Below are 88,592 nucleotides of genomic sequence, written 5' to 3' on the forward strand. Positions count from 1 at the left end.
GACCAGAATGGGTAACTTATAGTGATGAAGAAATTGAAGAGATGATTTTAAAATTCAACAGAGAAGGTAAAAGCACTTCCGAAATAGGTATCGTATTAAGAGACCAATACGGAATTCCATCCGTTAAAGACGTTACCGGTGAAAGAATTACCGAAATCTTAAGAAGAAACGGTCAGGCTGGAGACTATCCGGAAGACTTAATGAACTTAATCAGAAGAGCAGTAAACATCAGAGATCACTTAGAAGAAAACCCTAAAGACTTACACTCAAAAAGAGGTTTAACCATTATCGAATCAAGAATCAGAAGATTAGCTTCTTACTATGTAAGTGAAGGTAAATTACCAGAAGGTTGGAGATATAATCCAAAAGAAGCAGCACTCCTTGTTAAATAGAGCTGGCGAAGCTTGCAATATGCTTAAGGAGCATATTGAAAATGATGCTGTTATAAGAATTATTTCTCATAACGATGCAGATGGAATTTCTGCGGCAGCTGTTATAGCTAATGCTTTGGCTGAGGAAAAGGCTCAATTCCATACTACAATTATCCCACGTCTGAAAGAGGAGGATGTCAATAGCCTTCGAAGTGAAAAATATGATTTGTTCATTTTCTCAGACATGGGAAGTCCATTCATTAAGGAATTCAACACCTACAAGCATGATGTCATAGTTGCAGACCACCATCAGGTCGCAGATGTGGAAGCGGAAAGCAATGTAGTCCACATCAATCCGCATCTTTTTGATATTGATGGAAGCAAGGATTTGTGCGGAGCGGGTTCAGCTTATCTCACCATCCGTGATTTGGACAAAAAGCACCTGGCCTATTATGCTTTGGTCGGTGCGTTCGGTGATATGCAGGGCCAATCAGGCTTTACCGGTGTCAATAAGTTGATTCTTGATGATGCACTTGAAAGCGGCAAGCTGGAAATTCATGAAGGTTTAAAGATTGTTTCCAAAACTACAGAACCGATTTTTAAATCTCTTGCATATACTTTTTCACCGCCACTTCCTGGAATAAGTGGTGATTTTGATGGAGCCCGTGAATTTCTGGAACGCATGAACCTGTCTTACGGAATAAAGTTCACTGATATGGAAGATGAGGAAAAGGATTTGCTTAAGGAAGCTCTGGCAAACATCAATCCTGAAATATTCGGTGATTGCTACACTGTAGCTAGTGAAGCCCCAATGCTTCGTGACCTTGAGGAGTACTCATACATTCTCGATGCATGCGGCAAGAATAAAAAGCAGGGTTTGGGTTTAAGCATCGCTTTGGGCGAAAAGGACCAGGCATTGGATGCAGCCTTAAAATTGCAACGTCAATATCGTGACCAAATTGTAAGGGGCCTTGAATGGATTAAAAAGGAAGGAGCCGAACAACTCAACTCAATTCAATATCTCTACAGTGAAGATAAGGTGTTGAAATCAGTGATGGGTACCATTGCAAGTATCGGTCTTTCAGTTGAACTTTTGGATGATTCAAAACCAGTTTTAGGTCTTTCAAGACTTCACAATGACATTAAGATATCCGGCAGGACAACTAGGGACATGGTTGCAAAGGGCGTTAATCTCGGTAAGGCATTGCAGGATTCATCAAACAATTTTGGTGGAACCGGCGGAGGACATGACATTGCGGCCGGCGCAATGATTCCATTTGAAAGTAAGGACAATTTCCTTCATATAGTGGATGAAATGGTTGAATATCAATTAAGTAATGATTAATATGTTTTTAACAAAAAAAGAACAGGAAATGTGTGACGGGGAGTACGGAGAAACTATCAGGAAGAGTATGGATATCCTGGTTGCTTTGGGAGATATCTATGGCGCTTCCAAATTGGTTGACATTACTTCCGCTCAGGTATCTGGAGTTTCTTATAAAACCATTGGTGATGCGGGTTTGGAATATCTTGAAGATCTGGCATTGGATGGGTCTGCTAAAGCTACCATCAATGCGTCTTTAAATCCGCCTGGCACTGATTTGGATAATTGGGAGGCATTGGGCTTTCCTCGTGAGTTTGCAATCAAGCAGAATGAAATCGTTGATGCATATGCAAAGCTTGGAATTGCAAAAACCTGTACATGCACTCCTTATCTTGTAGGTAATGTTCCTAGATTCAGGGATCATGTTTCCTGGTCTGAATCATCTGCTGTCTGTTATGTTAACTCTGTTATAGGTGCAAGAACCAATCGTGAAGGCGGTCCGGCAGCTCTTGCAGCAGCTATTGTCGGCAAAACTCCTTTATATGGGTTCCACCTGCAGCAAAACAGAAAGGCAAATCTGGTTGTCAATGTCAGCTGCGAATTAAAAGGGGCTGATTTTGGAGCTTTGGGATACATTATCGGTAAGGTCGTTGGAGGAGGTGTTCCTTATTTCAAACTGCAGAACACTCCAAACAACAATGATTTAAAGACTCTTGGAGCAGCTCTTGCTTCTTCAGGATCCGTTGCACTTTATCATATGGAAAATGTAACTCCCGAATATGATTTGGCCGGTGAAGAGGATGTTGAAGATATAATGTTTATTTCCGAAAAGGAAATTGCTGAAACTCGTCAAAAACTAACCACCTCTGATAGGGAGCCTGACCTGATCTGTTTAGGTTGTCCTCATGCATCACTTGAAGAAATTAAACAGGTAGCCAGTATCGTTCAGGGAAAGACAATTAAAAATAAATTATGGATTTGCACATCTGTTAGTGTTAAAGCGACTGCTGATAGGATGGGCTACACAGAAATCATTGAATCTGCAGGCGGAAATGTCGTATGTGACACCTGTATGGTTGTAGCTCCTATTGAGGAGATGGGCTTTGAAGTAATCGGTGTAAATTCAGCAAAGGCAGCAAATTATGTTCCATCAATGTGTGGACTTGATGTTGTTTATAACGATGTAGAAAATCTTATTCAGTTTGAATAAGGTTTCTATAATATTTTTTTAATTCAAATTCCGCCTTATCTATTTTTAAAAAAGATGATAAACAATCACTATCGTTGAATGTGGTGTTCATATTTTTCTCCTAAAATTCATCTATTATATCTGACCTGAAAACAGATTTCAATAATTCATTTCGTTTGCCAATTGAAAATTTATCATTTTTAAATGCTTTTTCAGTTAATTTAATGTAATTTCCAAGTGAATAATATTTTTTTAAAGATGGTGAGTATAATTGCCCATCATATCCTTGAATTTTAGATTTTTTAACTAAATCATCATGATTAATGGAATCCAGTTTTAAATCACTATTTTTCAATCTATAACTTAATACCTCATGGCTAATTTGAAAATACTGTTCACATGAAATCATATTTTCAATCTTCCATTTTTTGATATTGTTTTTTTCACCATATGCATAAAGTGAAGCTTCAGGAAGCAATAAATGTGAAGCAAATATATTTGCATTTTTTTCACTTTCTGTATTCTCATCATCACTGCATATTATCCATTCATCGGATTTTTCAAATAGCAAATGATATAGTTCATGAGCTAATGTGAAATTCTGATTTCCCAAATCTTGTGTTGAGTTTAATATTATTAAAAAATCAGTTTTGTTTTTTGAACAGCATCCCTTAATTTCTTTTTTAAGGGGCATCCAAAGAATAGTTAAATTTTTAAGATGTTCTAATGATTCATTTAATATGTTGATTGGGCTATAAGGGTCTATTCCCCATTGTTTTCTTAATATTTGCGATAAATCTTTACTGTTCATAAATATCATCTAATTTTCTTAAAAATTCTAAATTTTTCATCACTTCATTCATTTTTGCTATTAATATCAGATCTTTATTTTTCTTATCTCCTCTAAAAGCGATTTTTGAAGGTTCGTAATTTGATGTTTCATCTAAAATGTAGTCTAGGGAACAGTTATATAAATCAGACAATTTTTCAATAATGTCAATTGTGGCTGTGCGTTTTCCATTTTCAATATTTGATAGGTGACCCTGGTCAATTTTTAAATAATCAGCTACTTGTGTTTGGGTATAATTGTTCTCTTTTCTTAATTCTTTTAACTTTTTTGCGATAGATTTCTGAAATTCATCATCCATTTGTTCGACCTGTTAAGTATTCTGACATATTTTTAATATATATTTTTTTGAAATTATATGTCATTTGTAATTTAACTAATTATAAAATTACTTTATTTTTATTATATTTAAATTTTATTAATTAATTAAGTTAAATTTACTTTATAAATAAATAAGATTAGTTTATTTTAAGTTAAAATAATTTTATAGTATTAAATTAATTTTTCAAGTAAAATTATAGTTTATATATCGAAGGAAATATTTACCTTAAATTAAAACTGTTAACCTTTAAATTAAATAAAATCAATAAATTAAACTAATGAAATTGTGAGGAAGACAATTATGAATTATTTAGTTGTTGGTGCCGGAAATGCTAGTAGGCCTGTTGCAAGACTGCTAAATCATTTAGGCCATAGTGTTGTTATAACAGATTTAAAAGACATTTCTGAGTTTAAAATTGAATTTCAAAGAAGTTTAATTGAAATGGAAAAGGAAGGAGTCAAACTGGATTTGGCAAATAAAAATCCTTCTCTTGATGGTTTTGAAGCTGTTTATAAGCCACCTACATTACCTGATTCCGCTCCAATAGCACAATTAATCAATGATTCTGATTTAAAAGTTCTGACCAATGAAGAATTCTCAAAAATGGTCAACAATCTGATTCCGGCAGACATTATCGGAATCACCGGAACCATGGGAAAAACCACCACTACATTCATCACAACCAGTCTGTTCAAACAGGCGGGATATAACGTGTGGTCATGTTCATCTCTTGTAAATAATCTGGTTTCGGAAGCCATTATTGATGGAATCGTTAAGGGTAAGGCAAAAGAATGCGATATAGCTATTTTTGAACTTCCTCATGGTACAATTGGCCTTTTAGATAGGCTTGATATTAAAATAGGTCTTTTAACCAATATTGCAGAAGACCATTTATCCGAATTCGGCGGATCTTTGGAGAAATACCAGCAGCGTAAACTGATTCTGCAGGCAATGAGCGAAACTTTCATTGCAAACAACTCCTGCAGGGACATCATTGAAAAGGTAAGGGATGATGTGATATTTTACGCCTTGGATGAGGATGTTGACTTTAAGGGAACCGCTGGAGACAAGTCACTAACCATAAAATATGGTGAAGATGAATTTACAACACCTTTCAATATGATGAGCTATTTCTTTGAAAACTCCGTTGCGGCTTCGGCTGTAGCATTAACTTATGGTGTCAATAAAGAAGACATTATTGATGCTTTGACAGTTTTTAAAGGCATGCCTGCTCACATGGAGGATGTTGGTGATTATAACGGCAGAAAAGTAATACTTGATTCTGCATTTTTATATGATGGAATGAAAATAACCCTTGATTACTTTAAGGATGAAAGCGTTGTTTTGTTCCTGGATCATTTTGATACATTGTCTGTTAGGGACAAGCCTGAAGTTGGCCGTCTTGTAAGTGAATATGATATTAAGGTTGTTATAGCCAGCGGATTTAATGAAGTTACTCAGGAAGTGGAAATGGAGGCTGCCTGGGAGATTTTGGATGCCATTACAAATCCAAACATAGAAAAGGTAGCCGTTGAGAACATAGAAAAGGCCGCTGAGCTTACATTCAAATATTCCGTGCCGGGAGATATCATTTTACATATGGGACCGCTTATAGCATATGACAGGCTGACAACAGTCGATAAGATTATGAAAGGATTGGAAAAAGGAAGTAAAAAGTATGAATAAAAATAAGACCTTCGGGGTAATCGGTGTTTGCGGAGCTAATGGTAATTTAATCGCAAGAATCCTTAAACAAAGGGGATTTAATGTTATAGGAACTGATCTGGCATTCAAAAAGGATTGCAGATTTGCAAAGGCCCTTGAAGGTTATGACATTGATGTTTATTATGGAAAGACTCCAGAAACATTTTTCAAAAAGGCCGACTATATCATTCCTCCTGCAAGCTTATCCAAAGATTCTGAACTATTGAAAAACTGCGAAAAGCCTATTTTGGAGTTGTGTGATGTTATTGACATGATCAAACCTGAAAAACCGGTATTCGGAATAACCGGAACAAACGGAAAAACCACAACCACCACACTGCTTAAAAAGATTGCTTATGATAATGGAATCAAACCATGTGAACATGATTTGGAGGGAATGCAGGGAAATGCAGAGTTCATTCCAATATTGCAGTCAAGATTAAATGGTGATGTGGGAATCCTGGAAGTTGGAACATTCGGTGTTCCCGGTACTGTCGGACGTATTGTAAAGCACACATCCATGTCAGGCGGTCTGATTACAAATATCACTCCCGACCATTTGAATGACCTTGGAAGCTTTATGGATTATGCCAATGTAAAAGGGGAATTCATAAAAGAGCTGCAAATAGGTCAGCTGATTGTCAACGGCCATGACCCTACAATAATGGGGCTTTTAAGGGAACTTGACTTTAAAGGCGAGATTATAACCTTTGGAGTTGATGAGCTTCCGGATTCAATCGGCATGAAGGAATGTGTCTGCGGACGTGAAATAGCAGTCAAGGAAATCATCTCAGGTTGCGGATATTACTTCTGTCAATGCGGAATTACAACCCCTCAGGTTGACTATATTGCAACAAACGTTGATTTGCCAAACAGAACATTTGATTTGCACACTCCAACAGAAAAACTGACAGTCAAGATGGGTGTTGACGGACTTCACAATGTTTACAACCTAACCGGTGTGATTATTGCAGCTCACCATTTCCTGGATATTCCATATAATAAGATATTGCCTTCAATTGCCAGTTTCACAGGCGTAAGCGGAAGAATGGAAGAAGTGGGAGAGGTAAACGGTAAGGATATTTTTGTTGATTATGCTCACAATCCTGCCGGTGTGGAAACGGTTTTAAAAGAATTTAAAAAATTGTTCGGTGACTTTACAACCGTAATTACCGTTTCATCAGAATCAGGTTATATCGGTGATTTGGATATTTTCAACAGCGTATTGAAATTCTCAAAATTTATCGTGCCTGCATCAGTCGCATCACAAAAGATAGCTGTCGAAAAGCTCAAATCCAATCCGAAATTAAACGACAGAATCTTTTTAAACCATGTCGATGATTTTGAAAAAACAGGCACTCTTGGAGCTTCAAGAGAAGAAGTTAGGGACGGTCTTAAAAAGGCATTAAACTTGGATTGCGAAATGGTTATAGCAATCGGTGAGGCCGCAACCAAGTTTAAGGATCTTGTTTTTGAATTATAATTCAGTAGAGTTACTAAATATCACATGTTTTTGGCGGTTCGCCTGAAAAGTCAGCAATTGTAGCTTTTCCGTTGATTGTAAATACTTCAAATACAGGGTTGTCGCCGGTTTCGTATAATGCTTTTACAAGTTCGTTTGAATCGATTACTTTTTGCTTTAACTCTACGCTGTTTGTAAATTCAACAGCACCGGAAATTCTTAACCATACAAATTCTGGTGTTGCAGTTACGATTTCACAGTTTGGATTAGCGTCCAATTCTTTAAACATAGGTTTGTTGTTTGCGGTACAGAAGTATGGTTTTCCATTCTCTTCAAAATAGAATAGGATTGGTCTTACTTTTGCATTTCCGTCAAGTCCGCTGGTAGCCAGGTATATTAATGGGTTTTCTTTTAAAAAGTTTATTACATCGCTCATTTTTTATATCTCCTAATTGTTTGTTGGTTATAGTTTATTTTAAAGTATATAAAGCTTTTTTGTAACTTTGGAGTTACCTTGTAACTTTTTGGTAACTGCGGTGGTCGTACGGCGGTTTATTTTTGCACTTATTACTCGCCAAATGCTCTCACTAAACCTTTTATAAACATTAAAAATTAATATGTTAATATAAAATGGGTATTGTAAATTAATCGGATAAGGGTTTAATCATGGCTAGTTATATATCTCATCCTTTAATCAAGAAAGATTCAATAGAATCAAGATTATATCAGCAGGTTTTGGCTGGGGATGTATTGAAGAAAGGAAATACGATGGTTGTTGCACCTACTGCACTTGGAAAAACCATTGTTGCAATACTGGTTGCCGCAGACAGGTTGCAGAAGGTTAAAAATTCAAAAATACTTGTTCTTGCTCCGTCCAAACCGTTGGCTATTCAGCATGAGGCCAGCTTTAAGGAGTTTCTGACACTTCCATGTTCTTCAATAACAGGTGCCGTAAAGACAGAGGACAGAGTTACAAGATGGGAAGAGTCCAGAATCATCTGTGCCACTCCCCAAACAGTAGAATCCGATTTGCTAAACGGCCGTTATGATTTAAGCAGCGTGTCCCTGATTGTCTTTGACGAATGCCATCATGGTGTTGGCGCATATTCTTACGTATATCTTGCTTCCCGTTATGTTCAGGAATCCAATTACAATTTGATTTTGGGCCTTACAGCTTCACCGGGTTCCGACAAGGCGAAAATAAAGGAAGTGTGTGAGAATCTTTACATTCAAAATATTGTAGTCAAGACAGAAGATGACCATGATGTGAGACCTTATTTCAATCCTGTTGAAATCGACTGGGTTAGAGTAAAGATGAGCTCAGAGCTTGAAAAAATAAAAAATTACATTGACAAAGCCCTGAAAGTCAGATTGAAGGCTCTAAAAAATATGGGCATTATCAAGACAGTTTCGGTTGGTAAGGTTGATATTCTAAAGGCAAGAGGAAGGGTTCAGGGTGAAATTGCAAGATCAGTTAATCCCGACAAGGATCTGTTTCAGGCAATTTCCATATTGAGTGCGGTTATTAACATTCAGCATTCCCAGGAGCTGATTGAAACTCAGGGTGTTTCAACATTCAACAAATATATTTCAAGGCTTCGCAAGAAAAAGACAAAGGCCTCAAAATCCTTGATGTGGGATGATAACTTTGGTCGTGCGGTAAAGATGGCCCGTGATGCCGAACGTCATGGCTGGGAACATCCTAAATTAAGGGAAGTAACCAAAATCCTTAAAAAGGAATTGGGCACAGGTGACGGTCAAACCAAACTCCAATCCACAAGATTTGCAGAAAATGAGGATGAAAAATCATCTAAAATAATCGTTTTCACCCAATATAGGGATACTCTGGAGATGATTCACCAAAAGCTGGAAAAGGAAGGCATCAAATCAGCCAAATTTTTCGGCCAGGCTTCAAAGGATGGTGAAAAGGGCCTTACTCAAAAGGAACAGAAAGCCATCATCAAAGCATTCAGAATGGGAGAATACGATGTGCTGTTGTCAACCAGTGTTGCGGAGGAAGGTATAGATATTCCCGCTGTTGATTTGGTTGTTTTGTATGAACCGGTTCCTTCTGAAGTTCGTATGATTCAAAGGCGTGGAAGAACAGGCCGTAAAAGGACAGGACGTGTTAAAGTACTGATTACAATGGGCACAAGAGATGAGGGATATTACTGGTCCAGCGTCAATAAGGAAGCTCAGATGAAAAATCAGCTAATCGATCCTGTTGTTTTGGAAGAGCTAAATGCCTCTGCAGTCGAGAGGATGGAAAACGAAAAAAGGGTCAAAGTTATTGAAAGGCCTAAAGAGGAAAAGACAAAACCTGTTGTTTATGCCGACTCAAGAGAGGGGAATTCTAAGGTAATCAGGCATTTGTCCGAAATGGAAATTGATGTTAAGGTTCATTCGATGGCTGTTGGTGATTATCAGGTAAGCGATGAGGTGGTAATTGAGAGAAAAACCGCCAAGGATTTTGTTGATTCCATAATTGATAAGAGACTGTTCAAGCAGGCACGTGAATTGTCCGAGGAATTCAAACGCCCGCTGCTTATTCTTGAAGGGGATGACATCTACAACGGCATGATTCATCCGAATGCGGTCAGGGGAACCATTGCCTCCATTGCAATAGACTTTGGCATAAGCATAATTCCTACAAGAAACTCTGAAGATACTGCCGCAATGATAAAAAGAATAGCTGTTCGTGAACAGACCGGTGAAAAAACTCCGATACAAATCAGGACGGATAAAAAACCGGTAAGCCTATGGGAGCAGCAGTTGTTCATTATAGAGTCCCTGCCTAATATCGGACCGGTCAATGCAAAGAATCTGCTTCAGCACTTCGGAACAGTCGCAAATGTAATCAATGCTTCTGAAAGTGAACTTCAGGAAGTTGATGGTATTGGTGAGAAAACTGCTAAAAATATTAGAAAAGTAGTTGAATCCGAATATTTGTATTTCAAAAAAGAAATTAAAGAAAGAAAACTTCTTTAATTTTAAATCCTAAAATTTTTTTTCATATATTCATAACTTTTTTTGATGGAATCAAAGTCATTTACTTCAATGATATAGATGCCATCATAATTATTTTTCTCTAAATTATTGATGATAGTGTTTAATTCAATTGAGCCTTCACCTAATGTGAGGTGTGCATCATCATCACCAAAATTATCATGGGCATGTATGTGTTTAATCGAATCAAAATACATTGCCTCCGGGCGATATTGGGCATGGTTTGCATGACCGATATCAAGGGTCATTGCCATGTCAAGAGAAACCAGCAAATCGTTTAAATCTTGCAAATTCTGATAAATCATTGCATCGAATGTAGGCATATTTTCAACTGTGGTTAAAACGCCCAAATCGCTGCCGTATTCTCCAATCTCTCTGATTGATTCATTTGCAGTTTCATAAACTTTATCAAGGAAATATTTTTTAGCCAAAAATGAAGCCAGTCCGGGATGGACAACAACCGCTTCACCATCTATTTCATTGGCCAAATCTATTGAATCCTTAATCTGCTGGATTGAGTTCAATCTGCTTTTCTCCTGCAGGGAAGCAATATTGACATCCATAAAAGGAGTATGAATGCTGTATTTAAGGTTGTAGCTTTCAAGAATGTCCGCATCTATATTTTCTGATGGATACTGATGTACCAGTTCGGCATATTCAAGTCCCAAACCTTCAATGAATTCCAATGTCTCTTCCAATGTATATTCTATTCCCGCCAGGGTTGATGCACCAATTTTCATATTATCACTGTTTTCTGACTGCTGTAATTTTCAAGCCCATCTCAATAGCTTCAAGGATAAAATCGGACAGTTCAATGCCGTTTCTTATTTTGATTTCACCCTTCTTGGATGTTGTTGCTGTAAGCAGATATTCTCCTTCAATTAAAATGTCAAAGTTCTGTCTTCCGTTTTCACGTCCCAAATCAAGAATCATCTGTTTTCTTGTATGGATGATGTCAAATTCAAAAGGAGTTTCATCAACAGGTTTGTCACCGATTACCTCCACTCCCAGGCTGATTCCGATTTCACGTTCAATTTCAGCAATCCTTTTGCCGTTTTTGCCGATGATTTTTGGAACGTATTGGTCGGGAATGTAAATGTTGGCCCTCTCAGGGGAGATTACCTCAACTTCAACCTTTGCCTTTTTCGGAAGCATCCTTTTTATTTTACGCAAAATCTCATTTTCCGCAATGATGTCTACGGAAGATTTATTCGGACCGTCTGAATTGGTTCCGTTGACCAAATCCATATCCATGACAATGGTCTGTTCACCATATGTGTAGATTTCATTTTTAAGCTCTCCGGTTTCAAAGTCCCTTACTTCAATCACAGGTCTTGCAAGATCAGCTTCCTTCATTCCGCTTGGAACCTTGACGGTCATTTTTGTCTCATAAACACTTGTGACACGACCGTTTTCAATGTAGATGCTTGTATCCACGATTGAAGGGATTACTCCCAGCTCAACTCTTGAAGCAATTCTTTGGATTGCATCTATAGGGCGGGTTGCATGAACGACTCCAATCATTCCGACACCCGCAAGTCTCATGTCCGCAAAAATGTTAAAATCAGTATTTTTTCTTAATTCATCATAAATTGTATAGTCAGGTCTTACAAGCAACAGCACATCCGCCGTATTTTCCATGCTGCCTTCCAATGGAGCATACTGGGTAATTTCATCACCCAACTGCAAATCTCTCGGAGATTCCATTGTTTTCACAATTTTGTTGAGTTCTTCAGAATAGTATTTTGCGATGGCCTGAACGAATGTTGATTTACCCGCTCCGGGAGATCCGGATATTAAAATACCTTCAGCGCTTGTTTTGATTCTGTTTAGCAACTTGTCTGATAGGTGATATTCATCCAGGTCAATCTTTGCCACAGGACGAACAACAGTAATTTCAAGGCCTTCCGCAAAGGGAGGGTATGCTATAGAAATTCTGTATTCTCTTGACTGAACAACAAAGGATCCTTCCTTGTCGGATTCCAGATAGGTCTTTGAATCGGTATGCGCCTTTTCAAGTATTTCATCCATGATGCTTTTGAGTTCTGAATAGGAATATGGCTTGTCGCTAAGTTTTACGAAGTCAATGTGGCCTGGTGTTCCTTTCTTGGCCATCGGAACTACATTTTCTTTTAAATGAATTGACATTGTATTTTCATCAAAGAACTTTTCAATTGAGAGAGCTTTATGGGTATATTTCTGTTCAAAATAATAGACTGGAATTCCCTGAGCCTTTGCAACTTCCGCCTGCACCTTGTCGTTTGTAAGAAGTGTTCCGAACTCTGACCTTGCAAGGTCTCTTATGATGCTGTCAATTTCTCCGCTTTTGGCATATCTGATGTCATAGTTGGTTGGCCTTTTTCCTTTAAATGTAATGGCCAGCTCACCGTCATCCTGCATTTGCTGCAGCTTTTGAAGTTCAGCTAATCCTTTAGCGCCTTCTGACCTTTTTGCATTTGCCTGATGTTCAAGTTCACAAACTACAGCTTCAGGTACAATGATTTCCGGATAGTCGAAATCCCCATTTTCTATCAATTCGCTTACAGCACCGATAATCACTGCGCTTGTGTCTGGTATAATGCATTTCATTTTAATACACATCTTCAGGGTTTATAAGTCTTTCTAAAATGATTTCCAAATCATCATCCTTTAAATCATCAATGTCTATGTCATTTTCTGTGTTGATTTTTCTAAAAAAGCATGAAAGGTAACCTTCGTGGCAAGCAGCTCCAACCTGTTTGATTTTCAAAACAATTGCATCCATATCACAGTCAACAAGGATTTCCTGAACTTCCTGATAGTGTCCTGATGATTCACCTTTTAACCATAACTGATTCCTTGAAGTACTCCAGTAGTGTGCCTTTCCAGTTTTGATTGTTTTGATAAGGGCTTCCTTGTTCATATTTGCAAGCATCAGCACCTGGTTTGTATCTGCATCCTGTGCAATTGCGGTTATAACTTTCACACCATTGATTTCGTGTCTGAAGTTAATTTCCATATTTATTCCTCTTTTAAATAATCGATAATATTGTCAATGTCAACAAGTTCCTGGTTTCCGCTAACCATATCTTTAATAGTAATTTTACCTTCTTTAAGGTCGTTTTCACCAATTATGGCTATTTTTGAAACTTTAATTTTATCGGCATAATTCATTAGTTTTTTGAATTTTTTACCGTTCAAATCAACATCCGCTTTAATGTCATTCTTTCTGAGAAGCTGTGTGATTTCGTAGGCTTTAGGCCTTACACTTTCTGAAATGGGAGCAACATAAATGTCCAGGTGTGAAGGCAACTCTTCAGTTTCTGTTAGTTCTTCTATTGCATTCATTAGTCGGTCAAAACCAAGTGCAAAACCTGTTGATTCAACTTCCTGGCCTCCGAAGAGTTTTACCAGATTGTATGATCCTCCGCCGCAGATTTGTTTTTGAGCACCAAGTTCAGGAACATAAATCTCAAATACGATTCCTGTGTAGTAATCGAGCCCTCTTGCAACTCCTAAGTTTAATGTGTAATTTGCCACATCAAACGCTTCCAAAAGTTCAATTAATTGTTTAAACTCTTTTAAAGCTTGTTTTGGTTCATCATATGGGGCAAGTAATTCTTCAACATCACTTAAAATAGATTTGTCTCCAACCATATCGATTAGCTTTAATAGAATTTGATTTAATTCGTCATTATCAATAACAGGTTCGTCCCCACTCAATGATTCGATTAATAAATCCTTATCTCCCTTGTCAATAACAACCATTATTTCTCTTTGGGTTTCAGTTGAGATTTCAAAGTGTTTGAAAAGGCCTCTGATGATTCCCAAGTGATTAAGATTAACATCGGCGGTGGTTATGCCCAAAGCATTTATTGCATCTGTACATAGTGCAATGACTTCCGCTTCACCTTGTGGTGAATTAGCTCCAATCAGTTCGCAACCAAATTGCCAGAATTGTCTGAACCTTCCCTTTTGAGGTCTTTCATATCTAAAACAGCTTCCATAGTAGTAAAGTTTAATAGGTTTTGTGGAAGTTTTTTCAAGCTCATTTAAATATAATCTGGCCACCGGAGCTGTAATTTCAGGCCTTAAGGTCAATTCCCTGTCGGACTTGTCCTTGAAGTTATATAATTGATTGACAATTTCTTCTCCGGATTTTGTTGTAAATAATTTTAATTCTTCAAATAATGGGGTTTTTATTTCCTGATAACCGTAATTTTCGAATATGTTTCTTAAGGTACTTTCCACTTTTTTTCTCTGTCTCATTTCATCAAATAAGAAATCTCTAGTACCTCTAGGTCTTGTAAATTCCATTTTTGCTCTCCTATGATTAAATTTATTATAATTAAACTATGTTTTTTGGATGTTATATAATCTTTTGTTCAACATTACTTTTCAAATGCTCTCGGATAATTTGTTAATAATTTGGTATATAATTGTTATATAAGTTTTGGAAGTGTGCTTTTACACATTTGTGTATTTCTGCAGTTAAAATAGTTTTAATTGGTTTCAAGTGCACTATCTAATCAAATACAGAAGGAATGATTATTATGGTGAAATATAAATTAGTGGATACATTGCTATATCAAAGTGAAGAAGGTGCTGTTGAAGGAAAATTCATCATTGGTGATGAGACCCTATGGGCAAGTAGAAAAGTCGTGGCTGAGATTTTTGGAACTGATAAATCTAATATATCAAGACATTTCTCAAATATTGTTCAAGATGGGGAGCTTGACGAAAAAGAAGTGAGTATAAGCTCTAATGAACTATTTAAAGATGATTTAGAGTTTAGTAAGGAATCCGCACAAAACTCTAAAAAGGGAGGTAGGCCTCAAATATGGTATAATCTTGACGCAATCATATCAATTGGTTACAGAATCAATTCAAAAAAAGCAACACACTTTCGTAAATGGTCTAGAGAAATTCTAAAGCAATATATGCGAAAAGGTTTTGTCATCAATAAAGAACTTTTAATGAAAGGTGGAAAATTCACTGATGAATACTTCGAGGAATTGGTCGATGTAATTCGAGAAATCAGATCATCTGAAAGGAAAGTGTATGAAAAAGTGACTGATTTGTTTACAACAGCATATGATTACAACAAAAATGCTCAAATAACAAAAGAATTCTATGCTAAAGTTCAAAACAAACTACATTATGCAGTTGTTGGGCTTACCGCACCTGAAATTATACATGAAAGAGCCGACAGTGAAAAAGAGCATATGGGGTTGACTACTTGGTCAAGAGCACCCAAAGGTAAAGTATTGCTTAGGGATGTTAAAGTGGCTAAAAATTACTTAACTGAAAAAGAGTTAAAAACTCTTAATCGTGTTGTAAGCATGTATTTGGATTATGCTGAAGATAGGGCTGAAAGGCAAATTCCAATGAGCATGAAAGATTGGGCGGAAAGGCTTGATAAATTTTTAGAATTCTATGAATATGCAGTATTAAAAGGAAAAGGGAAGATATCAAGAAAAGAAGTTGATGAATTTGTTGAATTGGAGTATGAAAAATTCAGACCAATACAGGATAAAGTGTTCAAATCAGACTACAATGAATTTGATGAAGAAACTAAAAAGTTTTTAGTATAACTTTTAATCAATTATTATTATATGAATATTAAAGGCAGTACAAATATTGTAGGTTTGATTGGTCATCCGGTGGAACATAGCTTTTCACCGCCAATGCATAATGCCGCATTTAAAAAATTAGGAATGGATTATGCTTATGTTGCTTTTGATGTTGAACCTAAAAATATTTCGCAGGCGATTGAAGGAGCGCAGGCGCTAAATATTAAAGGGTTCAATGTTACCATCCCTCACAAGATTGAAGTGATGCAGTACTTGGATGGTTTGGATGAGGTTGCAGCACTTATAGGTGCCGTAAACACTATTGACTTTAAAGATTTGAAAGGATACAATACTGATGGAATCGGTGCAATAAGGGCTATTGAGGAAGTGACCAAAGTCAAAAATAAAAACGTTATTGTTGCAGGTGCCGGCGGAGCTTCAAGGGCAATATCATTTTACCTTGCAAAGTTCGGTGTCGACTCATTGATTATTCTTAACAGAAATGTCGAAAAGGCGAAGAATTTGGCAGGTGATGTTTCTGCTTCCAATTTGATTGATGACGTTAAAGCAGATTCGATTTCTGAGATAGGTAATTATCTGAAAGATGCCGACATTCTGGTTGATACAACACCTTTGGGAATGCATCCTCACATTGACGATGAGCCGATTGCTAAAGCTGAGGATATGCATGATGATCTGGTAGTATTTGACGCTGTTTACAATCCAAATGAAACAGTATTACTTAAAGAAGCGATTAAGGCTGGAGCAAAGCCGATTTATGGAATTAAGATGCTGCTTTACCAGGGAGCTGAAAGCTTTAGAATCTGGACAGGTCAGGATGCTCCAATAAGTGTGATGGAAAATGCGCTTAATGAATATTTGGGAAGATAATATGGATTTGATTTTTGACATTTCAGGTTTAGCTAATGAAAAAGAGGAATTTACAGACTCCAAAAAAGATGTTTTGAAATTTCTGAAAATTATTGGGGTAGATACCCGCTTTATTTCATATACTCCTGAAAAAATATACATCAACAACTTAAGATTTTCAAAGTTTTCAAGAAAAAGGCAGGAAACATTCAACAGGCAGTATCCGGAAATTGAAGTTGTAAGAAGCAGTCTGTTTCAAAAGATATGCTCAAAATCGTCAAAGCACCTGGCTCTGGAGGCCAAGCCCAACTCAAAAATATTGATGCCCAAGGATAATTTTATAGTTGAACTTCTAATGGAGCCTTATACCCGTAAATATGGTGTCGAACTCGTTTATGAGGGGGAATATGACTTGGTTGTCAATCCCATTGTTTTGGATGATGAGGTAAACAATATCTTCTCGACAATTTTTGCAGGCGAAGGTATAAAATTTAGAGATAAAACCAATGAAATCTATCCTCTTTTAAATGTTTCACTGGATTGGATTAATTCATTTTTACAAATGGATGGTCGGGAGACTTTGGAAAATAAGAATAATAATCCACTAGCAATTTCATTTTCTGAATTTTTAGAGGATGTTGCTCCCCAATATAAGGAAAACGTTTTGAATGCCAGTGAATTCATTGAAGAAAAATTAAAATGTTAAAATTTGCATTTCAACTTCAAAAACTAAATAATGAAACTTGTTTGTCAGTTTTCTTTTTATCTTTTTTTTCATCAGATTTTTCTTCTCTGACAGGTTCTTCTTCAATAATGTCTTTGGAAGGTTTTTCATCAGATTTTTCTTCTCTGACAGGTTCTTCTTCAACGTCTTTGGAAGGTTTTTCATCTTGCGCTTCGATTCCGGGAATTTCAAATGGAAGCTCGTCTTCAACTTTATCAGGGACTTCTTCAACAACGGTATTCATCATCTGATTTTGAAGCTCTTCAAATCTCCTGTCACGTTCCTCAACCCTCATTTGAGCTTTCTGCTTTTCCATTTTGGTAATTACCTTTTTAGGAATCTTTTTGGATCTGAACCTTTTTATTTCAGTATCTTCAAGTTCCAAAAAGTCTGAAATTTCCCAGGCAAGCTCATCGTTTTTAAACATTATTTCAAGATAAGGAAACATTGAAATGGCTATTGCATGTGAAATGTGCATTTTTTCAGACATTTTTTCGGCAATTGCATCTCTTAGGTTTCTTTTGCCTCTGTTACGTCCCATTAATGTAAATATTGTTGGAGTTTGGATTTTTGTGAATTTTTTATAGGTTTCCTTTTTGGAGGAACTTACTCCGATTCCCATAAAGTCACTTGCATATCTCCAGTAACCGTAATTTCTGCTGCTTCGGGCTCTTCCAAAGTATAAGTCAGCTTTTGCAATGTTTTCATATGCCTTTTTGATTTCATTCTTTTTGGTGTATTCCCTTGGAATGTTTTCTGCAATGTATTCCATTACCAGGGTTGGGTCTTCATCGACTCTCAATGCCTCCCTCACATGCTGAGGATTTTTGCTTTTTAAAACACCTGTTATTGCATTGAAAATATCTGAGCGGTCATCTTTTATTCTTAAATCTTCAACGGCTTTTGGTTCCAGCACTTCATCCTTGTCTGCCAATGCCTGCAGGGTATTGATTGCTGAACGCAAGTCTCCATTTGATTTTTTTGCAATTAATTCAAGCGCTTTTGGATTTGCTTTAATTTCTTCCTTTTGAGCTATCTCTTTTAAAGCCTTTCTGATAGTCGGGCTTCTGATTTTAGGCATTTTGATGACAGTACATTTTGGTTTGATTGATTGCAGGCGTTTTGAGTAGAAATCATTTGCCATTAAAATCATTGGGTGTTTGGAGTTTTTTATAATCTCTCCAATTGCTCTAACTCCTCCACGGTCATTGGTTCCATGAATACCGTCAACCTCGTCCATAATGATTAGCTTATAGTCATCACCGAAAAGTGATCTTGAAGCTGAAGACTCTCCGATTGTACTTTTAATAACGTCTTGGGAACGTTTGTCACTTGCATTTAGCTCAATGTGTTCTGAAAATTCCTTTGCAATGACAAGTGCAAGGGTGGTCTTTCCAATCCCCGGAGGTCCAACTAGAAGTAGGGGTTGTTGGGGATTTCCTTTTTTCCAGCTTTCAACCCAGTCCTGGATTATTTTTTTCTCTTTATTGTTACCGACTACTTCATCCAAGGTCTGCGGTCGGTATTTGTCAGTCCATAACATTTCCATACCTTAAATGAATTTGGTTAGTAAAGCTTCAAGTTGTATTCTTGGATTTGCTCCTTCCCTTATTCTAAAATCACATTCTGCGATTGAATTAATCAAATCAATGTAAAAGTCAGGTTCCATTTTGCCGTCAACAACTCTTTTTGAAACCTCCTGATAGATTTGGGTAACCATATCTTCTCCGCTTGTTCCCTGCAAAACCATGGTTTCCCTTAGGATTGTTCTTGCACCTAAAAAGTCACCCATAAGTGCCTTGTTGATCATGTTTCCAATTTCCTGCGGTTTTGCTTTGGATACCACTTCATAAACGGATTCTTCTGTAATGGCTTCTCCTTCGGAAGCGGCAGCCTGAAGTACGTTAACTGCCTTACGCATGTCTCCTTCTGCAAAGTAGACTATTGTTTCAAGGCCTTTGTCGTCTGCTTCAAAGCCTTCACTTTCACATATGAACTGTAATCTTTCCTTTATCTCTTCACCTTTGATTGGAGCGAATCTGAATATTGCGCATCTTGACTGGATAGGGTCGATGATTTTTGAGGAGTAGTTACATGAAAGTATAAATGAGGCGGTTTTTGTATACATTTCCATTTCACGCCTTAAAGCGTGCTGTGCATCCTTGGTCATGTTGTCTACTTCATCCAAAAAGATTATCCTGAACGGAGCGCCAACCGGTTTGAGTCTGCAGAAGTTTTTAATGCGGTCCCTTACTGTATCGATTCCTCTTGCATCGGACGCATTTAACTCCAAAAAGTTTTGTCTCCAGTATTCTCCGAGAATTGATTTTACAAGTGCCAGGGCTGTTGTGGTTTTTCCAACACCTGCCGGGCCGGTAAACATTAAATTGGGCATGCTTTCTTCGCCTACATATTTTTCAAGTCTGGCAATGATTTGTTTTTGTCCTACGATGTCTTCTAATTTTTGTGGTCTATATTTTTCTACCCATGGTCCGCTCATTTAATCACCATTTCGTTACTGTAATTTTGTATGTTTTAGGTTGATAATTAACTTTTGGTTAATGTTTTTATATTGGGTTGGATTATATATAATGTAATTGAAAGAGTATTTGAAGAGTAATATCTTGAGGTGTTAAAATGAAAGGTACATGGAAACTCAGATTAAGAATGATGCTTACCTATATGCTAATGTTTTCCATTGTATATTTCCTTGTCCTGCTTGTAGGCTGGTATTTAGGAATTCAAAGGTGGACGTTGTATGCAGCCGTGAGCATAATAATTGTATTTTTACAGTATTGGTTTGGACCTTCTATAGTAAAACGTTCAATGAATGTAAGGCCATTGTCTGAAGCCGAAGCGCCTCATATTCACAAAATGGTGGCCGAACTTGCTCAGGAAGCAGGTGTTCCAAAACCTGAAATCGGATTGTCAGAAATCAATATCCCGAATGCGTTTGCATATGGAAGGTCATCCAGAAGCGGACACATTGCAATTACCCGTCCGATTTTGGGATTGCTTGACTATGAAGAGTTAAGGGCTGTTTTAGGCCATGAAATGGGTCATATCAAACATAATGACATGGCAGTAACTGCAGCAGTTAGTGTAATTCCAATGATTTGCTATTACATTGCATTGTCATTCATGTTTTCAGGAGACAGCAGGAACGGTAACGCATTCATAATTGGAATTGTGGGTTATTTATTCTATCTTCTTGGACAGGTGTTGGTATTGTTCATTTCAAGAACAAGGGAATACTATGCCGATGAGGCCAGTGTGGAGCTGGGAAATCGTCCGGCAGCACTGGTGTCTGCATTATATAAATTGTCCTATGGGGCAGCAAGATGCAGCAAGGAAACAATCGATGAGGTTAATACCAACAGGGCTTTCTTTGTAAATGACATCAACAATGCAAAACATGACGTAACTGATTTCCAGCAAATAGACTTCGACGGTGATGGAAAAATCTCTGATGAGGAGTTAAGAAGATTAGCCAATTCAGATGTGAAAATTTCCACAAAAAATGGGCTTATGGAATTGCTGTCAACTCACCCGGATTCCTTAAAAAGAGTTAAAAGATTGGCAGAACTTGAAAATTAGGTGTAATTTATGAAAATGATTTTAGATGAACGTGGTAAAAAGTATGTTTTGAAAGCTGGAGAACAATTTGAAAGTGATTTGGGGATTGTTTCATCCCAGGATTTGGATGATGCGCAAGTAGGCGATGAAATTGAAAGCCATCTTGGCCACGCATTTAAAGTCATTAAGCCCAACATCAACGATTTCATAGACGTGATGGAAAGGAGATGTTCAATACTTCTTAAGAAAGATATTGGTTATGTTTTGGCCCATACCGGTCTGGGTGCAGGAGCCCGTGTTGTCGATGCGGGAACCGGTGCAGGAGCAATAGCATTGAACTTTGGAAATGTCGTAGGTCCCGAAGGACATGTCTATACCTATGAAATACGTGAGGATTTTGCACAAATCGCTCAGAAAAACATAGATAACTTTGGAATTGAAAACATCACGGTTAAAAACAAAAACGTCAAGGATGGAATTGATGAAAATGACATTGATTTGGTCTTTTTGGACTTACCGAAGCCGTTTGAAATATTTGAGGATGTTTGGGAGTCACTTAATGTCGGAGGATGGCTTGCGGTATATGCACCTTATATCGACCAGGCAAAACTGTCTTACAGAATCGCTAAAAAGGTAGGATTTTACGATATTGACATAAGTGAAATTCTACAGCGTGGTCTGGAGATTAGAACTCAAGGGGTAAGACCGAAGACCCGTATGGTTGGTCATAGTGGTTATTTGCTGTTTGCAAGAAAATTATAATTTTAAACTTGAAAATCTTTAGAGGTATGAATTTATGCCGATGGCTGTTGTTAAAGGTTCTCTCAAATATTGTCTTGAAAACAAACCGTTCTTTCTTTTTGTATTTATAGTATTTTTTAGTTTGGAATATGTATTGGACATTTTTTTCTATCCTGTTTATGGTGTAGGCATGTGGATATTTTTTATCCTTATTATGGGATATGGTCTGCAGATAATTGAGGATGTAATTAATGGAGGTACCAGACTGCCTAAGATAATGCCTAAAAAGGTAGTGGTCTTGGGATTAAAAGGAGCGGTAATTAATCTCTTTTATATTCTTATTCAGTTTGCGTTGTTGAGTATAGTTGCTGTGAATCTGAATTTTCCGATTTTTGAACTTGAAGAGTTATTTTTGGATTTTGACAATACCTTAACTTTAATGTTTACTCATGATGTGGTTTCATTCACTATTTTTATGGTTTCCGGATTTGTAATATCCTATGTTGCAACATTTTTCATGGAGCTGTCTTTAGCGAGGCTGGCTGATGGGGGACAGCTTAGAAAATCATTCAATTTCCCTAAAATCAAACATGCCATCGACATTATAGGATGGAAAAACTATACAATCGGATATACGAAGATTATTCTGGTAGTCGTTGCTTTTTCTTATATCAATAGGCTATTTGATCCGGTTTTGGGTTTGAATGTTATTGTAGGTGCCATTTCAATATTCGTATCATTCATTGTTGAATATCGGGGTATGGGAATGGTGTATAAAGTGTATACTGACAACAGAAATAAGGCAAATTTGAACTAAACTATTTAATTATACAAAAACAAATATAGTCTTATCAAATTTTGTTTGGAGAAAATTTATGGGTAAGACTAGGATAGAATGGATTGACCTTGTTCGGGCAGTAGCTATTTTGACTGTTTTGTATATTCACGCTACCGATGGAATATACATAATCTCTTCTGATGCAATAACAAATTATACAATCTATTCAAGGATTTTTAATTTCGCATCTCTTTTCATTGGCCGTATAGGGGTTCCGTTCTTTTTAATGATTACTGGTTATCTGTTACTTGATAGGTCTTATGACGACAGCAGAACTCAAAGGTTTTGGGAAAAGAATTGTAAGGGTCTGATTATTGTTACCGTGATTTGGGCAATAATCTATGTTATCAGTTTGCAGTTTGTAACTGTGGGAAGTGGTCAGGTAAACTTTGCAGAAGCCGGAACACTGTTCTTCTCTCACATGTGGTACATGCCGATGATTATTGGAATGTATCTTTCCATGCCATTTGTTGCAAGTGCCCTAAAGCACTTTGAAGTAGATACAGTTTATCAGGCAACCATTGTATTTACACTTTTGGCGTTCCTACTGCCGTTTGTCACACTTGTCTGTGACATGAATGGAATTAGCGGGGTTACCCTACAATACTGTTTGGGCTTTAGTGGCGGAATCTATGGAGTATATATTATTTTAGGATATCTGGTTAAAAAAGGCAAATTTAAGCATATTGACAGCTATAAGTTGTGGATACTTGCCATAATTTCATTTTTAATTTGTGTCGGATTCCAATATTATGCATTTGTTATTAACTACGATTTCTTCCTGTGGTATGAATTCCCATTCATTTTACTTGGGTCATTTGCACTGTTTGAGCTGTGTTCAAGAAAAGGCAGTGTCAGATTCTACAGCGGAGTTAAGGTATTGTCCAAATATTCATTTGCAGTATTTTTAATACATAACCTGTTCAGATTGCCTTTGCTTCCATTTATTGTTGTCCTGCCATTTGCAGAACCGGTCAAAGCTATTATACTTTGGATTTTATTGATAATCTTCAGTTTTACCGCTGCAGCAATTATTTATAGAATTCCAAGGTTTGGAAAATACATTTTATATATGAGATAATTTCCATTATCTCTTTTTTCTTATTTTGGGTATTTTTCAGATGTATTTTAATTAAATCTTAATATATTTCAATTTGTTAAAAATGCAATATTTGCCTCACACTGTAAAAATTATTTATAATGAAATTAAAAATATGATTGACGAAAGAATTATTCGGGTGCAATCATGAATTACAAACAAGTTATAATAATTGTTTTAATAGTTGTCATTATTGCCATTTGGGGAGGTCTTGCCTTTTCACATTTCGGCACTGGTGAAAAAGCTACAGAAATAACCTTTTTAAGCAATAACACTATTAAAAATGGCGATAATGTCGAATTTGAACTTAAAGATGATCAGGGCAATCCCCTTTCCGGCCAACAGGTAACAATTTTATATGGTGACGGAAATAAAACTGAAAATTATTCCATTGTTACGGACGCTAACGGTAAAGGATATCTGACATTGTCCAATGAGGATGCCGGCAATCACACTATAACTGTAAAATATGCTGGTAACGACAAATATAAATCTTCCAGTGCCCGTACAACAATAACAATTGAGGAAGAAGCATCTGAAGACACTGCAACATACCAAAGCAGCTATTCAAGTGACAATACTCAATCTTCATCATCCAGCTCATCATCCAGTGATTCAGTTCACTATGATTCAAATTATAACGTCTACTATAATGATGAAGGAGTTGTTGTAAGCGGATCAAACAAAGGATCTTCAGTTGATTCAGTAAGGCAAAGTGGCAGTGAACATGCAAAGGATTTTGAATAGTTGGAGTTAACTCTCTGACAATTCCTTTTCTATTTGCCTAAATGCTTTTTTTGCCTCAGGAATGGGGAATAGCGGATATATGTGAAACTGCCCTTCTCCTGTAATTAATTTTACATCTACATTACTATTTTTAAGTTTTTCCACATATTTTAAAATATCTTTGTAAAATATCTCGTCGTTTCCGGCAAAAATAAGAGTTTTTGAAAGTCCGGTGCTGTCTCCAAAGGTTGGACTTACCCTATAGTCTTTTGTATCGAGCTTGCCTGCCCATGACTTGCCGATTTGCTTTAAACCTATTTCGCCCAGAATCGGATCGTTTTCACTGTCATAGGGGGTGTTGTCCATGGAAATGTCCACCCATGGTGAAAATACGACAATATGGTCTGGCTGAGATAGGCCGATTGTTTTTAGGTATTGTGCAAATGACAATACGAATCCGCCTCCGGCCGAGTCGCCCATCAATGTGATGTTTTTGTTGGTTTGAAGTATGTAATTATATAATCCTGTGACTGCCTCAAAAGTTTCGTCCCATTTATGCAAAGGAGCGAGTCCGTAAACAGGTGCAAGTACAAATGCATCTAATTTTCGTGATAGCTTCAAGCAATATAAATGATGCTGGTAGTTAATTTCATTTACATATGCTCCACCATGTAGATAGAGTATTATTTTTTTAGATTTTTCTTTATTTCCATATGTGAAAACCTGCATTCCGTTAAAGTCAAAACTTTTGAAAATGCTTTTAGGGGGTTTGGGGTGTTTGTGTGACCTTTCGGATAGGAATTCATCAACAGCCTCTTTCGAATCCATATATTTGGGCTTTGTAAACTTTAAAATTAGCTTGGCAATTTTTGAGATAAGTGATGGGGCCGTCATGATATCAAAAAATTAAAAAAAGAAAAAAAGGAAGTTTATTTATACTCCAGAGTATAATAAACCTGTTCCTCTTGCAATGAAGAAAGTAGCGTAAACTCCTAAAATACCCATTAAGATTCCGCCGATAGTCGGATTCAATTTTGAGATGATTGACACAACTAAACCTAACAGGAATATTATTATAAATGAAAGTATAATGAATAAAACGAGTTTAACTGGTCCTACTTTTGAAATGTCGCCAATTGCTTCACCGATACTTAAAGCATAACCTAAATCTTCGGTTTTAGCTAATCTGCATTGGCCCATCATTGCTGCTAAAGCAAATATGATAACTAATATGGCAGTTATAAGGCCAGATAACCAGTGCTGGAAGAAAATTGCTAAAATTGCACCAATGATAATTGGGATGAGGAAGTAAACGATGTATACAACAAATAATTTAACTCCATTTATAAATTGTCTTATAAAGTCAATTTCAGGACCTCTATCTTCTCTGTTGATTCCATATTTGACAATGTCCAATTCATAACCATAAATCATAAATCCAAGTAAAACTGCGATTATGATTCCGATAATTCCTGATCCTAATGCTGCCAGTACATTGTTTAAAGCAACACTTGCGCTAATAGCACCAACAGTTCCGGCAGTTGCAATTCCTAAAATAATTCCTAAAATTACATATATTATCAATGCTTTAATATTTTGCAGAGGATACATTAAAGCATCACTGAATATTTCACCTAATTCCATTTTGTTCACCTTTTAAATTTGGTTCGTTAAATTAAGATAATATTAGTATGAAAATAATATTATTTAAAATATTGAGTAATCATATTACTAAAAAAATAAAGGTGTAGATGATAGGTCATCTACCTAATTGTTTTTTCGTGTAAATAGAACAACTGCTATAACAATTACAATTAAAACTAAAACAATGATTGGAATACCAGTGTTTCTTAAGTCATTCTTTGTAACGTTTGGTTTTTTATCCTCTTTTTTCGGTTCTTGCTTTACATTTTTTGAAGAATCCTGCTTTTTAGTCACGGTTGTTGTATTTTTGTCCTCTTCTCCTGTAGCTGTGGTATTTTTAGGAGTATCTTCACTAGCATTATTTCCATCATCGGTTCCGCTTGCAGTCTCATTTTCAGCTCCTGTTAGAGTTTCATTTTCAGCTACACCCAATGTTGTGTTTTCACTGGTGTTGTCTTGAGAAGCTCCCAATACATCGGAATTAAAAGTGTTTGTGATTACAAATCCTTCTGAAGCACTTCCCTTTATTGAAACTGAATAGTTGGAAAGTTCACTTTCGTTTACAGAATAGCTTCCTTCATCTTCAACTTCAAAGGTAGCTGACCAGGAGTTGGATGGACTTAATGTTTCTTTATCAACGATTTTACCGTCTTTAATAAGATTCACAGTAATCGAATCAGGTCTTTGGCTTGTTTGGCCATCGTCGTTCCATTTGATTTTGACTGAAATTTTTTGGACAGTACTGTTTTCTTCGCCGGAAGTGTCTTCTGCTGAAGCAAAACCGATATATGCCAGTAAAAAAATCGCAACTAAAAATATTGTAAACAATTTCTTATTCATGATTTCAACACCTGCTTTACGTTGGTTAAATTATAAGCAGGATGATATTTAATTGTTTTTAAAAAAGTGATGTTAAAGTAAAAAAATAGAAAATGAGGAATAAAATTAATTATTCCATAAATATTGCCGGTTTGTAAGGCATTGCGTTTCTTGCCTTGTTTTGTGGATCGTAGGAATCATCGGTATGGATAATGACCTCTTCACCAACTTCCTCGGTAATGTAGTCAATGGCATCGTTTAGAATTGCTTCTTCATTGATTTTACCGATGTATTTGGTTTTAGTCATTTCACGACCAATCTTTTTAGCTACTGCAGCGATTTCCTTTTTATCGTCATAAATGTCGGCTCCAACAGCTCTTCCCATAATCTGGCCAATGTCAGGTTTTCCAACTTCATCAGCTATTTTATATAAATCCCATTTCCAGTCAGGAGCAAGATAAACATGCACTTTGGAGACATCTCCTTTCACCATCTTCTTGATATGGGTAATGTCTTTTATGATGTTTTGCACAAACTCTTCTGACTTTTCGATTTCCACACTTACTGATTCAGGGTCATATTCAGGCCATGAAGCTTCACTTACAAATCCTTCACCGCCATATGCGGTCCATAGCTCTTCGGAGGTATGTGGTGTAAATGGTGCAAGGAGTTTAATCCAGGCTTCAAGGACTGTTGACAGGACATAGATTATTGCAGGGTCTTGTGTGTCAGTCAAATGTTTTACCCTGTAGAGGTAGTGGTCCACGTCTTTTTTAAGCAGGAACAATGATTCCTGCAGCGCTTGTCTTGTTTGGAAAACTTCCAGCGCTTCAGTGGATTTTTTAATGTGCTGGTTGAGCTGGCTGATCATCCATAAATCGATGGTACGGCTCAATTCAACCTTTTCGATATTGCTCAGGTCTAGTTTGGAGCCTTTCATTTCTTCAATTTTAGCTGCAAACTCTCTGAACCATTCAAGTCTTCTTTTGGTTCCGAGAACTTCCTTTTCTCTCCAGTCAAAGTCTTGCCATGGTTCTGCTGACGCCATTAGGAAAAGCCTTACGACATCTGCTGTGTAGTCTCTGATTGCGTCTTTTAATAGAATAACGTTACCTTTTGATGAGGACATTTTGTTTCCTTCCAAAAGACCCATTCCAAACACTACAGTTCCTCTAGGCCATTTTTCTTCAGGATAAATGGCACTGTGGGTAAACATTAAAAAGCTTAAGTGGTTACCGACCAGATCTTTTGCTGACAATCTCCAGTCAAGAGGATACCAGTAGTTGAATTCATTCTGGATTTCTGAAACTTTTTCTGCAGGAACAGTAAGGTCTCCTGAATCTTTGTTGAGTAAAACTTTATCAAAGAATGCAGGGGTCAAATCATCAGGATTCATGTCCCTTAGGTATTTTGCGATTGTATAATAGGACATGTAAATTGTGGAGTCTGTTAACGGTTCGATTAACCATTGGTTGTCCCAAGGAAGTCTGGTTCCAAGTCCAACTTTTCTGGAGCATGCCCAATCATCCAGCCAGTTAATGTAATATTCAAAGTTGCTTTTAAGTTCTTTTGGTATGATTGTTTCGCCTTCAAGGACTTTCAAGGTCTTTTCAGTCCATTCCTCGTTTCCATATTTCATGAACCATTGGTTGTCCATGATTTTAACCACACAGTTGTTTCCACATCTACACACAACAGGCCTTTCGGCAAAGTCGTACATTATTGTTGCCATATTGTCGCTGATGAGTTTTTCTTTCAGTTCTTCACGGGCAAAACGAACTTTCATTCCACCAAAATCAGGAATGGATTCGATTATTTTACCTTTACTGTGCTGCTGTTTGTACAGTTCGTTTGTGGCTTCATGCAGCTTTTCATCGTTTTGGTCTGTAATTCCAAGTCTTTCGATAATGTCTGCTGCAGGGATTTCGCAGTATCCCTTAAGGGTACATACAGGAATCGGAACCACGTTTTCAATAATGCCTTCCAGATTGTATTTGGCTATTAATTCATCATTGTTTTTCAAATCCTGAAGCGCAATGTAGTCTGCAGGTGCATCTGCAGGTTCGGAAAATACCACTCCGCTACCGTATGATGCGCTAACAAAACTTGCAGGGAAAATTGGCAATTCGTCTCCTGTAAATGGATTTGTAGCCATTTTTCCAATAAGGTCATTAGGATCAATTTCAGAAATGATTTTCAAATCCTTTATTTGGTGTTGTAAATTGTAGTGAGCTTCTTTTGTAATGACCCAGTTTTCACCTTCGGCATCAACCAAAACGTATTCTACATCAGGATTTAACCAGATATTTGTTGCACCGACGATTGTTTCAGGCCTTAATGTTGCTGTAACCAATACCATGTCCTCAATCTTGAATTTTAGGAGGGTCAGTTCGTTCACTCCCACTCCTTCACCTTCAAGCAGGTCGTGGTCTCCAACAGGGTTGTCACAGTTTGGACAGTATTTTACAGGGTGTTCGCCTTTGGCAACCAGTCCTTTGTCGTGCAGGGTTGTAATCTGCCATTCTATGAACTTTTTATAGGTAGGGTCGATTGTTCTGAATTCACGTCTCCAGTCAATTGAATAACCCATCTCTTCCATCACTTCATGATATTCGGTTGAAAAGTATTTAACGATAAATTCAGGGTCTTCCAATTTAGGTAAGGTTTCTTTTGGAACTCCGTGAACCCTTTCATATAAATCAAGTGTCCATGGATCTTTCCTTTTAATCCTGTCAGCTATTCCAATGACCGGTGCACCGGTTACGTGCCATGCCATCGGGAACAATACGTTATAGCCTTCCATTCTTTTAAATCTTGCATAAACATCCGGAACGGTATATGTACGTCCGTGACCGATATGCATAGCTCCGCTAGGGTATGGGAAAGCCACTGTAAGGAATAATTTTTCCCTTTCGTCAGGGTTTGATTCAAAAAGTTTTGCATCAGCCCATTTCTTTTGCCATTTTTTCTCTATATTTTCACTCACCAAATCACCATTATAAGATTGTTTTTTGAGGAATTTCAGGAACTTTGCTTTTGTGTTCGCTCCTGACAATTTTATTAATAATCATATCAACGTCATCAACTGAAACGGCTAACTTTTCAGCTATTTCAGTATTTTTCATATCTTTTTCTTTGTAAAGATAAAGAATCTGATCAAGTAATTCATAAGACATTCCGATTTCCGCTTCATCGGTCTGGTCTTCCCATAAACCTGCCCGTGGCGGTTTTTTAAGAATCGCTTTGGAAATGTCCAGATATTCACTCAATTCATAAACTTCAGTTTTGTACAAATCTCCAATCGGTTCCATATCGCACGCACCATCTCCGTGTTTTGTAAAGTAGCCGATTAGGATTTCACTTTTGTTGCCTGTTCCGCTAACCAGGTAATTTTTCTGGTTTGCATAATAATAAATGATTGACATTCTGATTCTGGCCTTAAGATTTCCTATTGCCAGATTGTTTTTCTCAAGTTGTGTAACAGAGAGAAATTCATTTAAAATGCCGTCAATAGCTATTTCCTTATATTCAATGCCTAAGGTCTTTGCTATTTCGATGCCATGAACTGTGTCTTCAGCCGGTGTAGTAGCAGATGGCATTACAATTCCGAATACATTGTCTTTTCCAACAGCTTCGCAAGCCAGATAGGCTGAAAGGGTCGAATCAATTCCTCCGCTCAGGCCAACAACGATTCCATCGGTTTTGGATTCGCTGACTTTAGATTTAATAAATTCAACAATTTCTGATTTTGTCTTTTCCAAGTCAATATCCGGAATTTCACTAATGTTTTCACCAACCTAATCATTCATACAGTAAATAATATGTATTTATTAATTTATATATTATTTCATGTCAAATGTAGAACTTATCTGTGAAAAATCATTTTCCGGTGTTGACAACCAAATCATCGACAGATTTGTCGAGTTCCAGCATGCACTCATTGACAAGGATGAGGATAAACTAAATAAACTCATTTTGGATGATTATGAACTGGTTCACATGTCCGGCAAAACACAATCAAAGGATGAATTCATAGGCGAAGTCATGGATGGAACTCTGAATTATTACAAATCTGAAATTTCAGAGCCCACCATTCTTTGGGACGATGAGGAAAATGCATCCTTAATAGCTGATGTGACATTGACAGCCAAAGTATATGGAATAAATGGAAAATGGACACTGAATACTGTTGCAAGCTTTGTAAAAATAGATGGTGAATGGTATTTCGGAAAATGGGATAACTGAATTTGTTTGAAAACTAGATTAATGACTATTCCCCATATAAGCCTTTTTTGACGTTTTCAATAAACTCTTTTTCATCATCGCTGAGTTCGATATCGGCGAGGTTGTCTTTGTTTTCACGTCTTATTATGATGAAAAATCTCAAAATCAAAATCAGCATAAAAGACAATACGCTCAATAACGGTGAGAAGAATGCCAATATAAGGGATATGCCTGAAATGATGACCGGGGACAGCAATATGTAAAATAATGTCAATATAGTTCCTTTTATGTATAGTTTCAGGTTGTCCAATTCGATTCCATCCTCATAACTGTCATATGTCTTTTTGATTTCTGCTTTGATTTCATTCTTTCTATTGAAATATTCCTTGAAATTGTTTCTCACCAATAATATGAACATTATAAGGTACAACAGACTGATTATCAATATCAGCAATGAAAATAGGATGTTTACTTCGGTATAATAATAAAATTTAAACAGAAAACCGGTTGCAAAAGGTATCAGACATGCGGTTGCTATTGTAAACATGTTCAGAATCAATATTGAATGCTTGATTTTTTTGAAATTGAAAAGGAGGACGTTGGTTTCCCAAAAATTGTATACCAAGTAAAAACTTATGAAGTAAATTAAGATGGAAGGCAACAGATATTCCAAAATATAATCCATTAAAACGGCTCCTGAAGTTATATCGGAAAGTGTTGGCACGGCAATCTCCAAAACAAGAATTGTCATTGCAATTGCAAAAACACCATCAGTAATGGCCATAAATCTTTCTTTAAAATTATTGGAAAATATTTTATTTATTGACATATGTTTATAGGTAACTATTTTATATTATTTATCTTTTCATGTTTTTTCAATAAAAAATCAGAAACACAAAAATCAATTAAATTTTGCGTCAAATCCTCTTTTAAAATTAGTTAATTTTGTTTTTTTCTTAAAAAATAATGAAATAGTGAGAATTTGATCTCACTTTTCCCTGTTCATTGTTTGTTTTAGTTAATTTAACATGAAATATCAAAAAACAGTTATTAACTAGTAAAAAAAAGAAAATGAATATTCAAAATGAATATTCAGTTATTGAAATGCATACGGGTTTATAATCATATAAATTCCAATACCGGCTGTTATAGCAGTGCCTGAAAACAATAACGCAATTCCAAAACATCTGTTATTTTCTTTAGTAGCTTTATTGCTGTTCTTTATTTTCAGGCCATCCTTTGTGATTTTTGGGCCTTTGATATCAAGTTTTGCAGGGGTTTTTGGGCCTTTGATATCAAGCTTAGGGTTTTTTGTTGGTTGTGCATTTGCAGTATTGTCGGCAACTTTTACAGTATTGTCAACAGTTACAGCATTGTCAATCACATGGATGGTATCGTTGTTAACTGCTTGCACGACATCATTGTCAGTTGTGTTTGCAATTTTATTGTTGATATTATTTTCAACTGTCATATTTTTGTCAACAGGTATGTGTTGTTGATCGATTGTTTGTATAGAGTCATGGGTTACTGTGGTGTTGTCGCTTGCGGCTGCGCATGCAACACCTAATGATATTATTAATAGACATAGTAGTGATAAGATAATTCTTTTCATAATTGGCCTCCATAATTTTTTTAGCGAAATCGGATTTTCACTTACCATTAACTCTATTGAAGACCATATATAAATTTTTTCGAATGTAAGTGCTCACTTGCATCTTAAAATAAAAAATAAACATTAAATTGGTATTTTTATCAAATTATAAGAGAAAATATTTGAAAAATATATTTTTGGAAAACATGGGGCATGTTTTTAACACAAAATATTTTATGTGGGGACTATTATTGCTCTGAAAATGTAATATTGTTCTCCGTTTCTAATTTAAATCATGGAAATATTAATAAATCATGAAAAAGTATATAAATATATGGATATTGAATATATTAAGGAAAATTATCGGTTTGAAACACTTACGGATGAACATGATTTGTCTAAATTTAAGTGTGAATCTGACGATTTAAATGATTTTCTTAAAAATGATGCGTTAACTCAACAAAAAAGTAAATTGAACTTAACAAAGCTAGTGATGTGTGATGACATTATAGTAGGTTATGTTTCTCTACTAACCGACACTATACCATTAAAAGATATTCGTGATGAAGACACTAAACAGGATATTAAAGATCAATTGGATATTACTTCCAAAAAGAGAAAATTGCCGGCAATCAAAATTGGAAGATTGGCTGTCGATGAGAAATATGCTCATAAGGGATTAGGTTCTGAGATTTTGATGAGCATCTTATTCAATGTTAAAAATATTGCTGAGAATAATGTTGGATTAAGATTCGTCACTGTAGAAGGTTATGCAAGCGCATATGGATTCTATATTAATCATAACTTCATTAATATGAAGATGATGATAAAATAAAGGAAAAATTAGATATTATAATAGAACGAAATCCGGAGCAAACATTCTATTTATATTTGGATTTAAGAGTTCTAGAATGATACTTTTCTAGCCGCATCATACCTCTTTTTAAATTCTTTATCTTTTTTTGTAAGAGGTTCGACCATTCTATTTAAAAAATCAGATGCTTCTTTACCGTATAATGTAGGAGTATCTCCAATTGGTTTTGCCATGCTTATCACCTCTTAAATTTATACATTTTCTATGTTTCTTATTATTTAAATAATTGTTGTTTCAACGAATTTAACTAATAATTCTATAAAAATATTTAAATTCAATGAATGGAGGTGGAAAAAGTGGAGTTGATTATCTTCCTCATTGGATCATACTCTCTTAATATTATGACGATATTAATTCAAATAAAAGGTAGAAGATAGGGACTCAAATTTTCACCTCATCAATGGCAATTAAATATAAACAAGTCATGAAGTGTTTTGAAAACTAATGTTTTCGTGAGGCATTTTCCCGGAGATAGCCACTATTTAATTGTCTATTTTTTAAAATTAGTTAAGTTTATATATTTTATTTAATGATAGTATTATTCAAGAGATTTACTTTTATGTAAACCTCTATTCAGATGCAAAAAATGTATTATTAATGTCTAATACGGGATATTGTAGAGATTTTCTCTACAATAGGACATTAATTTGAAACTTTTTTTTAAGAACTCCTGCATTTCAACTAAAAACATCACATATTCTTAATGGAAATTCGTTTAATTACTCTTTTTTGGATGATTTCAACAGTGAAAAAATAATCATGAATCAAAATTCAATTTCAGGAATTTAGAAAAACTATTTTATAATTATTCTGATTAATTACATGAATTATCTAAAAAATAGCAGTATTTTGAAATATTTGTGATTATAATATGGTTCTATAAGTATATTTATATACTATGAAAATTAAAATAACATTTAGTAACTAAAAGTAGCCAGTTTGATTTTCATATAATAACCAATTTTCCGCCGGACAATTTGTAAAATAAACTATTTTTTTCATCAATTATAAATCTTTTTCATATACTAACCTAAAAAAACTAAGGCCACTTAAAATCATATAGTAACCTTTTATAACTATGAAAGGTTATCATAGTGCTATTTTTAATTGATTCTAAGTGCAATTTTCATGAAAAGGCCACATTATGTCAATATGAATACTTTTCAAATGGTCTCTCATTTAATTTAAATAGGATTTTCACTAAAAATATCATTGTCAATTAAATTACTCTCGTCTTACTGATTAGTTTTTTCACATAATATTATAAAAAGGGGACAATAGATTAAAGGAGAAAGAAAATGACTGATGAAACAAAGATTAAATTATTTCAAAATCAAAAAGTAAGACTGAAATGGGATGATAAGATAGAAGATTACTATTTTTCAGTAGTGGACGTTGTTGGAATTCTCAGTGAGAGCAAAAATCCAAATAATTATTGGAAAGTATTGAAAAAAAGACTTAAAGATGAAGGTGTTGAGTTGGTTACAATTTGTAACCAACTAAAATTACCATCACATAAAGATGGTAAAATGTATAAAACAGATGTTGCTACAGCAAAACAATTGTTCCGTATCATTCAATCAATACCTTCCCCAAATGCAGAGCCATTTAAACAATGGTTGGCCAAAGTGGGCAGTGAAAGGCTTGATGAGATAGCAGACCCTGAAATGGCTATTGAAAGGGCCGTTGCCACTTACCGTGAAAAAGGATATAGCGAAGAATGGATCACTCAAAGATTAAGGGGTATTGAAATAAGAAAGGATTTGACTTCTGAATGGAATAGGTCAGGTGTTGAAAAAGGAAGGGAATATGCAATACTCACTAATGAGATTAGTCGGGCATCTTTTGGTATAACAACAGGTGAACATAAAAAGATTAAAGGACTGAAAAAGGAGAATCTTCGTGACAATATGACCAATGCGGAATTGGTTATTAACATGTTGGGTGAATTGGCCACTACTGAAATTAGCAAAACTGAAAATCCGCAGGGTTTTGAAGAAAGTAAAATAGTTGCAAGAGACGGTGGAAGCATAGCAGGCAATGCTTTAAGAGAATTGGAATAGCGAACTGGACGAAAAGTGGTGAGCAGTAAAAATTCTAAAAATCCAAGGTTATTGGATGAAAATTTAAAGTAGCGGCAAGTTTGCATTTTCAGGTAAAAATCTTCAGATGCAGTAAATCATGCTAGATGTCTGTGTGTAAAATTAAAAATGTGTTGTTGCTTGAAATAACCATTCGAAAAATCATTTACCTGAAATTGCATATTGGAATTTCATAAGCTTACTCAAAATAAGTGCTTGAAAATTCATAATCCTGTAAAGCGTCAAATTCGAAAATCATATACTAACCACTTTTTTAAAATGAATCTTGGCCCAAAATAAAAATTATCAAAACTCGTTAAAATGCAATTAATAAATATAATTAAATTTCAACACTTTAAAAGTCATAATTAATAAAATCAATGAAGCATTTAATGATTCGTCTTAAATGGGATATTCTTCTCTGAATTTGAAGATTGCAATAATGCTTGAATAAGTAAATTTATATACTATAAGAAATTAAAGTTACAATTAGTAACTAAAAGTTAGTAATTGGAATTTCGATTACTTACCATTTTTCCGTGGACAACTTACAGGATAATATATTTTAATTATCTGTAATAAAGATTATTATATTCTCCATTTCCTAATCCTATTTTAATTTAATTTTATATTTTTATCAATTCTTTTTGCATCGTAAATTTTATATGTGATGTTTTTCTCACTACAATTTTACCAATTGGCTTCAACAAGCCTTAAATAATTTATAACACATATATGTTCTCTTGAAAGGCCTCAAACTATAACACATTTTTGAAAGGAGGTGAATAAACATGAGAATATTTATTATATTCACTGTTTATTTATTAATCAGAGTAGTTTCACCGTATGGCTATTCTGGTGTTCTTTTCATGCGTCTGAATGGAGGTGAAAAAAGTGGGGTTGATTATATTCCTCATTGGATCATATTGGCCGAATATTATGGCACTAATGATTCTGATAAAATATAGGAGATAACGACTCAAATTTTCACCTTCTAAATGGCAATTAAATATAAACAAGTCAATGAGGGGCTTTGAAAACTAATGTTTTCGTGAGGCCTTTTCCTTGAGATAGCCACTATTTAATTGTCTATTTTTTAAAATTAGTTAAGTTTATATATTTTATTTAATAATAGTATTATACAAGAGATTTACTTTTAAGTAAACCTCTATTAAGACGCAAAAAATGTATTATTAATGTCTAATACGGGATATTGTAGAGATTTTTCTCTACAATAGGACATTAATTTGAATTTTTTTTTAAGAACCCGAGTTTTTCAACTAAAAACATCACATACTAAGATAAACTAACTGCATCTGATTATATTGTAATTGTTAGTTAATTTGGTGGATAAAAATATGGACAAAAGTTTAAATGAAATTATGAAGACTAAATGGATGTATTTGAATGAGGATGAACTTAAATTTTATTCATTGGGCATTTTTATAGAATGCATCTGTTTGAGTGTAGTTATTTCAATAATATTAAATTTATTGTTCAAATCTGATTTTATGCTCTGCATGTCAGGGTTTACTATTGTTAGTATCATGTTTACTATTTTAATATATAAACGTGACTTTTTTGATGAAAAATTTGAATTATTTTCTCCTGATAAATTGCAAGGCACTAATCAAGGATTAATCCTATTTTTATTTGTATCATCATTTTTGGTATCTTGGGGCTTTTTTTGTGCGGCTTTAAAATATGGATTATATAATGCAATTGCATTTTCTTTAGCAGTATGTTTTCCGGGAATTTTCCTGCTTTTAAGAAGAAATGTATACTCTAATGAAAACAACAACTCATTTTATGATGGTAATGGTTATCATCCACTTTTTCATTGGGTTTTAGGTATTACTGTAGGTTCTGGGCCTTTGGGTGTCTCTTTAACTAATTTTTTAAAAGACATGTTTGTTAAAGGTTCATTTTTGAATATTGACTTAATTTCGGTTGTATTGGCATTAGTTTTAGAATGCTTTGTTCTTTCCCCAGATGTTGCAAATAAGATTTTACCATTTGAATTAAAAAGAATTGAAGGTATGAAAAAATTTATTTTAATTTCATTATGTTTAATGATGATATTACTACTTTTTAATATGATAATTTAACATTTATCTATGAATTATTCTTAACAAACTTAATTTTCATGGTTTAAGGATTTAAGAAATAGTATTCGTAATTTCAACAATAAATTATGGTAATTATTTAAAATAAAGTGTTAATATTGAAATTGATGATTGCAATAGTGCTAAAATAACTAACTTTATATACTATAAGAAATTAAAATAACATTTAGTAACAAAATGTAAGTTTAATAAAATCTTACTATTCATGATTTCGCTTGGCAAAAATATATGAATGGTAAGTATATGGAATTTAAACCTACACTAAAAGTAAGATTATTATAGGAGGTAATCTCTTGGCATTTAAAGATTATTTTAAATTTAATAAAGATAAGACAACATTTATTTTCGTAGGTGGAAAAGGTGGAGTTGGTAAAACTTCCGTGTCTTCTGCCACTGCTTTGTGGTTGGCTGAACAAGGCAAAAAAACTTTAATTGTATCAACTGACCCCGCACATTCTTTAGCAGATTCCTTGGAAGTTCCAATCGGCAGCTATCCTCGTGAAATCAAAACAAATTTATTTGCAGTTGAAATAGATCCTGATGAAGCGATGGCTCAAAAACAGGCACAATTAGAGGCTCAAAAAGCAGCAAATCCATCTGATGAAGGTGGATTATTGGGTATGGATTTTTTATCCGACCAATTGGACATGGCATCATCTTCCCCTGGAGCTGATGAAGCGGCAGCTTTTGAAATGTTTATGGGCGTTATGAATTCCGATGAATTTGATGTTGTAGTCTTTGATACTGCTCCGACAGGACATACATTAAGATTATTATCTTTCCCTGAAGTTATGGATTCATGGGTTGGTAAAATGATGATGCTTAAGGCAAAATTAGGTACCGCTACCAATGCACTTAAAAAAATCATGCCGTTTATGGATGCGGTAGATGACCCTCAAACTTCTGAAGATTTAAAAAGAACCAAGGAACAGATTGACAAGGCAAAAGAAGTTTTATCAGATCCTGATAGGACAACATTCAAAATGGTTGTAATTCCTGAGGAAATGTCAATTTATGAGTCTGAAAGAGCACTTGAAGCGCTGGGCAAATATGACATTACTGTAGATAGCGTCATAGTAAATCAGGTAATGCCGGATATCTGTGATTGCGATTTCTGCCACTCAAGACACAAACTGCAGCAAAAACGTCTGGCTTTGATTGACCAAAAATTCCCTGAACAGCACATTGCCGAAGTGCCTTTGTTTAAGGACGAAGTCAAAGGTCAGGAAAAGCTGCTGAAATTGGCCCACATCCTATATGATGATGAGGACAATGATGAAGTTGTACAGGAAGCTATTCAGCTTTAAAGTTAAAATATTCAAATTTTAACTTTTTTTTACTTATTTTTTTCAAAAAGCCATCCGAAAAACATTACCAATACAAACAGGAACAATATCACTATTCCGTCTGCTGTTGAACCCTTGTTTGTGAGATCCATATAAACGGAGTTCATGAAATAGATGACAAAAAGAATTATTCCAATCAGATAGAATAGAATTGATAATTTGGAACTTTCAAATCTTTTTTTATAGCCGGAAAAAATAATCATCACCAAAAAGAGTATGGCAAGTGCCAGCAGGAAAAGAAATATAAAGTAATATTGAGGTATTGTTTGCATACATGCAATCAGCACGATAATTGCAATAACAATGAATATCGCTTCAATCTTGTTCATTTTATCACCAATTTAAAAAATTAAATAAGTTAAAATAAATGTTATTTTAACTTAATCGCTTTTTAACATGAAAATACCGTCTACAAATATTATAAACAACATTAAAGTTGTAATGTTTAAGTCAAGCGGAATGCCCATTATCATGAGAATGCATTCATAGACTAGGCAAATTATGAAAATTATATCCAATATCTGTATTATTTTCGGCAGTTTTTTGAATTTTTCAATAATTTTCATTTTATCACACCTTTCCAACTGTCGTCCCAATATTTTGTTGGTATGCTGAAAGGACTCCAATAGTCTTCACTGAAATATTGGTATGTTTCCTCTTTGGTTAATTGTTTGGTATTTCCATTACTAATATATATTGCACTTGTTCTGTCTAATGTCAAATCGCTGTTGATTTTTACTTCAACATAATCATAACCTCCATTTTTGTTTGGAATATTGTATATCTTCTTGTTTTGAAGATAGCCCGGTCGTGTAAATGTGTATGTGTCCATTAGGCCATGCCATTCCTTTTCATTAACAACATTGTTTCTATAGGTTGTTCCTGCACTTTGAATTATTGCCATTGTTGAAAACAATTGCAGACTTGCAAGCGAAGCGCCGCTTAAGGTTTTTCCCAAAAGTTCCTTTCCAATCAGATAGAGGATATAGCTTAAGGGCTGTGCATTGTTCATGATGTAGGAAATTCCTTTTGAAATCAAACCAAACGTGTTTCTGATGCCGGCTATAATGTCTTTAGATATTGTTGGGACACTGCAGCAGTCTTTGGTTGTGGATACTGAAGATCCCTTGTAAATGCTGCCGTCATGGTGCATTATAACATTTGCAAGTCCGCTGCTTGAGTTAAATGCAATTGCCGATTCGCTTTTGTCTTCGCATAATATATAAATCATCTCTCCCAGCTGGGATATGCTGAAACGGTTGTTTGCAATCGATGCAAATACGTTTTCCAGTGAATTGGTGGAGTTGTCTGCATATCTCAATGCAATCTGTGAAAGGGAATATTCCTCCAAATTCGCCAAATTGAGCGAATTTATCAGTCTAAATAGCAAAACATCTTTTGTATTCCCGCTAACGCTCATGCCCATGTCGGTATTTAGGATATTCAAATATGTGTCATCAAGATTTATTCCACCCAAAATCGTTAATGTATGGTCCCGTTTCCAGTTTACACTATACTGTTTTGCATAGTCATTTGCCAGTTCATCTGAAAGCCAGGCTGTTTCAAGGGAGGCCAAATGCATTCCATAAGCATTCATAACGCCGAATCTGTCCAGATATTTGCCGTTGGCATTTACCCAATTTTCCAGAATGCTTTTAGTAATTTTTTCATTAATGATGCTGTATGACTGCAGGACTTCAAATCCCATTGTTCTGCGGTATTTTTCTGAAAGTCCATAACTCACGGTTTCCTCTTTTTTGATTTCTTCTCTGCCGTTGACTGCAAATTTGGTGATTATATCTTCTTTTGATGAATAACCCACAATATTTCTTCCAAAGTATGAAAATGTCACGGGCGTGTTTGTGTTGGTGAATTTTATCGATGCAGTGTTGTGGTTTGTTATCTCATCGTAGCTTTTATAGTTGAAATCATAAATCGTTTTTGAATAGTATTTCGACAGGCTGTATTGCAGTCCCAACTCATCAAAACTTACGGTCTGGAAATTGACTTTTGCTTTTACAATGTCATTCTGCATATATGTTAATGTTTCGCTATTTTGAACTCCCTTATCTGCATAAAATCCGAATAACTCAACATTGTCACCTGTTTTGGATTGATAATCGATTTGGGTATATCCGTTGATTCTTGATATGATGATTCCGCTGTCTTTTAAGTTGTTTTTATTCACGTCACTTTTAATCCCACTTCCATCAAGGGGAATCAAATAGTTTGCATATCCAAGAAGTGTGGAGTTTACGCCGCCAATTCTTGTATTGGAGAATTGATAGCTTTTGTCTTTAATCTGGACGGTAAATATTTCGTTTTTAGGCATTTTTATGATTCCATTATATCCTGTCTTTAGAGAATATGCTGAGTTTTTAAAGACATATGGGATGGTTACATTAACGTAATTGGGAATCAAGGTTGAATGTATAAAATTTGAGGATTTTATGACTTTATTGACGGTTATTTTATTTGTTGATTTCAGTCCGCTGAATTCTGTTGTTATTGTATATTTTCCGGGGGTCAGTTTCACATCCAATGTTGCAATGCCGTTCTTGTTGGTTGTTTTTGAATAGGTCTTACCGTTCAGTTTTATTGTGACTTTTTTATTGGATGAAGCCTTGCCGTTGCTGTTGAGTATTTTAACGTTGAATTTGCCGGTTACACCCTCATTGACGCTTAGATCTTTTGTTTCTATCAGCGATTTTATTGTAACGGTTTTTGTAACTGTTTCAGATGTTTTTGAATTGATATTGGAAATGCTGTATTTTCCGGGCTTCAGGTCAACAGCTAACTTCGCCACTCCTTTTGAATCTGTTTTAATGGAATAAGTCTTGCCGTTCAGTTTCATTTTCACCTGTGTGTTTTTAAGCAGGTTTCCCTTCTGATTATAAAATGTCGCAGAATATGAGGCAGTGTTTTTATAATATTTGGTTAAATCACCGCATTTTATTGTGCTTTTAATTGTAACGGTACTTTTTGCGCTGCTTTTTTCAAATTCGCTATTGCCGTTGCATGTGCTCAGAACCGTATAAGTTCCGCTTTTATAATTGAGATTTATCGATGCCTTCCCGTTTTTATCGGTTGTTTTTGTGAACGTTTCGCCATTGATTTTTATCTGAACTTTGGCATTGCCGATAACCTTTTTTCCATATTTCAGGGTTACCGTAAACTTGCTTCCGTCCTTATAATACATTTTCACATCAGGTGCAGTTAATGTGGTCTTTTTTTTAGTTGTGGTTGAAGACTTGGACTCGGCACTTAGCTTCACGTCATCATTTGCTGCACTCAATATTTCATTGTCATTTTCTACACTTATTTTACACAATTCCTGATTTGAATCAGTCTTTTGGATTGCTTGAACTGTTTCATTTTCTAAATTGGCTGCCGATACGGCTGAAACTAAAAAAACAAATAAGAAAATAAAACATATGGTGTTTATTTTTTTATTCATATTATCTACCTTGATGTTAATTTTTTTCATCAACAATCAAGGTATGATTTCTAAAATATAAATGCTTTAATCTTTAAAATAAATGGTAAATGACTTTTAAAATGAATTTTACGCCTAAATTTTTCTAATATATGACCATAATACACATATAGGTAAATTCACTTTGAGCGATGTCTTTTAAAGTGGCTTCAACAATTTGTTCGTCGGGGTAGCTGAGACGTTCACACACGACAACTTTCCTCTCCGGGTCAACGCCGTTGTCAAGTAGAAACTGGGCCATGTCCTTTACTTTTCTTGAAGGAAGTGCAATGGTTGTCTTTCCATTGTTGATAACCGGCAGGATCTCTTCAATGTTTTCCCTTCCATGGAATGTCATCACATTGGCATTGTCCCACTGGATGTGGCATTTTCCGGCGGCAAGCTGAAGAGAACTGATTCCGGGAATCACTTCAATGTTTTTTTCATCGAAACCCTTTTCTTTTGAAATTCTCAAAACGGTATTCAGGACTCCTGAAAAGCCGGGATCTCCGGTTGACAGTATGGAAACTGTGTGGCCGTCACAGGCCAGCTGGACACCCTCTTCGAGTTTATCCAATAGGTCTTTTACATTAAATGGAATTTTTCCCTTAACGTCTTCAAATAGTTCGATTGCTCTTGTACTTCCAACTGTGTAGTCGCTTGCATTAACAGTATCAATAGCCTTTTTTGTTAAATATTCGCTTGCGCCAGGACCTATTCCAACAATATAAATTTTTCCGCTCATTTTAACCATCGATTCCTAATTTTTCAATAAATGTTTCTTTCAGCATTTCACGGGTTTCATCAGAATAGCTGTTGTCGTTTTCATCATGTAGGGTAAACATGGCAAGTTCAAAGACAATTCTGTTCATTGACCTGCCGTAATCTGTCAGATAATACTCGGTTGTAACTGGTGTGGTGTTCAGCACGACTTTTTCAATTAAACCATTTTCTTCAAGTTCCTTAAGACAGTTTGACAATACCTTATTGCTTAATTTTGGTTTGTCTTCTTTAAACTCTTTGAAATGTTTTTTGCCAAAAAACATGTCTCTTATGATTTGAATGCTCCATTTTTTGTTTATCAGATTTAGAGTCTTATCGACCGGACATACAATTTCACTATTCATAATATTAACTTTGTTAAAATGGTATATATCTTTTGTTAGTTACTTTCAAGTAACCAGGTTGCTTTTTAGTTACAAAAATCATTTAAATATCTAAAAGAATAGTATTATTAACAAAATTTTAGGGGGATGAAGATGAATAGTGATGAACAGCTGGATTTTTTGATAAAGTATTTGATAGATGAAAGAAATGAGATAATTGATGTTCCGGATGATATTCAGGAAAAAAGGAATTTGCTTCGTTCATTGATGAATGTAAGAATGCCCTCTGATGTGTCTGATGAATTTTTAAATGTTCAGGATGATTATTTGACTAATGAAACCTTAAATAAGGATTTGACTTCTCTGGAGGATATCAAAGAAATTAAGGACAATATTGCCCTTTGGCAAGGTGACATTACAACCCTAAAGGTGGATGGTATTGTAAATGCGGCAAATTCAAAATTGCTTGGATGCTTTATACCTATGCACAATTGCATAGATAACGTGATTCACTCAGCGGCCGGTATTCAGTTAAGGGGCGAGTGCAATGACATTATGCAGAATCAGGGATGTGATGAAGCCATAGGCAAGGCAAAAATAACCGGTGCCTACAATTTGCCTTCAAAATATGTAATCCATACTGTCGGACCTGCAATTCCTCAAGGTTTAAAACCTTCTAAAAGTGATTGTGATGCACTGGCAAGCTGTTATAGGTCATGCTTGGAACTTGCTGATTCAAATGGATTGAAATCTATTGCATTCTGTTGCATTTCAACAGGAGTATTTAATTTTCCTCAGGATTTGGCTGCAAAAATTGCAATCAGAACTGTCAGAGAGTACATGGATTTGCATGATAGCGGATTGCATGTAATTTTCAACGTGTTTACGGATGTTGACTATTTGATTTATAAAGATTTGTTGTTTGGTGATATTCATGGATAAGTTCACTTTAAGATTGGATAATGCTATCAAGGCTATTGATGAGGCTGATTTTATTGTCATTGGTGCAGGTGCAGGATTTTCAGCAGCTGCCGGTTTGGAATATTCGGGAAAGCGTTTTGATGATAATTTTCAAGATTTCATTGAAAAATATGGTGTAGAGGACATGTACTCTGCAACATTTTATCCTTACAAAACTCAGGAGGAGAAATGGGCTCATTGGGCTCGTCATGTCTATGTAAACAGATATTCTGTTGGAAAAACCAAATTATATGGACAACTGCTTGAGTTGGTAAAGGATAAAGAGTATTTTGTATTGACAACCAACGTTGAACATCAGTTTTGGATAAATGGCTTTGAAGATGAAAGGATATTTGCCACACAGGGCGATTATGGTCTCATGCAATGTGAAAAGACATGCCATGACAAGTTATATTCCAATGAGGATTTGGTTTTTGAAGCCATTGAAAAAACCGAAGATTGCATGATTCCCTCTGATCTTGTTCCGGTATGTCCCGTTTGCGGCGGGAATATGGAAATCAATGTCAGAAAAGACAATTTCTTTGTGGAAGATGAAAAATGGCATGAAATGAGTAAAAACTATTATGATTTTTTACAGGGTATCGATGAGAGCAAAAATCTTGTATTTTTGGAGTTGGGTGTCGGTTTCAATACTCCGGCAATAATAAGGTATCCCTTTGAACAGATGACCTATAATAACCCAAACACAACATTAATAAGATTGAATAGGGATTATCCGCAGGCAATTCCTGAAAACAGGGATAAAACAATAGGTTTTGATGAGGATATTTCTGAAGTGTTCGATTATTGGCTTTCGAGGATTTAATTATTCTTTAAATTCTCTATTTCTTTTTTTAGGAATCTGTAAACTGATTCCGCTCCGATTAAATCGCCCGGATTTTCCCATTCATATGGGTATGCGATAAATGGTTTTGTCTGATTTCCTCCAAGGCCTCCATGGCTTCCAATCAGCTCTTCAAATGCACAGACTTCGTCAGTTTTTGAATCATAAAAGCTGTTTACTAAAATGTCCGGCATATTGTCAAAGGTATTTTGTCTTTTAAGATGTTTTGAAGCATTTTTGCCAAAGTCCTTAAGGGGATCGTCTCCAACCACTTTTTCATTGTCGATATAGTTTATTCCATTTTCCCCTATTGCCATTGCACCGTTGTCTATGGAATTGACAAGAATAAATCCGATTCCGGAATGTTTTACAAGGCCGGGAATTAAATCGGGGAATAACATCACGATTTCTTCATAGTTTAAACGTTGTTCCCATTGGGTCAGATAGATTAATCCCAGATTTCCGGATCCTAAAACTATTAATTCGGAGTCTTTTGCTTTTTTGGTGCTGTGCTCAACACTTTCATAGCCTCTGATGTAATCCAAACTGTTTGTATACCTTTTTCGTAGGGTTATGTACTGTTCATTTTCAAAAATAATTGCAGGTTTTCTGTTTTCTATTCCATCTCTGATGTTTTGTATGGAGTCATTTTCATCAAATAGGGTATCATGGATATTTCCAACCTTTTCCTTGATGCTTCTAATCTGCTTATTTTCCGGAATGACTGCATCTCTGAAGTGGTCAATATTGTAATCCTTTTTAAACACTTTCAAATCATCCGGAAGCAATTTTCTGACATGCTCTTCCAAGGTGATTCCATATCTTTGCTTGAATGTTGCACCAAAACTCTGTCCGTGGTCGGACAATACCACTATTTTATAGTCTCTGTCACTCATCTCAATTGCGGATGTCAGCCTTTGAAACTGAAGGTCAATCTGTTTTAAAACGCCCCAAACGTCTCCATCTTCCACTCCTGAGTGATGGGCTATTTCATCATAACCCATAAATGTGGCATAGGCCGTATCAATGTTTCCGGTCAGTATTTCTCCGGTCAGTATTTCTGTTGTGGCCTCTCTTAAAACTACATTTGCTCCTGCTCTAACGGCTGCATAAACGATTGTTCTTTTCATTCTGGGTTGGATATTTTTTATATCGTGAATTAACTGTGATTTTAACTCGAGGAGGATATCCCATAAAAACAGAACAAAGATTCTTGGGAAATTATATGTGTCTAAAAATACGGTGTGCAGACTTTTACTGTATATCCTCTTTAGGCCTTCAAGCTTTGATGAAGTTAGTGTGGTGAGTTTGCTGTCTCCGGAAAACATGTTGGCAACGCTTATTCCATCCACCAAAAGACCTTTACCATTACTTATTCTATCTTCAATTTCCGGGGCATCGCTTAATTTTCCGGAAACCACTATTCTGTTGTTGTTTTCTTTTTCAACCCATCTGTATGCTACGATATTCTCATTGTTTCCATGTAGGATTCCAGCTTGGCTTGCTCCGGTTTGTGAAGATAAATCGGTCTCCCATTCCTTAAGTGTATGTGTCTTTTCATCCAGCCATTGCTTTAAATTTGGCATGACGCCTTTATCCAGAGCTTTTTTTAATGTATTGGTTGAAAGGCCATCAATTTCAAGCATTATTAATCCAGGATATCTTTTTTTATATGCTGTTTTTCTTTTTAAAGCAAATTTCAAAATATTTTCCATGTAACTGTCAAAGTAGTTTGTGTTGGTTATGTTTATCACAAATGTTGTAACTATCGCCATTATTATCGGAACCTGCAGTGCTCCGTAAAAACCGACATAAACGTTAGGAATAAAATAGGCGGCAATGTAGAATATTAGTGAGTTGATGAACAGGTTGGCAATGCCTAGCGTAAATATGATGAATTTCATTAGGAATCTTTGAAAAATGGGCCATAGCAGGGAATTTGCAATTGATACTGCAATTACAATAAAAATAGCATTATACCATGGACCAACACTAAAGTCAGCGCTGATGTAGTCCACAGCATATATTGCCATCATATTGACCAATACCAGCAATAGGTATGTTATCATTGATCTTGAATACGAAATAACTTTATTTTTAATCATTCTATCAAAATTTTATGTTTTTTACTGGTTTTTAGGGTGATAACTGTAATTTCAGGTTTGCAGTTAATTCTTATCCTGAATGAATTTGTTCCAAGGCCTTTGCTTGTGTATTGGGTCATGTTTCCCACTTTATAAAGTCCCACAGGATATTTAGTGGAATTAGGTCCTCTAAAGGGAGTGGTTTCAAATTTAGGTATTATGAACTGACCTCCATGTGAATGGCCTGAAATCTGCAAATCAAACCTGTTGGTTTGCGAGGATTGTTTTGCAAAATCAGGTTCGTGGGCAAGCAGTATTGTTGGAATATTAGGGGGCAAATTTGCAATCACCTTATCCAAATCGTCTGCACAAACGGTACATGAATCGACGCCGGCTAAATTTAATGAGTCTTCACCCTTTTTCAATGTAACAACGTCATTGCTTAAATCAAAAATGTCTGAAGCGTTGAATATGTCCCGCACCTTTTGAGACCCCATCCAATGGTCGTGATTGCCTAAAACGCCATATTTTCCATCGGGAGCCTTTAATTTTTTAAATGACTTTTCAAGGGCGTCAAGATATTCATCAATAACATATGAAAAATAGTCTCCGGTTAGAGTTATCAAATCGATATTTAATGTATTGACATAGTCTATAAGTTCATCCAGATACTCTGGATTAATCCATTGGCCAAGATGGATGTCAGTTAGATTTAAAATACGGTAATTGTGGAAATTCCAACCGAGATTGTCCAGTTCAATGTCTATTTCAACCAGATCAATGTTTTTTTCACTGAACTTTTTGTCAGGAAGTGAATATGTCATTGCATCCTGTATTCCTTGGCGGATTTTCATTGCCTGAGGGCGGTCAATTTCTTCATCTGTCATTGAATAATGTTTACTTTCTGAAACTATTTATAATTTTAATAACATACATTATGATGTTATTAGAAATAAAGTGATTATTATGCTTCAAATTGCAGTTTGTGGAAAACCAAATGTTGGAAAATCATCTTTTTTCAATTCAGCAACAGCATCTGCAGTTGAAATGGCAAACTATCCATTTACAACAATAGATGCAAACAAGGCGGTTGCTCATGTAATCAAAGATTGTCCGTGTAAGGAGTTGGGTGTTACATGCAATCCTCACAATTCAATCTGTATTGATGGAAAAAGATTGCTTCCAATTGAATTAATAGATGTTGCGGGATTAGTTCCTGGTGCACATGAAGGGAAAGGATTAGGTAATAAATTTTTAGACGATTTAATGCAGGCTAAAGTTTTCATTAATGTTATTGACGCTTCAGGTTCTACTGATTTGGAAGGAAATCCTGTTGATGCTGGAAGTCACGATCCACTGGAAGATTTAGAGTTTTTGGAAAACGAGATTGTAATGTGGATGTATGGAATATTATCAAAAAATTGGGTAAGGCTTATTAGAAAAGTGGGCGCAGAGCATTTGGACATTTCAAAAGTATTGTTTGATCAGTTATCAGGTACAGGAATAGCTATCGAGGATATCATCGAAGCCAAAAGGACAATTGAACCAGATTACAACAAATGGGAAGAGGAGGATTTGATTGAACTTACAAGGAATATCTTGCATATTGCAAAGCCGATGATGATTATTGCAAATAAGGCGGACCTTCCAACTTCCAAAGCAAACATAGAAAGAATTAAGGAAAAGTATCCGAATGTGATTCCAACTTCTGCCAATTCTGAAATTGCACTTGTTAAGGCTAATGAATCAGGTTTGATAAGCTATGTTTCAGGTGAGGATCATTTTGAAATATTAAAACCTGAAGAGTTGTCAGAACCACAGAAGAAGGCATTGGATTATATTCAAACAAATATTTTGGATGTTTATGGAAGTACCGGTGTTCAGGACGCTTTGAATTATGGTATTTTTGAACTGCTTGACCAGATTGTTGTCTATCCTGTTCAGGATGAAAATAAATACACAGACCAAAAGGGTAATGTGCTTCCTGATGGAATACTGCTTAAAAGAGGATCAAATCCACGTGAATTGGCTTATCTTGTTCACACAGACATTGGTGATAAGTTTATGCATGCCGTTGATGCAAGGTCAAAAATGCGTATAGCCAGTGATTATGAGCTTAAAGACGGCGATATCATCAGTATAATAACAAGAGGATAATTCCTCTTCTTTTTTTTAAAATTATTGATGGAGGATTATCCTCCACCCGGAATGGTATATTTATCGTTTACTCCGTAAAATATTCCATTTCCTTTTCGTTTTTCACTTACATTTAATAATGCATTATTGAATATTATGTTTAATAATTTATATCCGTCCTTGTCAATTAAATCTGTTAATTGAGAATTATTTTCTCTTAAACTCAAAGCATCCTTTTCAATTCCAAAACAGGCTCCATATAATATTTGCATTGAATTTTCCTCAACGGACTGCGGAGGATACTTTTCGCTCAGGTCTTTTGATTTTAAATAATTCTGGAAGCTTTTCCATTCCTTTTTAATCTCCTTTCCCTTGCTTGTCAATTTGGAGTTTTCCAGGATATCTTTATAGTTTTCACCATCGTATCCGTTTTCATTTTTAAGGGCTTTGATGAATTCCTCGAAGTCTTTTTCGAATTTATTGGCAACTGAAGTGTTGTTGGTTTGTTTTGCCATAGCTTTTAAGTTGAATTTTTTATTTTTGTTCATGTTTTTAAGCAGGTTAATGGCTAATGTTTCTGAAGTCTTTAACTCACCTTTGTTTGCTATTCTGAGAGTTATTTTCTTCATTACTTCCATATCTTGTGGGGTTAGCTTTTTGCCCACTTCATATGAGTCATCCAATTCGATATCGCATTTGATTTGGCCTTCATTGATCAAATCAAGTACTGTAAGCGATAATGCATTAACGCCTAACTTATCGTTTTTTGAAAACAGTATGGATGTCATAGGGTATGAATCATCACTAGGAGGATTTTTAATTGTTTCGTTAACTTGATTTTTACTGTTTAAACCTAACATGCTGCTCAACTCCTGATATTTTTATTCTTCGTTTTCTTTTAGATATTCGAGATATGCTTCATGAATTTCCTCGGCCAATTCATCGTTTCCTTCAATGATTGGTCCGGTATATTCGCAGTCCCTGCAAATGCATTGTGACCAGTTTTGAGGGATAATCCAATCAACATTTCTGGATCCGCATCTTGGACAAATTTTATGCATCTTCATTTTTGAGTCTCCTTCAGTTTTAATGTTTTAAGTTTTACACTTACTGATTATTCTATTGGAGTCCATATATAAAGTTTTTCGAGTGCAAGTGCTCACTTGCAGTTTTAAAAACAAAATAAAAGTCAATTAATCAGGTATTATTCTAAAAAGAGAGAATAAAAAGGATTAATAATCCTCTTTAAATTTTTAATTTTTAATTATGATTACTGTACTGTTTAAACCCAATACTCTTGAGTAATCAATCTTATCTGCAATTTTATTCAAAACACTTATGTTGTCGAATTCCAAATTGTCATTTTCAATTACTGGATTGAAGTCAACTCCGGTGTCCTTAATTGAAATCAAAATATTGTCATCATCATTTCTAACGATAATATCGATTGTATCAACGCTTTCGTTAGTGTTAATGATATTCACAAGCATTTCTTCAATGGCCAGTGTGACTAAAGTTGCTGACTTGTTTCCGGACAGATACTCCTGAACTTCACGGGACAGATTAACTGCCTCCTTAATATCGCCGTTAATCGTATGCTCAAAGACATTATCGTCTTTGTGTTTGTTAATGAAAAATCCTGCATATTCTCCGTCTGTTTTCTTGTTGAAGTATCTTGAATAGGCAAAAATAAACAATATTGTAATTGCCTCAGCAATTGCAAATGAAATCCAAATTCCATTTCCACCAATTGCAAATGACAGTACGAATGCCAAACCGATTGGCAATACAAATCCTTCAAGCAGTGAAATAATTGTGGATAACTGATTTTTCTGAATGGCCTGTGCATAGAAAGTATATAAAAATGTAATGGCTGTTCCAACATAACTTACTGCAAATATCCTGATTGCATTCAATACAACAGGGATGTCGGATGGATCTTTAACATTATACAGGAGCAGTAAGGATTGCGGACAAACAATAAATAAAACTGACAAGGCCAAACTTGCAACAACTACGATCTTTAAAGACCGATTAATAATGTAGTTTACGCCTGAAAAATCTTCTTCCTTAAAGTAAACAGATACAATTGGAGACATTGTCTGTGCAGTTCCGATTAAGAATATATACAATATAAATAAACTGTTATAACAAATACCAAAAGCAACAATACCTGATTTTCCAATATACATGCCTAAAAGAATGTTAATAATGAATAATTTTAAAGTCAGGTATAATTGGGTTGATGAGGATGAAAAACCGGATTTCACGATTTTTTTTAGATAATCAAATAATGCATTCAATTTCATTTTTATAAATCTTAATGTACGTTCTGATTTAAAGAAATAGTATGAGATGATTATTGAACCTACAGCATATCCTGTTGAAGTAGCTAGTGCAGCGCCTGAAAGTCCCATGCCAACAAATTTGATGTAAATAATATCGCAGCAGATATTAACAATATTGGCTATCAGTATAGCTCTAAATGGCAATGTTGGAATACCATCTGCTCTTATAAAGTAAGATAAACTCATCATATAACATAAAAAAGGCATTCCAATAATCAATGCAATGAAGTATTGATTGACACTAGAAGTTAAACTGGGTTGTGAGATACACAATAGTTGTGAAATATTATTTGAAAAGAGCAATCCGATAACCGTAATCAATATTCCTATTGATAAAAGAGACGTAATGGCCACCGAAAAGTAACTGTTACTTTTCTCGTCATCGAATTCCGCTTTTGCAACAGAACAGAGTACGCTTCCTCCCAATCCAATCATCCAGTAGATAAGATTAACAAAGGTAATGACTGGAGCCACACTCTGAATAGGAGCCAGATTTCCGGCTCCAATTAGAAAGCTTACAATCAAACCATCTACAAACAGACAGATATTGCCCGCCATTGATGTGAATAAGGTTGGAAGAAAAAATTCCTTAAATTTTCTTCTTAACAAATTATAGTTTCTCTCATACATTCTTTTAACCTCTAAACACTAAAGAAATCTAAATCATCCAGGAATTTAACAAAATTGTAAATGTATTCTTCAGATATGAACGGCCATTTGATACCTAAACGGTACAAAGCCTGGACAGTATAAGTATTGTCAACGGGCATCCAAATCTTTTTAACTTTACCGGAACCGATGGATGTGATTAAACCGGATACACCTTCCTGTTTAGATTTATCTGCAAGTGCATCATCTAATGCATTTTGATAATCGTCTTCCTCACAAGGTTCAATATCTAATCCCAATGGTTTTATAATGTCGATTATGTCTCCAAAGCAAATGCTATGGTGGTCGTAAGGATGGAATACAGTACATTCCTTAGGTGTTTTTGATAGGTTTACAATAGCCTTTGCAGTCATATCAATTGGGGAGAATTCCACATTATTCATTAGCATAGAATAAGGCATTTTTCCAATAGTCACAAATGCCTTTAAACGATTGATGAATCCGTTTGATTCAAAGTTAATTTGGAATTCACTGTCTGAGCTTCTGGCCATCAAGTTTCCAACCCTCATGATTTTCACGTCCAAATCATCGTTCACTGCAGCTTCCAATACAGCACGTTCGGCTAAAAATTTGGAACTGAGATACTGGTTGTCTACAGCCTGACCTATAAACAGATCGTTTTCGGTAAATTTAACATCAACAGGAGGATAATTGTTTATGCTTTCACCGGCAATACTGTATGTTGAAACCTGCACATATTTCGCATTTTTCATCTTTGCAAATTTAAGTCCATTTATCACTCCTCCAAGGTTAATGTCTTCAATATCGGTTCCTGAAGAAAAGTGTTTCACATTAGCTGCACAGTTAACTACTGCATCAATCTTTTCAGAAACAAGTTTTTCAAAGTCTTCGAAGTTTGTAATGTCTCCTTCAATAATATGGAGCCTTTCGCCAAACAGATTTTCATATTCATCGGAGAAGTAATAGAATAACAGAGATTTTAATCTTTCCTCTCCGCTTAAAACTTTATTTGCTCTAATAAAACAGTAAATATCGCCAGTTTCATTTTCCAGCAATTCTCTCAGGACATGTATTCCTAAAAATCCTGTAGCTCCGGTTAGCAGAACATTGCCAAGACTATCTTGTATTTCACCATTTAGGATTGTTTCAAGATTATTCTTCTTAAGCAAGTCATTAATTTGAGAATAATCATATGACAGCTCTGATTTCTTCTCCAATGTTTCATCAGATAAAATAAACTCTGATAATGCTCTTGGAGTTGGATTTGAAAATACATCTCCATAATTCAGGTTATAGTTATGGTTTAAGGCTTCCATTGTAATTTTTGTAACAAGCAGGGATGTTCCGCCTATCTCAAAGAAACTGTCAGTGGCGCTTACTTCATCAAGCCCTAAAATTTCAGCAAATAAGTTTGCAAAGAATGCTTCAACGTCATTTTCAGGAGCAACATATTCAGTAATTAAAACAGGTTCGGGCAAGTTTCTCAAATCGGTTTTGCCGTTAACGGTTTGAGGCATTTCATCAAGTTCCATATAGACTGTTGGAACCATATAATATACCAGTTTTTCAGCAAGTGATGCTTTCAAATCTTCGATATCAATCGAATATCCGTTTTCTTCACGATTTTCATCTTTATAATCATCGTGAACTGTGAAATAAGCACATAAATGGTCGTTGCCTTTAATTTTTTTAACAACCACTGCAACAGATTTGATTCCAGGATATTTTGAAAGACCTACTTCAATTTCACCAATTTCTATTCTCAAACCTCTGAGTTTAATCTGGTTGTCCATTCTTCCGAATACATAATAGTCGCCGTCTTCAGTAACTTTAACAAAGTCTCCAGAACGGTAGAATCTGATTCCATTAATTACTTCATAGGCTTCTGCATTTTTCTCAGGACGGTTTAGATATTCTCTTGAAACACCTTTTCCTGCAATATATAGTTCCCCAATGACATTTGGAGGTAATGGATTTGAATCAAAGTCCATAACCTTTTCATGAACATTGAACAGTTCCTTTCCGATATGGATATCTGAACTTTCAAGCAACTGACCGTTACAATACACTGTAGTTTCGGTTGGACCGTACATGTTGAATAGTTTTCCATTTGAATTTTCACTGAGCAGTTCATATAACCTTTGGGAGAACGGTTCTCCTGCATGGATATATACTTTAAATCCGTACATTGTTTCTTGCATTGCTTCAATTTCCAGATACTGGAGCAGACGTGAAGGGGTTGCAATGTAAACATTGGCTCCGCTTCTGTGAATCAAATCCATCATTTCAATCGGATCTTTGTATTCCATATCATTGGCAAATACCATAGGAACTCCATTCAATAGGGAACCCATCAGTTCTTGCTGGAACACATCAAAAGCGACAGTTGTTGTGGATAAAACCTTATAATCTTCTTTTTCAAGATTGTGTACCAATTCATAGGTACAGACATTTCTTGGGTCAGGATATACAAAGTTTGCAATGTTTCCGTGCTCAAGGATAACTCCTTTAGGAAGTCCTGTTGAACCTGAAGTGTAGATAAGGTAAGCCATGTTGTTGGCATGCACGTCCGGATTAGGATTTGAAGTGTCTTCATGCTTAAGCAGTTCATTGACATCCAATAGGTTTTCAGAATACTCACTTAAATCAATGCATTTTTTCTCAATTACATCATCCACAATAATGAATTTGGATTCACTGTCGGTCAGGACATGTTCAATTCTTTCAGAAGGATATTCTGAGTCAACCGGAATGAATGCGGCGCCGGATTTTAAAATACCGAATATGGATGCAATCACATTACTGTTCCTATTCAATATGAACATTACTCTGTCTTCAGGACCGACACCTTTTTCGATAAGGCTGTGGGCAATTCTATTGGCTTTCTTGTTTAATTCATCATAAGTGAATTCACCGTCAGTGGCATATAGGATAATCCTGTCGGGGTGCAATTCCACCTGATTTTCAAATATCTTATTCAGCCTGTCTTCTGGAATTTCATCATATTCCAAATCATCAACGCCCCAATCATCATTTTCAATGATTGAAATATCCTTCATCAAGGTATTTTCATCGAATGTTTGGAACTTGTTTAAGACAATGCGGATACAATCAAGGAAAGTATCAATTAAAGTATCGGAGTACAATTGATCGTTGTATTCACAGAAAATTCTGTATTGGTTATCTACTTCAACCACATTTAGACTTATTTTAAATTTCAATCCATCATAATCAAGTGATTGTCTTTCAACGTTCATTCCACCGATTTCAATATCTTCAATGATTTTTCCATGATATGCATATAATATCTCAGGTGTGATGTCGAATTCATTTGAAATTTCAGTTAATGGATATGAAGAGTAAGCCAATACATTCAGCCATTCACCGTTAACATATTCGAAGTATTCATTAATAGTCAAATCAGAATTTAACTTTAAAGCTAAAGGTAGGGTTTTAACCATCATGGCAAGTGTTTTTTGTTGGTTTGGATTGAACCGGCCATTTGTAATTGTTGCAATCAATGTATCTCTTTTATAAACAAATTTGTTTAAAACAAAAGAAGTTGCAGCAAGGAATAAATTATTTTGGCTGATGTTTGATTTTAAACAGAATTCGTCAATAGCTTCTTTATCCAAGAAAATATCCTCAACTGCGGCTTTGCCTTGAGATTCATCACCATTGATGTCCTGTGCGATTACTGTTGCATCATCAAATTCTTTGATTTTGTTAGAGAAAAATAACTCGGATTCTTTGTACAGGCTTGATTGTTCTATTTTGATTTCGTTCAATGAATATTCAAATCCATCAAGTTCTTCAAGTTCATAATCCTTGCCATCGTAGATTTTAGCAATTTCATCAAATAATATGTTAAGTGAAGTTCCGTCAACGATAATATGGTGGAAATCAGCCAGAAGCATGGAATCTCCAACTATTTTGAATCTAAAGAGAGGTCCTTCTTCCAGTTTGAATGGCTGTACAAATTCATCCAAATCAACTTCCCCGACCATTTCAATCATGTCATCGACTTTCAAGTTATCCCTTCTCTGCTGGTAAACTTCTCCGTTTTCCATTACAATTCTTGTCTTTAAATAAGGGTGATTATCAATCGCTTTATTTATTGATGACTTTAGCCTTTCAGCATCGATACCTTCATCGAATTCCATTTTCTTTGGAAGGTTGTATGCAGTGTTTTCCGGGTCTTTGATACAGTCAAAGTAAACTCCAAGCTGATTTGAAGTCAATGGATATAATTCTTGGATATCTCCTTTTTCGTCATCGGCAATGTTGATTTCAGAAGCTATCTTCTCAATTGTCTTATAGCTTAGGATTTCTGTAACGTTCATTTGAGCGTTCAGATTGTTGTAAATTGCTGAAGTCAATTTAATTACTGACAGTGAAGTCAATCCTATGCTGAATAAATCAGTATTTACACCAAACTCATCAATACCTAAAATTTCAGAAACCATGTTGAACAGTTCTTTTTCAATATCTGTTCTTGGTTTTATGAATTCATCGACATCAATTTCAGGATCGGGCAAGTTTTTAAAGTCTGTTTTTCCATTTGGTGTTTTTGGGAATTCTTCAAGTTGTGTGAAATATGATGGCACCATATATTCAGGCAATGAATCGGTCAGGTGCTGTTTTAAGTCGTCCATATCAATGGCTGCAGTTGCTGTGAAATAAGCGCATAAATGTTCAATGGAATTGATTTTTTTAACCACGACTTTTGAGAGAGTGACATTTTCATAGTTTGCAAGGGATCCTTCGATTTCTGACAGTTCTATTCTCAAACCTCTGAGTTTGATTTGAGTGTCGTTACGTCCCAATACATATAACTCTCCATCATAGTCTTTTTTACCTAAATCTCCAGTGTTATAGTAGGCAATATTATTTAATTGCATGAATACCTTTTCAGTCTGTTCTGGATTGTTCAAATATCCTCTGGCTATTCCTGCACCACCTACATAGATTTCACCGGATGCATATGGAGGTAACTGATTTCCGTCAATATCCATAACCTTATCCACCACATTCAGCATTTTCCATCCTGCAGTAACTTTAGGAGAATCAATTAGTTTATAATGTGATGCTATTGTTACTTCTGTCGGTCCGTATGAGTTGTAGATATCTGCTGTAGTGTATTTTGACAGTCTGTCAAATAGTACTGGTGGGAATCCTTCACCTCCCACAACAATAACATTGCAGTTGCCGACAACTTCCTGAATCTCTTCTAACTGCAGGTATTCAAGCAGCCTTGTCGGTGTTGAACCGAAACCTTCTGCATCACTTGTTTTGAATAGTTCAACCAATTGCAAAGGATCAATGGCCTGTTCATCATTAGCGAACACTACAGGCAGACCATTCAATATTGTACCAAAGATTTCCCTTAAAAATACAATGAATGAAACAGTGGAAATTGAAATGAACTTATTGCACTTATGATTCAGCTCGTAAATCGGAACATTTTCTTCTACATTGGCAATATAGTTTGAAATTCCCATATGGGTAATCATCACGCCTTTTGGTTTTCCGGTTGAACCTGAAGTGTAAATCAAGAAACATAAATTGTCAGGGGTCAAATCAACATCCGGGTTGGAATCATCATCTTCACTAAGAAGTTCGTCAACATTGATTCTGTTTGAGCCGTCATAATCAATTTCAGATGAGGTGATGACAAATTTGGAATCACTGTCTTCAAGGATTTGGTTGATTCTGTTTTTCGGATAATTAGGGTCGATTGGAATGAATGCCGCTCCAGCTTTGATGATACCAAAAACAGCAGCAATCAAATCGCTGTTTCTTCTCATCATAAACATTACTCTGTCTTCAACATCGACTCCTCTTTTGATTAAAGCGTTAGCAATCTTATTTGCTTTTTTGTTTAGCTCATCATAAGTCAAATCACCGTCTTCTGCATAGAGAATTGTTTTATCCGGATTTTCAATAGCGATGTTTTCAAATATTCTGTTTATAATTCCTTCGTTTGCAAGTTTAATTTCAAAGTCTTCATCCAATTCCAAAGTCTCACAGATGGAAATATCTTTAAGTAATTCGTCCTCTGATGAGAACTTGTCAAATAAAACATCCATTGCCTTAAGGAATTCATCCATCAGTTCTTTTGAATAGAATGATTCATCATAGCTAATGTTAATCTTACCGCTTTCAAAATTGAATACCAGCTTATAGTCTTTGACATCATACTCATCTTCAAAGAATAATATTTCACTTTCAAAGTCTAATTTTTGATTGTTTAAAAGCGGATAATTCTTATATTCTTCAAATGATTGTTTGAAATCATCCAAAAACTCACGAACAGAAAGGTCGGTGTTAAAGTGATATCCTGCCGCAACACGATTGTATGCAATCAGAATGTCTTTTGAAAATGAGAATTTGACTAGATTAAATAAGAATGTTGCAAGCAATAGCTTTTCTTTTGATAAACGGTATTGATTGGCAAGATTTTTTAATTTATCGATGTCTATTGGTTTTGATATAATTTTATAGTTTACTTCATCACCGCTCACGTCAGGTGAAATGGCGGTTGGATTATCAAATGAGTTGATTAGATTATTGTAGTAATTTTCTGCCTTGAAAAACTCAACTACATTAACATCATAATCCCTGCATTTTTTAGATGAATCTTTACTGACTTGTTTTACCAAACTTTTAAGTCCTGAAGCCATTGCATCTATTTCATTTGAGCTGAAACAGGATTTGTCATATTCTATAAATATTGATTGCAATCCTTTTTCATCCGAATAGTTCTTGTTTATTCTGAAGTGAAGTGGGAATTTGATGTCCTTTTGTAGTGTTAGGAATTTTGAATCATAATCTGTGGAATTTGAAACAATTGAAATCATGGAAATGCAATCAGGATCAATTCCGACATTTCTCAAATCTGTTGTGTACTCACTGAACTGCAGTTTTGCATGAGATAAACCCTCTTTTAAAACGGATTTTGAATATTCAAGCAATTCCTCAAATGTTAAATCCTCATCATATTCAAGTCTTAATGGAATTGTGTTTACAAACATTCCAAGTGCATCATCCTGATTAAAGTATCTTCCGTGAACGGAGGTATTCAGTACAATGTCTTTAAACTGTTCATTGTCTTTTTTGGATTTTGAAAGGTATAAAAAATTAAGTGCCAATGCTGTGACAAAAGGGGAATATCCCAAATCTGGGGCATTATCCAAAAGGACTTCAAAGTATCCAAGTTGTGAATCATCAAATGAATACCAATCCTGTGAATAATCCTTTAATGTATCAAGCCAATATTTCTTATCATCACTGGCTTCATTTGATTTCAAATAATCCAATTCAGCATTTACATATGTTTCATATGAATAATCTATTGGGACATATTCGGCATTGTTTTTTTGAGCTTCAATGTATTTTTCAATTTCCCTTGGAACGATTGAATAAAGTGAAGTTCCATCAAGCAGTATATGCTGGACAACACCAATAAGAATGCATGATGAATCATTTTTTAAAATGGCCCATTTGTATAGTGGGCAATCAAAGACATCGTCAAAGGGGTTTTCCAGATAATCTTTGATAAATTCATCAATGTTATCTGAAACATCGAATGTTTCAACATTCACTTCTCCATCAGCATAATATTGTTTAAAGTCCCCTGACTCATCATGTTTAATTTGCAAATTCAAATAATTCCGGCAAATAAATTCAACAGCTATTTTTACATTTTCAAAATCCTCTAAATCATAATCTTTTCTAAATTTCAGATAAAATGAGTCATTGTGAGGATTATTTATTTCAGAAAACAGCAACATTTTCTGAGACGAAGATAAATCAAATAAATTCATTTCAATTCCCCAGTTTTTTAATTTTTTTAAAACTAATTGTATTTATATTAAACAAAATATTTAAAATTAATATAAAACTAAAATAGTATTAGTGATTATCATGAATATTATTAAAAATTATGATGAAAAAGAATTAACATTATCTGTTGAGGGCCGTATTGATACAATTACTTCCCAAGAGTTGGATAATGAAATCAATGAAGAGTTAGGTAATTTTGATTCATTAATAATGGATTTCACTGATTTGGAATACATTTCAAGTGCTGGTCTTAGAGTTTTAATTGCAACCCAAAAGAAATTAAAAGAAGATGATGTTCCATTCGTTATTAAAAATGTTAATGATGCAGTCGGTGAAATATTCAGAATGTCCGGTTTTGACAAAATTCTTAAGATAGAATGAATTCAATAACTTTAAAACCAGAATTGACAGAATTATATGTTTTAAATGAGTTTATTTTAAATGAACTTCCCGAAGAAAATCTTCAAGTCAATTTCATTGTTGAAGAAATATTCGTCAATATAGTCCATTACTCAAATACAGAATTCATTACAGTTAATGTTGAATATGAAAATCCATCATTGATTTTGGAGTTTATTGACAACGGAATAGAATTCAATCCTCTTTTAAAAGAAAATCCAGATCTTCCTGACAGTATTGATGATGCTCAAATTGGAGGTTTGGGCATTTTTTTAACTAAAGAAATAGCTGATGAACTTGATTACCATTATATAAATGGTGAAAATCACTTGAAAATAATTAAAAAAGTGGAATGATGAAATCTAAACTGAAAAAAATAGCAATATCATTTATATTAATGATAATGGTCCATTATGCGCTTTCTCCAGATATATTTTGGAACCTTGGGATACAAAGTCCTCATGTGGGATTATTATTTGTTTTAGGATTGTTATTGGGACCTTATGGCGCTTTAGGTGCAGTATCAGCAAATATTATACTGGATTTATTGGATGGATTTACACTTATTGAAATGCTTCCTTCAGCTATTTTTACTTTTGGAATTTCCTATTTGGCATACAAACTTTGGTATTCCGGCTTTAGAACTGATAAAATTACAAAACCTGCATTAGATAACATGTACCATCTCGGTATGTTTTCATTAATCATGATAATATGCGGACTTATATATTCTGTAGTGCATGGGAATTTAATGGGATTTATTATCGGCTCTGAAATAGACGAATTTATTTCCGTCGTTTATTTTATGAACTTTATTAATATAGGATTTATCTTTGGAATACTATTCATTTGGATTTCCAAAAAAATCGATTTTATAGAAACTCCAAAAACATCCAAAAAGAAAGTTAACAAAAAGTTATATCAAATATTATTTTGTTCATTAATGATTGTAACCATTTTCACAGCAATTTCCTTTGTCATGGATGTAAATGAAAACATTCTGCTTGGGGAACTGATACTGACTGGAATTTTATTATTCGGTTATCTGACAAAACCTTTTACATATGAAATTCAGCCAAATGTTGAAAATACAATAACCGAAAAGATTATAAAAAATTTTCTCCTGATAACATTAGTAATTGCCGTTATGGGACTGGCAATTTCTTTTTTAAGTATTAATTTTATATCTCACATTGATAATGGCAACATCTACTTAATTTTAATGCCCGCACTTATCCTAACTGATACAATCATAATTTTATTCTTTATTCCAGGACTCCTGATTTTAAGATATATTGAAAATAAGGTAATGAAACCGATTTTGGCATTTTCTGAAATCGAAGGATTCATTAATGAAAATGAAAAAATAGAAAGTGAAGGTTTGGTGGAAATTTATTCCAAATATCTCAATGAGCAAAATGAAATCGGAACACTCGCCTTTTCATACACCGAACTGATTAAACACAACAATAATTATATTGAGAATATCCATAAAATTGAAGGTGAAAAGGAGCGTATAAAAGCTGAGCTTGATATTGCAACAAAAATTCAGGCCGCAAACTTGCCAACCGAATCAATCAAAACTGAAGATTTTAAAGTTAATGGTTATTCCCAACCTGCAAGAGAAGTCGGAGGAGACTTCTTTGACTATTACATGATTGATGAGGATAATTTGGCTATTGTGATTGGAGATGCATCAGGTAAAGGAGTTCCAGCAGCAATTATTGCAATGATTACTCAGGTGATAATCAAACAGATATTATATCATTATCAAGATCCGTCAAAAGTTTTACGCCTGCTCAACAATCAGCTGTGTGAAAAAAACTCCGAATCAATGTTTTTAACATTGTGGCTTGGAATCTACAACCGAACAACTAAAAAATTAACATTTTCAAATGCAGGACACAATCCGCCATTAATAAAAGAAAATAGTAAATTTAAATATTTGGATATTGATACTGGAATCGTCTTAGGAATTATGGAAGACTTTGACTATGTATTGGAAGAGATTATTCTGGAAGATGAAATAGTATTATATACTGACGGAATAACTGATGCAAACAATGAAGATGATGAAATGTACGGTGAGGACAGACTTTTAAACTTCTTCAACGAATTTGAAAGTGAAAACGACCCAATCAGACCGTTATTAAAGAACATCCATAATTTTACTCGCGATGCAGAACAGTTTGATGATATGACATTATTGTATTTAAGGATAAAATGATTAGGTTAGCTTATTGCAATGTTGATGATTTGGATTTGAAAAAAGCTTATGGACTGGTTTCTAAAACTCGCCAGGAAAAAATTGATTTTTACAGGTTTGAAAAGGATAAAAAGCTTAGTTGTGGCGTATATCTTCTTTTAAAAAAGCTATTGTCTGAGGAAAACATTACTGATCCTATCTTCAAATTCGAAAAATACGGCAAGGCATACATATCCAATCATGAAAACATTCATTTTAATTTAAGCCATTCCGGTAAAGTGGTTTTGTGCGCAATATCCGATAGGAATGTTGGCGTTGATGTCGAATATATTGACCGTAAAATTGATTTAAACATAGCCAAGCATTACTTCTACAACAGCGAATATAAAACTATCATGAATGCTGAAAACAGGCCGGAGAAATTTTTTGAATACTGGGTTTTAAAGGAAAGCTATATGAAATACACAGGCCTTGGAATGAATTTAAAACTGGACAGTTTTGAAATAATAATTGAAGATAAAATAAGGCTTAAAAACGATGATGAAAATTTAAAGTTTAACTTATTTGACATTGAAAACTATAAAATCGGAATTGCCGGGCATTATGATTCTGTTGATTTAATTGAATATGATGTCGGGCAATTGTATTGAAAAAAATATTGGGATAATAATTAAAGGCTTAAGCTTTAATAATATCCTTTTTTGCCTATTCAAGGGTTAATGCCTTCAAACATTATGTTTATCAGGTCATCTGCATAATAATTTGTTTCAAAGTCAAGGTCTTTATTGTATATTTTCCATAATATGACTGACTGGAACAGCATTCCAAAACACATGATTGCCAATGATTTAGGATTAACTTCTCTAATTATGCCCTTTTCTATTTTTATCTTGAAAAATTCTTCCAATTTATTTAATATCACGTCAGTGATGTCAGATATTAAGTTTTTCTTTTCAGGAATTTCCCTTACCTCTTCCATCGCCACTCTAAGTATGCTAAAGTCTTCGTCTGAAAGATTTAAAATTCCGAAAAAGGAAATTTTGAGATATTCTTCTATTCCTTCATCCTCTTCAAATTCAAAGATTTCCTCTAACTGCCTAATAAATAACTCCAGGTAATAATCTTTTGTAACCTCAACCAAATTGTTTTTGTTTTGAAAATTTCTAAAAATTGTTACTTCATTCACGCCCGCTTCGGCAGCTATCTTTTTTGTGGTTGCTTTGGTGAAACCTTCCCTTTGAAGAATTCCAAATGTGGCATTAATAATCTTTTCATCAGTGCTGTTAAGCTCCTTCATATTTATAATTATATTTTTAAACCTTATATATTCATTCAATATTTTGCCTGTTTTCACTGCTTTTCATACAGTTAACTTATTTTAACATTAATTATATACTATTAATTCAGGTGATGTAATTTGCAAAAAGTCAAAATCACAGTTGCAAGAAAGGTCAGACATGACGATTTAATTGAAAAATATGAAAATCCTCTAGAACATGAATGTGATGTTGATGAGGGGGATGTTTTCATAGCCAATGGTTGGCAAAAGCCGGAAAATTTCTGTGATAGTGCATGGGAGGCTCTTTCACCATTTGTACTTGCATTAGCTAATGGCGCAGAGGATTTCTATGATGGATGGATGAAGAATAAAAAATCAGCCATGATTTCATGTAATGACGGTTTCAGGCCAGTCAGTTTTCTTTTAGAGACTTTAGATGAAAAAGCGGATTAATTTCAACGGATATTATGAATAAATTGATTGATAGAGGTTATGATTTTTTTAAAAAAGAAATAATATTTTCAATATCTTTGATATTGGCTATTATTTCCTGTTTTTTTGTTAAACCCAGTATCAGTTATCTGAATTATATCAATTGGGAAACAATAATATTGCTTTTTGTAATTATGGTTATTGTCGAGATTTTAAAAAACTTGTCTGTTTTTGAGAGGTTGGTTCGCAAATTATTGACTAAAATCAGAAATACTCGGGGACTTGTTTTTATTTTGGTTTTTATCTGTTTTTTAAGTTCCATATTCATTACAAATGATGTTTCATTGATTATTTTTGTACCATTTTCTATATTGGCATTAAAAAAAATTGACAGAACTGATTTGATAATACTGACAGTCTCGCTACAGACCATTGCAGCTAATGTGGGGTGCATGGTTCTTCCTATTGGCGCGCCACATAATATTGTAATGTTTACTGTGTCTGATATTTCATTTCAGGTGTTTTTCTTATTGCTGCTACCTTATATTATTGTGTCTGTGGCGTTTTTGGTGGCGTTAATGCTGTTTGCTCCAAACGATAAGATTGATTTGCCTGCAATGAGCAAAATTGAATTCGACAGTAAAAATTTCCTTAAAAGAGTTTTCCTTGGTGTTGACTATTATCTGCTTTTAACTTTCATAGCTCTTTTTATTCTGATAGGTAATTTGGAAAATATTGCCTTTTTCAAGGCACTGTTTACAAAATTGATTGTTGGAAATGAAGTTCTCTGTGGAGTAATATCCTCTCAAATTATTTCAAATGTGCCGGCCGCCATTCTTTTAAGCGGTTTCAGCACCAATTATGAAGCAATCATTGTCGGTATTAATATTGGTGGTTTTGGAACACTCATTGCATCAATGGCAAATTTAATATCTTATAAGATTCTTGTTCGCGAGTATGGTGAATTTAAAATAAGATATCTGGCCATATTTACATTTTTGAATGTTGTTTTGCTGGTGCTGCTGACTGGCGTTTACATTTTAATTTAATAGGTGTAATTCAAATTACACCTTGAAATTATTATTCATCCCACAAATCGGCAACTTTGTTTGCAATAAACACACAGCAGTCCACGCATGGGGATTTGTCCTCTCCGTGGTTTGTTATTGTGCCGCAGCACACGCTTCCGTATTCTTCTTTAAATGCATTAAATATTTCCTTTGCGTTGGCTTTGATTTTTGAAGGGTCATCAACAACCAGTCCGTTTGCCATCAATGCGCCGGTTACAGCTCCGCAGGTTCCCTCATCGAATGTTCCACCAATTCCTCCTGCAAATCCACATCCTAACTTTACCATTTCTGCTTGACTGATTGGATATTCGGCTGTTTCACAAAGGCCCATCAAAGTTGACTCTGAACAGCTTTTGAATTCTCTATATTCTCTAATTTTTTCCTCTAAAATTTCTTTGTCAAGTTTCATACATCAATCTCCCAATTTTAGTTAAATAATTATTTAAATTAATAATTTAAAATATTTAATTGTTAAAAAATTTGTGAGTTGATAAAAATTATACATCCAAGACCAAGTCCGATTGCGGCTACTCTTTATACTTTAAGGGACATGAACGTTGATGTTATTGTTATGCACGGACCTACCGGCTGCTGCTTTAGAACGGCCAGACTTTTAGAAGGTGATGGGGTACGTGTTGTAACTACGGGAATGTCTGAAAATGATTTTATATTGGGCGCTGGTGAAAAATTAGTCGATACCCTGAGTGAAGCTTATGAAACGTTTGAACCAGAATTGATGGGTATTGCAGGTACCTGTGCCAGTATGATTATTGGTGAGGATTTAAAAGAGGCAATAGCAACTGCAGATTTGCCGTGCACTGTTATTCCCGTTGAATCTCATGGGGGATCAGGTGAGGGAGACAATACCGTTGGAGCCATCATGGTTTTAGATGCTGCAGTTGAATGTGGCGTAATTCCTCGCCAGGAAGCTGACAGGCAGATTGAAATGCTTGAAAAAGCAACTGAAGTTGAAAAGACCCGTGGAATGGCACAGGGAAAATACATCAAACCTAATTTTGGAGATTCCAAGGAAAATGTTGCAAAAACTGTCGTCAACGCCCTGAAAGATAATAAGAAAGTGGCTTTTGTTTTAAACGTTAAAAAGGAAACATCATATTTGTTTGCAGATATAATTAATTTTAACTACAAGGATATTAATCCGGACAACAAGCCTATTTTTGTAGCCAATCTGGATGAAAACATCGGCCTTCCAAGAATCAGGCAGCATGCTGTAAACATTAAAAGCCAGCTGGATATTGAACCTGATTTCATTACAGGTGGTCTTGATGAGTATCCGATTACCGGAGATGTGGCTGCAGAATATCTGAAGGATAAGGATTTGGATTTGATTGTAGTATTCGGTGTTCCTCATGCATTTCCAATCGAGGACTTTGATGTGGAATCTGTTGCAGTTACTGATGGACCTCGTTTGGTGGAGCCTCTTAGAGAATTGGGATACGCTCATGTTGTCGCAGAGCTTGATGCACATTCAAAAACGTTGGGAACTGATGAAATAGTATTTTCAGACTTTGGTGGTATGATTAGATCAGCTATTGGATGGTTAGACGAATGATAACAATTATTGATTATAAAAGTGGAAACCTTAAAAGCATTTCAAATGGATTTAAGAAAATCGGTGCCGAATTTCAGATAACTGATGATAAGGAAATCATTGCAGGCAGTGATTATTTGGTTTTGCCTGGTGTTGGTGCTTTTGGAAGTGCAATGGATAATTTGAAGGCATTTGAAGATGTTATCAATGAACATGTTAATGATGATAAACCGTTTTTGGGAATTTGTCTCGGCCAGCAGGTTCTTATGAGTGAAAGTGAAGAGTCACCTGGCGTTAATGGTCTGGATTTATTTAAAGGCAATGTTGAAAAACTTCCCGAAGGCGTTAAAATACCTCATATGGGTTGGAACAGATTAAGAGTCTTAAATGATTCTCCAATTCTGCAAGGCATTGATGGAGAGTATTTCTATTTTGTCCACTCATATCATGTAGTGCCGGATGATGAGAGCATCGTTGCAGGCGTTTGTGAATATGGGGAGGATATTGTAGCGTCATTAAGCAGAAACAATTTGTTTTCAACACAGTTCCACCCTGAAAAAAGCGGTGTGGCAGGACTTAAGATTTTAAAGAATTTCACTAATTTGGAGATTTGATTATGGATATTGAAGGATTTGTAAGGGCCAGAATTGACGACTATGATTATAATGATCTGGCTGAAATATTGGCGGTTAGAATTAGAGAATACAAAGAGATATCACCTGAAAACTCAGTTGAAATGGCAAAAGCGGTAATTGATGAGGTTTCAACAACTTTAAAATTACAGGAAAGTGATGACGAATTTTTAAAAGAAATAGCTAGTGTCAATAAGGCTGATGTGCTTATGGGTGAGATGGGAGTCGGGTCCCGTGGAGCAGGAGACTTTTTCGTTCACAGAAAAATAGCCGAAATCGTCTCATCAACAAATACTGCATCTTTGGTAAATCCGTCCGAGCAGGATGATGGGGGAGTTGTAAAGGCTCCCGTTAATAATGATGAAGTTTATATTACAACTGCCGTTGACGGTATACACTCACGTTTGAGTGAATATCCATTTTTAGGCGGTTTTCATGTAACTAGGGCAACTTTAAGGGATGTTTGTGTAATGGGAGCGGACCCTGTTGCAATTTTAAGTGACGTTCACCTTGCTGATGATGGGGATGTTGCTAAAATATTTGACTTTACTGCAGGTGTTGCAGCAGTTTCAGAGCTTGTGGATGTTCCGATTGTTGCTGGAAGTACCCTTCGTGTCGGAGGAGATATGGTATTGGGTGACAGGTTCGTGTCAGCTGTTGGAAGTGTGGGTGTGTCAGCTTATCCGCCAACTGCAAGGAAAGGAGCAACCGAAGGGGACGTTATCCTTTTAACTGAAGGCTCAGGTGGCGGAACAATTACAACAACAGCGCTTTACAACGGATTTTTCGATGTTGTATGGGATACAATGAACGTTAATTTTGTTCAGGCATCACATGCATTGTTTGAAGCGGACCTTGTTAAAGACATCCATGCAATGACTGATGTAACAAACGGCGGTCTTAGAGGTGATGCCCATGAAATATCAAACACAACTGGTGTCGGTTTGCAGTTCTACGAAAAGGAAATCAGACAGATGGTTGCACCAAATGTCTTGAACATGCTTGAGACATTAAACATTGATCCTTTAGGCGTATCAACAGATTCGTTAATGTTAATTGCGCCTCCTGAAATCGTTGGAGACATTAAAAAGGCAGTTGCAAAATATGATGTTGCAATTTCTGAAATTGGTGAGGTCAACAACTCCGGGGAACCAATCTTAATCAAAGAGGATTCAACCGAAGAAAAACTGGTTCCATTGTTTAGGGAAGCGGCTTATACCAAAATTAAGAAACTGGTCGGTGAAACCACTCCTGAAGACTTTGAGCAGATGAAAGAAAAAGTTCAAAAGGCTTCAGATGCGGCAATTGCCAAAAAAGAAAAAGTCATTGAACATATTCGTGGAAACTAAATTCAAGAGAAATTATTAGATTTCTCTTTTAAAATTCTTTTTTTCACCAAGTGATGCTCAATAATTGAGCTGAAATAATACTTGGCTCATTTAATCTTTTTTTTGATTAGGATTCAAAGTGCGACTGCATGCAAAAGCACAGTTGTGCACTTCCAAATTTTTTATTAGATTTGCATTCCAATCACTAACCATGTTAGACGATAAGGGAAGTTTTTATTTAATAGAATCAATATTGGCGATAGCTATTCTTTTGATGGCTATTTTTGTAGTAAACACTGTAATTTCAATACCTTCTCCGGAATATTCTTATGACAACTTTGATTCCAAAACGGCCCAGGATACGATGGAAATCCTGTCCGGAAAAGTTAATTTCACTGATGTATCTTTCATCGCAAGCATTTCTGATGTTTTAAAGAGCAATAAAAATTCAAAAAAATCAGTCAGTGAAGTTTCTGAAATTTGTAAAGACAAATTTAAGACATTGGATATCAAAAATTATTGGTTCACGGAAAACAATGTTTTAAAGGGTAAGGTATTGGCGTCCCAGGGTGATTATTCGAAGGCAAGTAAGGTTTCACAGGCTACAAGGACTTATGGGGACTATTCATATACTTTGTTGGTATGGCAATAATTATATACTATAAAAATCATAACATTAATTGTTATCTTATTTTGTTTAGCCCCGATGGTGTAGTTTGGATAACACATGGGACTGCGGATCCCATTCCCCGGGTTCAAATCCCGGTCGGGGCATTAATATTTTCCGTGATTATCATGTTAAATGCTAATACTTATGTTACATCTCAAAAAGGTATTGGTGGAACAATCAGAAACCAATATGAAGATTTTTACGTTGAAGAAATTCCAGAAATAACTCCTGAAGGCGAAGGCCCGAATGTCTATGTCTGGATTGAAAAGCTTGGAAGAACCACCTTGGATGTTGTTCTAGACATTGCCCGTGATTTGCATATTTCAAGAAAAAGAATGGGCTTTGCTGGAATGAAGGATAAAAAGGCAATTACCCGTCAATGGATTTGTATAGCCAACATGGATTCCGAAGAGCAGTTCAGGCAAGTGGAAAACCTTGATATTTACAAGACTGATTTTTTAAAGGTTGTCCGTGGCCGTAAAAAACTCAGAATGGGTCAGCTTAAAGGAAACAAATTCAAAATTCTCATTAGGGATTTGGATGATGTTGAAAAGAGTGCAGAGATTGCAAATGAGGTTTTAGGACAACTTGAAATGACCGGCGTTCCCAATTATTTCGGATGGCAGAGATTTGGAAAGCCAAGAACAATCACCCATTTGGTAGGTGAGGCATTGGTTGAAAATGACCTCAAAAAGGCTGTCGGAAGATATATCGGAAATCCGACAGAAGATGAGGGTGAAGACAATAAAAAGGCAAGGCAGGCTTATGATGACGGTAATCTGGAAGAGTCCCTTAACCTGATGGGCAAGGGTATGCGTTATGAAAAGATGATGATTAAGGAGTTAATCCGGGACTCCAAAAAAGGCGAACTGACAGACCAGTCCTATATGAATGCGCTTCACGCACTTCCAAAACCTCTTCAGAGAATGTTTGTCCATGCTTATCAATCTTACTTGTTCAATGAAGCCGTAAGCAATCGTGTGGCTATGGGCATCGATAAATATATTGAAGGAGATATTATCATTGACCGAGAAGAAAATATTGTTCGTGATAAGACTCCTGAGGAATACGATGAATTGATTAAAGGATTTGAGGCAGATCCCACCTGTCCGTTGTATGGTACAAAGGTGCCGTTTGCCGGTGGAAAGGTTGGGGAGATGGAAGAAAATATTTTAACCAATTATAATCTTACAAAACAGGACTTTGAAGTTCCTAAAATGCCACGTTTGGGAAGTCATGGGCTTAGAAGAGCCATGCGTTTTCAGGTGTGGGATGCAAAGGCGACTCCACAGGATGATGGGGTATTATGTGAATTTTCAATAAATAAAGGCTCTTATGCTACAGCAGTTTTAAGAGAAATCATGAAAAAGGATGTTATTTAAGGTGATTGAATGATTGAATGTAGAAGTATTGCAAAAGGAAAAGGAAAAGGGGAATTGATTGTTTCATCAGAACCTATAAGCTTTTTGGGTGGAGTTAATCCTGAAAACGGACAGGTAATTGATCCAAATCATGAACTTAAAGGAGAAATCATTAAGGATAAAGTTCTCTTCATCCCTGGAGGAAAAGGTTCTACAGTAGGGTCTTATGTTATTTTTCAGATGATGAAAAACAATACTGCTCCAAAAGCTATTATCTGTCTTAATGCAGAACCGATTATAGCTACCGGTGCAATAATGTCCGATATTCCTATGGTCGACTCTCCAAATGAAATTAAGGATTTGACTAATGGAACTCTGGTGGAAGTTGACGGGGACAACGGAACAATAGAAATATTATAGGGATATTATGCAAACTCTAATTGAAAATGTAAATGTTGTAAATCCTTTTGAGGAAATCGAATCCTCTCAGAACGTTTTGATTGAAGATAATTTGATTAAGGAAATTTCATCTTCAAAGATTAAGGTTAAAGATGCTGATGTCATTGACGGTGAGGATAATTATTTGCTTTCTGGCTTTATTGACTGTCATTGCCATATTTTTGCAAAGGGATTTCACAAAGAGGAAAACATGGCAAACCCGTTGGGAATTCATTTTTACAATGCAGTTCCTCACTCCTTGCAAACTTTAAACGCTGGCATTACATCAATTAGGGATTGTGGTTCTGCTGATTTGAGTTTCAAACTTGCTCAAGAGAGAAGATTATTCTCTGCTCCGAAAGTTCATTTGTCAATCACTCCTTTGGTGATGACGGGCGGTCATTTTGATTTGTTGTTGCCTTCCGGATTTGACATGGAGATAATCTATCCGGGTTTTCCAAAAGGCAGGTGTGACGGTGTTGAAGAGGTCATAAAAAAGACACGTGAAGTCAAAAGAGCAGGTGCTGATTTTATAAAGGTCATGTGCAGTGGAGGAGTTTTAACAACAAACACATCACCTGAATTTGCACAATTCAATAAAAAGGAACTTAAAGCCATAGTTAAAGAGGCTGCTGCAAATAACATGGGTGTTTCAGCACATTGTCATAGCTTAAAAGGTATGAATAATTGTATCAATGCAGGTTTTTCATCAATTGAGCATGGAACATTCATTGACAGAAAAACCGCTCAAAAAATGGCTGAAAAAGATGTAAATTTGATTCCAACACTGTTAGTTCATCAGTTTTTATATGAAAACGGTTTTCCTGCATGGGACAGTTATGCAGATGAAAAAACAGAAAAATTAAAGGAGATTGTTAAAGTTCATAAAGAAAACATTGCCGTTGCTTATGAGGAAGGAGTAAACATATTGATGGGAACAGACAGTGGTGTAATTCCTCATGGTCATAATTTGGAGGAGTTAATTCATTTGGTTGATATTGGAATGTCTCCGGATGAAGCTATTGCCAGCGGAACAGTTAAAGCAGCTGAATTTTTAGGTCAGGACAACTTGGGATTGGTTAAGGAAAACTATGTTGCGGATTTGATTTTAGTAAATTCCAATCCTTTGGATGATGTTTCAGTTTTAAGCGATAATGATAATATTTTGAGGGTTTTACAAGATGGTGTTGAAGTTAAGCATCGATGAAGAGTTGTGCACTGCCTGCAAACTTTGCCAGCAGGTCTGTATTCGCGATAATATCATAGTTGAAGATTTTGCAGTCGAAACGGAAAGTAACTGTTTTGAATGCGGACATTGCATGGCGGTGTGTAAAGCAGGTGCAATAACATTGAAATCCTTTGAAGGTCATGAAGACAGGATTTCTGAATATAACTCCCGCGAAATCCCTGTGGATTATGATGATTTGCTACAATTATTAAAGCAAAGAAGATCTGTACGTTGGTTTAAAAACAAAAAGGTTGATAAAGAAACTTTCGATAAATTGTTTGAGGGAGCATATTATTCACCATCAGCACAAAACTCTCAGGATGTTGAATTTGTAGTTTTGGATGAGAAGTTAGATGAATTCATGGAACTTGTCTATGATATCATCAAAGTTCAGGAAGATGAATTTTTCAGAATTAAAGAGTTTGGCGATTATTTAAAGGACCCTTCAACAAAAGAGTTCCATCCTTTGTTATGGGGTGGAAAACAACTTATTTTAACATTTTCAAACGATAAGACAAGTGCGGTTATTGCAAATACTCGCATTGAACTGCTAGCATATTCTTTAGGGTTAGGAGGATTTTATTCACTGTTTATTTTAAAAGCTGATGAAATTGACCATGACAGGTTAATGGAGTTTTTCCCGGAAATTGATTCTTCTAAACACATGTATTCCTCTTTTATAATCGGCTATCCTAAAGTAAGATTTAGAAGGACAATTCCTCACAAAGAAATTAATGTAATATATAAATGACTTTTTAGCAATGCCTAAAATTTATTATACAAATAATACAAAACTATTGTTATAATTTTAATAGGAGGATTGTCATGGCGAAACCAAAACACATGGATGTTCCAATTGAAGGTATGCATTGTGCTTCCTGTGTTTTAAGTGTTAATAAAACATTTGAGAAGGTTGAAGGTGTAGAAGATGTTGATGCGGATTTGGCTTCAAACAAGCTTCACATTACTGTTAACCCTAAAAAAGTTTCATATGATGAAATGGATAAATTAGTTAAAAACTTAGGTTTTGAACTTCATTCAGATGAGATGACTTTAAGAATTCAGGGAATGCATTGTGCTTCATGCACTATGAATGTTGAGAATTTTTTAATTAGGCTGGATGGTATTTTTGATGTTAAAGCGGATCTGACATCCCAATCAGCAAAGATAAAGTATGATTCATCTAAAGTGGATTTGGATGAAATCGAAAAGGTAATCGAATCGTTGGGCTTTGAACTTTTAGGAGTTGAAGGTCAAACAGAAATTGATGAGGAAGCTATTTATCAAAAGGATCTGGCTGAAAAACGTAACAGAATCATTGTAGGTTTAATTTTTTCAGCAATTCTAATGGTATTGATGTTCAGCGGATGGGACCCTTTAATGGGGGTAACTGAATCCATTAATAAGGCAACCGGTTTGAATATATCTTCAATGGGATTGCTGTCTTTACTTGTAAGCATTGCTCCATTTTTATATGTTTCATTGCCTATTTTAAAAGCAGGAGCAAACGGATTAATGCACAAAAACCTGAATATGGACGTGATGTACTCCATGGGTATTATGGTGGCATACGTTTCAAGTATCCTGGGTACTTTCCATATTGTTTTAGACCACTCTTTTATGTTTTACGACTCTGCCGTAATGCTTCCTTCATTTTTAATGATTGGAAGATACCTGGAAGCAAGAGCCAAAAAAAGAACATCAGATTCAATAAGGGAATTGATAGGCCTTCAGCCTACTGTTGCAACAGCCATTGAACTTGATGAAAATGGTGAAATCGTCTCTCAAAAAGAAGTATCTATTGCAGATATTGTAATTGATGATTTATTATTGGTAAAACCTGGTGATAAGATCCCGGTCGACGGAGATGTTGTCGGCGGTGAGTCTTATGTTGATGAATCTATGATTAATGGTGAACCAATACCTAAAGTCAAAAAAGACGGTGAGGAAGTATTTGCAGGAACAATAAATCAGGATGGAGTATTATATATTAAAGCACAAAAAATCGGAAAGGAAACAGTATTATCCAATATTATTCGTTTAGTTGAAAAAGCACAATCCTCAAGACCTCCAGTTCAAAAATTCGCAAATACAATTGTCACTTACTTCATTCCGGTAATTTTAACTATAGCCATTGCGGTATTTTTAATATGGTATCTTGTACTTGGAGCCTCACTGCTGTTCTCATTAACATGTCTGATTTCAATTTTGGTAGTTGCATGTCCATGTGCATTGGGTCTTGCTACTCCAACAGCAGTTACTGTAGGTGTCGGAAGGGCAGCCGAGTTCGGTATTTTGATTAAAAACGGTGATACTTTAGAAAATGCCGGACAAATTGATGTTGCCGCTTTTGATAAAACAGGAACAATAACAGAAGGAAAACCTGAAGTTGATGATATAATAACTTATGGAATATCAGAAAATGAATTAATTCAGCTAGCAGCCAGCATTGAACAAAATTCTAACCATCCTATTGCAAAAGCTATTGTAAATAAGGCAAAAGAAATGAATGTGGAATTTGACTCAACCAGCACTTTTGAAAATGTCACAGGTAAAGGTCTTAAGGCAGAACTGAATGGTAGTGAAGTCTTTGCAGGCAATTTGGCGTTAATGCAGGCAAATGATATTGACATTCCATCCGAAGTGGTGGATAAATATCATGAACTTGAAAGTTTAAGCAAAACAATTATCTTTTTAGCTCAAGATAATTCAATAAAAGGTATTTTAAGTTTATCTGATAAAATCAAGTCAAATTCCAAAAGGACAATCGATGAACTGCATAAGATGGGTGTTGAAACATATATGCTCACAGGAGACAACGAATCCACTGCACTAAATGTTGCCCGTGAAGTCGGAATCGACAATGTGCGTGCTGGAGTGCTACCTGAAAACAAATTAAGCATTGTTAAGGAAACTCAGGCAAACCACACCAAAAAGGTATTGTTTGTGGGAGACGGAATCAATGATGCTCCTGCATTGACTCAGGCAGATATCGGTGTGGCTATGGGTAACGGTACGGATATTGCTATGGAAAGTGGTGATATTGTTGTTATGGAAGGTGATTTGGAAAATGTGGTTGCTGCAGTACAGTTTTCTAAAAAGGTAATGAGAAGAATCAAGGAAAATATATTCTGGGCATTTGCATACAATTCAATTTTAATTCCGGTAGCGGCAGGTGTCTTATATCCGACATTCGGCATCACTTTTGAACCTGCTTTGGCTGGCCTTGCAATGGCAATGAGTTCCGTAACAGTCATTACATTGTCTTTAATGCTTAAAAGATATGTTCCTGAAATAAAAAGAGAAAGTAGGAATTAATTGATTATTGATCAATTAATTCTAATTTTATTTTACCTAATTTTGGTGCAAGGAAATTGTAGAAAATTGCTATTAGGGCACCATTGACGAATGCGCTAACGAATCCTCCAACAACATTTACAAGTGCTGTTGTGATGTTTCCACCACTAATCAATGAGATTATTGCAAGAATCAGGTTTAAAACACCGCCAACTACAGCAAATGCAATGGCTAATTTCAATACATCAACTGAATCAATTGCAGTCATATTGTCTTTTTTGGATAAGTTAAATACAGCACCTCTTCCGGTATCTGCAAAAATATTGTAGATGTAGCTGCCAAGCAATACAAATACGAATGAAATAATGAATGTACCGAAGATTATTATGGCTATTGTTGTAGGTTGGCTTAAAAGCATAATGATTTGATAAAGTCCATAGGCTATTGCTTCTTGGCCTGAAAACATCAGTGTCTGCATTATTGTACTGATTAACAATGGCAGAATCAATACTGACGCTAAATAGATTAATATAACTTGTATTGTCAGTATCATTGCTGTAAACATTGCTGTTTCGGTAGGTGAAATTTGACTTAACTCTTTTTCATCTTTAAATGTTAGTTTAATGTTTTTCAGTTTTTTGGATAATCCATTGAATAAAAATCCCTTACAGAATGCAGTATAGATTGTGTACATGAATGTTCCCACCACTATTGTTGAGATGAGATACAGAGACACTCCGATTGCACTGGGATTTGCAATTCCAATTGCAAGTACTATGACTATTGAAGAGATAATTGAAAACAACACTGCAATTGCTGTTGCAACAATTGTAAATGAAGCTAAATCAACGGATTTTAATTCTTTAACACTAGTCATTGTAGCACCTAGAACCAGTCTTTGGATTTTTCAAGCAATTCGTCTATGATTATTGAAATGGATCCGACATAGGTGTGAGGGTCCATTATCTTTTCAACGTCCTCTTCGGTGAGATATTTTTGAACCTCTTCGTCTTCTAAAATCAGTTCGCCCAACAGTAGTTTTTCCTTATTGGCTTTAATTGCATTTTTTCTTACAATACCGTATGCGGTTTGTTTTCCCATTCCTGCACGTGTAAGTTCAGCCATTAATCTTTCTGCCATAATCAAACCGTTAGTCAGGTTTAGGTTTCTTTCAATGTTTTCATCATAGAATATTAAGTTATTCATTAGTTTAATTGTCAAGTTTAAGATGTAATCGGTTAGGATACAGCTTTCAGGGAACATGATTCTTTCACATGAGGAGTTGGTCAGGTCTCTTTCATGCCAGAGAGGGTTGTTGTCTAATGCTGCATTGACATATGATTTAATGATTCTTGCAACACCACAAATCCTTTCAGCAGTAATTGGATTCATTTTATGTGGCATTGTACTGCTTCCAACCTGTTTTTCAGGATCGAAATATTCTCCAACTTCCATAAGTTCAGTTCTTTGAAGGCTTCTGATTTCCAATCCGATTTTATCAAGAGTACTTGCTATATTTGCGAGCACACAAATAAACTCTACATGGTTGTCTCTTTGAACGACCTGGTTTGTAATTGTGGCGGCAGGAAGACCTAAGATTTCAGCAACGGTTTTATGGATTTCCCAGCCTTGTTCTCCTAAAGCTGCGGTTGTTCCGACAGCTCCGTCCATCATACCAATACAAACATTTCCTTTGGCATGTTCCAGTCTTTCATATTGTCTGTGAAGTTCATCAGCCCAAATACCGAATTTCATTCCGTAGGTTGTTGGAAGTGCATGCTGTCCGTGTGTACGTCCGATGCACACTTTCATCTTATTTTCTTCAGTTAATTTAAGCATTATTTTGGTTAATCTTTCTAGTTTTTCTTTTAAAACTTCGATAGAGTCACGGATAAGCAATGAATTTGAACTGTCTACGATATCATTGGATGTAGCTCCGAAGTGGACATATTCTCCGGCACCATTTTCACATACTTCTGTAATTCCTTTGGAAAGTGCAGCAATGTCGTGATTAGTTTCAGCTTCAATAGCTTTAACTCTTTCTAATTTTACATATTCTGTTGTAGCTTTAGCGGCAATTTCATCAGCAACTTCTTGAGGAATTATTCCTAGTTTTCCTTCAGCCTGAGCCAATGCGGATTCCACATCTAACATTCTTTGCAGTTTATTTTCTTCTTCCCATATTCTTTTCATTTCTGGGGTACCGTACCTAAATTCAATAGGATGTATAGCCATTTTTTATCATCTCATTTTAACATTTTTGTGCAAGAATTCTCCAACTTCTAAGCTGGAGAGGTTCAATTCATTAAACTATATTATATATTTCAACATTCTGTCTATTATATTTTATATAATTCAAAACATTTATATTACTTTATCTAAAAACATTAATACAACCTGTATAATCTGAAGATTATATGATAGGTGAGAATATGGAAACAAAAATACGGCAGTTTCGCCAGGAAAAAGGCATGACTCAACAGGAGTTGGCCGAAGCGGTAGGTGTAACTCGTCAAACAATAAATGCTTTAGAAAACGCTCGCTATAACCCTTCCTTATTATTAGCCTATAAAATTACTAATATTTTGGGTCAAAATGCTATAGAAGATGTTTTCGTGTTAAATGAAAACGAATAATTGAACTAAAATTTTGTTAGTGATTTGTTTCAATCTATATGCCATTGTGCCATGTAATTTATCTTTTACATTTAGTTCTTATTTTGATAATATGTCTTCCTTTAACGATGCTTTGAAAAATATTAAAATCAAAAATCTTGCGATTATAATAATAGTTGCTTATCTGGGCATATTTCTGTTGTCTCAGTTTAGCGGCCCAATTAGTTTTTCATGGGTTTATGTTATAGTGATATTTTATTTCATTTTCATGCTTAAGGATTATTTCAATGGCTTTAAGCAGGATGTGAGAGATGCATTTTCCAAAAGTCAATTGCGCTATGTTCTTCTGATTGTATTTTTAAATATTTTCTTTTCCTATGGGATGCTGTATTTGGCAAACGGAATCATTATCCAGTTTCCCTTTTTGGATTTTTTAGTAAATTTTTCTATACCTTCAATGTCATTGGTCGGCTATTTCCCGATTGCCGGAAGCTTTATTTCAACAGTTGTCATTTCTCCTATTTCTGAGGAATTTATTTTTAGAGGAGTATTTTTAAATAGGCTCAAGCTTTTTGTCCCAACAGTTTTTGCAATAGTGATTACTTCACTTCTCTTCGGATCGCTTCATAATTTTGGAAGCCTTATTTCTGCATTTGTCTTTGCGGTTTGCATGGCAATACTGTACCTTAAAACGGATAATATATGTGTTCCCATCCTGGCACATTTTTTAAACAATCTGTTTGCGGAAATAATCAGGTCTGCTGATGTCAATGAACTTCTGTTCACTAACGGTTGGGTAATAGGAATTGTAAGCATTTTGGCGATTGTTTCTGCAATTCTTCTGTTTACTTCAATCTTAAATGAATTGAATAAAATTAAATAATAATAAGATAAAGATATTCTTAAAAGGAGTTTGAATATGGATTTAAAAAAAATTGGTATAGCTCTCATTTTCATAGGGATTGTTGTTACAATTGTATATCTTGGCAATGAAAAGGTTTTCGTTCCTGCATTGACAGTAACTGTTTTGGGATTCTTTGTAACAGTTGTCGGTTATGTTAGTGATATCCGCAAAAGAAAAATCATCAACGACCAGCTCGACAAGGATATTGGCTCTATCCTTCAGCCTTTAATTACCAAATATTCCAATTTAAATAAACAGTATAGAAGTCAGTTTGAGGGTGAAGAGTATACCAAAAAAAGACTGGAGTTAAATAAGAATTTGGAAAAGGAAATTTCTGAAAAACTTCCTTATCTGGAAAGCCGTGAAGTTAAAAAGATTGTTATTCAGTTTAGTCAGGAACAGGACAAAATGTAACAATATATTTTTTTGAAAAATTTTACAATGTACAAAAAGTTACAACAAGGTTTTAAATAGTACATTATTCTAATAATTAAATTAAGTGATTATATGTTTTCCCCAAGTTTAGAAGAAGTAAAAAACATTTCAAAAAATAAGGAGTATAAACGAATACCGGTATCTTATGAATTATTTTCAGATATCGCTACTCCTGTAGAGGTTTTAAGAGTTTTAAAAGGAATCAGTAACCATTGTTATATGCTGGAAAGTATTGAAGATGCTGAAAAATGGGGAAGATACAGCTTTTTGGGTTTCAATCCGCTATTGGAATTTACCTGTCAAAACGGTGTTGTCCGCATTAGGGGTGATGAAAACTTTGAAAAATTAAACGATAATGAAGTGGTTATCGAAACAGACAATCCCAGTGAAATCATCAAAGATTTGGTTAAAAAGAACAAATCTCCAAAACTAGATTATTTGCCTCCATTTACTGGTGGTTTTGTAGGTTATTTTGCTTATGATTATATAAAATATGCCGAACCTTCACTAAAATTGGACGCTGAAAATCAGGATCAGTTTAAAGACATTGATTTGATGCTGTTCGATAAGGTTGTTGCTTTTGATAACTTCAAGCAAAAAATAATTTTAATTGCCAATATAAAAACCGATGATTTGGATGCAAATTATCAGAAAGCCTGTAAAGAATTAAAAGACATTGCAGACTTAATAAAAAATGGTAAAAAAGCTGATATAGAACCATTAAAATTAAAATCAGATTTTAAACCCGTATTTTCACGTGAAAAATATTGTGATATGGTTTTAAAAGCGAAACATTACATTAAAGAAGGGGATATTTTCCAGGTTGTACTGTCTAACAGAATTGAAGCAGACATCTCCGGAAGCTTATTCGATACGTATAGGGTTTTAAGAACCACCAATCCCTCTCCATACATGTTTTATTTCTCAAGCAATGATATTGAAATAGCAGGAGCTTCTCCAGAAACCCTGGTTAAACTGACAGATAAAAAACTGTACACATTTCCCCTTGCAGGAACAAGACCTCGCGGAAAAACAGAAAATGAAGATTTAGAGCTGGAAAAAGAATTATTGGCCGATGAAAAGGAATTGGCCGAACATAACATGCTGGTTGATTTGGGACGCAATGACATCGGCAGAATCTCTGAGATAGGTTCTGTTCATGTAGATAAATATTTGTCTGTCGAGAGATTTTCTCATGTGATGCATATAGGTTCCACTGTTAGCGGAATTTTAAGAAGTGATTTGGACTCACTTGTAGCTATTGATTCCATTCTTCCCGCCGGAACATTATCCGGTGCTCCAAAAATAAGGGCTTGCGAAATCATTAATGAACTGGAAGATAACAAACGTGGAATTTATGGCGGGGCAATCGGTTATGTTGACTTAAGCGGGAATATTGATACCTGCATTTCAATTAGAATAGCTTTTGCAAGAAATAATAAGGTTTTCATACGTTCCGGTGCAGGCATTGTTGCAGATAGCGTTCCGGATAAAGAGTTTGATGAATGCTTGAATAAGGCGGCAGCTGTAATTAACGCACTAAAAATTGCAGATGGGGGAATAGAATGATTCTTTTAATTGACAATTATGACAGTTTTTCATATAATCTATTTCAGCTGATTGGTGAGGTTGAAAGCGATATTTCAGTTTTCAGAAATGATAAAATAACGATTGATGAGATTTATGATTTAAATCCGGATGCCATTATATTGTCTCCAGGGCCGGGAAAACCTGAAAATGCCGGAATATGTGAAGACATTGTCATGGAATTTCATGATAAGATTCCAATTTTGGGAGTTTGTTTGGGCCATCAGGCAATTTGTGAAGCTTTTGGAGGAAATATTTCACATGCAAAAAGGTTGATGCACGGCAAATCATCCGATATTTCCCTGGATTATGATTATCTGTTTAAGGGTCTTCCAAGTGAAATCAATGTTGGAAGATATCATTCATTGAGTCTGGTTGAAGATACGGTTCCTGATTGTTTGCAGGTCATCTCTAAAGCCAAAGACGACGGTGAAATCATGGCAGTAAAACATAAGGAATTTAATGTATATGGACTTCAGTTCCATCCGGAATCAATATTGACTCCTGACGGTTTAACAATTATAAGTAATTTTTTAGAAAAAGTAGATAAGGGGATTTTATGATTAAAGAAGCTATTTTAAAAGTGTATAAAAAACAGGATTTAACATATGATGAAGCTTACCAGACTATGGATGAGATTATGAGCGGCGAGGCAAGCGAGGTGCAGATGAGCGCATATTTAACTGCAATGTCCATGAAAGGTGAAACAATTGACGAAATCACCGCATCCGCTGAAGCTATGAGAGCTCATTGTGTCAGATTATTGAATGATGAGGATGTTTTAGAGATTGTCGGAACTGGAGGCGACGGTTCAAACACGTTTAATATATCAACAACATCTTCAATTGTTATTTCCGCAGCCGGAGTTCCGGTAGCCAAGCATGGAAACAGATCGGCATCCAGTAAATGCGGTGCTGCCGATGTGCTTGAAGAATTAGGTGTGAACATTTACATTGAACCGGAAAAAAGCTTAAAATGTCTAAAAGAAATTAACTTGTGTTTTTTGTTTGCTCAAAATTATCATTTAGCCATGAAATATGTTGCCGGAGTGAGAAAAGAACTTTCCATAAGAACAATTTTCAATATTTTAGGTCCCCTAACCAGTCCTGCAGGGGCCAGCATGGAAGTATTGGGAGTTTATGAAAAAGAACTTGTAGAACCTTTAACAAAAGTTTTAAAAAATTTGGGTGTTAAATCTGCAGTGACCGTTTACGGTCTTGACGGAATGGATGAGATTTCTGCAAGTGACAAGACAGCAGTTTGTGAACTTAAAGACGGTGAAATCATGACCTATGAGATATCTCCGGAATACTTCGGAATGGAATTGGCGTCAAAAGATGATCTCGTTGGTGGCGATGCAAAAGAAAATGCCCGAATCACTTTATCAATTCTAAATGGTGAAAAAGGTCCAAAAAGAAATGCGGTTCTATTAAATTCCGCTGCAGGTTTATATGTTGCGGGCAAAGTAGAATCTTTAAGGGAAGGCGTTGAAATGGCAGAAGAGATTATTGATTCCGGAAAAGCACTAAAACAGCTTGAAAGATTTATTGAATGTACAAACAGATGATTATTATGTTGGATGAAATTGTTGAGAAAACAAAACAGAGAATTGAGGAGTCTAAGAAAAACAAGTCTCTCGAAGAGCTCAAAAGTGAAGTTCAAAAACTGGAAATTACAAAAGAGTTTCCTTTTAAACAGGCTTTAAGCGGTGATGAAATTTCAATAATCGCTGAAGTTAAAAGGGCTTCTCCTTCAAAAGGATTAATTGCTGAAGATTTTGATTATTTGGCTATTGCAAAAGAATATGAATCTGCCGGCGCATCTGCAATTTCCGTTTTAACAGAACCCTACTTTTTTAAGGGGTCCAATGATTATTTAAAAGAAATTTCTCAAAATATAAGCATTCCTGTTTTGAGAAAAGACTTTATAATTGATGAATATATGATTTGGGAGGCAAAGCTGCTTGGCGCTTCATGTGTTTTATTGATTGTGTCCATTTTATCAATAGTTGAGCTAAAGAAATTTTTAGATCTGGCTCATGATTTAGGTCTTTCAGCAATTGTTGAAACTCATGACGGTGATGAGGTTAGGACTGCAATGAATGTTGGAGCTGAAATTATTGGGGTTAACAATAGGGACCTGACTGATTTTAGTGTAAATATTGAAAATAGTATTGATCTACGTAGATGTGTCAGTGGCGATGTCATATTTATTTCTGAAAGTGGCATTAAAACACCTCAAGATGTAAGGAGATTAAAAGAAAATAATGTTGATGCTGTTTTAATTGGCGAAACTTTAATGAAAAGTGATGATAAAAAGTTGATGATTTCGGAGTTGAAAAATGGTTAAAATTAAAATCTGCGGAATCCGCCGGCAGGAGGATATTGATATTGTTAATAAGTATAATCCGGATTATATAGGTTTTGTATTTGCACAATCAAAAAGACAGGTTTCTCATGAACTGGCATCAAATTTAAAGGATAAACTGAATCAAAACATTATTCCTGTTGGCGTTTTTGTTGATGCATCTTCAGATGAAATATTGGAACTGTTCAATGATGGAATAATTGAAGTTGCACAGCTTCATGGTTCGGAAGATGAGGAGTATATTAATGCTTTAAAAGAAAAAACTAATAATAAGCTAAAAATCATTAATGCAATTGAGATGTCGGAAAATGAAGATTTATTAAAATATGATAATTCCCAAGCAGATTATTTGCTATTGGACAGTGGTAAAGGCAGTGGAAAAACATTTGACTGGCGTCTGATTAGAAAAGATTTGAAAAAAGACTTTTTCTTGGCAGGTGGAATAAATTCAGCTAATGCTGTTAAAGCTATTGAGGAATTTAAACCTTATGCTATTGATTTAAGTTCAAGCCTTGAAACTGACGGATTTAAAGATGAAAATAAAATTAAAGAGATTATGGAGGTTATAAATTGAATAATGGAAGATATGGGGAATATGGTGGCCAATACATATCTGAAACTTTAATGAATGAGTTGTTATATCTTGAAGAGCAGTATTATCATTACATGAACGATCCTGATTTTGTAGATGAATTGAATACTTTGTTAAAGGAATATGCTGGAAGACCGTCCTTATTGTATTATGCAAAAAGAATGACTGAAGACTTGGGCGGGGCAAAAATCTATTTGAAACGGGAAGATTTAAACCACACCGGCGCTCACAAAATTAACAATGTTTTAGGCCAGGTATTGCTTGCTAAAAAAATGGGGAAAACAAGAGTAATTGCAGAAACTGGTGCAGGACAACATGGAGTTGCAACCGCTACTGCTGCAGCACTATTGGATATGGAATGTGAAGTGTTTATGGGTGAAATAGACACTGAAAGACAAGCTTTAAACGTATATAGAATGGAACTGCTTGGAGCTAAGGTGCATTCCGTTAAATCAGGAACAAAAACTCTTAAGGACGCTGTCAATGATGCATTTAGGGATTGGATTGCAAGAGTTCATGATACAAATTATGTAATCGGTTCCACTATGGGTCCTCATCCATTTCCAATGATTGTTCGTGATTTTCAAGCAGTTATAAGTGCTGAAGCTCGCCAGCAATTTTTAGACAAAGAAGGAAAGCTGCCTACTGCGGTTGTTGCATGTGTCGGTGGTGGAAGTAATGCTATGGGGGCATTTTATAATTTCATTGATGATGAAGATGTTAAATTAATCGGCTGTGAAGCGGGAGGCAAGGGTGTAGACACTCCTTATAATGCAGCTGCTTTGACTAACGGAAAAATAGGAATATTTCATGGAATGAAATCAATTTTTAACCAGGGGGATTACGGTCAAATCGCTCCGGTATATTCCGTCTCAGCAGGACTTGACTATCCTGGTGTTGGTCCGGAACATGCTTATTTAAGAGACACTGGCAGAGCGGAATATGTTCCAATTAATGATGAAGAGGCTGTTGAGGCTTTTGAATATTTATCAAGAATGGAAGGCATTATTCCGGCAATTGAAAGTGCTCATGCAGTTGCACATGCAATGAAAATAGCTCCAACAATGGATAAGGATGATATTATCATGATTTGTCTTTCAGGACGTGGAGATAAAGACGTTCGCTCAATTGCACAATACAGGGGAGTTGAGTTAAATGAGTAAAATAGCTAATGCATTTAAAGACAGCAAAGCATTCATAGGATTTTTAACTGCAGGAGACCCGACTTGTGAAAAAACTGTTGAATATATCCTGGCAATGGAAGAAGCCGGCTGTGATTTAATAGAGATAGGCATTCCGTTTTCAGATCCTATGGCTGAAGGCGTTGTTATACAGGATGCTAATGTAAGAGCACTAAAACACAACACAACAACAGATGACGTGTTTGATATTGTCGAAAAGGTTAGGGCTAAAACAGATGTTCCGATTGTATTTTTAACATATATTAATCCCGTTTTCTTTTACGGTTATGAAAAATTCTTCAAAAGATGCAATGATTTGGGAATTGACGGAATTATCTCTCCTGATTTGCCTTTTGAAGAAAAAGGCGAAATTAAAGACATTGCTTTGAAAAATGGCGTTGATGTTATCTCACTTATCGCTCCAACTTCAAAAGAAAGAATTCAAAAAATAGCCGGCGATGCAACAGGTTTCATTTATATTGTTTCATCTTTAGGCGTGACTGGAATGCGTTCAGAGATTAAAACAGACTTGAATGCAATAATAGCCGACATTCGTGATGTTACTGATTTGCCTCTGGCAGTCGGTTTTGGAATAAATACTCCCGAACAGGCCACTCAGATTGGCCAGATTGCTGATGGTGTCATTGTTGGCAGTGCAATTGTTAAGATAATTGAACAGTATGGTGAAAATGCCAAAGAACCATTATCTGAATATGTTTCATCAATGAAAAAGGCAGCCAATAAATAATTAATAAAAAGATAAATTTATTATATATAAAAAATAAATATATAGACATTATTAATTAGAGGATTAGTTATGTTTAAAGCAGAATTAAGTGATTCTAGTATACTAAAAACCAGTTTTGATGCGATTTCATCCATTGTTGATGAAGTACAAATCCAAACTGATAGTGAAGGCATGAGATTAGATGCCTTAGACCGTAGTCATATAACTTTCGTACATTTGGAACTTAAATCCAGTTTATTTGATGAATATATTTGTGATGTTCCTGAAAAAATTAACATTGACACTGATGAATTTATGAGAGTTCTCAAACGTGCAAAATCACAGGACAGAGTTTTAATGTCTGTGGATGAAGGAAATTTCATTATTACTTTTGAAGGTGACGCAACAAGGACTTTCAAAATAAGATTGATTGATATGGAATATGATAACCCTGTTCCACCTCAAATTGAACATCCAACTTCATTCAAAGTACGTTTCTCTATCTTGAAAGACTGTATCAACGATATTGATATCTTTTCAGACAAGATTGCTTTCCAGGTTGATGAAGATTACTTTATTGCATCTGCTGATGGTGAATTTGGTGATGCAAGCATCAAATATCTCCACGGAGAAAACATCAACGAACATGCAAAATCTTTATTCTCATTGGATAAAATTAGAGAAATGCTCAAAGCGGATAAATTTTCAGAGGAAGCTGAAATTGGCTTAGGTACCGACATGCCATTAAGTTTAACCCTTAATATGGTAACCGGTGACGGTAAACTAAGTTTCTTGCTTGCTCCTAGATTAGAAACAGATGAATAATTTCATTTGTTTTAACTTTTTTTTATTTTAACAAATTTTTTAGAGATGGTATTAAGTGGATGATGAATTTTATCAAGAGTTACGTAAGGTTCAAAAGAAAGAACGTAACAACGGCACATTAGCGCGTGTTCCTGAAACCTTTTATAACGATATTCATTCCTTTTTGGATGACTTGAGAAAAAAAGCTATTCAGGATCCGTTTTCAAATGCTCATGGCATGCTTAAACAGGCTCAGATTATTGCAACTGAGATTTGTGAAAGGCGTGAAAAGAAAATAAGCGAAGCTGCTGTTGTTAATATTCACAGGTCCTATCATCTCTTTACAGGCAAACCTCAATTCGATTTGGTGGACACCACTCCGCTGAATCTGACTCCTGAAGAGGAAAGGTTTTATTATTCCCTCATTGAGACATTAAAAAATCACAGGGGAAACATTTCCCTGGAAAAATTGGCTGATGAGAAAGAGGATAAAAAACATAAGGCGGTTAAGCCTAGTCAACCGCAAACCAACACTTTGGATTCTTCCAGCGAAACTCCAAAAACTGATGATAAAGTTTTAAACAGGCTGGATGAGATTAAAAAAGCCGAAGTCATTGTTGATGAAAAGCCGGAACCGATTGAAAAGCAAATCATCAGCTCTAAAATCAGTCAGGCTAAAAAGGAAAATCCAAAACCGACCAGCATCGAAGATAATCCTAATGCCCTGGATGAAGTCGATGAATTTTATGATTTGGAATCTCAAAAAATTGCCAAAGATACGGAATTGGTCACAATGCTGGTGTTTGATGAAATTGGGCCTATCGTTGGTGTTGATGAAAAGGTTTACGGTCCTTTCAGGCCTCAGGATTTAGTGACTTTGCCGATGGTTAATGCGAAAATATTTTTCAAAAATAGAAAAGGCCGTCAAGTAAAAATTTAACTGTTTTTCCGGCCACGTTGAAATCCTATGATTTTTTCAGTTGAAATTGCACATCGATGATTTT

Annotated in this window: 82 protein-coding genes and 1 tRNA gene; 51 read left to right on the forward strand and 32 right to left on the reverse strand. The window is 35.2% G+C overall.

Annotated elements, in window-relative coordinates:
- From Q0W04_RS02040 to Q0W04_RS02050, 3 genes are all read left to right on the forward strand, one after another.
- Window positions 1–392 (forward strand): 30S ribosomal protein S15 (locus tag Q0W04_RS02040; protein WP_298499700.1); only part of this gene is annotated, 392 nt, incomplete at its 5' end.
- Window positions 382–1,716 carry a DHH family phosphoesterase gene (locus Q0W04_RS02045; protein WP_298499703.1) on the forward strand — a complete coding sequence of 445 codons (1,335 nt, stop codon included), beginning with the start codon at window positions 382–384 and terminating at the stop codon, window positions 1,714–1,716. The genes Q0W04_RS02040 and Q0W04_RS02045, both read left to right, overlap by 11 nt.
- Window position 1,717: 1 nt before the next feature.
- Window positions 1,718–2,905 (forward strand): aconitase X catalytic domain-containing protein, encoded by a 1,188-nt coding sequence (locus tag Q0W04_RS02050; RefSeq protein WP_298499708.1) that lies wholly within the window; start codon window positions 1,718–1,720, stop codon window positions 2,903–2,905.
- Between the two features lie 100 nt (window positions 2,906–3,005).
- On the opposite strand, the gene Q0W04_RS02055 is transcribed toward Q0W04_RS02050, so the two are convergent.
- Window positions 3,006–3,695: an ImmA/IrrE family metallo-endopeptidase gene (locus Q0W04_RS02055; protein WP_298499711.1), complete on the reverse strand. Its 690-nt coding sequence runs from the start codon at window positions 3,693–3,695 to the stop codon at window positions 3,006–3,008.
- Window positions 3,685–4,032 (reverse strand): helix-turn-helix domain-containing protein, encoded by a 348-nt coding sequence (locus Q0W04_RS02060; RefSeq protein ID WP_298499714.1) that lies wholly within the window; start codon window positions 4,030–4,032, stop codon window positions 3,685–3,687. Before Q0W04_RS02060 ends, Q0W04_RS02055 begins: the two co-directional genes overlap by 11 nt.
- A gap of 321 nt (window positions 4,033–4,353) precedes the next feature.
- On the opposite strand from Q0W04_RS02060, the gene Q0W04_RS02065 reads away from it, so the two are divergent.
- Window positions 4,354–5,739, forward strand: a complete 1,386-nt coding sequence (locus tag Q0W04_RS02065) for a Mur ligase family protein (protein WP_298499717.1) — start codon at window positions 4,354–4,356, stop codon at window positions 5,737–5,739.
- Window positions 5,732–7,240, forward strand: coding sequence for a Mur ligase family protein (locus Q0W04_RS02070; protein WP_298499720.1), 1,509 nt, complete (start codon window positions 5,732–5,734; stop codon window positions 7,238–7,240). The genes Q0W04_RS02065 and Q0W04_RS02070 overlap by 8 nt, the downstream gene beginning before the upstream one ends.
- Window positions 7,241–7,253: 13 nt before the next feature.
- Here the strand turns inward: Q0W04_RS02070 and Q0W04_RS02075 are convergent, their stop codons facing one another.
- Window positions 7,254–7,655, reverse strand: coding sequence for a pyridoxamine 5'-phosphate oxidase family protein (locus Q0W04_RS02075; protein WP_298499724.1), 402 nt, complete (start codon window positions 7,653–7,655; stop codon window positions 7,254–7,256).
- Between the two features lie 230 nt (window positions 7,656–7,885).
- Between Q0W04_RS02075 and Q0W04_RS02080 the strand changes: the two genes are divergently transcribed.
- On the forward strand, window positions 7,886–10,207 hold the full coding sequence (locus tag Q0W04_RS02080; protein ID WP_298499726.1) for a DEAD/DEAH box helicase: 2,322 nt from the start codon (window positions 7,886–7,888) through the stop codon (window positions 10,205–10,207).
- A gap of 2 nt (window positions 10,208–10,209) precedes the next feature.
- Here the strand turns inward: Q0W04_RS02080 and Q0W04_RS02085 are convergent, their stop codons facing one another.
- The 4 genes from Q0W04_RS02085 to hisS are packed head-to-tail and all read right to left on the reverse strand — an operon-like array spanning window position 10,210 to window position 14,521.
- Window positions 10,210–10,965, reverse strand: coding sequence for a sugar phosphate isomerase/epimerase (locus Q0W04_RS02085; RefSeq protein ID WP_298499730.1), 756 nt, complete (start codon window positions 10,963–10,965; stop codon window positions 10,210–10,212).
- A 4-nt stretch (window positions 10,966–10,969) separates the two neighbouring features.
- A complete protein-coding gene (locus tag Q0W04_RS02090) occupies window positions 10,970–12,814 on the reverse strand; it encodes a PINc/VapC family ATPase (RefSeq protein ID WP_298499735.1) in 1,845 nt (614 codons plus the stop codon).
- Between the two features lies 1 nt (window position 12,815).
- Window positions 12,816–13,223: a phosphoribosyl-AMP cyclohydrolase gene (gene hisI, locus Q0W04_RS02095; RefSeq protein WP_298499738.1), complete on the reverse strand. Its 408-nt coding sequence runs from the start codon at window positions 13,221–13,223 to the stop codon at window positions 12,816–12,818.
- Between the two features lie 2 nt (window positions 13,224–13,225).
- Window positions 13,226–14,521 (reverse strand): histidine--tRNA ligase, encoded by a 1,296-nt coding sequence (gene hisS, locus Q0W04_RS02100; RefSeq protein ID WP_298499741.1) that lies wholly within the window; start codon window positions 14,519–14,521, stop codon window positions 13,226–13,228.
- 236 nt (window positions 14,522–14,757) lie between these two features.
- Between hisS and rhuM the strand changes: the two genes are divergently transcribed.
- From rhuM to Q0W04_RS02115, 3 genes are read left to right on the forward strand one after another with little or no spacing between them, the layout of a single operon-like run.
- Window positions 14,758–15,798: a RhuM family protein gene (gene rhuM / locus Q0W04_RS02105; RefSeq protein WP_298499744.1), complete on the forward strand. Its 1,041-nt coding sequence runs from the start codon at window positions 14,758–14,760 to the stop codon at window positions 15,796–15,798.
- 21 nt (window positions 15,799–15,819) lie between these two features.
- Window positions 15,820–16,668 carry a shikimate dehydrogenase gene (locus tag Q0W04_RS02110; protein WP_298499747.1) on the forward strand — a complete coding sequence of 283 codons (849 nt, stop codon included), beginning with the start codon at window positions 15,820–15,822 and terminating at the stop codon, window positions 16,666–16,668.
- A gap of 1 nt (window position 16,669) precedes the next feature.
- Window positions 16,670–17,353, forward strand: coding sequence for an ATPase (locus Q0W04_RS02115; protein ID WP_298499750.1), 684 nt, complete (start codon window positions 16,670–16,672; stop codon window positions 17,351–17,353).
- A 16-nt stretch (window positions 17,354–17,369) separates the two neighbouring features.
- On the opposite strand, the gene Q0W04_RS02120 is transcribed toward Q0W04_RS02115, so the two are convergent.
- Both Q0W04_RS02120 and Q0W04_RS02125 read right to left on the reverse strand, forming a co-directional pair.
- Complete coding sequence (locus Q0W04_RS02120) at window positions 17,370–18,914, reverse strand: replication factor C large subunit (protein WP_298499753.1); 1,545 nt, start codon at window positions 18,912–18,914, stop codon at window positions 17,370–17,372.
- Between the two features lie 9 nt (window positions 18,915–18,923).
- Window positions 18,924–19,871, reverse strand: coding sequence for a replication factor C small subunit (locus Q0W04_RS02125; protein WP_298499756.1), 948 nt, complete (start codon window positions 19,869–19,871; stop codon window positions 18,924–18,926).
- Window positions 19,872–20,008: 137 nt separating this feature from the next.
- Between Q0W04_RS02125 and Q0W04_RS02130 the strand changes: the two genes are divergently transcribed.
- The 5 genes from Q0W04_RS02130 (at window position 20,009) to Q0W04_RS02150 (ending at window position 24,372) form a co-directional block, all read left to right on the forward strand.
- A complete protein-coding gene (locus Q0W04_RS02130) occupies window positions 20,009–20,968 on the forward strand; it encodes a zinc metalloprotease HtpX (RefSeq protein ID WP_298499759.1) in 960 nt (319 codons plus the stop codon).
- A gap of 9 nt (window positions 20,969–20,977) precedes the next feature.
- The gene (locus Q0W04_RS02135; protein WP_298499762.1) at window positions 20,978–21,709 is read left to right on the forward strand and encodes a tRNA (adenine-N1)-methyltransferase; all 732 of its coding nucleotides are present in this window, start codon (window positions 20,978–20,980) and stop codon (window positions 21,707–21,709) included.
- Window positions 21,710–21,743: 34 nt separating this feature from the next.
- Entirely contained in the window at window positions 21,744–22,505 is a 762-nt protein-coding gene (locus Q0W04_RS02140; protein WP_298499765.1) for a DUF4013 domain-containing protein, read from the forward strand.
- Window positions 22,506–22,563: 58 nt separating this feature from the next.
- On the forward strand, window positions 22,564–23,607 hold the full coding sequence (locus Q0W04_RS02145; RefSeq protein WP_298499768.1) for an acyltransferase: 1,044 nt from the start codon (window positions 22,564–22,566) through the stop codon (window positions 23,605–23,607).
- A 165-nt stretch (window positions 23,608–23,772) separates the two neighbouring features.
- On the forward strand, window positions 23,773–24,372 hold the full coding sequence (locus Q0W04_RS02150) for an Ig-like domain repeat protein (RefSeq protein WP_298499770.1): 600 nt from the start codon (window positions 23,773–23,775) through the stop codon (window positions 24,370–24,372).
- 6 nt (window positions 24,373–24,378) lie between these two features.
- Here the strand turns inward: Q0W04_RS02150 and Q0W04_RS02155 are convergent, their stop codons facing one another.
- The 5 genes from Q0W04_RS02155 to Q0W04_RS02175 form a co-directional block, all read right to left on the reverse strand.
- A complete protein-coding gene (locus Q0W04_RS02155; RefSeq protein WP_298499773.1) occupies window positions 24,379–25,179 on the reverse strand; it encodes an alpha/beta hydrolase in 801 nt (266 codons plus the stop codon).
- Window positions 25,180–25,284: 105 nt separating this feature from the next.
- A complete protein-coding gene (locus Q0W04_RS02160) occupies window positions 25,285–25,995 on the reverse strand; it encodes a DUF4013 domain-containing protein (protein ID WP_298499776.1) in 711 nt (236 codons plus the stop codon).
- Window positions 25,996–26,118: 123 nt separating this feature from the next.
- Entirely contained in the window at window positions 26,119–26,835 is a 717-nt protein-coding gene (locus Q0W04_RS02165) for a Cna B-type domain-containing protein (RefSeq protein WP_298499778.1), read from the reverse strand.
- 109 nt (window positions 26,836–26,944) lie between these two features.
- Window positions 26,945–29,800 carry a leucine--tRNA ligase gene (gene leuS / locus Q0W04_RS02170; RefSeq protein ID WP_298499780.1) on the reverse strand — a complete coding sequence of 952 codons (2,856 nt, stop codon included), beginning with the start codon at window positions 29,798–29,800 and terminating at the stop codon, window positions 26,945–26,947.
- A gap of 10 nt (window positions 29,801–29,810) precedes the next feature.
- A complete protein-coding gene (locus Q0W04_RS02175; protein WP_298499784.1) occupies window positions 29,811–30,575 on the reverse strand; it encodes an NAD+ synthase in 765 nt (254 codons plus the stop codon).
- Between the two features lie 88 nt (window positions 30,576–30,663).
- Here Q0W04_RS02175 and Q0W04_RS02180 point away from each other — a divergent pair, with 88 nt between their 5' ends.
- On the forward strand, window positions 30,664–31,059 hold the full coding sequence (locus Q0W04_RS02180; protein WP_298499787.1) for a nuclear transport factor 2 family protein: 396 nt from the start codon (window positions 30,664–30,666) through the stop codon (window positions 31,057–31,059).
- Window positions 31,060–31,084: 25 nt separating this feature from the next.
- On the opposite strand, the gene Q0W04_RS02185 is transcribed toward Q0W04_RS02180, so the two are convergent.
- Both Q0W04_RS02185 and Q0W04_RS02190 read right to left on the reverse strand, forming a co-directional pair.
- Window positions 31,085–31,867, reverse strand: coding sequence for a TMEM175 family protein (locus Q0W04_RS02185; protein ID WP_298499790.1), 783 nt, complete (start codon window positions 31,865–31,867; stop codon window positions 31,085–31,087).
- A 267-nt stretch (window positions 31,868–32,134) separates the two neighbouring features.
- On the reverse strand, window positions 32,135–32,650 hold the full coding sequence (locus tag Q0W04_RS02190) for a hypothetical protein (RefSeq protein ID WP_298499793.1): 516 nt from the start codon (window positions 32,648–32,650) through the stop codon (window positions 32,135–32,137).
- Window positions 32,651–33,023: 373 nt separating this feature from the next.
- Here Q0W04_RS02190 and Q0W04_RS02195 point away from each other — a divergent pair, with 373 nt between their 5' ends.
- On the forward strand, window positions 33,024–33,464 hold the full coding sequence (locus Q0W04_RS02195; protein WP_298499796.1) for an N-acetyltransferase: 441 nt from the start codon (window positions 33,024–33,026) through the stop codon (window positions 33,462–33,464).
- Window positions 33,465–33,535: 71 nt separating this feature from the next.
- On the opposite strand, the gene Q0W04_RS02200 is transcribed toward Q0W04_RS02195, so the two are convergent.
- Entirely contained in the window at window positions 33,536–33,676 is a 141-nt protein-coding gene (locus Q0W04_RS02200; protein ID WP_298499799.1) for a hypothetical protein, read from the reverse strand.
- Between the two features lie 1,125 nt (window positions 33,677–34,801).
- Here Q0W04_RS02200 and Q0W04_RS02205 point away from each other — a divergent pair.
- The 4 genes from Q0W04_RS02205 to Q0W04_RS02220 all read left to right on the forward strand — a co-directional run bounded on the left by Q0W04_RS02205 (window position 34,802) and on the right by Q0W04_RS02220 (window position 39,017).
- Window positions 34,802–35,566, forward strand: coding sequence for a BRO family protein (locus tag Q0W04_RS02205; RefSeq protein WP_298499802.1), 765 nt, complete (start codon window positions 34,802–34,804; stop codon window positions 35,564–35,566).
- Between the two features lie 809 nt (window positions 35,567–36,375).
- The gene (locus Q0W04_RS02210; RefSeq protein WP_165814053.1) at window positions 36,376–36,552 is read left to right on the forward strand and encodes a hypothetical protein; all 177 of its coding nucleotides are present in this window, start codon (window positions 36,376–36,378) and stop codon (window positions 36,550–36,552) included.
- Window positions 36,553–36,942: 390 nt separating this feature from the next.
- Window positions 36,943–37,692 (forward strand): hypothetical protein, encoded by a 750-nt coding sequence (locus tag Q0W04_RS02215; RefSeq protein ID WP_298499807.1) that lies wholly within the window; start codon window positions 36,943–36,945, stop codon window positions 37,690–37,692.
- Window positions 37,693–38,003: 311 nt separating this feature from the next.
- Complete coding sequence (locus Q0W04_RS02220) at window positions 38,004–39,017, forward strand: ArsA family ATPase (protein WP_298499809.1); 1,014 nt, start codon at window positions 38,004–38,006, stop codon at window positions 39,015–39,017.
- 29 nt (window positions 39,018–39,046) lie between these two features.
- Here Q0W04_RS02220 and Q0W04_RS02225 read toward each other — a convergent pair whose 3' ends face one another.
- The 5 genes from Q0W04_RS02225 to Q0W04_RS02245 form a co-directional block, all read right to left on the reverse strand.
- Window positions 39,047–39,385 carry a hypothetical protein gene (locus Q0W04_RS02225; protein ID WP_298499812.1) on the reverse strand — a complete coding sequence of 113 codons (339 nt, stop codon included), beginning with the start codon at window positions 39,383–39,385 and terminating at the stop codon, window positions 39,047–39,049.
- A gap of 51 nt (window positions 39,386–39,436) precedes the next feature.
- Entirely contained in the window at window positions 39,437–39,622 is a 186-nt protein-coding gene (locus tag Q0W04_RS02230; protein WP_298499815.1) for a hypothetical protein, read from the reverse strand.
- A complete protein-coding gene (locus Q0W04_RS02235) occupies window positions 39,619–42,513 on the reverse strand; it encodes a hypothetical protein (RefSeq protein ID WP_298499818.1) in 2,895 nt (964 codons plus the stop codon). Before Q0W04_RS02235 ends, Q0W04_RS02230 begins: the two co-directional genes overlap by 4 nt.
- Window positions 42,514–42,637: 124 nt before the next feature.
- Window positions 42,638–43,276: a cobalt-precorrin-7 (C(5))-methyltransferase gene (locus Q0W04_RS02240; protein WP_298499820.1), complete on the reverse strand. Its 639-nt coding sequence runs from the start codon at window positions 43,274–43,276 to the stop codon at window positions 42,638–42,640.
- A gap of 1 nt (window position 43,277) precedes the next feature.
- Window positions 43,278–43,658 carry a helix-turn-helix domain-containing protein gene (locus Q0W04_RS02245; protein ID WP_298499823.1) on the reverse strand — a complete coding sequence of 127 codons (381 nt, stop codon included), beginning with the start codon at window positions 43,656–43,658 and terminating at the stop codon, window positions 43,278–43,280.
- Between the two features lie 132 nt (window positions 43,659–43,790).
- Between Q0W04_RS02245 and Q0W04_RS02250 the strand changes: the two genes are divergently transcribed.
- Both Q0W04_RS02250 and Q0W04_RS02255 read left to right on the forward strand, forming a co-directional pair.
- Complete coding sequence (locus Q0W04_RS02250; RefSeq protein WP_298499825.1) at window positions 43,791–44,579, forward strand: protein-ADP-ribose hydrolase; 789 nt, start codon at window positions 43,791–43,793, stop codon at window positions 44,577–44,579.
- Window positions 44,572–45,423: a hypothetical protein gene (locus tag Q0W04_RS02255; RefSeq protein ID WP_298499828.1), complete on the forward strand. Its 852-nt coding sequence runs from the start codon at window positions 44,572–44,574 to the stop codon at window positions 45,421–45,423. Before Q0W04_RS02250 ends, Q0W04_RS02255 begins: the two co-directional genes overlap by 8 nt.
- Here the strand turns inward: Q0W04_RS02255 and Q0W04_RS02260 are convergent.
- A complete protein-coding gene (locus tag Q0W04_RS02260) occupies window positions 45,420–47,546 on the reverse strand; it encodes a phage holin family protein (RefSeq protein WP_298499831.1) in 2,127 nt (708 codons plus the stop codon). The genes Q0W04_RS02255 and Q0W04_RS02260 overlap by 4 nt on opposite strands.
- Window positions 47,543–48,412, reverse strand: coding sequence for a metallophosphoesterase (locus Q0W04_RS02265; protein WP_298499834.1), 870 nt, complete (start codon window positions 48,410–48,412; stop codon window positions 47,543–47,545). Before Q0W04_RS02265 ends, Q0W04_RS02260 begins: the two co-directional genes overlap by 4 nt.
- Window positions 48,413–48,491: 79 nt before the next feature.
- On the opposite strand from Q0W04_RS02265, the gene Q0W04_RS02270 reads away from it, so the two are divergent.
- Entirely contained in the window at window positions 48,492–49,682 is a 1,191-nt protein-coding gene (locus tag Q0W04_RS02270; RefSeq protein ID WP_298499837.1) for a redox-regulated ATPase YchF, read from the forward strand.
- A gap of 35 nt (window positions 49,683–49,717) precedes the next feature.
- Here Q0W04_RS02270 and Q0W04_RS02275 read toward each other — a convergent pair whose 3' ends face one another.
- The 4 genes from Q0W04_RS02275 to Q0W04_RS02290 form a co-directional block, all read right to left on the reverse strand.
- The gene (locus Q0W04_RS02275; protein WP_298499840.1) at window positions 49,718–50,521 is read right to left on the reverse strand and encodes a DUF2207 family protein; all 804 of its coding nucleotides are present in this window, start codon (window positions 50,519–50,521) and stop codon (window positions 49,718–49,720) included.
- Between the two features lie 21 nt (window positions 50,522–50,542).
- Window positions 50,543–50,728 (reverse strand): hypothetical protein, encoded by a 186-nt coding sequence (locus Q0W04_RS02280; RefSeq protein ID WP_298499843.1) that lies wholly within the window; start codon window positions 50,726–50,728, stop codon window positions 50,543–50,545.
- A 186-nt stretch (window positions 50,729–50,914) separates the two neighbouring features.
- Window positions 50,915–52,639 carry an MATE family efflux transporter gene (locus Q0W04_RS02285; protein ID WP_298499845.1) on the reverse strand — a complete coding sequence of 575 codons (1,725 nt, stop codon included), beginning with the start codon at window positions 52,637–52,639 and terminating at the stop codon, window positions 50,915–50,917.
- A gap of 11 nt (window positions 52,640–52,650) precedes the next feature.
- Window positions 52,651–60,465, reverse strand: a complete 7,815-nt coding sequence (locus Q0W04_RS02290; RefSeq protein ID WP_298499848.1) for a non-ribosomal peptide synthetase — start codon at window positions 60,463–60,465, stop codon at window positions 52,651–52,653.
- Window positions 60,466–60,565: 100 nt separating this feature from the next.
- On the opposite strand from Q0W04_RS02290, the gene Q0W04_RS02295 reads away from it, so the two are divergent.
- Genes Q0W04_RS02295 through Q0W04_RS02310 form a run of 4 tightly spaced genes read left to right on the forward strand, consistent with a single transcriptional unit; the run spans window position 60,566 to window position 63,739 of the window.
- Window positions 60,566–60,865, forward strand: a complete 300-nt coding sequence (locus Q0W04_RS02295; RefSeq protein ID WP_298499850.1) for an STAS domain-containing protein — start codon at window positions 60,566–60,568, stop codon at window positions 60,863–60,865.
- The gene (locus Q0W04_RS02300) at window positions 60,862–61,239 is read left to right on the forward strand and encodes an ATP-binding protein (protein WP_298499853.1); all 378 of its coding nucleotides are present in this window, start codon (window positions 60,862–60,864) and stop codon (window positions 61,237–61,239) included. Before Q0W04_RS02295 ends, Q0W04_RS02300 begins: the two co-directional genes overlap by 4 nt.
- The gene (locus Q0W04_RS02305; RefSeq protein WP_298499856.1) at window positions 61,239–63,110 is read left to right on the forward strand and encodes a PP2C family protein-serine/threonine phosphatase; all 1,872 of its coding nucleotides are present in this window, start codon (window positions 61,239–61,241) and stop codon (window positions 63,108–63,110) included. The genes Q0W04_RS02300 and Q0W04_RS02305 overlap by 1 nt, the downstream gene beginning before the upstream one ends.
- Window positions 63,107–63,739: a 4'-phosphopantetheinyl transferase superfamily protein gene (locus Q0W04_RS02310; protein ID WP_298499859.1), complete on the forward strand. Its 633-nt coding sequence runs from the start codon at window positions 63,107–63,109 to the stop codon at window positions 63,737–63,739. The genes Q0W04_RS02305 and Q0W04_RS02310 overlap by 4 nt, the downstream gene beginning before the upstream one ends.
- 59 nt (window positions 63,740–63,798) lie before the next feature.
- Here Q0W04_RS02310 and Q0W04_RS02315 read toward each other — a convergent pair whose 3' ends face one another.
- A complete protein-coding gene (locus Q0W04_RS02315) occupies window positions 63,799–64,386 on the reverse strand; it encodes a TetR/AcrR family transcriptional regulator (protein ID WP_298499864.1) in 588 nt (195 codons plus the stop codon).
- Window positions 64,387–64,506: 120 nt separating this feature from the next.
- Between Q0W04_RS02315 and Q0W04_RS02320 the strand changes: the two genes are divergently transcribed.
- Both Q0W04_RS02320 and Q0W04_RS02325 read left to right on the forward strand, forming a co-directional pair.
- The gene (locus Q0W04_RS02320) at window positions 64,507–64,821 is read left to right on the forward strand and encodes a TIGR04076 family protein (protein ID WP_298499867.1); all 315 of its coding nucleotides are present in this window, start codon (window positions 64,507–64,509) and stop codon (window positions 64,819–64,821) included.
- 14 nt (window positions 64,822–64,835) lie between these two features.
- Window positions 64,836–65,849: an SLC13 family permease gene (locus Q0W04_RS02325; RefSeq protein ID WP_298499870.1), complete on the forward strand. Its 1,014-nt coding sequence runs from the start codon at window positions 64,836–64,838 to the stop codon at window positions 65,847–65,849.
- A 31-nt stretch (window positions 65,850–65,880) separates the two neighbouring features.
- Here the strand turns inward: Q0W04_RS02325 and Q0W04_RS02330 are convergent, their stop codons facing one another.
- Window positions 65,881–66,279, reverse strand: a complete 399-nt coding sequence (locus Q0W04_RS02330) for a C-GCAxxG-C-C family protein (protein WP_298499873.1) — start codon at window positions 66,277–66,279, stop codon at window positions 65,881–65,883.
- 90 nt (window positions 66,280–66,369) lie between these two features.
- Between Q0W04_RS02330 and cfbD the strand changes: the two genes are divergently transcribed.
- From cfbD to Q0W04_RS02380, 10 genes are all read left to right on the forward strand, one after another.
- Entirely contained in the window at window positions 66,370–67,443 is a 1,074-nt protein-coding gene (gene cfbD / locus Q0W04_RS02335) for a Ni-sirohydrochlorin a,c-diamide reductive cyclase catalytic subunit (protein ID WP_298499941.1), read from the forward strand.
- Window positions 67,440–68,036, forward strand: a complete 597-nt coding sequence (hisH, locus tag Q0W04_RS02340) for an imidazole glycerol phosphate synthase subunit HisH (protein ID WP_298499876.1) — start codon at window positions 67,440–67,442, stop codon at window positions 68,034–68,036. The genes cfbD and hisH overlap by 4 nt, the downstream gene beginning before the upstream one ends.
- 2 nt (window positions 68,037–68,038) lie before the next feature.
- On the forward strand, window positions 68,039–69,403 hold the full coding sequence (locus Q0W04_RS02345) for an AIR synthase-related protein (protein ID WP_298499878.1): 1,365 nt from the start codon (window positions 68,039–68,041) through the stop codon (window positions 69,401–69,403).
- Between the two features lie 190 nt (window positions 69,404–69,593).
- Complete coding sequence (locus Q0W04_RS02350; protein WP_298499882.1) at window positions 69,594–70,034, forward strand: hypothetical protein; 441 nt, start codon at window positions 69,594–69,596, stop codon at window positions 70,032–70,034.
- Between the two features lie 48 nt (window positions 70,035–70,082).
- Window positions 70,083–70,156 (forward strand) — tRNA-Arg (locus Q0W04_RS02355).
- A gap of 21 nt (window positions 70,157–70,177) precedes the next feature.
- Window positions 70,178–71,434 (forward strand): tRNA pseudouridine(13) synthase TruD, encoded by a 1,257-nt coding sequence (gene truD, locus Q0W04_RS02360; RefSeq protein WP_298499886.1) that lies wholly within the window; start codon window positions 70,178–70,180, stop codon window positions 71,432–71,434.
- A 9-nt stretch (window positions 71,435–71,443) separates the two neighbouring features.
- Window positions 71,444–71,833 (forward strand): DUF126 domain-containing protein, encoded by a 390-nt coding sequence (locus Q0W04_RS02365; protein ID WP_298499889.1) that lies wholly within the window; start codon window positions 71,444–71,446, stop codon window positions 71,831–71,833.
- Window positions 71,834–71,840: 7 nt separating this feature from the next.
- The gene (locus Q0W04_RS02370) at window positions 71,841–73,058 is read left to right on the forward strand and encodes an amidohydrolase family protein (RefSeq protein WP_298499892.1); all 1,218 of its coding nucleotides are present in this window, start codon (window positions 71,841–71,843) and stop codon (window positions 73,056–73,058) included.
- Window positions 73,033–73,830: a nitroreductase family protein gene (locus Q0W04_RS02375; protein WP_298499895.1), complete on the forward strand. Its 798-nt coding sequence runs from the start codon at window positions 73,033–73,035 to the stop codon at window positions 73,828–73,830. The genes Q0W04_RS02370 and Q0W04_RS02375 overlap by 26 nt, the downstream gene beginning before the upstream one ends.
- A gap of 74 nt (window positions 73,831–73,904) precedes the next feature.
- Complete coding sequence (locus tag Q0W04_RS02380) at window positions 73,905–76,397, forward strand: heavy metal translocating P-type ATPase (protein ID WP_298499898.1); 2,493 nt, start codon at window positions 73,905–73,907, stop codon at window positions 76,395–76,397.
- A gap of 4 nt (window positions 76,398–76,401) precedes the next feature.
- Here the strand turns inward: Q0W04_RS02380 and Q0W04_RS02385 are convergent, their stop codons facing one another.
- Both Q0W04_RS02385 and purB read right to left on the reverse strand, forming a co-directional pair.
- The gene (locus tag Q0W04_RS02385; protein WP_298499901.1) at window positions 76,402–77,253 is read right to left on the reverse strand and encodes a hypothetical protein; all 852 of its coding nucleotides are present in this window, start codon (window positions 77,251–77,253) and stop codon (window positions 76,402–76,404) included.
- An 8-nt stretch (window positions 77,254–77,261) separates the two neighbouring features.
- Complete coding sequence (purB, locus tag Q0W04_RS02390) at window positions 77,262–78,611, reverse strand: adenylosuccinate lyase (protein ID WP_298499903.1); 1,350 nt, start codon at window positions 78,609–78,611, stop codon at window positions 77,262–77,264.
- A gap of 197 nt (window positions 78,612–78,808) precedes the next feature.
- Between purB and Q0W04_RS02395 the strand changes: the two genes are divergently transcribed.
- The 12 genes from Q0W04_RS02395 (at window position 78,809) to Q0W04_RS02450 (ending at window position 88,528) form a co-directional block, all read left to right on the forward strand.
- Window positions 78,809–79,012, forward strand: a complete 204-nt coding sequence (locus Q0W04_RS02395) for a helix-turn-helix transcriptional regulator (RefSeq protein WP_298499906.1) — start codon at window positions 78,809–78,811, stop codon at window positions 79,010–79,012.
- Between the two features lie 91 nt (window positions 79,013–79,103).
- Window positions 79,104–79,874, forward strand: a complete 771-nt coding sequence (locus Q0W04_RS02400) for a CPBP family intramembrane glutamic endopeptidase (RefSeq protein WP_298499909.1) — start codon at window positions 79,104–79,106, stop codon at window positions 79,872–79,874.
- Window positions 79,875–79,910: 36 nt separating this feature from the next.
- Complete coding sequence (locus Q0W04_RS02405; RefSeq protein ID WP_298499912.1) at window positions 79,911–80,309, forward strand: hypothetical protein; 399 nt, start codon at window positions 79,911–79,913, stop codon at window positions 80,307–80,309.
- Window positions 80,310–80,402: 93 nt separating this feature from the next.
- The gene (gene trpE, locus Q0W04_RS02410) at window positions 80,403–81,899 is read left to right on the forward strand and encodes an anthranilate synthase component I (protein ID WP_298499915.1); all 1,497 of its coding nucleotides are present in this window, start codon (window positions 80,403–80,405) and stop codon (window positions 81,897–81,899) included.
- Window positions 81,896–82,480, forward strand: a complete 585-nt coding sequence (locus tag Q0W04_RS02415; RefSeq protein ID WP_298499918.1) for an aminodeoxychorismate/anthranilate synthase component II — start codon at window positions 81,896–81,898, stop codon at window positions 82,478–82,480. The genes trpE and Q0W04_RS02415 overlap by 4 nt, the downstream gene beginning before the upstream one ends.
- Complete coding sequence (gene trpD, locus Q0W04_RS02420) at window positions 82,477–83,484, forward strand: anthranilate phosphoribosyltransferase (RefSeq protein WP_298499921.1); 1,008 nt, start codon at window positions 82,477–82,479, stop codon at window positions 83,482–83,484. Before Q0W04_RS02415 ends, trpD begins: the two co-directional genes overlap by 4 nt.
- Window positions 83,469–84,266 carry an indole-3-glycerol phosphate synthase TrpC gene (trpC, locus tag Q0W04_RS02425; RefSeq protein WP_366938617.1) on the forward strand — a complete coding sequence of 266 codons (798 nt, stop codon included), beginning with the start codon at window positions 83,469–83,471 and terminating at the stop codon, window positions 84,264–84,266. The genes trpD and trpC overlap by 16 nt, the downstream gene beginning before the upstream one ends.
- Window positions 84,259–84,858 carry a phosphoribosylanthranilate isomerase gene (locus Q0W04_RS02430; protein ID WP_298499928.1) on the forward strand — a complete coding sequence of 200 codons (600 nt, stop codon included), beginning with the start codon at window positions 84,259–84,261 and terminating at the stop codon, window positions 84,856–84,858. The genes trpC and Q0W04_RS02430 overlap by 8 nt, the downstream gene beginning before the upstream one ends.
- Window positions 84,855–86,039: a tryptophan synthase subunit beta gene (gene trpB / locus Q0W04_RS02435; RefSeq protein ID WP_298499931.1), complete on the forward strand. Its 1,185-nt coding sequence runs from the start codon at window positions 84,855–84,857 to the stop codon at window positions 86,037–86,039. Before Q0W04_RS02430 ends, trpB begins: the two co-directional genes overlap by 4 nt.
- Window positions 86,032–86,805 carry a tryptophan synthase subunit alpha gene (trpA, locus tag Q0W04_RS02440; RefSeq protein WP_298499934.1) on the forward strand — a complete coding sequence of 258 codons (774 nt, stop codon included), beginning with the start codon at window positions 86,032–86,034 and terminating at the stop codon, window positions 86,803–86,805. Before trpB ends, trpA begins: the two co-directional genes overlap by 8 nt.
- A 69-nt stretch (window positions 86,806–86,874) precedes the next feature.
- Entirely contained in the window at window positions 86,875–87,609 is a 735-nt protein-coding gene (pcn, locus tag Q0W04_RS02445) for a proliferating cell nuclear antigen (pcna) (protein ID WP_292739053.1), read from the forward strand.
- A gap of 55 nt (window positions 87,610–87,664) precedes the next feature.
- Window positions 87,665–88,528 carry a hypothetical protein gene (locus tag Q0W04_RS02450; RefSeq protein ID WP_298499938.1) on the forward strand — a complete coding sequence of 288 codons (864 nt, stop codon included), beginning with the start codon at window positions 87,665–87,667 and terminating at the stop codon, window positions 88,526–88,528.
- Window positions 88,529–88,592: the final 64 nt, after the last annotated feature.

The organism is uncultured Methanobrevibacter sp., assembly GCF_947170395.1.
Classification (GTDB): domain Archaea; phylum Methanobacteriota; class Methanobacteria; order Methanobacteriales; family Methanobacteriaceae; genus Methanocatella.

Coding starts and splice junctions, on each gene's coding strand:
- Q0W04_RS02115 (WP_298499750.1), top strand. CDS start 16,670: ATGGATTTGATTTTTGACATTTCAGGTTTAGCTAATGAAAAAGAGGAA.
- Q0W04_RS02305 (WP_298499856.1), top strand. CDS start 61,239: ATGAAATCTAAACTGAAAAAAATAGCAATATCATTTATATTAATGATA.
- Q0W04_RS02185 (WP_298499790.1), bottom strand. CDS start 31,867: ATGTCAATAAATAAAATATTTTCCAATAATTTTAAAGAAAGATTTATG.
- Q0W04_RS02415 (WP_298499918.1), top strand. CDS start 81,896: ATGATTCTTTTAATTGACAATTATGACAGTTTTTCATATAATCTATTT.
- Q0W04_RS02245 (WP_298499823.1), bottom strand. CDS start 43,658: ATGAATAGTGAAATTGTATGTCCGGTCGATAAGACTCTAAATCTGATA.
- Q0W04_RS02345 (WP_298499878.1), top strand. CDS start 68,039: ATGGATATTGAAGGATTTGTAAGGGCCAGAATTGACGACTATGATTAT.
- Q0W04_RS02080 (WP_298499726.1), top strand. CDS start 7,886: ATGGCTAGTTATATATCTCATCCTTTAATCAAGAAAGATTCAATAGAA.
- Q0W04_RS02125 (WP_298499756.1), bottom strand. CDS start 19,871: ATGAGCGGACCATGGGTAGAAAAATATAGACCACAAAAATTAGAAGAC.
- Q0W04_RS02270 (WP_298499837.1), top strand. CDS start 48,492: ATGCTTCAAATTGCAGTTTGTGGAAAACCAAATGTTGGAAAATCATCT.
- Q0W04_RS02300 (WP_298499853.1), top strand. CDS start 60,862: ATGAATTCAATAACTTTAAAACCAGAATTGACAGAATTATATGTTTTA.
- Q0W04_RS02050 (WP_298499708.1), top strand. CDS start 1,718: ATGTTTTTAACAAAAAAAGAACAGGAAATGTGTGACGGGGAGTACGGA.
- Q0W04_RS02235 (WP_298499818.1), bottom strand. CDS start 42,513: ATGAATAAAAAAATAAACACCATATGTTTTATTTTCTTATTTGTTTTT.
- Q0W04_RS02150 (WP_298499770.1), top strand. CDS start 23,773: ATGAATTACAAACAAGTTATAATAATTGTTTTAATAGTTGTCATTATT.
- hisS (WP_298499741.1), bottom strand. CDS start 14,521: ATGGAATTTACAAGACCTAGAGGTACTAGAGATTTCTTATTTGATGAA.
- Q0W04_RS02280 (WP_298499843.1), bottom strand. CDS start 50,728: ATGAAGATGCATAAAATTTGTCCAAGATGCGGATCCAGAAATGTTGAT.
- Q0W04_RS02060 (WP_298499714.1), bottom strand. CDS start 4,032: ATGGATGATGAATTTCAGAAATCTATCGCAAAAAAGTTAAAAGAATTA.
- Q0W04_RS02310 (WP_298499859.1), top strand. CDS start 63,107: ATGATTAGGTTAGCTTATTGCAATGTTGATGATTTGGATTTGAAAAAA.
- Q0W04_RS02075 (WP_298499724.1), bottom strand. CDS start 7,655: ATGAGCGATGTAATAAACTTTTTAAAAGAAAACCCATTAATATACCTG.
- Q0W04_RS02375 (WP_298499895.1), top strand. CDS start 73,033: ATGGTGTTGAAGTTAAGCATCGATGAAGAGTTGTGCACTGCCTGCAAA.
- Q0W04_RS02200 (WP_298499799.1), bottom strand. CDS start 33,676: ATGGCAAAACCAATTGGAGATACTCCTACATTATACGGTAAAGAAGCA.
- Q0W04_RS02290 (WP_298499848.1), bottom strand. CDS start 60,465: ATGAATTTATTTGATTTATCTTCGTCTCAGAAAATGTTGCTGTTTTCT.
- hisH (WP_298499876.1), top strand. CDS start 67,440: ATGATAACAATTATTGATTATAAAAGTGGAAACCTTAAAAGCATTTCA.
- Q0W04_RS02090 (WP_298499735.1), bottom strand. CDS start 12,814: ATGAAATGCATTATACCAGACACAAGCGCAGTGATTATCGGTGCTGTA.
- Q0W04_RS02145 (WP_298499768.1), top strand. CDS start 22,564: ATGGGTAAGACTAGGATAGAATGGATTGACCTTGTTCGGGCAGTAGCT.
- Q0W04_RS02155 (WP_298499773.1), bottom strand. CDS start 25,179: ATGGATTCGAAAGAGGCTGTTGATGAATTCCTATCCGAAAGGTCACAC.
- Q0W04_RS02140 (WP_298499765.1), top strand. CDS start 21,744: ATGCCGATGGCTGTTGTTAAAGGTTCTCTCAAATATTGTCTTGAAAAC.
- Q0W04_RS02160 (WP_298499776.1), bottom strand. CDS start 25,995: ATGGAATTAGGTGAAATATTCAGTGATGCTTTAATGTATCCTCTGCAA.
- Q0W04_RS02380 (WP_298499898.1), top strand. CDS start 73,905: ATGGCGAAACCAAAACACATGGATGTTCCAATTGAAGGTATGCATTGT.
- Q0W04_RS02180 (WP_298499787.1), top strand. CDS start 30,664: ATGTCAAATGTAGAACTTATCTGTGAAAAATCATTTTCCGGTGTTGAC.
- Q0W04_RS02135 (WP_298499762.1), top strand. CDS start 20,978: ATGAAAATGATTTTAGATGAACGTGGTAAAAAGTATGTTTTGAAAGCT.
- Q0W04_RS02265 (WP_298499834.1), bottom strand. CDS start 48,412: ATGACAGATGAAGAAATTGACCGCCCTCAGGCAATGAAAATCCGCCAA.
- Q0W04_RS02370 (WP_298499892.1), top strand. CDS start 71,841: ATGCAAACTCTAATTGAAAATGTAAATGTTGTAAATCCTTTTGAGGAA.
- Q0W04_RS02400 (WP_298499909.1), top strand. CDS start 79,104: ATGTCTTCCTTTAACGATGCTTTGAAAAATATTAAAATCAAAAATCTT.
- Q0W04_RS02190 (WP_298499793.1), bottom strand. CDS start 32,650: ATGAAAAGAATTATCTTATCACTACTATGTCTATTAATAATATCATTA.
- rhuM (WP_298499744.1), top strand. CDS start 14,758: ATGGTGAAATATAAATTAGTGGATACATTGCTATATCAAAGTGAAGAA.
- Q0W04_RS02315 (WP_298499864.1), bottom strand. CDS start 64,386: ATGAAGGAGCTTAACAGCACTGATGAAAAGATTATTAATGCCACATTT.
- Q0W04_RS02225 (WP_298499812.1), bottom strand. CDS start 39,385: ATGAACAAGATTGAAGCGATATTCATTGTTATTGCAATTATCGTGCTG.
- Q0W04_RS02330 (WP_298499873.1), bottom strand. CDS start 66,279: ATGAAACTTGACAAAGAAATTTTAGAGGAAAAAATTAGAGAATATAGA.
- Q0W04_RS02165 (WP_298499778.1), bottom strand. CDS start 26,835: ATGAATAAGAAATTGTTTACAATATTTTTAGTTGCGATTTTTTTACTG.
- Q0W04_RS02325 (WP_298499870.1), top strand. CDS start 64,836: ATGAATAAATTGATTGATAGAGGTTATGATTTTTTTAAAAAAGAAATA.
- Q0W04_RS02295 (WP_298499850.1), top strand. CDS start 60,566: ATGAATATTATTAAAAATTATGATGAAAAAGAATTAACATTATCTGTT.
- Q0W04_RS02395 (WP_298499906.1), top strand. CDS start 78,809: ATGGAAACAAAAATACGGCAGTTTCGCCAGGAAAAAGGCATGACTCAA.
- trpE (WP_298499915.1), top strand. CDS start 80,403: ATGTTTTCCCCAAGTTTAGAAGAAGTAAAAAACATTTCAAAAAATAAG.
- Q0W04_RS02385 (WP_298499901.1), bottom strand. CDS start 77,253: ATGACTAGTGTTAAAGAATTAAAATCCGTTGATTTAGCTTCATTTACA.
- Q0W04_RS02365 (WP_298499889.1), top strand. CDS start 71,444: ATGATTGAATGTAGAAGTATTGCAAAAGGAAAAGGAAAAGGGGAATTG.
- hisI (WP_298499738.1), bottom strand. CDS start 13,223: ATGGAAATTAACTTCAGACACGAAATCAATGGTGTGAAAGTTATAACC.
- Q0W04_RS02230 (WP_298499815.1), bottom strand. CDS start 39,622: ATGAAAATTATTGAAAAATTCAAAAAACTGCCGAAAATAATACAGATA.
- Q0W04_RS02210 (WP_165814053.1), top strand. CDS start 36,376: ATGAGAATATTTATTATATTCACTGTTTATTTATTAATCAGAGTAGTT.
- trpD (WP_298499921.1), top strand. CDS start 82,477: ATGATTAAAGAAGCTATTTTAAAAGTGTATAAAAAACAGGATTTAACA.
- Q0W04_RS02430 (WP_298499928.1), top strand. CDS start 84,259: ATGGTTAAAATTAAAATCTGCGGAATCCGCCGGCAGGAGGATATTGAT.
- Q0W04_RS02085 (WP_298499730.1), bottom strand. CDS start 10,965: ATGAAAATTGGTGCATCAACCCTGGCGGGAATAGAATATACATTGGAA.
- Q0W04_RS02055 (WP_298499711.1), bottom strand. CDS start 3,695: ATGAACAGTAAAGATTTATCGCAAATATTAAGAAAACAATGGGGAATA.
- trpA (WP_298499934.1), top strand. CDS start 86,032: ATGAGTAAAATAGCTAATGCATTTAAAGACAGCAAAGCATTCATAGGA.
- Q0W04_RS02260 (WP_298499831.1), bottom strand. CDS start 47,546: ATGATTAAAAATAAAGTTATTTCGTATTCAAGATCAATGATAACATAC.
- Q0W04_RS02405 (WP_298499912.1), top strand. CDS start 79,911: ATGGATTTAAAAAAAATTGGTATAGCTCTCATTTTCATAGGGATTGTT.
- Q0W04_RS02065 (WP_298499717.1), top strand. CDS start 4,354: ATGAATTATTTAGTTGTTGGTGCCGGAAATGCTAGTAGGCCTGTTGCA.
- Q0W04_RS02205 (WP_298499802.1), top strand. CDS start 34,802: ATGACTGATGAAACAAAGATTAAATTATTTCAAAATCAAAAAGTAAGA.
- Q0W04_RS02215 (WP_298499807.1), top strand. CDS start 36,943: ATGGACAAAAGTTTAAATGAAATTATGAAGACTAAATGGATGTATTTG.
- truD (WP_298499886.1), top strand. CDS start 70,178: ATGTTAAATGCTAATACTTATGTTACATCTCAAAAAGGTATTGGTGGA.
- Q0W04_RS02250 (WP_298499825.1), top strand. CDS start 43,791: ATGAATAGTGATGAACAGCTGGATTTTTTGATAAAGTATTTGATAGAT.
- Q0W04_RS02130 (WP_298499759.1), top strand. CDS start 20,009: ATGAAAGGTACATGGAAACTCAGATTAAGAATGATGCTTACCTATATG.
- Q0W04_RS02240 (WP_298499820.1), bottom strand. CDS start 43,276: ATGAGCGGAAAAATTTATATTGTTGGAATAGGTCCTGGCGCAAGCGAA.
- Q0W04_RS02285 (WP_298499845.1), bottom strand. CDS start 52,639: ATGTATGAGAGAAACTATAATTTGTTAAGAAGAAAATTTAAGGAATTT.
- Q0W04_RS02110 (WP_298499747.1), top strand. CDS start 15,820: ATGAATATTAAAGGCAGTACAAATATTGTAGGTTTGATTGGTCATCCG.
- purB (WP_298499903.1), bottom strand. CDS start 78,611: ATGGCTATACATCCTATTGAATTTAGGTACGGTACCCCAGAAATGAAA.
- Q0W04_RS02275 (WP_298499840.1), bottom strand. CDS start 50,521: ATGTTAGGTTTAAACAGTAAAAATCAAGTTAACGAAACAATTAAAAAT.
- trpC (WP_366938617.1), top strand. CDS start 83,469: ATGTACAAACAGATGATTATTATGTTGGATGAAATTGTTGAGAAAACA.
- Q0W04_RS02120 (WP_298499753.1), bottom strand. CDS start 18,914: ATGTTATGGACTGACAAATACCGACCGCAGACCTTGGATGAAGTAGTC.
- Q0W04_RS02070 (WP_298499720.1), top strand. CDS start 5,732: ATGAATAAAAATAAGACCTTCGGGGTAATCGGTGTTTGCGGAGCTAAT.
- Q0W04_RS02350 (WP_298499882.1), top strand. CDS start 69,594: ATGTTAGACGATAAGGGAAGTTTTTATTTAATAGAATCAATATTGGCG.
- Q0W04_RS02255 (WP_298499828.1), top strand. CDS start 44,572: ATGGATAAGTTCACTTTAAGATTGGATAATGCTATCAAGGCTATTGAT.
- pcn (WP_292739053.1), top strand. CDS start 86,875: ATGTTTAAAGCAGAATTAAGTGATTCTAGTATACTAAAAACCAGTTTT.